This is a genomic window from Pseudidiomarina terrestris, assembly GCF_030466405.1.
In the GTDB taxonomy this organism is placed as follows: domain Bacteria; phylum Pseudomonadota; class Gammaproteobacteria; order Enterobacterales; family Alteromonadaceae; genus Pseudidiomarina; species Pseudidiomarina terrestris.
This window is the reverse complement of sequence record NZ_JAGGJF010000005.1, coordinates 1-115,343: the sequence shown is the minus strand read 5'-3', so window position 1 is coordinate 115,343 and position 115,343 is coordinate 1. Positions and strand designations below refer to the sequence as shown.

Below are 115,343 nucleotides of genomic sequence, written 5' to 3'. Positions count from 1 at the left end.
ACTAAAGCCTCAAGATCAGGCTGTTGCAAACACTCAGCGGGCATTGCTGTCATGATGAGACTCCTTTTGAGTTCGTTGTGCGTAAGGGCCAAATGGTCAAGGTTAGCCGTGTCGCCCATTCGTCGAGGTAGAGCCCGGCGTTCAGTGCCACGAACAAGCGGCTGCTGTGCGCCGACTGAGGCCGATACAGCAACCACAGGTAGACCGCCGTGATACCAAGCAAGACCGTGCAGATCCAGACATCCAGCTGCCACAAATACGGAGCCTGAGCGAATTTTAATTGCTGGCTAAGGGCCCAGGTCGCGATGAGATAAACGCCAAACCACACCACTGCGGCACATAGTGCCCGCAGTAACTCACTGAACCTGAACCGCTCAAACATGGTCGACAACCACAGCCCAAGCGCCAGACTCACCGCTAGCCAGGGCGCAATATAATCAAATTCAAAGGTACTGATGACCAAGCCTGTGACTAAACCCAGCACCGCTAACACACCGCCAATGACTGCAGCAAAAGGCGGCAGGCCAAGTTGCACGAAGCGTTGTCGCTCGCGTTGTTCAACTGCGGAACCTGAGGTCAAAAAGGCATAGGCCTTGTAGCACGAGTGCGCCAGTAAATGCAGTGCCGCCAGGGTGTAGTAACCAAGGCTGATCTCCACCAGCATTAACGCCATTTGCGCTACCGTGGACCAGGCCAGGCGCACTTTCACACTGATGCGGGTCATGGTCACCGTCGCGGCCACCAGCATACTGATGCCCGCAACAATCGCTAACAGCCAGCGGGCTACGGGTGCATCGGTAAGCAACGAGGAAAATTGCAGGAGTAAAAAACCACCGAGATTAATAATGCCAGCATGCAGCAGTGCTGAGACCGCGGTAGGAGCCTCGACCACTTGCAACAACCAGCCGTGCATCGGCAATTGCGCGCACTTTAATAAGGCAACAATGACCAACAGTATCGCTATCCATTGAGTTGCTGGGCTATCCAGCAGCGCCAGAGCGGATAACTCGGAAATGTAGAGCACGTCAAACTGCCACCATAAACCAACTAGGGCTGCCCCCAGAGAGGTTTCAGCCAGGCGGGCAAAAATAAACTTTTTGTGCGCGGCCAGTTGCGCGCGTGGGCGCTCAGGATAAAACACCAGCAAGCGGTGCAAACTCAGACTGACACCGACCCACCCCAACCAGAACAGCAAAAAGTGGTCGCTGACGGCAGTGAACAGGATGGCGATAAGTACCGCCATCAGCCAGCGATGGAACCGGGCCCCTTCATGCTCGTCTCGCATTTGTACGGCAGCAAAGCGCACCACCACAAAACCAATGAAGCTGATCATCGCGGCAAAACCTGCGCTCAGTGGGGTCAATCCAAATCCCCAGCCATACAACGCGGTTGCGCCCCCCATACCTGTTATCAGACTGACACTTAGAAAAGCCAGTGCGAAGACTGCCAAGATGCTTGCGGTAATACGCCAGCGCATAATGCCTCCAACTTCCATATTTTGTTATGGCGGCATTGTGCGCTATTGAAATATATTTATAAAATACATATATTCTATAGTTACGTTCTATTTTAACGAACGATTAATGCAGGGGGCTTGTTGTGTCACGTTTGAATTACCACCACCTTTACTATTTCTGGCGGGTTGCAAAGCATGGCAATCTAACCGCAACCGCACAGCAGCTGGCGATTTCTCAGTCGGCATTATCGGCACAGATCAATCAGCTCGAACATAGCATAGGGCAGCCGCTGTTTACCCGGGAAGGTCGCACTTTGGTGCTCACCGAACTAGGACAAACCGTACTCAATTATGCGGAAGATATTTTTCAGCGTGGCGAGGAGCTGCAACAATTATTGAAACAAGGCACGCTTGCTCTGCCGAGTCTGAAAATCGGGGTGCTATCAAGTATGTCCCGTAATTTTATTGATACCTTCATTCAACCCTTGATGCAGCAGAACGATGTGCACTTTCAACTGATCGCACGGCCGCAACCGGAATTGCAGGAGCTGTTAGCGCAGCATCAGCTGGATATCATTCTGACCAATCATGAGTTACCCAGTAACGATGAAATTGCCTGGCAATCGCAGCTATTGGCCCGCCAGCCGGTCAGCGTGATCGCACCGCAGCCGCTGGCCCACTTACCCACTCAGATCGATGCCAGTTACCGTGAGCAACGTTGGGTGGTGCCCTCCTACGCTTCGCCGTTAAGGGCAACCTTTGAATCCTTCTGTACCCAGCACGAGCTGGCACCCGATATTATCGCCGAGGCCGATGACATGGCCATGCTGCGCCTGCTGGCCCGCGATAGTGGTGCTTTGGCGGTGATGCCAGCCGTGGTGGTGCGCGATGAACTTCTGTCCGGCTTGCTTAGCAAGCGCTTTGAATTACCCAATTCATTTGAAAACTTTTACGCAGTTACCCTGAGCCGCAAATATCAACATCCACTGCTTCCCAGCTTGCTCCAGGCAACACAGCATCTATCCTGAATAGCAGACAGCAACGTTTTTTGGGCAAACAATGTTAGGATAATAACCACTGCCCAGATGGTAGATTCGAACTGCCCGTTTTAGCAAGGAGATGTAATGAAAGCCGAGCAAAGCTACCCGCGTTTAGACCCGCGCCTGACGGCGGCTGTGGAGCCGACCCCGGTGATGAATCCGCAGTGGATCGCCTTTAATGATGAGCTCGCTGAGCAACTGGCTATCCCAGCGGCCCAGCGTGCTAGCGACGATGGCTTACAGATCTTTTCCGGCAACCAGGTGCCCGACTGGGCGCAACCCCACGCCCTCGCCTACGCGGGCCATCAGTTTGCCAACTATGTGCCTCAGTTAGGCGATGGCCGCGCAGTCTTGCTAACTGAAGTCATCGGTAACGATGGACGGCGTTACGATATCCAGCTCAAAGGTTCCGGGCGTACCCCTTATTCACGCGGTGGTGATGGTCGCTCTCCCATCGGACCGGTCCTACGTGAGTATCTTCTTAGTGAAGCCATGCACCGGCTGGGAGTGCCCACCACCCGGGCACTGGCGGCTGTTGCCACGGGTGAGCTGGTACAGCGTGAAGAAGCTCTGCCCGGCGCCATATTGACGCGCGTCGCTGCCAGTCACTTAAGAGTAGGAACGGCACAATACGTGCTGGCGTTTAAAGAACGTGATTTACTGAAGAAGTTCGCCGATTACGTCATCGACCGTCACTACCCCCACTGTGCCAATGCTGAGGATCCCTATTTAGCGTTGCTTGAGGCCGTGATCGATCGCCAGGCGCAACTGATCGCGCAGTGGATGAGTCTGGGCTTTATTCATGGCGTAATGAACACTGACAACATGACCCTCTCAGGGGAAACCATTGATTACGGTCCCTGTGCGTTTATGGAAGCCTACGATCCGGCCACGGTCTTTAGCTTTATCGACCGGCGGGGTCGTTATGCGTATCAGAATCAGCCGGGTATCGGCGTCTGGAATCTCGCCCGCTTTGCCGAAACACTATTGCCGCTTATCAAGGTGGGAGCGGATGATACGGATGATGCTAAGGGTGCTATCAAGCAGGCAACTGCTGCCATAGAGCAGTTTCAGCAGATCTATGAGGGCTATTACTGGCAACGTATGACAGCAAAAATTGGTCTGCCCGGCGCTGACGCTGACGCTAAAGTACTCACTCAGGATTATCTTGAGCTCATGCAACAACAGCAGGTCGACTTTACGCTGGCGTTTCGCTTGCTTGGTGATTCTGACCCCAAACGGCTCGCAGACTTGTTCGAGAACAGCCAGGCCTGGCAAGACTGGCATCAGCGATGGCAGCAGGCCATTATGGCTGAGCATGCTTCAATGAGCAGTGCACAAACTAAACTCAATCGCATAAACCCGGCTTACATTCCTCGTAATCACCTGGTTGAAGCGGCGATTGAGGAAGCGGTACAAGAGGGTTCGCTGGCGTTGTTTAATCAACTGAATGAGGTTTTGCGCACACCTTTTGTCGAACAGGACAATGCCGGAGATTTCTTTCAGCCGGCAACGCCCGAACAAGCGGTCCCACGCACCTTCTGCGGCACCTGATACGCGTTTATCGACATAAAAAACCCCGTACAAGTCCCTCTGTACGGGGCTCCTCTCGGGAGAGATCGAACTTGCTTTTACTTTAAACTAAGAAGCTTCGGTCTTTACCTTGATGTCATTTTTGACATCTTTTACTCCTTCAATACCGCGCGAAATCCGCTCAGCGGTATCGATATCCTCTTCTTGCTTAACAAAACCACTCAACTGCACAATGCCGTTACTGGTTTCCACGTTAACCTCAATAACATTTAACGCGTCACTCGCCAGAATTGTAGATTTAACTTTAGTGGTGAGCGCGGCGTCACTTAGGTAACCTTTGGTCTCTTCCACTGCGGTCTCAGTAGAGCTTGCTGCATTTTCAGCATGTTGCTGCGCATATTCAACAGTGGCTGCAACAGCGGCAGACCCCAGTGTTGCGGTGAATACACCGGCAATTAAACTTGCGATACGTAGGTTTTTCATAAAACACCTCCTGTTAGGTTCATCTTCACTATAGTGAAGCCCTTTTAGCTTTGTCGGTGCTTTACGGATACTTTGCAGTGCTTACAAAACGTAAGGATTCAGCTGCCAGATGCTGTAATTTAAGGCCATCGCGAAGCTTACCCAGGCCAGATAAGGAAGCATCAGAATCGCTGCAGCCTTGTTTAGACGCCAGTAAAGTACGATAGTGGCCAGGATGGCACACCAGAGCAGAATGATTTCTACGAAGCTTACCGCACCCAGGTACCAGGCAAAAAATAACCAGCTCCAGAGCATATTCAGGGCCAGTTGTACCAGATTCACCTGTAATGCGCGCTTAGCCAACCCCGTAAAGCCGTATTCCCGCCAGACCAACCAGGCGGCAATGGCCATCATGGTGTACAGTGCGGTCCATACGGGACCAAATAACCAAGCTGCCGGTGCCCAGTCCGGTAAGGTCAGCTCACGATAGAAAACCGGCGCATTGGCCGAGCCCCAACCGCCGATTGCAGCCACAATAAATGACAATGCCAGCCAGCCAAGTAAACCGCCAATCTGTTTCATTAATGACATAAAACGCCCTCTAGTTTATGACTATTTTTCAACATAGCATTTCTATCTTAGTGAATTTCAGACAGAATACGAATTAACGGACAATTTGGATGGTTTTTTACCCCAATGGCAAAAACTAAACCAACATTTTCATTCTTTGACCTCGGTGGAGCCTTTATTCGCTTCGTGCCGCGCTTACCACGCTTTTTTGTGACGCTGCTCCAGATTGCGCGGGCCAAGAAGCATCAGCGCGGTTCGACTGGCTACTTTCTTCAACGAGCTGCAGCTCGTCATCCCGAGCGAGTGTTCTTAAAGGTCGCTGACCCTGCGTCAGAGATTGCTATTAAAACCTATACCTATTTTGAATTTAATCGCTGGGTGAATCAGCTTGCCCATGCGCTCCATGCCTATGGCATTGAACGTGGCGATTGTGTGGGACTACTATTTCGCAATTCGCCGGAGCAACTCGCCTGGGCTTTTGCCCTCAATAAGTTAGGTGCTGTTGCGGGCATGCTCAATCATAAGCAGCGTGGTGAGCAACTGCTACATAGCATTAACGTCATCCAACCGCGGTTGCTCATCGCCGCTGCTGAATTTGCTCCGCAGCTCGGTGAAATTGAAGTCGAGCTCCCCACCAGCTGTCAGTTAAGCCTAACGCCTGACGCCGACCTAACTGCTACCACAGCACGTTACATTGCCATCAACTCTTTGATCGATCCCAGGCGCGATGAAAACCCTGAACAAACCGCGTCCTTGCCGCTTGGCGATAACTGCTTTTATGTGTTGACCTCAGGCACCGCCGGGCTGCCCAAAGCTGCGGCTATGACCCACTTACGTTGGTACAAAGCAGGCATCGGCTTTGGCAGCATGGCGATGGGACTGAAAACCGATGACACCCTTTACAACAGCTTACCTCTGTATCACAACACGGCGCTCTCCATCGCCTTGAGCTCAGTGATCTTAAACGGTAGCAGCCTGGCACTGTCGGACAGGTTTAGCGCAAGCCAGTTCTGGGGCGAAATCAAACGTTTTAACGCAACCTGTTTTGTATACGTGGGCGAGCTCTGCCGCTACCTATTGCAGCAGCCTGCCCACGCCGAGGATGCCAGTAACCCGGTTCGCGGGGTCATCGGCAACGGCTTACGCGCCGAGCTTTGGGACGAGTTTCAAGAGCGCTTTGCGATTCCGCGCATATGTGAGCTTTACGGGGCCAGCGAAGGCAATGTTGCCTTTGTGAATGCCTTTAATCTAAAACGAACTGTTGGCTTCTCGCCGATGACCTATGCCGTCGTACAATTCGATTTTGAAAATGAAACCCCATTACGGGATGCCAACGGGCGCCTAGGACGCGTAGCAAAAGGTGAAGTGGGCTTGTTGCTTACCGAAGTCTCCGACCGGGCGCCTTTTGATGGCTACACCCATAACGAAGCAGCGAACCGTGCCAAACTTTGTAATGATGTCTTCGCTGCCGGTGACTGCTGGTTCAATACGGGTGACCTGGTGCGCCACCAGGGCTACCGTCATATTGCTTTTGTCGATCGGGTGGGCGATACCTTTCGCTGGAAGTCCGAAAATGTCGCCACCACCGAGGTCGAAGCACAGATCACCACTTTTGCTGATGTCATTGAAGCTGTGGTTTATGGCGTTAAAGTTCCGCACACCGAAGGCCGTGCCGGGATGGTGTCAGTCATTCTCCAGCAAGGCCGCGAGTTTAATCCCAGCGCTTTTTATCAGCACCTGAAGTCGAAACTGCCTGACTACGCTTTGCCAAGGTTTGTGCGTTTGCGCGACAGCCATGACGTCACCACCACCTTTAAGGTGAAGAAGAGTCAGTTAAAAAAAGAAAGCTTTTCGCTCAGCGATATCAGCGATCGCCTGTACGTGCTGGTCGACCCCAACCAGGGCTATCAGCCCCTCGATGAACAAATTTATGGGTTGATTCACTCGGGTAAACTGCGACTCTGACGCTCATCACTGACTCATCTAAGGTCTGTTTAAGTTGTTTTTTACCGAAATCTGACTAGGATAAAAGCTTCTACAATAACAATTACAAAGAGTTCACAGATGACTAACATGACCCAACCCATAGGGGTGAAAGAACGGATCCACATGCTTGATGTGATTCGCGGCTTTGCCCTGCTTGGTATCCTGCTAATGAACATCGAGTTTTTTCAGCGGCCCTTAACCGCCATGATGTTCGGCTTTGATACTAGCCTTACCGGACTCGATCACAGCGTCGGCTGGACGGTTTTCACCTTTGTGCAGGGCAAGTTCTATACGATGTTCTCACTGCTATTCGGCATCGGTTTTGTCATCTTTTACGATCGTGCCAAGCAGAATCATGACCATCCACGCTGGCTGTTTTTCCGCCGTTTGCTGGTGTTAGCGCTATTCGGTCTGGTCCATATGGTCTTTATTTGGGGCGGTGATATTTTGCTGACCTATGCCATTGTTGGACTGCTACTTTTACTCTTTATCAATAGCTCAGCGGGACGGCTCTGGAAATGGGGGCTGGCATTATTTCTGTTGCCCGTGGCCATGTTCTGGCTTGGCGCAGTCAGCATGCACTTCGCTATGCAATCTCCAGAATTTGCTCAGCAAACTCTTGCTGACCAGCAGCAAATGCAGGATACCGCCATGGCACTGATAAGCAATGCTGAACAAGCCTACGCGACCGGCTCCTACAGTGAGGTTCTCGCTGCTCGCCTGGCTGAGGTGAATATGCTCTACGGCGGCGGCGGTGCTATTTTCTTCTTCCCCACCGTGCTAGGGATCTTTCTGATTGGTGCGTCCTTTGCCCGCAGCGGCGTTTTCACTTCGTTCGAGAAACGCCCAACCGCCTACAAAAACCTGCTGCGCTGGGGTCTCATTTTTGGCTTACCGTCTGCGCTTTACGTGGGATTTTACGGCACCGACATTGAAATGATGATGCCGAGTCTGGACTCCGCCCTGGCGTTCACCCTGATGCAGGTCGCAAACTTTGGTTTATGCTTTGCCTATATGGCCATCATCGCGCTGGCATTACGTCAGGCGCAGCGCAACAAGCGTCAGCACTGGTTACAAAACCTTGCTCCGGCGGGACGTATGGCGCTAACCAATTACTTATTCCATTCGCTGTTCTTTACCAGCTTATTCTACGGCTACGCGGTGGGTTTATATGGTGAGTACGGGCGGGCAACGACGACTGCGCTGGCGGTCGTCGTCTGGCTGGCACAAATTCCATTCAGTAAATGGTGGCTAAGTCGCTTTAAATACGGGCCGTGCGAGTGGCTCTGGCGCTGCGCAACTTACGGTAAGTTATTTGCCTTTAAGTAATACCAGCGGCCCTGTTCTTTGACGAAGCTGGAAAGCTCATCGTGAACAGATAGCTCCTGGCCAACCTGAAAGTAGGCGCGGAAGTGGACCAGTCCCTGCGCGCCTTGCTGATCTGAACTGACGATTTGCAGCTGCACCCATTTGGGATTATCGGCAAGATCCAACTGCTCCGGACGCGTATCAGGATGCCAGGTGCTCAGCAGATAATCGCTTAGTCCCAGCGCAAACGCACTGTAACGCGAACGCATTAATTGTTCCGGCGAGGAAGGTAAAGCCGCTTCACCCGCAGCTTGCGGGTGAAAACGGCCACAACATTTACGGTATAACCCGCCACCACATGGGCATTTCTTAGGGGCTTTGCCGAGCATCAGAAACAGTCGCCAGGAACCCGCACCCAACCTTCCATCAGTACCCGCGCACTGCGGCTCATAATGGCTTTAGTAACGGTCCATTCGCCATTCGCCTGCTTGGCTTCAGCGCCAACCTGCAAGGTTCCCGACGGATGTCCGAAACGAATTGAGGTCCGATCGCCACCACCGGCAGCAAGATTCACCAAAGTACCGGGTACCGCAGCCGCAGCAGCAATCGCAACTGCCGCTGTGCCCATCATGGCATGGTGCAGCTTGCCCATGGACATCGCCCGCACCAGCACGTCGATATCCGTGAGGTGGATCTGTTTGCCACTGGAGGCCAGGTAATCCTGGGGCGGCGCAACAAAGGCAATTTTCGGCGTGTGCTGACGGTTACCCGCCTCTGCGACATCGTCAATTAAGCCCATCTTCACTGCACCATGGGCACGCAGGCTTTCGAACATCTGCAAGGCTTGTGGATCTTCATTAATAGCACCTTGCAGTTCGGTACCTGTGTAACCTATCGCTTCGGCATTGACGAAAATCGTCGGGATACCGGCATTGATAAAGGTTGCCTGTAACTCTCCAAGCCCGGGGACTTCGAAGTTATCCACGACATTGCCGGTCGGGAACATGGCGCCGCTACCTTCACCGTCATCCGCGGCTGGGTCCATAAACTCAACCTGCACTTCCGCCGCGGGAAAGGTCACACCATCGAGCTCAAAGTCACCAGTTTCCTGCACTTCGCCATTGCTCATGGGAACCCGCGCAACAATGGTTTTCTCGATATTGGCCTGCCAGATGCGCACCGTGCAGATTCCGTTGTCAGGGATCTGAGAGGCATCCACCAGCCCGTTCGAGATTGCAAACGAGCCCACCGCCGCTGTTAAGTTACCGCAGTTACCGCTCCAATCGATAAACGGCTTATCGATGGCAACCTGCCCGAACAGATAATCCACATCGTGATCAGGTTTGGTACTACGCGACAAGATCACCGTTTTACTAGTGCTGGATGTGGCGCCCCCCATACCATCGGTATGCTTGCCATACGGATCCGGACTGCCAATCACCCGCAGCAACAGACTGTCCCGAGCCTTCCCGGGTTGCCGGGCGGCCTCTGGCAAATCGTCCAGGCGGAAAAATACCCCTTTTGAGGTCCCGCCACGCATATAGGTGGCGGGAATTTTGATTTGCGGAGCAAAAGTCATCGTGTCTGCCATAATTAGCTCGCCTCAGCTTCCAGGAAGTCCTGAGCAAAGCGCTGCAGTACACCACCGGCCGAGTAAATCGATAACTCTTCCGCAGTATCCAGGCGACATTTCACCGGCACTTCCACCGTTTCAGTTGCATTGCGGTGGATGACCAGAGTCATGGTTGCACCCGGCGCGATATCACCTTTGACATCGTAGGTTTCGGTACCGTTCAGCTCCAGCGTGTCACGAGTGGTTCCCGCTTCGAATTCCAGCGGCAACACGCCCATACCGATGAGGTTAGTGCGGTGAATGCGCTCAAAGCCCTCGGCGACGATACATTCGACACCCGCCAGACGTACGCCCTTAGCCGCCCAGTCGCGCGATGAGCCCTGACCGTAGTCAGCACCGGCAACGATAATCAACGGTTGTTTGCGCTCCATATAGGTCTCGATAGCTTCCCACATGCGCAGCACCTTGCCTTCCGGCTCGACCCGCGCCCAGGATCCTTGAATAACCGCACCATTTTCATCACGAACCATCTCATTGAAGAGTTTCGGATTGGCAAAAGTCGCCCGTTGTGCCGTCAGGTGATCGCCACGATGGGTCGCGTAGGAATTAAAGTCTTCTTCCGGTACGCCCATTTTGGTCAGGTATTCACCCGCTGCACTCTCCGCCATGATGGCATTCGATGGCGATAAATGGTCAGTGGTGATGTTATCGCCCAGAATAGCCAGCGGACGCATGCCCTTAAGCTGATTTTCAGAGGCGAAAGAGCCTTCCCAGTAAGGTGGACGGCGGATATAGGTACTCATTTCCCGCCAATCATACAGTGGGTTGGTTTTCTCACCATAATCCACCGACAGGCTGAACATTGGGTCGTAAACCTTGCGGAACTGTTCAGGTTTAACCGCAGTTTTTACGATCGCATCGATCTCTTCATCACTTGGCCAGATGTCTTTCAGAGTAATCGCATTGCCCTGCTCGTCATAACCCAGTGGATCTTTTTCAATATCAAAGCGGATCGTACCGGCGATAGCATAAGCAACAACCAGTGGCGGTGACGCCAGGAAAGCCTGCTTGGCATACGGATGGATGCGCCCGTCAAAATTACGATTCCCGGAAAGTACCGCGGTGGAGTACAAATCACGTTCGATAATTTCTTCCTGGATCTTAGGATCCAAAGCGCCACTCATACCATTACAGGTGGTGCAGGCAAACGCCACCACCCCAAAGCCAAGCTCTTCCAGCTCTGGCAACAACTCAGCTTCTTCCAGGTACATTTTGACCGTTTTGGAACCTGGCGCTAACGAGGACTTCACCCAGGGTTTGCGCGTCAGTCCCAGTTTGTTCGCATTGCGCGCAATCAGCCCCGCAGCAATCATATTGCGTGGGTTACTGGTGTTGGTACAACTGGTAATGGCGGCAATAATACAGGCCCCATCAGGCATCAAGCCTTCTTCGTTTTCGACCTTACCAGAGATGCCACGTTTCGCGAGCTCTGAGGATGGCAACAACGCATGCGGATTCGATGGCCCTGCCAGACTACGTTGCACTTTACTCAAATCAAAGGTCAGTACGCGTTCGTATTCAGCGCTTTTCAGGCTATCCGCCCACAGTCCTGTTTCTTTTGCGAATTGCTCAACCAGCTGCACCTGATCGTCTTCGCGACCAGTAAGCTTCAGGTAATCGATGGTCTGGCCATCAATATAAAACATCGCAGCGGTCGCACCGTATTCAGGCGTCATATTGGAGATGGTCGCGCGATCACCAACCGTCAGTGCATCAGCGCCCTCACCGTAAAACTCCAGATAAGCACCGACGACACGTTCTTTACGCAGGAATTCGGTCAGCGCCAGCACCATATCGGTACTGGTAATGCCCGGCTGCAGTTTGCCGGTCAGCTCAACCCCAACGATATTAGGCAAGCGCATATAGGAAGCACGTCCAAGCATCACACTTTCCGCTTCCAGACCGCCTACACCTACGGAGATAACACCAAGGGCATCAACCATCGGCGTGTGGCTGTCGGTACCCACACAGGTATCAGCAAAAGCAACACCGTCGCGGACCTGCACCACTGGCGACATCTTCTCCAGATTAATCTGGTGCATGATACCGTTACCAGGTGGAATCACATCGACGTTTTTAAACGCCGTTTTGGTCCAGTTAATAAAGTGGAAACGGTCGTCGTTGCGACGGTCTTCGATAACACGATTTTTTTCAAACGCGTCTTTTTCAAAACCAGCATGCTCGACTGCCAATGAATGATCGACAATCAACTGGGTCGGCACCACTGGATTCACTTTGGCCGGATCGCCGCCTTTTGCGGCAATCGCATCCCGCAGACCCGCGAGGTCAACCAAGGCCGTCTGACCGAGGATATCGTGACAAACGACACGCGCTGGGTACCAGGGAAAATCGAGATCGTTCTTGCGGTAAATCAACTGACCCAAAGCGTCGGTCAGTTGCGCCGGCTCACACCGGCGCACTAAATTTTCCGCTAAGATTCGAGAAGTATACGGCAGTTTGTCATAAGCGCCTGGCTCAATGTCCTCGACCGCCTGACGCGTGTCATAGTACATCAGCGAGGTACCCGGCAACTGCTTGCGATACGCTTCGTTAAACATCAATAAACTCCTTCGCTGGCAACGTCTTAGCGCTCATCAAGTGCTGGCACTGGACGCGGCTCAGGGCCGATGTAATCGGCACTTGGACGAATAATACGGTTATTCGCACGCTGCTCTTTCACATGTGCTGTCCAACCTGTGACCCGTGACATGACGAAGATCGGGGTGAATAATTTGGTTGGAATGCCCATGAAGTGATAAGCAGAGGCATGGAAGAAATCCGCATTCGGGAACAATTTCTTCTCGCGCCACATCACTTCTTCACAACGCACGGACACATCGTACAAGCGGGTGTCGCCGTTTTCTTTCGCCAGCTTTTCAGACCAGGCTTTAATAATGTCATTACGCGGGTCGAATTCACGATAAACCGCGTGACCGAAGCCCATAATTTTTTCTTTACGTTCAAGCATGCCCATCAGCGTTTTCTCTGCGTCATCAGCATCTTCCATGTCTTCAATCAGTTCCATGGCCGCTTCGTTCGCACCGCCATGCAATGGACCGCGCAGTGAGCCGATAGCGCCAGTTACGCACGAGAAGATGTCTGACAGCGTTGACGCACAAACACGAGCGGTAAAGGTCGACGCGTTGAATTCATGCTCTGCATAAAGGATCAGTGAGGTATTCATGACATCAGTGTGCAACTGGGATGGCTTCTCACCGTGCAACAGTTCCAGAAAGTGTGCACCAATGGAATCAGCATCAGTTGCTGTCTCAATGCGCTTGTTGTTGTGACTGAAGTGGTACCAGTACAACAGCATGCTCGGGAATGCCGCCAACAGGCGCTCGATCTTATCGTCTGCCTGCTCAAAATCTTCCTCAGGTTCAATGTTACCCAGGAACGAACAGCCCGTACGCATCACATCCATCGGATGAGCATCGGCAGGAATTCGCTCAAGCACATCTTTCAGCGACTGCGGTAAACCGCGAAGTTTTGCCAGACGACCTTTGTACGCCGCCAACGCATCAGCTTTTGGCAATTCGCCATGTGCCAATAAATAGGCAACTTCTTCAAAGCTGACTTTTTCCGCTAATTCTTTAATGTCATAGCCCGCATAGGTCAGGCCTGAACCGCTTTTACCAACGGTACAAAGTTTCGTTTCACCCGCTACTTGTCCGCGCAGACCTGCGCCACTTAATTTCTTGTCTACCATTTTTAGCTCCTTATCGAAATTCAACTACGTTCGCCAACTACGGCGCGTATTATTTCTTAAACAGATCATCGAGCTTTTGCTCGAATGCGTGGTAATTTAAAAAGTCATACAGCTCAGCACGCGTCTGCATGCTATCGACCACAGCCTTTTGATCGCCATTGGTCAGAATACTCTCGTATACATTCAGTGCTGCTTTGTTCATGGCGCGGAACGCGCTTAATGGATACAACACCATTTCGACACCGACATCCGCCAGCTCATCTTTATTAAACAGCGGCGTTGCACCGAATTCAGTAATGTTAGCAAGAACAGGTACATTTAGCGCCTTAGTGAACGCATCGTATTGCTCAAGTGTATGCACCGCTTCTGCAAAAATTGCATCAGCACCGGCATCAACACAGGCTTGCGCCCGTTCAATGGCCGCTTCCAGACCTTCCTGTTGCAGGGCATCCGTGCGCGCCATGATCAAAAACTGATCATCAATCCGCGCATCCACCGCTGCTTTCACACGATCGACCATTTCTGCCTGGGTCACGATTTCCTTGTTAGGACGGTGACCACAACGTTTCTGTGCAACCTGATCTTCAATATGAAAGCCAGCTGCACCAGCACGGGTCATCTCTTTTACGGTCCGGGCGATATTGAATGCGCCACCCCAGCCGGTGTCGGCATCGACCAGTAACGGTAGCTCAGAAGCGCCTGTGATGCGGCGAATATCTTCACACACATCGTTCAATGAGGTCATGCCCAGATCCGGTAATCCAAATGATGCGTTTGCCACACCTGCACCGGAAAGGTACAAGGCTTTGTGGCCCACTTTTTCTGCCATCATCGCGGTGTAGGCATTAATAGTACCGACGATTTGTAATGGGTTTTCATCCTGAATGGCTTGACGCAGTTTTGCGCCTGCACTAACTAAATGAGTCATGTTTACGTCCTTTCTGCTTGCAGTTGTTGTTCGATATTGTGACGAGATGCACTGATATGCCGGCGCATCAATAAGTCAGCAAGTTCACCATCACGATTAGCAATGGCATTGAGAATCGCTTTGTGTTCGTCAAAGGCCCGTGATACACGCGGCCCATTCATCCCCATCTGCACCCGGTACATGCGGACAAGATAATAAAGTTCATCACAAAGCATATTAATTAAATAAGGATTTTTACTGCCGAGGATGACACGGTAATGAAAGTCGAGATCACCAGCTTCCTGATAGTAACTTTCACCTTCGCGCACGCGTTGTGTCGACAGATGTTGATCAAGCAAGGCCGCCAGCTCGGCAATTTCAGCCTGTGGCATTTGCGTCGCGGCCAGGCGACACGCCAGACCTTCCAGTTCTTCGCGGATCTGATACAACGAAATCAAACCTTCTGGCGTTAAGGTCACCACCCGCACGCCGGCATTCGGGGTACGCTCAATCAAGTGGCAGCGCTCCAAACGCGCTAAAGCCTCACGCAAAGGCGCCCGGCTGACGTTAAAGCGGCGGGCAAATTCTGGTTCGCTGATTTTACTACCTGCAGGAATGCTTCCTTCCACGATGGCACGCTGAATTTCAAATAAGACGCGATCAGAGGCGGTAATCGCCTGGCGCATTAGATTTGGATGTTCAGTCACTATGCTCGCCTTGCGCTGGATCGACAGGTGTCGACAGATTTGAAGATTGCTGGCTATTTTACGGATTCTGAAGGGGGTTTTCAATGATCGGTGCCAAAATTGTCGACAAAAAGAAAAGCCCCGTCGAAACGGGGCTCTATATCCAGGGGGAAAACACTGATGTTATTGCATTGATGGCGGCAGAATCACCGCGTCAATGACGTGGATGACGCCGTTAGAGGCCTTGATATCCGCGGCCACTACGTTTGCGCCACCGACTTTTACGCCGTCAGTCGCGTCGATAGCGACTTCTTCACCCTGCACGGTCGCTGTCGACAATTGCTTGCCAGCGATGTCTGAGCTCATCACTTTACTGCCTAACACATGGTAAGTGAGTACAGCCTGCAGCTTCGATTTGTTCTCTGGCATCATCAGACTCGCCAGCACGCCATCAGGTAAAGCCGCAAAAGCTTCATTGGTGGGCGCAAATACTGTGAACGGACCATCACTTTTCAGGGTATCTACCAGGCCAGCTGCCTGCACTGCAGTCACCAGTGTGGAAAATTGATCATCACCGGCAGCGATGTCGACGATATCTTTTTTCTTGCCATGATTATGGGCAACTGCTGTTGTTGATACTGCCGCCACCAGCAAAGCACCCGCTAACCACTTTGTCATTGCCATTACGTTTAACATGATAATCTCCTCGTTGAAGTTTCACGCTTTAGTTTTTTGCTAAAGTCGTGGTGTTGTACGTCAAAGAGGTTAAAAAAAGTTCACTTCCTGTTATCGCTCTGGCAAACCAAGTGATCAATCAACACGATATGCTACTATTATTAGTCAACGAGGTTAAAATTTCCTAGCAAATGCGAGGTGTGTTTATGTTGAAGACATTGTTTAGTTCGTCAATTATGGGGCTTGCTTTCACGTTGGCCAGCGCCCCCGTGCTCGCCCAAAACTGGCAGCTGGATTCAGAAAACTCCAGTCTGCACTTTGTTTCAGTCAAAAATGATCATGTTGCAGAAGTCCATCGGTTTACTGAAATCAATGGTGACCTGACCGACGGTAAGCTGACCATTAATATTCCTGTAAGTAGTCTGGATACCGACATTGCCATTCGCAACGAACGCATGCATAAGCATCTGTTTGACGAGGCTGAGTACCCATTAGTGACTGCGACTGCGCAAATTCCAGATGAGCTTTACGATACCTCCACGACGCTCGGCACCTTACCGGCAGTGGTACCCTTAACTGTATTTATTGCTGGTGAAGCTGTTGATGTTGACGCAGTTGTCCAGGTCAACAAGCTAAGCTCGGATCGGATCGTCGCGACCACGTCGCAACCGGTGCTTATCAGCACCCGTGAGTTCGGTTTGGTCGAGGGCGTTAATCAATTGCGAGAAATTGCTGGCTTAGATCGTATTGACTACGTCGTACCCGTCACCTTCACAGTGCAGTTTGACCTTGTCCCTTACCGCGAGTAAAGCTCAACAGCTCAGCCTGCGCAGCGCCAGTACTGCTGACATCGCAGCACTGGCGGCTCTTGAAGCGGCTTATTATGAGGCCGAGGGGTATCCTGAGGCGCTTTTTTTCCAAGCCTTACATCAGTGGCCACAGCTGCTACAGGTGGCGGTCAGCGAGCAAGAGGTCGTTGGCTACTGTCTGGGTGCCCCGGGCGGTGAACCGCACTCACTGTGGTTAATGTCGCTGCTCGTAAGCGCGAAACAGCGTGGCAAAGGTATTGGAGTAAAGTTGCTCAAACACTGGCTGGCCATTGCGGAGCAGCTGGGTTATCAAACTATCCAGTTAAGCGTCGCGCCAGAGAACCATGCCGCCATTGAGCTCTACCGACAAAACGGTTTCGTCGAACAGGGTCTGCAACAGGATTATTTAGGTGCCGGCCAGCATCGGTTGTTAATGACACGGCAGGCGTTGACCTGCTGCTGACTTTGTCACATAGTAAGCCTGTGTCTAAATAAGTATAACAACAAACATGATCTATCGTCGTAGCCTTGCCCTGTCTCTTGTCAACGTAACGCTTTACGTGACCATCAGCGCGACCTTTCTTTTCGGTCTGCTCGGGCTTGCGGTCAACCTTTATGAGCAGCCAGGAAGCGCGTTCGAGCGCGTTATTTCGACGACATCAGGCGTGGTTGCTATCGCTGTGGCTTTTGCGCTCTTTGGGCTCGCAGCGAAACGGCGGTTGATTCAGATCGTCTTTGCGTCCGTAGTCGTACTCGCAGCCTTGCACAGTCTCATCATCAATCTGTCCATCGCCTCCATTTTTTATCTGGATTTCTTAAAAGCCATCGACGCCTACTTTTATCCTCCCGTTGCGCTGGCTTTTCTGCTGCTTGGCATCACTCTGATGCTCAATCCGAGAGAGAGAATTCAGCGGCGCTGGATGCGCACTTTTGCCAGTTTCCTGGTGGTGCTTGCTGTGACAGCTATGGGTCTGCATTTTGTCGATAACGGCTTTGCCTATCTTGGTCCACACCCACCGGTGACCTCGTTGGCCTCGCTGAGCTTGCTACTGATTGGGGTTTCGCTTTTATTAAGCAGCTCAAGTCGGGTCTTACTGTTTCGTTTAAACAATAACCCGGCTGCCTGGATAACTTTTGCCTTTGTAACCATTATCTGCTGCGTTTGGTTTAGCTTAAGCCTTAATCACATTAAGGAGATTCGCGCCGAGGCCTTTGCCACCATTGAAAAAGTTGCCAAGGTGCGCCAACAAGCCATTCAGGTAAACATTCAAGTCTTAAGTCGCTTACGAGAGCGCTGGCAACACCTGGGGGTCACGCCGACATCGGTTTTTGCTAAGTTTGACGTGGCCACCTATCTCCGCGACATTCCCCATTATTTGGGGATTCATTTGCTGGATAACCGCGGAATCTCAGTTTGGGAGCAACACCGTAGTGGCAACGACGAATACAATGAACACCTGAACCATCCACAAGTGCAGAATTGGCTTGCTTCAGCGCCCGATAGTATCAGCATGCTCGTGCCAAGAGATGAGTTTCGTTTGGGCAAACGGCCACTAGGCCTGATGTTGTTGCCGGTGGGCTATGAAGCCGATCGGGGCTATTACCTGCTCGTAGTATTTGACCTGATGCAGCTGGTGAATCCCGAAACCCGCTTACTGCCGAACTACCTGAAAGTCTATGTTGCGTTAGATGATGACCGGGTCATCAGCTTTTCTGATGCAAAACCGCCGCATCTGAATGAGCTTTCAATTGCCGAAGCACAGCTGCACATTCCTTATGGTGAACCTTTACAGCTTTCGGTCAGTTTGTACTCCTTCGACGAACTCTCCAGCGCATCAAATTTACGCATGCTGGTTGCGACCTTCGGTTTTCTTTTCTGTATTGCCTTTCTGGCCCTGGCGCAGCAAAACAAAATGCTGACCAACCATAGCCGGCGGCTGAACGGTGTAAGAGCGCAATTACAACACCAGCAAAACCAGCTACTGCTTAATGAGCAACAATACAGTTCGTTGTTTTTCTTTCATCCTGACGCAGTCTTTTCTCTCGATCGGGACGGCATGGTGACCAGTGCCAATCAGGCGGTATTGGACATACTCCACACCGATGAAAATCAAGTGCTCAATGCACACTACAGCGCTTTCATATTGCCTGCCGATCGCGCTGATGCAGAGGCCAACTTTCAACGCACTCTGCGAGGTGAAACCTGTCGCTATGACTTGCGTGGGTTCGCCAGCAACGGTGAGGTATTGCATATTCATGTGACCAACCTGCCTATTAAAATTAACGGCGAAATCACCGGCGTGTTTGGTATCGCCAGGGATATTACTGCGCAAAAAGAACAAGACGAGCAACTTCATGTGTTAGAACGCAGTGTGAATGTCAGTACCAATGGTATCGTGATATCTGATGCCACTGACCCCAGCAATCCGGTGATTTACGTGAACGACGCCTTTACCAAAATGACTGGCTACAATACCAACGAAATTGTCGGCTCTTCGTGTGACTTCCTCATTGGCGAAGATACCGACCCCGAAGTCGTCGCAACTGTTCGTAAAGCACTGGTCGAGCGTACCGAATGCAAGGTTCGGGTACTGCATTACCATAAAGATGGCAGCAGTTTCTGGGACGAATTACAACTTGCGCCAGTGGCTGACGCAGCAGGTACCATTACCCATTTCGTCGGTGTTCATCAGGACGTAACCGAACGTGTAAGCGGTGAGCACCAACTGGCATTCCAGGCCGAACATGATGCCTTAACTGAACTGTTAAACCGCTATGCCTTTGAACGCCATCTTAGTGAAATTGTTGAGCAGCAACAGCATGACTTTCAGCGAGGTCCACATTGGGTTGTCTTGTTTATCGATTTGGATGGGTTTAAGCCCATCAATGAAGCTATGGGACTTGCCGCAGGCGATCAGGTACTGAAACAGGTCGCTGACCGCTTAGCGGCCAATTTGACTGAGGTGGCGTTCGCTGCCCGCTTTGGTGGTGATGAATTCGTCATTGCTACCAAAGTAGACGATTTGTCAGCCGCTGATGCTTTAGGACACTATTTACTGGAAGTTATCTCTGAGCCCTACCCTGTTCGACAACAAAAGGTTTATCTGACTGCCAGTATTGGCGTTGCCGTGCATTGCGGTCCATCGCAGCAAGCAGTCGATCTGATTCAGCAGGCGGACACGGCAATGAGCATGGCCAAACGACAAGGCCGCAACCATCTGTCTTTCTATCAGGCCCAGGTTGCGCAGAAGCAAAGGCTCGATGTCAACTTACGCAATCAGTTCCAGCAAGCGATCGATCAGGAACGTCTGGAGCTCTTCTACCAGCCTATCGTCGATTTACAATCCGGCAAGGTCGTTGCAGCAGAAGCACTGATGCGCTGGCAAATTCACGAAGGCGAATTCGTGCCTCCGGCTAAGTTTATACCTATGGCTGAAACCACCGGACAAATTATTCCTGCCAGTCAATGGGGCTTTGCCCGTGCCTGTAAAGATTTGCAAACCATGCTGGCTAAGCAACCTGACTTACAGGTTTGCGTAAATTTATCTGCAGTGCAATTTAGCCGCGCTGACTTTTTTGAGCAAATTATCGCCACCATTAAAGCCCACGACCTGACCAATACTCAAGTTGAACTCGAACTCACCGAGAGTGTGCTGATGGATGACAGTGAGCACGCCATCGCGTTGATAAATCGCTTTCGCCAAGCAGGGCTGTCCATGGCGATTGATGATTTTGGCACGGGCTTCTCCAGTATGAGTTACTTGAAGAAACTGCCCCTCGACAAGCTTAAAATCGACCGCGCCTTCATTCAGGACATCATCAGCAAACCCAGCGATGAAGCAATTGTACGCGGCATCCTGGCGGTTGCCCGCCAACTTAATATTGCAGTGGTTGCAGAGGGCATCGAAACCAAAGAACAGGCCGTTCGCCTGGCGGAAATGGGTTGCAACTATGGGCAAGGCTTTTATTTTGCTAAACCCATGCCGTTAGCTGAGTTTATGGAATTTCTAGCTTAAGTTACTTTAGCTACGTTGCGCAGAAAATTTCATATAGCACAGTTGTTTGCTAGTCTCTAGCGATTCGATTTTTAGTGGTTCATTACATGCAAACGATGCACAGTACGCAAAAATGGCACCTGGTTTTAGCACCGCTCGCCGCGGTGATTCTTTATTTTGTCGTGCAGTCGGAAGCTGGCTTTGCGCATCCCGCAGCCTGGACCCTTGCTGCGACACTCTGGATCGCCTGGTGGTGGATAACTGAAGCGCTGCCGTTGCCAGTGACCTCCTTGTTGCCTTTTGTGCTGCTGCCACTGGGTGCAATTACCCCCCTGAATGAGGTCTCCGGCGCGCTGGGAAACCCCATTATCTGGCTGTTTATGGCGGCATTTATGCTCGCTAAAGCGGTCGAGATGAGCGGTGTGCATCGAAGACTTGGGCTCACACTTGTCCATTACGTCGGCAACGGCCATGGTAAACGCATGATTTTTGCCTTCATGCTCGCCACCGCCTTGCTATCGATGTGGATCTCGAATACCGCTGCCGTACTGGCGTTACTTCCTGTTGCGTTGGCACTCGCTGATGCCTGTGATGATGCGCCGTTTCAACGCGCGTTATTGCTCGGTTTGGCCTATTCTGCATCAGTGGGCGGTATTGCCACTTTAGTCGGCACACCGCCTAACCTGATTTTCGCATCGGTGTATGAGGCCTCTACGGGAGTACCCTTTGCATTCACCGAATGGTTCGCCATCGGTTTGCCACTGGTGATTGTTAGCATCCCGCTGATGGCCTGGTGGCTGGCACGCCATGTCCGTAACGATGTCGAGCTGAACATTCCCCGTCCCGGTCAAATGCAAAGCGCAGAAAAGCGTGTGCTGGTTATTTTCGGTGTGGTCGTGCTCTTGTGGATCACCCGCACCACTCCTTTTGGCGGCTGGACAGCCTGGAGCGGCTTGACCTATCTCGGCGACGCGACTGTAGCTATTGCTGGCGTGATAATGATGTTTTTAGTGCGCGACAAAAAAGGGCAGCCCTTACTTACTTGGTCAGCCGCGGTCAGCATTCCATGGGGAATCTTACTGCTGTTTGCCGGCGGTATCGCGCTGGCGCAAGGGTTTATTAGTAGTGGTTTGAGTGTGCGTATCGGGGAAGCATTGACCGGTCTCGGCGGATTGCCCATCTGGTTACTTATCTTCTGTCTGACCCTGAGCGTCTCCTTTCTTACTGAGGTGACCTCTAACACCGCCACCGCAACTCTGCTCATGCCGATCATGGCTGCGGCCGCTGTTGCCCTGGAGCTGCCACCGGAATTATTAATGATCCCAGCCACCATTGCCTGTAGCACTGCCTTTTGCATGCCGGTGGCGACGCCGCCCAATTCTATTGTGTTTTCATCGGAGCGGCTCACAGTAAAAGCAATGGCACGCGAGGGCTTAGTCCTCAATGTCATGCTGGCAGTCATCACCACCGCAGTGGTGATGGTATTTGTGGCCTAAGCGTCGGTTTTAAAATGCAGGACCTGACGATAGGCCGCAATGTGCATATCGTAACTGGTAGTTTGCTTCAAGTGATCCGATAAAGCTTCTAACGCATCCGGCTCACCATGCACCAGATAGATCTTGGTATCCTTACTCAGCGCTGACTGTGCCAGCCACTGCTCTAGCTCAACATAGTCCGCATGACCGGAAAGCCCGTCGAGCTGACGGATTCTGGCTTTCACTGGAATCCACTGACCGTGGATTTTGATACGTTCTACCCCTTGCGCCATTTTCGCACCACGTGTGCCGCCTGCCTGGTGGCCACTGAACAGCACGGTGCTGCGATGATCACCGAGCCAATGTTTGAAGTGATGTAAAATGCGGCCGCCGGTCGCCATACCACTGCCGGCGATGATAATGTGTGGTGCGCCTTGTGAGGCAATAGCTTTGGACTCATCGACACTGTGGGTGTAGAGGATCGATTGCTCAAGTGCAGCACATTGCCCTGCACTCAGGCGATGATAATCATGGTGTTCAGCATAAATATCAGACACGCTAATCGCCATGGGACTATCCAGAAATATTGGTAAGCGCGGGATGCGCCCCTCTGCCATCAGAGTGACCAACATATGCTGCAGCAATTGTGCCCGCCCCACAGCAAAGCTTGGAATCATCAACACGCCGCCGGCAGCTGCGGTTTCATTCACGATATCTGCGAACTGCTGCCAGGGGTCTGTAGTGCTATGGCGCCGATCGCCATAGGTCGACTCAAGTAGCAGGTAATCTACATCAGGCAATGGTTTAGGCGGACACATGAGGATATCGTCCGGCCTTCCGACATCACCACTGAAGCCGATACGCACGCCTTTGTGCTCAGCGATGACGCTGGCTGCGCCGAGGATATGTCCGACCGGTTGCATGGTAAAGGTGATATCGCCAACGCTGAAGCTTTTCTCAAATTCAATACCGTGCATCAGCCGTAATGCCTGTTCGGCGGTCTCCTCGTCATAAAGCGGCTCCGGCTTTGCGTGGCGGCTGAGACCATGTTTTTGATAAAACTTTGCATCCTCCTCCTGAATGCGGCCACTATCAGGCCAGAGGATCTGGCACAGTCCCACGGTCCCGTAGTGCGCGTAAACCGGCCCGCGAAAACCGTTTTTATAAAGCACGGGAACGAAGCCTGAATGATCCAGATGGGCGTGGGTAAGAACTATGGCATCGACTTCATTGATGCCTAATGGAAGCGGCTGACGGTTGCGCTCCCGCAACCACTTATAGCCTTGGAACAAACCACAATCTACCAGTACCCGGGTACTCTCGGTCTCTAACAGGTATTTTGAACCGGTGACGGTTTCACTGCCGCCCAAAAAGGTTAATCGCATCACGTCCACTCCCGATCTAAGGAAAGCTTTATAGCAGGCGCTCAATCGGCAGACGTTCGAGAATTCGAACCGCCAAGCGGCGCCAGATAGAAGCTCCGGGTTCGGAACTGTAACAGGTCCGTTGTTTCCCCAAACGCTCCACCCAAACCACTTTATTCTTAAACAATTTCAATTGATAGGCATAATGCGGCAAAGTTTCAGTGATAGCATCGTCGATGCGTTCAGCAAGTTCAGTACTGTGCATGACAAATCCCAGCTCAGTATTTATCGCCGCAGAACGGGGATCGAAGTTCAATGAGCCAACAAACACCCGATCCAGATCCACCATCAAGGTTTTCGCATGTAAACTCGAAGCAGAGCTACCAAAACGTTCTTTCCCTTTTAACCGCTGACGACGTTCTTTCCGTTGTTCGCGTCTGGCCAGAGGGGATAACCGTTGCAATTCGAATAACTGAATCCCGTGCTGCAGCAGCTGTCGCCGCCATTTGGCGTAACCGGCGTGTACGATGGCGACGTCGGTGGCCGCCAATGAGTTCGTCAGAATAACAATATCGACACCGCGGTCGGCCATTGCGATGAGCTCGTTAACCCCAGCCTGGGTGGGCACAAAGTAAGGCGAAACCAGGGTCACATGGGACTGGGGGGTGCCTATTGCTTGTTGCAGCTGATGCGCAACCATTTGTTGGGGCTTCGCGCGGCCGAGAGCTTTGGCTGGAGAGTCACTCACAAGTTGCGTTGGCGTCCAGTAAATATCTAATTGCTGGCGCTGCAGTTCCTGCATAAACGGCAGCTCTTCTATGGCTTTCATGAACGCTTGCGCGCGCGGATCCTGCTCGTAACGCTCGGCGATAGCGCGCAGCGCCGACAAATCCCGCGGCTTAGTTAGCGTAAAGAGACGCTCAAGCGGCACGGATGACTCACAATCCCAGTAACGTTGAAAATCATTTTCCACATCGGCAACCACCGGGCCGATGAGCAACGCATCAAGATCCGTAAAGAGCACGTCGCTGGTGGCGCCAAAGTATTCATCACCAATATTACGGCCGCCACTTATTACCACGCGCCCATCCACCACAAAGGACTTATTGTGCATACGCCGGTTAACCCGGCGGAAATCGAAAATATAGTTCAGGAACCGTGGACGCCGTAACTTCAACGGATTAAATAAACGGACTTCTATATTCTGGTGCTGATGCAAACCAATTAAAGTGGCGTCGAGCCCCGCGGTATTGTGATCGTCAAGCAGCAGGCGCACCTTTACCCCGCGCTCGGCCGCTTCATGCAGAGCCTCGAAAAGCAAGGTGCCGGTAATATCCTGACGCCAGATGTAATATTGGATATCCAGGCGGTACTCTGCCTGCCGGGCCAGCAGAACTCGCGCAGCAAAGGCCTCCAGCGAATCCACCAAAGGAATCACGCCACTGTCCCCGTCATGCTCGGCAACAAGTGGATCAATGGCGGTCGCTAATCGTCCTTGTGCTGTTTCCTCTGTCATTTTACTGACAGCTCCTCTGGTTTAAGTGCTCTCATCCGGATTGTTCAGTTCACCATAGTGTTGTTGACGGGCTGCCGCACGACGCTGACGGGCAGTTTCATCGTGGTCCAGGCTCCAACCCTTCAGTTCCCGTTTAACGATCGCAGTGAGGGCATTGATGTGCTCAACAGTCGAGTTAAGCGCTGGAATATAAGCGTAGTGTTCGCCGCCCGCCTCCGCAAAGTACTCGCGATTTTCTTCACCAATTTCTTCGATCGTTTCAAGGCAATCAGCACTAAAGCCAGGACAAAACACCTGCACGTTTTTCACTCCGGCATCAGGAAGCGCCTTAAGCGTTTCATCGGTGTAGGGCTGCAACCACTCCTCACGACCAAAGCGGGACTGGAAAGTAGTCAGGTAGTCGTCTTTTCCTAAGTCTAGCCGCTCTGCAATCAAACGCGATGTTTTGTGGCATTCACAATGATAGGGGTCGCCCTGGGTAAGATACTTTTTCGGCACACCGTGATAAGAGAAAATAAGTTTCTGCGGACGACCATGCTGCTGCCAGAAACTTTCAATTTGCTGGGCACAGGCATCGATATAGCCAGCATCGTCGTGGTAGTGGCTGATAAAACGAAAATCCGGAAGCCAACGTCGCTGCATAAACTCTTGCGCCAAAGCATCAAAGGTTGAGCCAGAGGTCGCGCCAGAATACTGCGGATACAAGGGGAACAACACAAGTTTACGGACGCCCGACTGGAGCATTTCATCAATGACATCGCTCATCGCTGGTGACCCATAACGCATGGCAAAGCGCACCACTACATCATCGCCATACTCCTCCGCCAGCGACTTCTGCAGCTGCTTAGCTTGCTCCTGAGTATGAAAGAGTAACGGTGAACCTTGTTCCGTCCACACCGTTTTATAGGCTGCCGCCGAGCGTTTCGGGCGAATGCGCAAAATGACACCGTTGAGAATCAACCACCAGAGCGCCCGAGGGACCTCTACCACGCGCGGGTCGGCCAGAAATTCTTTCAAATAACGCCGCAGCGATGGTGTATCTGGCGCGTCCGGCGTACCAAGATTGGTGACCAGCACGCCAATGCGGTCTGTTTGTCCGTGCGAAAAATCTGAATATCCGCGATACTTCATGCCTTACCTCTTACTATTAGGTCCATAACTCAATGGTGTCGCGGATCTTATCCGTGGCAATCCATTCATGGAGTTGGTCGGCCATCCATTTCCCCTGTTCCACCGCTTGCTGCCAATATTTGATGCGTTGCTCGGCATCAAGTTTGGCAAAGTCTGTACGGTCAGGAATTTTACCGAATGGTAATGCATCAATGAATTCTTGCGTTGGCGTTAAAAGGATCACATTTGGCCATTGCGCCCCGGTTGTTCGCCGCTTTTTTAAGTTCTTGTCAAACCAGCCTGGAATCACTTCCTGGTGAAAATGCGGATAGAGCACCAATCCCTCGACGCCATCAAAATTCAGATCAAAGTGGTAATCAGTTACCCCACCATCGCGATAAATCCCGGCGGGGGCACCAGGGATATCGCGCACGCCCTCGAGTACCATCGGAATGGAGCCCGTGGCTAACAACGCTGGCTTAAAGTTTGCTTCGGATAAGGTGGCAAAGCGGGTCGGTAAATCGTTCCAGTGTTCAGCAAAAGCGGCCGGAGACGCTGGATGATGAAAAATCACGCGCTCATAAAACTTACCCAGCCATTTGCGCTTGACCGAGTTCGCGGCAGCAGAAGTCAGTAGACCCAGAATCTGGCGTTTGCCTTCGCTCGCCGTCATCCCCCGGCAGCGAGCCACTATCCAGTGGTGGCGAAATTTATCCTGACTGAGGATGTCATGCACAGCATTATCGGGAATATACTCGGCCAGAAGCTTACGTGCTTCATCGGTAATTTCCTGCACATCTGGCTTGGCGCTGTAGGTCTGGGTGCTGTATAAGCGACAAAACAACTCACTGGCGGCAACGGGATCTTTTTGCCCCAGAGCCGCAAAGCGCCACGCGCCTGCCGAAGTTCCCAGCAAATCCAGGTGTTCTTTCCGATCGGCAAAAAACTCGCCGAACAAGTAACGATCAAGCCCTTGCAGCACAAACCATTTGGGGCCGCCGGACGCGCCTACCAGAAGTTGCACTGCATCTTCGCTTAGACCTTGTTCTTTTATCTGCAACCACGCACGTTTGCCGGCACGTAACTGCAACCAGTTGGTTGCCATCGCCCTTTCTCTCCATTGGATTATTATTCTTTACACTTATTACGTTCAGTATACCCAAAAATGCAGCGCCACTACACCCTGACTGTCGCACCTGTTATGGGCTTCTGGTATGCTTGGCAGTACTTCTAATTCAGTACCTTAACGGCGACGGGAAACAGACGTTTATGAAGGTTATTTCTTTTAATATCAATGGCGTTCGTGCACGGCTGCATCAGCTGCAAGCACTTATTGAAAAACACCAGCCTGATGTGATCGGGTTACAGGAAACCAAGGTCCATGATGACCAGTTTCCGTTGGCAGATGTTGAAGCGCTTGGCTACCACGTCATTTATCACGGACAAAAAGGGCATTATGGTGTGGCCCTGTTAAGTAAACAGCCGCTGGAAAATCCACAGTTCGGTTTTCCTACCGATGAAGACGATGCACAACGCCGTATGATTATGGGTGACTTTGTACACACAGACGGTAGCCGCGTGCGGGTTCTTAACGGTTACTTCCCGCAAGGCGAAAGCCGCGATCACCCACTGAAGTTTCCGGCAAAACAAAAGTTTTATGCTGACTTGATGCATTACCTGCACACTGAGTTAGATCCTCAGCAAAAAGTTGTGGTGATGGGAGACGTAAATATTTCCCACCAGGACTGCGATATCGGCATCGGCGCAGACAATGCCAAACGCTGGTTGCGTACCGGCAAGTGCAGCTTCTTACCGGAAGAACGGGAATGGCTGAATACCCTGCTTGATTGGGGGCTGGTCGACACCTACCGACTGCAGCACCCGGAAGTGCAGGATCAGTTTAGCTGGTTTGACTATCGCTCACGGGGCTTCAATGATAATCGCGGCCTGCGCATCGACCTTATCCTTGCCACCGAAGCACTTGCCAGTCAGCTGGTCGATTCAGGTATTGATTATGACCTGCGGGGTATTGAAAAACCTTCTGATCATGCCCCCATCTGGAGTGAATTCAAGCTTTAATGCTGATCCGGCGGTAACTCGTCCAGCGCTTTTCGCAGCAGTCGTGCCAGGTCCATTCGCGTGGGCTTGCTGCGCGGCTGCACCGAGAGTTTTTGCGCCAGTTCCAGATACCAGTGTTTCAGTCTCGGATCGAGTTCACTCAATGCCCGTCGGCCCAACCAGAACCACCCCTGGATTGGCAGTGATAAAAGAAAGAGTGAGCTGACAATGGCCTGCGGTAACAAGGTTTCACCTAACCACTGCCACTGCACCAGAAAGTTAACCACTCCCGCTGCCGGCATCCACTGCGCCGCAAATTTCACCGCGGGGACCACTCGCGTTTCCGTCATGGCAGCAACCACCGCATGGTGCGGCCAGATCGCTGCGTATCTTTGACCCGCCTGCATTACCTGCCAAATCGAGTGGGACATTCAATTTCCTTCATGTTTTACTTGACAGATCAGCTTTCAACCAACCTGGTCAACATTCAACCAAAGCATTAATTCGTTTATTATCAAAGCTTTACTGACTTCACAGCAGCTAACCCACAGAGTTATCCACACAAACTGTGGAGAATCCACAGCGCTTTTGTCACAATGCAGCCATAGCGTTTATCTTCCCTTTTTTGAATAACAGAGAGCACTATGACATTAACCGTTTTTGGTATCCCCAACTGTGACACTGTTCGCAAAGCGCGCCGTTTTCTGGATGAGCACGGTGTTGATTATGACTTCCACGATGTGCGCGAGCAACCATTGCCGCTCGAAACTCTGCAAGAATGGGTCAAACAGCTCGGTCGCGACACCCTGATTAATAAACGCAGCACCAGCTGGCGCGAGCTTTCTGACGAAGAAAAGCAGTTACTTGATGATGTTATTGCAGTGCAGTTATTACAACGCTTCCCGACGTTGATGAAACGCCCTGTGCTGGCTCACCAGCAACGGCTTTTAGTCGGCTTTAAATCAGCCGAATGGCAGCAGGCCCTTGAACTATGACCCGTGATGCTGCTGCTGAGGATATCCTGCAACTGGCAGAACAACTTATTGCCCGACCCTCAGTGACGCCCGTCGATGCTGGGTGTCAGGAGCTGCTCGGAGAACGGCTGCAAAGTGCTGGCTTCGAGCTGGAGTCCATGGTGTTCGCTGATACTACAAATTTATGGGCTCGCCGTGGTAACGAAGGCCCAGTATTTTGTTTTGCCGGTCATACCGATGTTGTCCCTGCTGGAGCCGAGCATGCTTGGCGCTTTCCGCCTTTTACGCCGACCCGGGACAATGGCTTTTTGTTTGGCCGCGGCGCAGCGGACATGAAAGGCAGTCTGGCGGCCATGCTCATTGCCGCGGAACGTTTCATCCGCCGCCACCCTAATCACCGCGGTAGTATTGCGTTTCTTATCACCAGTGATGAAGAAGGTCCGTTTATCAATGGTACGCCAAAAGTTGTCGAGACACTCGAGGCGCGCAACGAGAAAATCACCTGGTGTCTGGTAGGTGAACCTTCCAGCACCACAAGACTCGGCGATGTTGTCAAAAACGGCCGGCGTGGCTCGTTGTCCGCAGAGCTCAGAGTCTTTGGTATTCAGGGGCATGTTGCTTACCCGCACCTGGCGGAAAACCCGGTACATAAGGCAGCGCCTGCGCTGGCCGTGCTGGCGGCTACAGAATGGGACCAGGGCAATGCGTCTTTTCCCCCTACCAGTTTTCAGATTTCCAATGTTCATGCCGGCACCGGCGCAGGCAATGTAATTCCAGGCGAGTTTCATGTCAGTTTCAACTTTCGCTTTAGTACCGAAAGCACTGCCGCACAACTCAAGCAGCGAGTCATCGCAATTCTGGACGCTCATCAGCTTGATTATGCGCTAGACTGGAAGCTGAATGGTGAGCCGTTTCTGACTGCTGAAGGTGAATTAATCAAAGCGACGAGCGCCGCGATTCACAAGGTGACTGGCCATGAAACTCTGTTATCCACTGCAGGCGGCACTTCTGATGGCCGCTTCATTGCTCCCACCGGGGCCCAGGTGGTGGAACTGGGGCCGGTCAATGCCACCATCCATAAAGTGAATGAGTGTGTTGAAATGGAGCACTTGGTGCAGTTGACTGATATTTACGAAGAGATTCTGGAGCAATTGTTATGCTAACGGTCGCTGAGCTTACCGGACAAAGCACCACACATCTGGTCGCCGATAAACTCTGTCGTCCGACTGTGCAGTTACAAGCTCCGGTTTTCGCAGCCTACGCGGCTATGCACAAGGCCGCAGCAGAGGCCGGCCTGGCGCTTGACATCGCTTCGGGCTTTCGTGATTTTCAGCGCCAGCAAGCCATCTGGAACCGCAAATATTATGGTGAGACTCCGCTCTACAATACTGACGGTGCGCAGCTTGATTACCAGAGTCTGAGCCCGGGCGAAATTGTCGACGCTATCATGACCTGGTCAGCATTGCCCGGCGCCAGCCGCCATCACTGGGGAACGGATCTTGATGTCTACGACCCCCGCCCCTTCGCTGCAGGCGAGCGGCAGTTGCAACTTATACCTGAAGAGTATGACGAAGGCGGCCCTTGTCATGAACTTGCACTGTGGTTGCAAGCGCATGCCCACGACTTCGGCTTTTTCTTTCCTTACCGGCGCTATATTGGCGGTGTTGCCGCTGAGCCCTGGCATTTAAGCTACCGCGCCCTGGCCGTGCAAGCTCAGCAGCAGCTCTCGCTCGAGGTGTTAACTGAGGTGTTGAGTAACGCCGATATCGGCGGTAAAGAGTACGTTCTGTCGCGCTTGGCGGAACTCAAAGAGCGCTATATCGACACTATTTGTGATGTTAATGGACAACGGGAGGACAGCGGATGGCTTTTTGGTTAATTCTAGCGCTGGTGTTTGGGGTTGTGATTGGCAACCTGATGCTGCTTAAGCATACCGCAAACATGAAAATGCCGTCGCTCAAGCAACGGCATTCAGAGTCAGATGCGAAGACGAAAGACGAGCAAGACTCCTCCAAACCCTCCGCGAAGGACGATTAAAGCGCAACCCCTAGACGGTTCGCGACTTCTTCGTAGGCTTCGACGACACCACCTAAACCTTGGCGGAAACGATCTTTATCGAGCTTTTTACGGGTTTCTTTATCCCACAACCGGCAGCCGTCAGGACTAAACTCATCACCCAGCACGATACTGCCATCCGCAGCCACGCCAAATTCCAGTTTGAAGTCGACCAGCAGCATACCGGCGTCATCAAACAGCTGCTTCAATACATCGTTCACTTTGAAGGTCAGTGACTTCATTTGCGCCAGTTGCTCAGCAGTCGCCCAACCAAATGCTACGGCGTGCGTTTCGTTGATCATCGGATCGTGCAAAGCATCGTTTTTCAGAAACAGTTCGAAGGTTGCCGGGCTAAGCTCCTGCCCTTCTTCGACGCCCAAGCGGCGCACCAGACTGCCTGCCGCATAATTGCGTACCACGCACTCCACCGGAATCATATCCAGTCGCTTGACCAGGGTTTCCGTATCACTGAGCACTTTATCAATTTGCGTGGCCACGCCGGCAGCCTCTAGCTTGTCCATAATAAAGTTATTAAACTTATTATTGATCATGCCTTTACGATCCAGCTGCTCGACCTTTTCACCATCAAACGCGGACGTGTCGTTACGGAAGTGCAAAATCAAACGCTCCGGATCATCGGTTGTGTAGACCGTTTTAGCCTTGCCACGATAAAGTTCAGTACGTTTTTCCATGAGCAGCAGGTTCTCCAGCTAAATCACAAGTTACAGCGCGCTACGCTGACGAATTTCAGCAGCAACCGGACCGTATAAACGATCGATATCAGCTGCAGTCAAAGGTTGTTCATCACGCAAAATTGTAATGACAGTTTCGTCACCATCACCTTTTACGTTAATCTGATAGTCACCATCAGGCAGGTCCAGCTTGCCCTCATTACGCGAGTTCCAGAAGAACAGGCTCAAGCCTGTGTCGCGTAAGTAATTGGTGTAGTACATGCCTTGCGACTGATCCAGGTCCTCAATTTCAAAGCCAAGGTTTTCAATCACATCAGCCATGAGAGGCCAGGCCGCATCAAAGCCAATATCGATCTTATACGCTGGGTAGCCTTTATCATTAAAGGTTGGCTCGACATTGACCACCGCGGCTTCTTCCGCCGCTTTGAAAATACCCTGCTGGCGTACGGCAATTTCATTAATCATGCTGTTTAGCAGACGGGCTTCCGCGTTGGTATCGGCAACACCTGACGGTAACACGCCCCGACCAGGACCGGATTCGCGTTTGTCGATCATATTCACTTCAAGCGTCACCAGACGGCGGTGATCAGGAACGTCGAGTAAAACTTCGTAACGGCGTTCAATCACAACTTCAAGTTCATCTTCGCCGACTTCCAGACGCTCAGCATCCCAGCCGGTCTTGAGTCGTTGCTCGTCGACTTCTTCTTCAATCGCAATATTTTTCCGCTGCAAGGTATCTTTGACTTCCTGCCAGGTAAAGCTAGGCAAGTCATCCATCCCTTCGAGTTCAGAAAAATCGACGGCGGTAATGCCAACTGCCTGGCTTGGACGACTGCCAGCGGCCGTGGCGCGAACCAAAACCGGAGCAATAATATTAATATTCTTGCCAACGGCGCCATCCACCTCAGTCTCAGGCACATTATAGCGATTGGTCGATTGCGGAACCTGTTTACCTGGCGCTGGCTGGAGCGGCTCAACGAGTTCCTTCTTCGTGTAGTCGAAGCTACCTTCAGCTTGTTCACGAGGGGTAAAACTACAGGCCGCTAATGCCAGTGAGGTGATACTTAAGATTCCAATATGAGAAAATTTCATTCGTGCTCCGCGCTGATTAATCCGGCTTGTTTTAATGTTTGTTCGATATGTTGTTGTTGCGGAAGTTCCGGAGCCGTCATCGGCAACCGGTAATTCGGTTCGAGTTTCCCCATGCAGCTTAACGCCCATTTCACAGGAATAGGGTTTGCCTGGACAAACATCGCCTCATGCACTGCCTGCATCTCAGCATCGATTTGCTGGGCCCGTTCGGCTTGTCCGGTGCAGGCTGCGGTAACCATTTCTTTCATTTGCGCTGGCATCACATTGGCCGTTACGCTAATCACGCCGTTGCCGCCGGCCAATAAAAAATCACAGCTGGTCGGGTCATCGCCGCTTAACAGAATGAAGTTACTGCCACAGAGCCTGCGTAATTCAGCAACCCGGTCGACATCTCCCGTCGCTTCTTTGATGCCAACGATATTCTGAATTTCGGCAAGCTCTGCTACATCTTCAGGAGAGAGATCCGCCCCGGTACGGCCGGGCACGTTATAAAGCAGTTGGGGTAAATCACTGACGCTGCAGCAAGCTCGATAATGCTCCACTAAACCGCGGATAGAGGGTTTATTGTAATAGGGATTAACATTCAGGAAACCTGCCAGTGGCAAGTGTGCCATACGTTCGGTCAGGTAAACAGCTTCTGCGGTAGCATTCGATCCATTGCCAGCAATCACCTGAATACGACCGGCTGCCAGTTCACAGACCGCACTGACCACCAAAATATGCTCGTCGTGGCTCATGGTGGGTGACTCGCCGGTAGTCCCCATAGCAACAATTGCGTCAGTTCCCTGCTCCACATGCCAGTTGACAAGCTCCTCCAGAGCTGTGTAATCCACGTTACCCTGCTCAGTAAAAGGCGTCACCAATGCGACAATGCTACCTGTTAACATTCCAGCTCCTGATCTTTTTTAAGGCGACAATGGTACTTTTGTACGGTTACAAAGACAAGGGGTGCGGCCTTTGCGTTAAGCATTTTGTTTGCTTAAGATAAGCGCCAGCATTCACTATTCTACCTGCAATCGTACGAGGATAATTATGAACATGTTAAAAGTTGGAGATAAAGCACCACAGTTTACCCTACGTGATGCCAATGAACAGCAGGTCGCACTTACGGATTTATTAAAAAAAGGCAAAGTTCTTATCTACTTCTATCCAAAAGCCATGACGCCTGGCTGCACTGTGCAGGCACAACAGTTACGGGATCATCAGCAAGAGCTGGAAAAACATGACGTGGTGACGGTTGGGATTAGTCCCGATGCCCCCAAGCGCCTGGCCAAATTCACCGAACGGGATGAGCTCAACTTTACCCTGTTAAGCGACGAAGACCATGCAGTAGCGGATGCGTTTGGTGTCTGGGGGCCGAAGAAATTTATGGGTCGTGAATATGACGGCATCCACCGTACCAGTTTCTTGATTAATCAGGACGGTACGGTAGCAGAAGTGTTTGATAAGTTTAAAACCAAAGACCACCATCAGGTGGTCCTCGATAAGCTCGCCGAAAGTTAATTCTTACTGAGTGGCGCCGGTGGATCCTCTGCAGCAGGTGAAACCGGCGTAGGCGTCGACAGTGCCGTAATTACCGCCTTCACCAGACTCGCCAGTGGAATTGCAAAGAAGACTCCCCAGAAGCCCCATAACCCACCAAAAATCAGCACCGCAGCAATGATGTATACGGGATTGAGACTCACCGCCTCCGAAAACAGCAGTGGCACTAATAAATTACCATCAAGCGCCTGAATAATCAGATAAGTGATCATGACATAGGCAAACATTGCGCTCCAGCCGAATTGAAACAATCCGACCAACGCCACCGGTAAGGTCACCACTGCGGCACCGATATAGGGGATGAGTACCGAGAAGCCAACAAGGACTGCCAACAGCGCGGCGTAACGTAAATCGAATAAGGCAAAACCGATGTAAGTAATACCGCCTACAATCACGACTTCAATCGCCTTGCCGCGGATGTAATTCATGATCTGCAGATTCATTTCATCACTGACTTGCGAAATGAGGCGCCGGTTTGCTGGTAATGACCGGCTTAAATGCCCCAGTAACTCGCGTTTATCCTTGAGCATAAAAAACACCAGCAGTGGCACCACGATGAGGTAAATCAGCAGTGCCATGATACCAATCAAGCGGCTCAACGACTGACTGATAAGGGTTTCCCCAAAGGCGATGGCGCGCTGGTTAATGGTATCCATCATCTGATGAATATTGGTTTCGCTAATGTAACCGGGAAACAATTCCGGCAGCTGATTCAGTAATTTTCTGACTTCACTGAACATCTCCGGCAATTCGCTCACTAAGGCGACACTCTGCTGCCAGATCACGGGCACTAAAAACAAAATGAGCAGAACGTTTAATGCGATAAACAGGGTGAAGACGATAACCGCTGCCAGGGTATGGCCAAACCCCATATTTTGCAGTCGCTGCACCGGCCAGTCCAGCAGGTACGCAAGTGCGACCGCGACTAAAATCGGCGCCAACAAGTTACCAAAAAATAAAATCAGTAAGAACAGCGCTGCAATAAGCAAAAATAACGTAATTGCATCTGGATCAGAGAACTTGCGTTGGTACCAGGCTTTCAAATAGTCCCACATTGCGCTGAAATCTCCGTAGATTTACTCAAATAAGTTGCTGAACCACATGATAGCTGTGTTCCAACGCTTTATACAATTTAAACTATTCAAAAGCGGGAACCTTTTACCTATAGTAAACTCTATCAAGAAGCCGTAGTTGCTAGGGAAGTTTATGTTGTATTCGTTGTTGTCGCGTTGTGCGGCCTTGACCATCGGTTTGCTGTTTGCGTTGTCAGTGTCAACTGCCGCTGCCCAACAAACCCGTTTACCTGATATCGGTACCGCCGGCGGCGCGGTGATGTCTATCGACCGCGAGCTTGCCATCGGTGATATGTACATGCGGCAGATCCGAGCGTCTGCGCCTGTGGTCGGCGATCCAGTGCTCAATGCCTATCTACACGATGTCGGGACCCGACTGGTCCGCAATACCAGCGATGTCAATTTTCCCTTCAAGTTTTTTTGGGTCAATCAAGATCAGATTAATGCCTTCGCATTCTTTGGCGGTCATATCGGTATGAATACCGGGTTAATTGCGGAAACCCGCAATGAGTCAGAGTTTGCCTCGGTTCTTGCCCATGAAATCGCGCACGTCTCACAACGACACATTGTGCGTAACATGGATGCCATGGAGCGCAGCGGCCCCGCCGCTATTGCCACTATGTTGGGCTCTATCCTGTTAGGCATTGTCAATCCGGAGTTGGGCATGGCTGCAATTTCAGCAAGCATGGCCGGGATGCAACAACGCAGTATTAATTACACCCGATTATTTGAACAAGAGGCTGACCGTATCGGGATTGACATCCTCGCGCAATCAGGCTTCGACCCCATGGGCGCCCCGGATTTTTTCGGTCGCCTCGCAGAAAAATACCGTTATGCGAGTAAGCCGCCAGAAATGCTGCTTACGCACCCGCTGAGCGAGTCAAGGATCGCTGACACCCGTATACGAGCTGAGCGCTTAAAGCAAAACATGGAAGTGCGCCGCAACGAGCTCAGTTACTGGCTGGCAAAATATCGGGTGCTGACGCGGCATATTGGCCGCTACAACGAAACTGCTGCGCGCAACGACATGCAAAGTTCAAACCCAGACATCGCCACCGCCGCGCAATATGGTCTTGCCATCCTGTTGCTTGACTCTGACCAACCGCAAGAGGCCGCTGAGGCACTTGCGCCGCTGCTGGAAAAAGCACCTTATAATACGTTTTATCTGGATGTGCAGACCGACATATTGCTAGCGCAACAACGCTTTGATGAAGCTCTGGCAATGCTGGAACAGGCCTATCAGCGCATGCCTAACGAACGCACCGTCACCATCAACTTTGCCAATGCTGCCATGCAAGCCGGGCAACTGGATCTGGCGATTAAATTGCTCCGTGACTTCCTGATACGGGAGTCCACCAATACCGTTGCCATGTCACTATTGGTCGACGCATACCGGCGCCGCGGTGACACCAGTAATATGCATGAAGCCCGGGCCGAGTTGCTGGCACTGCATGGTCAGTTTGATCAGGCCATTAACAGCCTGCACAATGCCCATGCGCAAAGCTCGACCACCCTGGAGCAGCGCCGCCTTCAAGCGCGCATCGAACAGCTGATGGCAATGCAACGGCAATTGGAAAAGCTGGGCTAACCGTCAGCTTCGTCAGCACCTATGGCCCGTAACAAGCTGGCTTCAGTTTGTTCGCCCAGTAGCGGACCTTTGACCTCACCCTCCGGGGTGATCACATAGGTGGCAGGTAACATGGTCGGTGCCGGAAACGGCAAATTCGCCGGCGGCTCGTTCAGAATTAATGGAAACTCAATTGCATAGTCGTCGCGCAGTTGCGCCAACTGAGCATTATCCAGACCATCAAAACTTACCCCAAAGAGCTTCACTTGCTGACCATAGTCAGCATAAAAAGCATTCAGTTCAGGTAACTCACGCAAACAAGGTGCACACCACTCGGCGAAGTAGTTCACAATCACATAGTCACCCTGTAAATCCTGCCAGCGATGTTGCTGTCCCTGATTAGTATGAAAATCTGGCGCTGGACTACATGCCGCCAAAACCAGCGCCACCAGCGAGATACGAACAACTGACAAAAATCGACAACACATACTGATTCCCTTATGCTATCTCTTAATCGAGTATTTTGAAGGAAGTTAGCATGTCTGAAGTTAGCATTTATCACAACCCTCGTTGTTCTAAAAGCCGTCAAACTCTGGCGTTACTTGAAGATAAAGGCATCAAGCCGCAGGTGATCGAATATTTGAAAGAGCCGCTCACTGCGGAGGATATTCAAGGCCTGTTACGTAAACTGGGATTCGTCTCGGCTCGCGAGCTCATGCGCTCCAAAGAAGAGGCCTACAAAGAGCTAAACCTCAAAGACGAGGAGGATGAAAGCAAACTGATTGAAGCCATGTTAAGCCATCCAAAACTCATCGAACGACCGATTGTAAGCAAAGGTTCGAAAGCACGTTTAGGCCGCCCACCAGAAGCCGTTGAGGAGATCCTTTAAGTGCGCAGCAGCGAACAGCCAACCATCATGATTTTGTACTACAGCCGCAATGGCAACACACAGCAACTCGCTGATGCCATCGCCAATGGCGTGCGCAAAGCCGGCGCTGAGCCCTTGCTGCGCACTATAGCCAGCGATGACGATGCTGCCAGTGCCCGGGATCTGGCGCTTTCCACTGCAGAGCTGCAGGACTGCGACGCTCTGATCATGGGCAGTCCAACACGCTTCGGTCATATGCATAGCGGTTTACAGAAGTTCTGGGAGCAAACCTCACGAGAGTGGCTGCGTGGCGCTTTGGTGGACAAGCCAGCGGCCGTCTTTACCTCGAGTAGTTCGATGCATGGTGGCCAGGAAAGCACTTTGCTTTCAATGCTGGTTCCGCTGCTCCATCACGGGATGATGGTCCTTGGCATTCCCTATACTGAGCCGGGCCTGCAGCAAACCACCTCAGGCGGTACCCCTTATGGAGCCTCTCATGTTGAGCATGCAGCCGGCTCACGCCTTAGTCAGCACGAATTAGCCCTGGCAGAAGAACTTGGCGCCCGGGTCGCCAAAGCCGCTTTTGGTCTGCGCACCAACCAGCACTAGAGGAATTTATGACGAAAGAGATCCGCACCTACCGCTGGCTTGCACTAAGCAGTTACTTTGCCTTGTTTGCTTGTGTTCTGCTGTGGCAGTTTGCCACTGGTTACAGCGAGCAGTCAGTCCTTTTCCGCACCCTGTTCTGGGTCGTGCCGCTACTTTTTCCTATGTACGGAATGGTGAAGGGCAAGCCTTACACTCACGCCTGGGCAAACTTTATTCTGATGTGGTATTTCCTGCACAGCCTGACGATGCTTTATGTCGCACCCGAGCAACGTTTCTGGGCCGGTACCGAACTTATTCTGACAACCCTGGCCTTTGCTGGTTGCACCCTTTATGCCCGTCATCAGGGGCGCGCTCTGGGACTGGGACTAAAAAAGCTAAAAGACGAGAAGACTAAATAGCCAGAACAGCTTTTACGAAAGGGATGGTCAGTTTGCGTTGTGCTGCGATCGATGCATGATCTAAACGTTCAAGGCAATGGATCAGGCTGACCAGATCCCGTCCCAGACGCTGCACCATAAATTGCGCAGCATCATCACGTAACTCAAGTCCCATCGCATGCGCCCTGACCTGCAGCGCTTTAACTTTGTCATCATCGGTCAAACTGTGCAATTGCACCACAACGCCCCAACTTAGCCGCGACTGTACATCGGGATAAGCTGCAGCAAGTTGCGCTGGCGAACTGCAAGCGGTCACCAGCACCCGACTCGGGCGGTGCTGGTCTCTGACGCGATTGAGCAGGGCAAACAGCTCAAAACACCAGTTTTCATCCGCGATAACCGCATCAATATCATCCAGACAAAGCCATGGGTAGACTTCCAACCCACGCAGTACCTGCGCAGCGACAGTGTCGCGCAGCTCGGCCAGCGGCAGGTACATGACTTGCTCCTGAGCGGCGGCGCAGGTTGCATGCAACAGATGGCTTTTACCGACCCCCTGCCGTCCCCAAAGATAAACCAGTGACGCGTCGGAGCTATGCTCGCCGCGGGCCAGCTTAATGGCTTCCTCATTGGGCCCGGCCACCAGCGTGGCAAAGGTTTCATTGGCTGGTAGCTGCACATTTAGTGGTAACTGCTGCAACGTCATTGCTGGTTAATCCACCTGTATTCGGCATTGGTTTGCGTCGCCAGCGGCTGCAATTGCTTACTCAGGTCAATGGCCTGACGAATTCGGGCGGGATCGGTTTGCATGGTTAGCTCAAACCGCGCTGCATGATCGCCGTACCCCAATAGCTGAACATTGATAATAGCTGGCAGACTTTGCAACAGTTGCTCGGCTGCAATCGTTGTCTCCAGATCGGTAAGGTTCTCAATGGTCACCTGCCAGCGATTGATAACGTCTGATTGGCTGCCAATACGATAGCGTTGTGCAAGTTGCTCAGTGACGGCACTGACCACTTCCGCTCCCAGGACACTATGGTCCATTGCGGTCACTTCACCACTCCAGCGCAACTCACCTAACGTCAGGGTCCAGTCCGCCATCCACTTGTCTTCGATACCGGCACTGGGATCGGTTTGGTAGACGCGCGCAATAATTACACCATCAGGGCTATAACGCGTACTGACAAAATCAATGGTATCCATGAATCGGGCCCAGACATCAATGACCGAAACCGTCATGGTATCGTTCAGATCAAGCAACGGCAGTTGCACTGGTAAACCGCGTAAACGCGCTGCTTTTTGCATTTGCTGCACAATAATAGCTTCGCTATCCGATGCCATGACTTTGCGTGAGAGATCCTGATCCTCAACCACCAGCCACATCAGCAAACGCGGCCGGACATTACTCCAAATTCCCGAGCCGGCGTCCTGGATCAGTCGATCCACTTGCGGACGGTCGAATTGTGCCCATAACCACAGCTGTTCATCTTGCTGATAGCCGTACTGCACCAGTAAGTTACGCACATCACGCAGGGCTTGCTGCACCGCGGGATGGTCCATGACTGAGGTGTCTCCGGTTAATTTTAACAAGGTGGCCTGCAGAGCTTCCTGCAATGCAGCAGTGCGCTCACTCGCTGACTGGCTGCTGACCTGGACGCGGTGTTGATAAAGATCGGTGACCTCTACCGCAGCCTGAAGTGGCAGCGAACTTCCCCAAATTACGAACCACACAATGATAATAAGTCGCTGCATAACTGCCTCAATTTCTCATTCTTTGCACATCATAAACAGCCCGGCAGGTCCGGGCAAGTAACAAGCTGTGGATAACCACTTGGCGTTTCAGAAAATAATCATCCGTGCTACACTTTCAGCGGATTTTTAGCCCATTTTACCCCATGCTTGGGATCGCAAGGATTTAGGTCATGCTCAAACAACAGCTACGCGCGATTAGCTCCCTACTCACCAGTATCACGCTCATCGGCATTTGCGTAGGCATGACCAGTACCTTGCTGAGTTTACGCGCAACCATCGAGAATTTCGGCACGCTGACCACCGGTATTGTGATGTCGGCGTACTTTATCGGATTTTTATTCGGCACCACCCGCGCCCCGAAAGATATTCGTCGGGTAGGCTATATTCGCGCCTTTGGCGGTCTGGCCGCGCTCGCTGCGGCATCGATTTTGATTCAGGCCATCTGGATTGACCCCACGGTCTGGTTCATCATGCGCTTCATTACCGGGTTTGCCATCTCAGCAATTTTTGTCATTGTTGAGAGTTGGTTAAATACCATGGCAGACAACAAAAACCGAGGCACTTTACTCTCTGTTTACTTAGTTTTGATATACGGCGGTCTGGTGGCCGGTCAATTGCTGCTTGGGGTAGCCGACCCGGCCGGATTCATGGCCTTTGCTCTGGTGGCGTTGCTCATCAACCTGGCGCTGATTCCAATCCTCATCAGCGTAACCGTTGAGCCCACCACCCATGAACCGAAGAAAGTGCCGATCCGCAGCCTGATTAAACTGGTACCGCTGGGCATCTTTAATGCCTTTATTATGCAGGCCTGCTACTCGATGTTTTACGGTATTGGTCCAATGTACGCCATTTACATCGGCTTGAGCATCACCCAGGTCACGCTCTTTATGGCGTCCTTCATCCTCGGGGGCATGCTCGCTCAGGCGCCTATAGGCTTGTTATCAGATCGATTCGACCGCCGTGTCATCATGGCCGCCTGCGCGGGTCTTGGTGCGGTCATGGCGCTGGTACTCTCGCAACTCGGAGCTTCGCTGGTCTGGTTGATTTATCTCTGTGTGGGCTTGTTTGGTGCTTGTGTACTGCCACTTTACTCACTGGGCATGGCGCATACCAACGACTATCTGGAGAAAGATCAAATGATTGGTGCCACCGGCGCCATCATTAAAGTAGGCGGTATTGGCTCCATCATCGGCGCTCCTGCGGTCGCAGCCTTAATGCAGTTTGGTGCCGTAGATTACTTCTTCCTGCTGATTATGGCGCTCAGCCTGATGGTCTGCTTCTACTCGCTCTACCGCATCACCCGCCGCGCCCGTGCCGAGGATCAGTTGAGCAGCAGTTATGCGATGCTTGGCCCGTCACAAACTTCGGACGAGCTCCTTACCACATTGGTTGACGAGCATGAGTATCAGGCAGAACAATTGGCTGAGGCGGAACAGGAAAGCCAGGATGATGCGGCACAGAAGCCAGGCTCACCTGTTTAGGTGAGCCATTGCTGAACCAGCGTCTGCGCTTCTTCGGCAAGTTGCGTCAGGTGTTCATCACTGACGAAGCTTTCGCAGTAAATCTTATAAATGGGTTCAGTGCCTGAGGGCCGCGCTGCAAACCAGCCATTACTGGTCGTGACTTTTACCCCACCAATTAACGCACTATTACCCGGCGCTTTGGTCATTACCTCGACGACGGCATCGCCTGCCAGCTCATTTAATTTCAGTTTGTAGCCCCGAATACCAGCGAAAGCTGCATTCAATTCAGGCGTCGACGCCACATCCAGACGACGGTAATAACTGGTGCCATGTTCAGCGCAAAGTTGCTGATAGTAATCGCTCAGGTTTACGCCTGTCACAGCGACAATCTCCGCCGCCAAAAGTGCCAGAATAATACCGTCTTTGTCGGTACTCCAGGGGTGTCCCTGGCGATCGACAAAGGTTGCTCCGGCGCTCTCTTCACCGGCAAAGGCGATGGTGCCATCGCGCAAACCAGGGGCAAACCATTTAAAACCGACCGGCATTTCCAGCAACGGACGTTCATGCTGTGCCGCAACCCTATCGATTAAAGCACTGGAGACCAGCGTTTTGCCAAACGCCAGCTGGGGCGACCAGCCACGATGGCGGCACAGGTAGTCAATCGCAATCGCCAGGTAGTGATTAGGATTCAGCAAGCCCTGTTTGGGGCAGACAATGCCGTGCCGGTCGTAGTCAGGATCATTCCCGACAGCGACGGCGTAATTGTCTTTTAATTCCAGTAGCGTCGCCATCGCATAAGGTGAAGAGCAATCCATGCGGATCTTGCCATCCTTATCAAGACTCATAAACCGAAAACTAGGGTCGACCTCGGCGTGATAAACATCTATCTCGAGGTTGTAATGCTCGGCAATCAACTGCCAGTAACTGGCGCCGGCACCGCCCATTGCATCCACCCCGATCCGTAAGTTGGCCTTACGGATGGCCTCAATATCGATCACCTGCTCAAGTTCAGCAATGTACTGGGCACGCCAGTCAACTTGTCGCAACAACTGACTGGCACGGGCCTCAGCATAACTGACCGCATTCACTCCTAACAGATCTGACGACAGTAAGGCGTTGGCATATTTTTCAATAACTTTGGTCGCATCACTGCCTGCCGGGCCACCATGGGGTGGGTTGTATTTAAAACCACCATCGGTGGGTGGATTATGCGAAGGTGTGATCACCACACCGTCAGCCAGGCCTTCACTGCGGTCCTTGTTGTAAGCCAGTATGGCATGACTTATCACAGGCGTTGGTGTGTAACCATCATCGGTTTGAATGTGCACTTCAATGCCATTACCGATAAACACCTCAAGAGCTGTCATATAGGCAGCTTCGGACAGTGCGTGGGTATCGCGCCCCAGCAACAAGGGGCCGGTAATCCCCTGCTCTTCACGATAGGCAACCAGCGCTTGGCTAATGGCCAGGATATGCGCCTCGTTAAACGAATTCTGCAACGAGCAGCCGCGATGACCAGAAGTACCAAACTGGACTTGTTGTGCGCGCTGGCGTGGATCGACCTCATTGACGAAATAGGCACTTACCAGCTGCGCGATATTGGTCAGATCTTCAGGAAGAGCCGGTTGTCCGGCACGTGGATGCAAAGCCATTACAAAAAGTCCCTTATTTTTTCCGCTTGCTTTTGATCATAGCCCAATTCCAGCGCGACCTGATTTAGCATCGATTTTTTACGGGTGGTATTGTTGTTGGTCACCACGTAAAAGTCCGAGTTTGGGATCTGCTTAGGATTGGTACTGGTACCGCTCGCTTCTAACTCAGCGGCGCTGCGTGAGAAGTACTGGCGGTCCCGACCGCTGATTTGCAGTACCTTTGGAAACATTTCCGGGTGGCATTTATGCAACATCCCCAGAATATACAGGAAACGTGCCACCACGCTGCGCTGGCCGGCAAGATCAGCACTGGTCATGGAATCAAAAATGGTGCGTCCATGGGCTTTTTCAGCCACCGGCGGCTCAGCTTCTGCACCGGTTGGCAATGCGCCACTTTGATCCAGGCCCAGTAAGCGGCGTAGGATAGACGAGGCACTTTCACCAATGTGTTGGGTGTGGCTCGCGATATGGCGGTAGATGTCGTCGTCGATTTCAATCCGTTTGGTCATGCGCTGTTCACTTCTTTTTAGGTTTATAGCTCACGTTATGCACGCTATTATACCCAACGGCTCACAGGGGTACAGGAAATCAATATGTCAGATGCACAACAGAACTTGGTAAACTACGAAATCATGGGCAGCAAAGGCCCCACGGTACTGCTTATTCACGGTTTATTCGGTGATCTGGATAATTTAAAACGACTGGGACGCGAGCTTGAGTCGGATTATCGCGTAGTCGCCATGGACTGTCGCAATCATGGTGACTCTTTTCACAGCGAAACCATGACCTACGCGGCAATGGCCGACGATGTCAAACGCCTGGTCGATGAACTCGGCTTGCAAAAAATCAGTCTGGTCGGCCACTCTATGGGCGGCAAACTGGCGATGGAGTTCGCACTGACCTATCCGGACCTGGTGCAAAGTCTGATCGTTGCGGACGTCGCACCGGTAGCCTACGACGCGCGCCATCGGCACATTCTCGACGCCCTTGAAGCCATCGATCTGGAGCAGGTCAGTAACCGTAAAGAGGCAGATGCACAACTTGCTGAACACATTGATGACCGCGGCGTACGACAATTTTTGCTGAAAAACCTTCAGCGCGAAAACGAACAGTATCAGTGGCGACTGAATTTGCCGGTGATTGACCGCTGTTACAGTGAAATTTCTGCCGGTGTGCGCGACGGCGAGTTTGCCGGCCCGGTACTTTTTATCAAGGGCGGGGACTCCAACTACCTCACTGAAGCCCACCGCGATGCTGTCACGGCGCGGTTCAGCGATGTTGATATCAAGATTATTGAAGGCACCGGACATTGGCTGCATGCTGAAAAGCCACGAATTTTTAACCGGCTGGTACGCGCCTTTCTGGAGCAACATTCTCGCACCTAGTGCCCGTGCGTGTTATAATTGCCCCCTAATTTTGGCTGAACTGGTGGTGCTGTTATGTTGTCAGAGCATTATGAAACCATTGAGATTCTTGGCACGAACATTGCCATAGCAATACTCTTTATTCTCATTGGTCTCGCCATACAGGACGTACTGAATAAAAGTAAGGTTCCTAAGTTTGGTCGCTGGTTTGTATGGTTGGTGTTGTTCCTTGGCTGCGCCGGCTTTATCGCTAAAGGTATCATTCAGGTAATTTGGGAAGCTGGAATTTAACCAGCCCTCGGTTCATTTCAATTAAGGTAGTAGTACAACTATGGCTAGTGTTGGAATTTTCTTCGGTAGCGATACAGGTAATACCGAAGCTGTTGCACAAATGATTCAAAAAGATTTGGGTAAAAATCTGATCGATGTCTTTGATATTGCTAAATCAAGCAAGGAAGATATCGCCAGTTACGACTTGCTGTTATTCGGTATTCCGACATGGTATTACGGTGAGGCCCAGTGCGATTGGGATGACTTTTTCCCTGAGCTTGAAGAAATCGACTTCAATAACAAGCTTATCGCTATCTTTGGCTGTGGTGATCAGGAAGACTATGCCGAATACTTTCTTGATGCTATGGGCACTGTGCGTGATATCGTTGAAGCGCGCGGCGGTATTATTATCGGCCATTGGCCTACGGCCGGCTATCAGTTTGAAGCGTCACGGGCGCTGGTCGACGATGAACACTTCATCGGCTTGGGCATTGACGAAGATCGTCAGCCCGAACTAACCAAAGAACGTGTGCAACAGTGGTGTGCACAATTACGCGATGAGATGGCACTCGACCAATTAGCTTAATTGGTCGTTCCCTTTCCCCCCGAATTTTGCCTATAATGGCGGCAAGCACAACAACGAGAAAGTGAATTCTAATGAGCAGCAACGGCGAACAACAACTTAAAAAAGCAGGGCTGAAGGTCACCTCTCCGCGCGTCAAAATCCTTGAGATTTTAAAGAATCCAGACAACCAGCACATCAGTGCAGAAGATGTGTACAAAATCCTGCTGGAGAAAAATGAAGAAATTGGTTTAGCTACCGTCTACCGCGTACTGAACCAGTTCGACGACGCCGGTATCGTGACCCGTCATCATTTTGAAGGTGGCCGCTCAGTATTTGAGCTGAGTGCGAAAGATCACCATGACCATCTTGTTTGCCTGACCTGCGGCCATGTATTTGAGTTTGAAGATGACGTGATTGAAGATCGTCAGCTAAAGGTGGCCAAAGCGAACAACATTACCCTCACCAACCATAGTCTCTACTTATACGGTGAGTGTAAAACTCCGGATAATTGTGAGCATAATATTGCAGACGCTGACTAATCAGCGTCTGTGATAGCGAACTCACCGCGTTCGTAACGCTCAACCAGAGCTAGCGCCTGGCCGCTGTCATCGTCGGCAACCCAGAGTTTAGCAAATCCCGATGCGGCAAGATCGCCCACTGCGCCTTGCAGGTAAAAACCTCCGCTATGGCAGCTGATCCCCTGACTTTCCAGTAATCCTTTCACCAACTCGGCTTCAACGACATTCTCAGCTTGATAGATGCATTGCATCGCAATTCCTCAACGCTTGGCCCAGCGCCTTAACAGGTTGTTGTAGCTTTTACTTAAGCGGTCAAACTGTACCGACTTACCGTGGGTTTGGAATTCATGTTGTAATGCCTGAAAGAGGTCAAAACAAATCTCCCGTTCCTGCACGTCCGGCAACATACTCTCTATCCAACCGACCATAGCATGACGGGTACCTGAAGTAACGGCATTCACCCGATGTAAAAAATGACTTGGGTAAAGTAATAATTCGCCCTCATCAAGCCGCCAGGAGCGCTCGCCTGAGCTATCTTCAATCACCAGTTCGCCGCCCTCATAGTCAGCCAGAGGCGTCAGACCCAGCGTAAAGGAAATGTCGGTGCGAATGGGCCTGGCGCTGTCACCGCTGCGTTTCATCATTAACGCATCGTCCATATGAGTGCCATAACTCTGCCCCGGCTGATAGCGATTAATCATGGTATTGACGAACTCCGCGGGTCGAGCCGCCTGTTGCAATACTTCATGTTTTTGCAGCCGCCCCAAAACAAAGTCAATGAGCGGATGCGGAGCCCGTAACTGTTGATTTTGCTTGACTTCTTTTGCCGCCCAGCCCGCACTCTCGCGACCGTCGGCAAAGGTTTCAGCAGCAAGCTTGTCACGAATAACCGATAAGGTTGCTGTGTCTATTAGGTTTTGAATATGTAAGATCATGATCAGCGCTATTGAGAATGAATCTCATTTGTGGAATTATGGGCAGTATAACGAATCTAGGCCGACCTACGCAATGAAGAAGGTATGAGTATGAACGAAAAGCGCAAAGTCTGGCTTGCTGTTGGAGCCGCCCTGGTGGGCAGCTCCACGTTGCAGGCTGACGAATTAAAAGTTACCGCACATGAGCATCATAGCATGAGCATCATCGCGCCGTTTGAAGGCGGTGGTGAAGGCGAAGGTGAAGGCTCAGGTGCGGTGGATTTACGTATCAACGACAGTGCTTATCTGGCACAACTTGGCTTGATCCGTGGTCATCTGTACGTAGGCAAAAAACTCTATGACCAGGGCCACCTGGCCATGGCAAAAACGCATATGAAGCATCCTGAAGATGAGCTGTATACCGCTCTTGTTCCTGCATTTCAGGCGCGTAATGTGGCCGGTTTCGAAGCTGAACTGACCGCGTTAGCGAATGCCGTTAATGACGAGCAAGGCGATGCCGCTGTCAATAACGCCTACGATGGCCTGGTGGCCGCCATTACCGCAGCTGAACAGATCCCGCAGAAGTCCGTGAAAAGTGTCTTGATGAGTTTAAGTACCATGCTGTTAACCGCCGCTGCAGAGTATGATATCGGCGTCAAACAAGGCACTGTCGTAAACGTACATGAGTTTCAGGATGCCTATGGCTTTACCCAAATGGCCAAGGCACGTATCAACGAGCTTACGGCTACCCAGCGGGCCGGCAATACTGCGGCAATTGAAGAAGTAAACAAGATTTTAGCCAAACTGCCTGAGTTATGGCCAACGATCACGCCTACCGGTGAAGTCGAAGGCGATTCAGGACCTTTGTATGGTGCTGCGGCACGGATTGAACTGGCGACCTTAAATTAATAAGGCCGCCAACCGGCGAGGCTTAGGCCTCGTCGTTCCATGTATCCCGTAAACCAACGGTCTGGTTAAAAACCAGCTGTTTTGCAGAACTGTCCTGATTATCTGCACAGAAGTAACCAATTCGTTCAAACTGGAACGGCTGCTCAGCTTTAGCAGTCGCCATCCCCGGCTCCACATACCCCTGTTTGACCACCAGGCTGTCTGGATTCAAGGTACTGAAGAAATCTTCCTCAGCGGCTGGATTTGGCACCTGGAATAAACGGTCATAGAGACGAAACTCAGCAGGTTTTGCATGCTCTGCCGCCACCCAGTGGATAACGCCTTTCACTTTACGACCATCTGCTGGATCCTTGCCTAAGGTGTCCGGATCGTAGGTGCAGAAGATGGTAGTGATGTTACCGTCTGCATCTTTTTCAACCCGCTCTGCTTTGACAACATAGGCGTTGCGTAAGCGCACTTCTTTATCGAGCACCAGGCGTTTGTATTTTTTGTTCGCAGACTCACGGAAATCTTCACGTTCGATATAAATCTCACGAGCAAAGGGTAATTCACGCGTACCCATGCTGTCATCGTTCGGATGATTCGGTGCCTGGAGTTGTTCTACCTCACCTTCCGGGTAGTTTTCAATCACCAGCCGGACCGGATCAATGACCGCCATCGCCCGCGGTGCGCCATGGTTGAGTTCATCACGGATACAGGCTTCGAGCATGCTCATTTCCACCTGATTATCCATTTTCGTCACGCCAATACGGTGGCAGAACTCGCGCACTGAGCTGGGCGTGTAACCGCGGCGGCGCATACCAGCAATGGTCGGCATACGTGGATCATCCCAACCACTGACTTTACCTTCTTCAACCAGTAAATGCAGTTTGCGTTTGCTCATCACAGTGTACTGAAGATTCAGTCGCGAAAATTCGATCTGCTGAGGGTGGCAGTCAATACTGATATTATCCAGAACCCAGTCGTAAAGACGACGGTTGTCCTGGAATTCAAGGGTGCAAAGTGAGTGGGTAATGCCTTCTAACGCATCTGAAATACAGTGCGTAAAGTCGTACATCGGGTACACACACCACTTATCACCCGTCTGATGATGGTGGGCAAAGCGGACCCGATAAATAACAGGATCCCGCAACACCATAAAGGGTGAGCTCATGTCGATTTTGGCGCGCAGAGCGGCAGTGCCCTCTTCGTATTTACCGGCCGTCATATCTGCGAAATGCTTCAGATTTTCTTCAACTGAGGTATCGCGATAAGGGCTGTTCACGCCAGGCTCTTTCAGGGTACCGCGCATCTCGCGCATCGCTTCCTGAGTGGAGAAATCCACATAAGCCAGGCCTTTTTCAATCAGCTCAACGGCAAAGCCATGTAACTGATCAAAATAATTTGATGAATAACGTGGCTTACCTTCCCAGTCGTAACCTAACCAACGCACATCCTCCTGGATAGAATTTACGAAATCCACTTTCTCTTTAAGCGGATTGGTATCGTCAAAACGTAGGTTACAGGTACCCTGATAGTCTTCGGCAATACCAAAGTTCAAGACGATGGATTTGGCGTGGCCAATGTGCAAAAAGCCATTGGGTTCAGGCGGGAACCGCGTGTGAACCTGGCTGTGCTTACCACTGGCCAGATCTTTATCGATGATCTGACGAATAAAGTTACTACGAGGCGCGTCGGCTGCCATGGAATTTACTTCTCCAAACATCAAAAAATGAGCGCTATGATCGCAGTTTATGATGCAGCTGGCAAGGCTTGCACGCTGCCGCGGCAAAGCATTTAGCGCATCACGTTAAAAAATCGCCAAACTTGCCTGAGTTCACGTTGCGCTTCGGCAAGTTCCAACCAGCGGAACTGGAATTTTCGACCGGCCGGTAACTGCGCCAGAATGCTTCTGGCGGTCCAGCTTAACACTCCGATTTTCGGATAGCCGCCCAAGGTCTGATGATCATTCATCATCACAATCGGCTGCCCGTCAGCGGGCACCTGCACGCTGCCCATAGGCAATGGTTCGGAGATCATACTGGCAGGAACCTGCGGCAACGGTTGTTGCCCTTGCAGGCGCACCCCCATGCGGTCCTGCTTGTTTGTGACCTGATAGGTTTGTCCAACCAGCAACTCCCGGGCCGCAGAGCTAAATTGCTGGATTTGCCCGGCTGGGATCAGGTCAAGCACTGGACGACTGGGAATGGCCGTCACCACAGAGCTGCTGGGCCGTCGGCTTTCCAGCGTTTTCGCAAGCCCCGCCTCAGCCGCCAGCACATCACCTTTTGCCAGCGGCTTGCCCTGCTGCTGTAACCCGCCGAGGCCATCGCGCACTACAGTCGCCACACTCCCCAGCACTGGCTCAGCACGGAAGCCGCCACTTACCGCCAGATAACTGCGCAGACCGGAATCATTGTGACCAACACTCAGTGTATCCCCCGCTTGCGCCTGATACACACGCCAGCTTTTAATGGAATTCCCGTTCAGGCTAAGCGGAAATTCAGCACCCGTGACCACAAACAGTGTCGCATGACGAAATTTCGCTTTGAACTGACCCAGAGTAATTTCGATCTGCGCGGCATTATAAGAGTTACCTAATAAGCGGTTGGCCCACAAAAATGCGCGCTCATCCATGGGTCCTCCCTCAGTGACACCCTGCGCCTGATGGCCAAACCGACCGAAGTCCTGTAGCGTCGCCAATAAACCAGGTTGGGTAATTTCCAGTACCTCAGTCATACTGCTGCTCCGCATCGGCGCATAAACGCTCATAGTCTTGCCGGGTGATAGCCTTAAAGCGGACGGTATCTCCTGCTTGCAGCTCGGGCCAGGCTGCCGCACGGCCTATCAGTTGCCAACCACCTGGTGAGGTACGCGGGTAAATCGCAGTTTGCTGTTCGGCAATAGCCACGCTGCCACGCGGCACCTTCTGTCGGGGAGTCGCATGGCGCGGCAGCCGCAGCCGCTCATCAACATCGCCAAGGTAAGCAAAGCCCGGCGCAAAACCAAGTGTATAGACGTGGTAGGTGGGCGCTGTATGCAAGCGCACAACGTCGTCGACCGAACCCTTCAGATGCTCTGCTACGGTCTCTAAATCAGCAGCAAGCTCAGGGTCGTAGCACACCTCGATAACATGATGCTGAGCATCCAGCTGCGTTGTTTCATCGGTTTTCATGAGCTCGTCAATCACCGGCTTCAACGCCCGCTTGACCTGCGCTTCATTGCACTCCAGCACATCGTAATAGAGCAGCAAACTACGGTAACTTGGCACCACTTCTCTGAGCCAGTCAGGCTGCTGCTGGCGCAAACGCGTGGCAAGTTGATGCACCTTCGCGTTGATCTGTAGATCGATGTGCGGGGCAAACTGAATCATCAGCGCATCCACAGCAGCGGTTTGAAATTGCCAGTTCATCGTCATAGGTTTTCGCGGATAGCTTTTACTGCGGCTAAAGCTTGCGGATTATCGCCGTGTACGCATAGCGTATCCGCCGCTAACCACAGTTCAGTGCCGTCATGAGATTGAATGGATTGGCCGGTGGCAAACGCCAGTGCCTGGCTGACAATCGACTCATGATCAAGCAACACTGCGCCTTCAAAATTACGCGCCCGCAACTCACCGTTAGCCTCATAACGCCGATCAGCGAAGGCTTCAAATAACAGCGGAACTTCGTATTTGGCAGCAATATCTGTTTCCGTCTCACGATGGATTTTCGCCAGCGTCATGAGCGCCAATGGCTCAGCACGTCCGCGATTGAACGCCTGCAGCGTGCACACCACAGCTTCGAATAACTTGCTGTCCACCTGCATGGCATTATAAAGCGCGCCATGAGGTTTCACGTAACTTAGCGGAACCTGCTCCGCACGACAGATAGCGTCGAGTGAGCCCAGCTGATACAACAGCATGGCCTGCAGCTCATCGTCACTGAAACTCATCGCACGACGACCGAAACCATGTCTGTCCGGGTAGCTCGGATGCGCGCCAATCAACACCTGATGTTGCTTCGCCAGCCGCACGGTATTTTGCATAATGGCGTAGTCGCCCGCATGAAAACCACAGGCAATATTGGCCCGATCAATGAAAGGCATTACCGCGGCGTCATCACCCATGCGCCAGACGCCGTAGCCTTCACCTAAATCACAATTGAGATCCATACTCAGGGTTCTTTTTTCTCGTCGCCAGGTTCACTTTGCTTATGCGCAGCAAACCGGGCATAGCTATAAACAAATAAATACAGTCCAAGGCCTACGGCGGTGATCATCAGCGGTGGCAATAGCAGGCCGCCCTGTTGATGGGCTGCATACACAGCAGCAGCACCCGTTAGCCCCAAAGTGATCAGCGAAGCAGCAATAAAAGTAAGAGGTTCGAGCCATTTCTGCAACTGCTGCAGGCCGATCAAGTTAACCAATGCCCCCAGAATCAAGCCCCACGCAAGGGGCACGCCGAGCTTATACCAGCTAAGCTGATAATCAACCACAGCAGCCCAAAGCTGTTCGGCGCTCGCATTATAAAACATCAGACCGACTAAGCCAGCCAATATAATTAACCGTTTGGTGAGCGACATGCCTGCTTCCTAAACTACCAACATCGACAAAATTGCCAGAATTGCAGCAACCACAGGAACCCATAAAATGGGCGATTGATACCAGCGCAGTGGTGGATTGTCCTTGCGTTTTTGTGCCTCAGCTGTGCGTTGCTCCGGCGAAGCTTTCTGCCCCAGCAAAAAGTAGACGCCTAAAACAATCAAAAACAATCCGAACCAGCGCCAGCTAGCAGTATTGCCACCTGCCGGAGCCAGAACTGCAGACAATAAACCAGCGACAATCACCGCCAGCGAACCAATACGTTTAGCGATAGTACTATTCATCTTTTTTTTGTTGTCCTTGTTTTTTGGCAGCATGCCATTTGAAGGTAAAGCCGATCCACCCTGCTACTCCCAATAACGCACCAAGGATGATCGTGACGAGATTCTGTTCCCAGATACCGCTTAAGAACAGCGCGATACCCACCACAACAATAATAATGCCATAAATCATAATGACTCCTTGTTCTTACCTTCACCTTAACTAATCTTAGCTTAATAAGGAAGTCAGCAGATCGTCGCATATCGACCGACTCAACTTCTAATGGCATACTGCAGGAAAGAGCAGCGATGGAGTACTCCCATGACGCGAACAAAAAATGATGCTGAGGCGCAACCGACGCCCTGCGAATCCGAACACTTACGCAATGAAGCAAGTGTTGTCCCGGCTTTACCCCGCCAACTGACACCCAAGATGCGGGTTTTCCGGAGTCTGCCCCAACGCAACTTACGCATGATTGGTCCCTGGTGTTTTGTTGATCACTTTGGTCCCGTACCCGTGGCGGATTATCAGCAGTTTGACGTCGCGCCGCACCCGCACATTGGCTTGCAGACAATCACCTGGTTAATTTCCGGCCAGTTACTGCATCAGGACAGTCTGGGCTATGAGCAACCACTCATTGCCAAAGAGCTCAATCTTATGACCGCAGGGCGCGGCATCTCGCACGCTGAAGTGGCGGCGCCTCATGTCAGCGACCCACTTCATGGCCTGCAACTGTGGGCGGCGTTGCCGGAAAGTAACGAGCAGACCACGCCACGTTTTGACCACTACAAAGAGCTACCACAGTTTGCGATTGGCGATGCGCAGGCGACACTTATAGTGGGTGATTATGAGAATGGCGACCGCCGCTACCACTCCCCCGCACTACAGTTTCATCCGTTACTGGCCCTGCAACTGCAAACGCCGCGCGTTGCTGTTAGCCAGTTGCATCTGGAGAAGCAGTTCGAGTATGGGCTCTATGTGGTGTCGGGGCGTCTGGACTGTTTGGGCAAAACCATTCAATCTCATCAGCTACTCTTTCTTGGCAGCGGTCGCGACCGCCTCACCGTTGAGCTGGCCGCTGATACCTTGCTGCTCGTGCTCGGCGGCGAACCTTTTGCCAATCCAGTACATATCTGGTGGAATTTTGTCAGCAGTCAGCCCGAGCGGATTGAACGCGCACAACAGGAGTGGAATGTCGGCCATGAGCGCTTTGGGCAAGTCGCCAATTATCGTGGCGAGCGCCTGTTGGCACCTGAACTTACCGCAAAAATAAAAGAATAGGACAGCCCATGGGACTCTTACGTAGCCTAAGTGATTTTACCAAGCGACTTGGCCTTTGGTTTCTGGCAGCAGCTATTACGCTGACTGTACTTTTCATCGCGGTACTGATTTACAAGTTATCGGTGTTCGAACCCGAGCCACCCTCGGCGTCAAATTGCCAGCCATTGCAAGTGCAGACCACGACCGATAGCGAGGCACAGCTGTTTCTTTATCAGTGCCAGCGCGGCAATGATCTAGGCTGGGAAGGCTACGAGGTCTGGGTTCACAAGCTGGTCACTGATGAGTGGCAGCGCATCGCCACATCGCCTCTGGCTGCGGGTTGTATCGAGCTGGCCATTGATGAACGGCAACTGACCATCAGACACCGTAATTCGCGCGGGGATTTGAGTATTGCTGCAACGTCCTTTGTTTACGAACGAAGAGGTGGCGGCGCCAACACACTCAGCATTGCCACTGAGCGTGTCGACAAGTGCCTGTTAAGCGATCAGGAAGAGCTACCGGATTAGCCCAGCTTCATGACCATTTTCAGCGGCAGTCGCTTCATTAAAAAGCCAATCACTGCCCATGGCCAGGTCGGTACAAAGGATTGCACCGGCTCTTTCTCGATAGCTTTTACCAACAGCCGGCAGCCGGTGGCGTTGTCGATCATAAACGGCGTGTTCTTAACTTTTTCATTGATCTCAGAGCGAATGTAGCCCGGCAGGATACAGCTGGTTTTAATCGGCGAACGCGACTTAATGAGGTCCGCTCGAATGCCTTCAGTAAGTGCCAGCAGACCGGCTTTGGTCGCCGCATACACAGTCATGGCCCGGGGCATACCGCGTAAGGCACTAATGGAGCTGATGGTGACCAGATGACCACTGTTTTGCTCACGAAAGATCTCCAGCGCGGCTTCGCACTGCGCCAGCGCGGCAACGAAATTGGTTTGTGCTGTCTGCACGTTGGCATAGAAGTAACCGGTGCCTAACGAGGCTCCCTTACCCATACCGGCATTCACAATGACCCGATCGAGCTCCCCGAACTCTGCTTTAAACTCTTTGAAGACCCTAAATACAGCATCATGGTCATTAACATCCAAAGCCTTCACGCTGACTTTACAGGCCGGGTAAGCTTTGGTCAGTTCATCCTGCAGTTGCTCAAGACGTTCTGTGCGGCGGGCGCACAGCGCCAGATTGCGACCCTGCTTGGCAAACTCACGTGCCATTCCCTCACCTAACCCAGAGCTCGCTCCAGTAATTAAAATAGTCTTACGTTCGACGTGACTCATGCTTTCCTCTGTTGTTTGATCAGCCGGCGACAACGCCAGTGAAGGTAGTGCACTAAAAACCAAAAATGTTTAAACGCGGGATTGCGCGTTTGTTTGTGGTGATAACGATAATAAATTTGCTGAGCAATCACGCTTAGGCGGAACAGCCCAAAAACTTCATAGAAGGTGAAATCTGCAACATCCACGTCCATGCGATTACAGTAATACTCGATCACCTCGCGGCGGGTGAGCATACCTTGCAGATGGGTTGGTTGCCGGCGGGTTGAGCGTGCGATCCTGTCATCATCGGCCTGAATCCAATAGGCGAGACTGTTCCCCAGATCCATTAATGGGTTACCCAGGGTCGCCAGCTCCCAGTCCAGCACACCGATAATACGGGTGGGCTCCGAGCTGTCGAGAACCAGATTATCAAAGCGAAAATCATTATGGGTCATGCACAGGCGTTCTTGGGCCGGGCGGTTTTGCTCCAGCCACTGCATAATTTTAGTGCTTTTGGGCACGTTCCAGGTCTTCGCCTGACGGTAGCGCTTATTCCAACCCAAAACCTGGCGCTCCGTATAGCCTTCACCTTTGGCCAGCTCATCAAGACCATGCTCATAGATATCAATACTATGCAGTTCAATCAGCGCATCGAGAGCATTTTTACAGAGTTGTCGGGTCTGGTCTTCACTCAGCTCAAGTTCACGCGGAAGATTCTTGCGTGGGATAATTCCGGCCACGCGCTCCATAAGGTAAAACTCGGCACCAATAATGCTTTCATCATCGGTGAAATGGAGCATTTTCGGAACATAAGGATAGACCGGCTGCAGTGCCTTCTGAATGCGGTATTCGCGCCCCATGTCGTGGGCGGAAGCAGCTTTCGTGCCCGCCGGTGGACGCCTTAAAATCCAGTCGGCGTTGGCGAACTGCAGACGATAGGTCCAGTTCGACGCACCACCGGCAAACTGAGTCACCTTTAAGTCGCCCTCAAGCTGAGGAAATTGCTCGCGCAGGTAGTCCGCCAATTTAGTGACCGGTAATTCCTCGCCCGCTCGTACATCGCCGCCCCGGTCTTCAAACCGCTGGTCTGTCATACTAGCGCTCCCGGTACTTGTTCAGTTCGACTTTGGCGATGGTGGCGCGATGCACAGCATCAGGGCCGTCGGCGATACGCAGCGCCCGCGCGACGGCAAACAGCTGGGTCAGTGGCGTATCGTGGCTCATGCCAGCACCACCGTAGAGTTGAATGGCTTCATCGACGACCTGCTGCAGAACATTGGGCGCAGCAACTTTTATTGCAGAAATCTCCGCAAGCGCCTTCATTGCACCCACCTCATCAATTTTCCAGGCGGCAAAAAAGGTCAGCAGACGCGCCTGATCAATGGCAATGCGCATGTCTGCAACCCGCTCCATATTGCCACCGAGCTGCAACAATGGACGACCAAAGGCAATGCGCTCCTGCCCGCGCAGCATAAACAGCTGTAAGGCTTTTTCAGCTGCACCGAGAGCTCGCATGCAATGGTGAATGCGACCGGGCCCTAAGCGACCCTGAGCAATTTTAAAGCCCTCACCTAAGCCGGCAATTAAATTTTCTTTTGGCACCCGGACGTTATCAAAGCGTACCTCACCATGCCCGTAGGGTGCATCGTACTCACCAAACGCGGGTAACATACGTTCAATGGTCACACCTTCAGTGGTTAACGGCACGATGACCATGGAGTGGCGTTGATGTTTCGCTGCATCTGCATCAGTAAGGCCCATAACAATCGCGAACTGCGCTTCTGGATGACCTAAGCCGGTCGACCACCATTTGCGGCCATTAATCACGACATCGTCACCATCAGCAACAATAGAGGTTTGCATATTGGTTGCATCTGAAGAAGCGACATCAGGTTCGGTCATACAAAACACCGATCGGATTTCACCGGCCAGTAACGGCTGCAGCCATTGCTCTTGCTGTGCCTTACTGCCAAAGTGGTAGAGCACTTCCATGTTACCGGTATCTGGCGCATTGCAGTTAAAAATCTCCGGAGCTAACAGGCTATGTCCCATGACTTCAGCTAAAGGCGCATATTCCAGCGTACTGAGCCCGGCGCCAAGCTCAGGATCCGGCAAAAATAAATTCCATAAGCCCTGCTCGCGCGCTTTTTCTTTGAGATCGGCAACCATAGGTGGCACCTGCCACTCACGCCAGTTGCCATCGGCATTCACACGTCGAATCTCTTTATGATAATCCGCTTCAATCGGTTCGATATGCTCTTTGATAAATTTAATCAGACGCTTGCGATAATCGAGCGTTTTCTCACTAGGGCTAAAATCCATGTTTTTAAGGCCTTTTCAAACAGTCGTTTAAATGATTGTAGAGAGCATTGCTTATCCGATCAATAAGGAACGTTGAGCAAGCACAGGAATATGTGCAACCATGTAATCAATAAACACTCTGACGGCAGGCAGTAACCCGCGCCGATGTGGATAAACCAGATGCATGATTCCCACCGGCAGGTGCCAGTTCGGCAATACGCGTTGTAACTGACCACTGGCCACGGCATCGGCGCACAAGTAATTGGGTAGCGCCACCAGGCCTTCCCCCTGCACCGCCGCTTCCCGCAACACCAGCATATCATCTGTGACCAAGCGAGGGTTGAAGCTCAACGTCAGCTGCTCACCATCTTCGGCGCTGAGCTGATAAGTATAGCGGCCACTGGTGTAGTGCAAAGACAAATGTGGAAAGTGTAATAAGTCCAAAGGGTGCTTCGGCACCCCATGTTCCGCAAGCAATGCCGGCGCGCCGTAGAGCGTACCCGGTGAATCCGCCAAGGGCCGCGCGATAAGACTGGAATCTTCGATACTGGCGCGCACTCGCAAGGCCACATCCACTCCTTCGTCTACCAGATTGATGGGCCGATTGGTCACCGTAAGTTCCACATTAATTTCGGGGTAAGCTTTCATAAAAGGCGGTAATAACTCAGTCAACAGACTTTGGCTCAAGGCATAAGGGGCACTGACATGAACTTTTCCGCGCGGCGCTGCCAGCATGAGCTGGGTGACCTGCTGCGCGGCTTCGGCGGCGCTGACCAGCGTTTCGCAATGAATCAGAAAAGCCTGCCCAATGTCAGTCAGCTTGAGTCCTTTGCGGGTCCGATGCACCAGCCGGATGCCCTGCTCCTCCTCCAGTTCTGTCAGGCGGCGGCTTACGGTAGATTTCGGCATATTCAGTTCGCGGGCACCCGCACTAATACTGCCGGCGGCGACGACTCGGGCAAAGATAAAGTAATTGGTCAGATCCGGTAATGACATGGGTGCCCCTCAAGAGACCAGGTAAGGATAAATAACGTTCCATTATTGGAACGTAAGTTTCCAGTATAGCCGTCTACCACCATTTTTGGAACTTGTTACACTGCCCTCAAGTTATCACATCGCGTACAAATTTGGAGCTAGATATGAATATTTTGCATTTGGATTCGGGTTTATTTCTTGAGCAATCCGTTAGCCGTAAACTAAGCCAGCAGATCGTCTCCCGTATTACCGCTGAGCAGGATCAAGTGGTCTACCGGGATCTGGTCACCGATGCCATTCCGCATCTGGATGCGGAAACCTTATTAGCAGAGCAGCAGCCATTAACGCAAACCCTGCTCGATGAGTTGTTTGCTGCAGATGTCATTGTTATCGGCGCACCCATGTACAATTTTACTATTCCGACTCAGTTAAAAGCCTGGTTGGATCGGGTGCTGAAAGCGGGCGTCACTTTCAATTACACAGAAAAAGGTCCAGTCGGTCTGTTGCAAGGCAAGAAAGTTTACATTGCCTCGGGTCGTGGCGGCATCTATAGCACGGGTGACGCCGCCGCAATGGATCATCAGGAAAGTTATCTGCGCCAGGCGCTAGGCTTTATCGGTATTACCGATGTTCAGGTGATTCGCGCTGAAGGTGTAAATATGGGGGATGAACCCCGCCAGCAAGCATTACAAGCTGCTGACGAGGCCATCGCGGCGCTGGCCTGAGGCTAGCAGCTCCGCGTGTTACTCTACGCGGGTCGTATAATTGGCCGGCACCCAACGGTAACCATTGCCTTCCGCTTTCATACGCCCTATGCCGGGGAACGAAATATGTGCCCCGGCAATCCAGTGACCTTCTTCGGCAACTGTTTTGAAGAGTGCTAAGCGCTGCGCGCGGGCTTGCTCGGGGTTACTGTCATAGGCAATGGTGACTTCGGGATAAGGGAACTGAACCGCGGCAACATGCAGGGTGTCCCCCCAAATCACCATGGTCTCACCGTTACTTTCGACACGATAAACGCTGTGCCCCGGCGTATGCCCGGGAGTTGGATTTACCACAATGCCCTCATGCAGTTGCTGGCCATCGGTGAAGGTCACAAAAGCATCGTCCGCCTGATAGGGCGCAAAACGGCGCATAGCATTTGCAAAGCTGCCCTTGCGGCCCTCCGCTGCTTTGGCCATTTCTTCTTCACTTAACCAGTAATTGGCATCCCGCTCATGCACGTAGACAGTCGCGTTCGGAAAGGCGCGTTGGTCGCCGTCCAGCAGGCCACCAATGTGGTCGCCATGCATATGCGTAATGTAGATCACGTCAATATCACTAGTGCTGTAGCCTGCCGCCTGAAGATGGTCATCCAGCTGCCCGAGACTGTCACGCACGCCATTACCTATGCCGGTATCGACCAGAATTTGCTGGTCGCCCGTATCGATCAAAAAGCCATTTATCGAACCTTCCACCGGCGAGCTTAAATACTCCTTCGCCAGCGCCGCCTGGATCTTATCTTCATCCCAGTGCAGCAAACGGTGCGCCGCCATATCGCTGGTGCCATCATTGAGCGCGGTAACCAAAAACTCACCGACATTCATATGGTAATAACCGGGAGCCTGACTGACGCTATGATCATCTGCTGCGGTAACATTGGCCATGAGCGCACAACTTGCCACAGCAAGCAGCTTAGTGCCTTTATTGATGTATCCCATATCTTTAGTTTCCTTATTGCAAAAACTTGTGAATAGCTCTTTAGCTTCTGTTAGTTATGACAAACGCCGCTAAATAGTTCATTCAGACACTCAATAACCCGCCGGCGACTATGGCGCAGGGACTTGTGCCTGCTGCGGGAGTTGCTCGTAACGAAGTGCTACCCGAGTACGCATCTGTTGCGCAAACGTCTCGCTGGTTAACTGAGCCAGCAGTTCGAAATAGAGCTGCGTTGCGTCCGCGTAAGGATCGTCAGCGAGCGCCTGAACATACATGTACCAGAGGAAAAATAACCCATGAGGGTAAGTTGCCTGGATCTGCGCATCGATATCGGCCGCCCATAACAAACCACAGGCATAATGAACTTCAAAGCTGTCCTGACTGGTATTGCACTTCGCTTGAGCACCCTGCAGACGGTGATTCAGATAACTACTATTGGTACGAATCGAGCGTAGATAACTGAGCGCCATAAACTCCGCAGCACCTTCGTGGATCCAGGCCTGCTCATTACTAAATTGTCCGGCCTGGTAGAGGTGGGCAAACTCGTGCGCAATAAACCAGAGCGTGTCCTCCACAAAATAAGGCGCGGTCACACGCTCCGCCATGCTATGCCCGTACCAGTGCAGCAACATCTGATTCCCGACCACGCCGCCCTGATAGCCAAAACGACCATCGGTCGTTGGACTAAAGGATGCCAGTAACATGGGCCGCTCACTCAAAGGTGGCATGCGCTGGTTAAAGTAAGCCGTAAGCGGTGGCACATCTTGCCTTAGCCGCTGTTGTAAAGACCTGGGTAAGATGGGATCGATAATCGTCTCAAAGCCATCCTGGCGCGAGGTATCTAAAGCCTGTGGCCCGACATAAACGACTTGCCCGTCACTTGCTGACTCACGCCAGTTAAGCTCGCCATGTTCGGACTGCTCAGGCAGCCGAATATGCTCACGCAAAGGGGCTTGCATACTGAAGTTATAGGAAAAGGCCAAGGCGCTGGAACAGCTTTTCGGACAGACTTTAAAGCGCCCGGTAAACCAGGAAACGCCACCATCGCTAAAGGTCGAAAACGGCGCGTAATCCTTGCGCAGAGCAATATAGGTGGGGTCGAGCTGGAAGGCTACACTATTAAAGCCTGCACCATCGGTACGGGCGACATATTCATCGCCAGACTCACTGTCGACTGCCAGATAGTATCCGGACTCAAGGGGATCCCAACGCTGCAACCGCGAGCTGTCCGGATTACGCACAAAGTAGACACGCTCGACAACCTCCTCGAAGTGATAGGCAACGAACCATTCATCCTGCTCAGTTTTACTGACTGCGACGTCAACTACTGCGACTGAATTTGCTTTCATCCACGCCGCAACCAGCCAAATCGCCACGGCGCAGCCCAACAGTATGAGGAGAACAACTTTTTTATGCATAGGTGATAACTCAGCAAAGTGTGCAACTTAATCATAGGTCGAACACAGGGCTCTGCCCAGCATAAAAATGTTAATTCTTAATTGAGACAATTACTGATTCGGAAATTTTTGCTCGCACGGAATACCATTATCATTATCGTCGAGCTGAGTCTCAGGGCAGTTACTTAGAAAAAACAGGGCTTCATCGGCAGAGCGCATCTCACTGCAATACTTCCGGCCGTCACAGCGAAACTGTGGGTCACGTTTAAAGACTGCGCCTTGCACGCCCTGCACGATTTCTTTCACAAAGCCGCGATCTTCGCCGCTTTCAGCCGCCTTTCGGTTGAGATGATAATTCCAGGCCACCAGCGCCAGAATGGCGACCAAAATCAACTTTTTCATGTTTATTTCTCCACCGAACAGCTTGCTGTTGTGGCACCGTTGTCGTTTTATTCAAGTTGATTTCTAGACTAGCTTATTCTAACAAACAGCGAAACTATTTAAAAAGGTAGGTTTTTATGTCTTATTTTTGTTAATCCTGCTACGAGTGACTACAAAAATACTCACTAAGATCACACTACTGGCAATCACAAAACGCTGCTCCAAAGGTTCGCCCACAAAAATGATACCGCCAATGGCAGCGATAATTGGCACACTTAGCTGCCCGACCGCAGCACTCGTTACCTGCAGTTGCGGCAGCACCTTAAACCAAATGGCATAGCCCACCGCAGACGTCAGTGCACCTGACATCAATGCCAGCATTACAGCTTCGTAGGCGGGTTGCACTTGCCAGTTCACCCAGAAAAGTAGTGGCAATGCCAGCATCGACGCGCGGCGAAAATGTATCAGCGTATCCGCCAGCGGCGTACGGGAGCCGCGACCGATGGTACTATAAGCGCCCCACGCGGCACCGGCGAGTAACATCATCATTAAGGCTGTCAGCGATACCGGCTGCGACCATTGCGGCCAGACCAGATAACAAAAACCGATAAGAGCTGTGGCAATGCCAAGAATCTGCAACAGCGAGAAGCGCTCGCCACGGACCGCAGAAATCAACAGCATGCTAAATTGCACAGCACTAAATAAAACCAGTGCACCTATGCCTGTCGCCAGTTCGACGTACGCGTAAGCAAAAGCTGCGGCGTAACAGACCAGCCACAGCGCGCCCCACCATGATACTGGGTGCTGTTGCCCAGCTCTTGTCTGAGCAGGTTGCTGGCGGCGCTGACTTAACCACAGAATAACAGCCAGTGTCAGAGCTCCACTGACCAGGCGCAACAGGGTAAAAGTGGCAGGATCAAGTTGGTATTCAGCTAACGCCCAGCGGCAAAGTACAGAGTTACCAGCAAAAGCAATCAGAGCGAGTACCGTCAACACGAACTTTTCGAAGAGATGCACGGCGTCATTCCAGTCATTAAAAAAGGCATTGCCGAATACGACAATGCCTTTTTAGAGTGCTTAACATGGTGGTGTCGTTACCGACTTACCAACCTGTCTTTTCGCGTAATGCTTTACCGATTTCGGCTAAGCTGCGCACGGTTTTAACACCGGCGGCTTCAAGCGCGGCAAACTTCTCATCAGCAGTACCTTTACCACCAGAGATGATAGCGCCTGCGTGGCCCATACGTTTCCCTGGAGGAGCGGTAACACCAGCGATGTAAGAAACCACCGGCTTGCTGACGTGATCCTTGATGTACTCTGCAGCTTCTTCTTCTGCGGTACCGCCGATTTCGCCGATCATGACAATGGCTTCGGTTTCTGGATCTTTCTCAAACAACTCGAGAATATCGATGAAGTTTGAACCAGGGATTGGGTCGCCGCCGATACCAACACAGCTCGACTGGCCAAAACCTTCGTCAGTGGTTTGCTTCACTGCTTCGTAGGTCAAAGTCCCTGAACGTGACACGATACCCACTTTACCTTTCTTGTGGATATGGCCAGGCATGATACCAATCTTGCACTCATCAGGAGTAATAACACCCGGGCAGTTTGGACCGATCATGCGCACACCTTTGTGCGTCAGGTATTCTTTCACATACAGCATGTCCAGCGTAGGGATGCCTTCGGTGATACAAACGATCAGTTCGATGCCTGCATCAGCTGCTTCGATGATAGAATCTTTACAGAATGGTGCTGGCACGTAGATAACAGATGCTGTCGCACCCGTTGCTTCAACAGCTTCACGAACAGTGTTGAATACCGGTAGACCAAGGTGCGTTTGACCGCCTTTACCTGGAGTCACACCGCCGACCATTTGCGTACCATAATCAATGGCTTGCTCAGAGTGGAAAGTTCCCTGACCACCAGTAAAACCCTGGCAGATAACTTTGGTATTTTTATCGATCAAGATAGACATTATTGACCTCCTGCCGCAGCAACCACTTTATCAGCAGCGTCAGATAAGCTCTCTGCTGCGATAATGTTCAGGCCACTTTCTGCTAATTTCTGACGACCAAGTTCTGCGTTATTACCTTCAAGGCGCACAACAACTGGCACTTTAACGCCAACTTCTTCTACTGCACCCATGATGCCTTCTGCGATCATGTCGCAACGGACGATACCGCCGAAGATGTTCACCAGAACAGCTTTCACGGCACTGTCAGACAGGATGATTTTGAATGCTTCAGTCACACGCTCTTTGGTCGCACCGCCACCAACGTCCAGGAAGTTCGCCGGTTCACCACCAGCAAGCTTGACGATGTCCATGGTACCCATAGCTAAGCCGGCACCGTTAACCATGCAGCCGATGTTGCCATCTAGCGCGACATAGTTCAGTTCCCAGCTAGCAGCTTGAGCTTCACGTTCGTCTTCTTGTGACGGATCGTGCATTTCTTTGATTTTCGGCTGGCGATACATTGCGTTGCTATCAATGTTGATTTTGCCATCTAAGCAATGCAGATTACCTTGCTCAGTGATGACCAACGGGTTGATTTCCAGCAGCGCGAAGTCGTACTGTTCGAACATTTTCGCCAAACCTAAGAAGATTTTGGTGAACTGTTTAACCTGATCCGGATTCAAGCCTAACTTGAAGCCAAGCTCACGGCCTTGGTATGGCTGTGCACCTACGGTTGGGTCGATGATGGCTTTGAGGATTTTTTCAGGGGTTTCTTCAGCGACTTTCTCGATTTCAACGCCGCCTTCAGTTGACGCCATAAACACGATTTTACGTGTTGCACGGTCAACAACTGCGCCCAGGTAAAGTTCAGAAGCGATATCGGTCAGACTTTCAACCAAGATCTTCGATACTGGCTGACCGTTAGCGTCTGTCTGGTAAGTAACTAAGTTTTTACCTAACCAGTTGCTCGCAAACGCGTGCACGTCGTCAAGGCTGGAGACTAGTTTTACACCGCCCGCTTTACCGCGGCCACCGGCGTGTACCTGGGTTTTGACAACCCAACGATCACCGCCAATTTTCTTGGCAGCTTCAACGGCCTCATCCGCAGTGTCAACTGCGTGGCCTTCAGATACTGGCAAACCGAACTCTTTAAAGAGTTGTTTAGCCTGATACTCATGCAAATTCATGATGATCTTCCGATTCGTTTGAACAACAAAAGCAGCGTCATGCTGCTTACCCGAAAATTCGCGCGTATTTTACAGTTTTGCGCGCAAAAAAGACAGCCGCAAGCGTAAATGTAATAAGATTACAACGCTGCGGCCGTACTCAATGTTAAATGTCCAGCAACAGACGCTGCGGATCTTCTAACAATTCTTTAATGGTCACCAGGAAGCCGACGGATTCTTTACCATCAACGATGCGGTGATCGTAGGACAATGCCAGATACATCATCGGCAAAATCTCAACTTTGCCATCCACTGCCATTGGACGGTCCTGGATCTTATGCATACCCAGGATTGCGCTTTGTGGCGGGTTAAGGATTGGCGTCGATAACAGTGAACCAAAGACACCGCCGTTGGTGATGGTAAAGTTGCCACCTTGCATATCGTCCATGGTCAACTTACCGTCACGACCTTTCAACGCCAGGTCACGGATGCCATTTTCAATATCAGCAATGCTCATCTTATCGCTGTCACGCAGAACTGGGGTCACCAAGCCACGCGGTGTTGATACAGCGATGCTGATATCGAAATAGTTATGATAAACGATGTCGTCGCCATCAATGGATGCATTGACTTCAGGGAAACGTTTTAGCGCTTCAGTAACTGCTTTTACGTAGAAGCCCATGAAACCTAACCGGGTATCATGACGCTTCTCGAACTCGTCTTTGTACTTCTTGCGCAAGTCCATAATCGGCTTCATGTTGACTTCATTGAAGGTGGTCAACATTGCCGTCGCGTTCTTCGCTTCCAACAGACGCTTAGCAATAGTTTTACGCAAACGCGTCATTGGCACACGCTTCTGATCACGATCACCGGCTGCTGGCGCACTGCTTTCACTTTTCGCAGCTGCTGGAGCTTCTTTCTTGCCGCCTTCTTTGACGTGTTTCTCAACGTCTTCTTTGGTGACCCGACCGCCTTTACCAGTGCCTTTTACATCACCCGCTTTGAGGTTGTGTTCGGCTAATAAACGACGCACTGCAGGACCGGCAACTTCGCTATCGCTGTCGTCGCTGCTGTCGTCTTTATCTTGGTCGGACGTATCAGCATCGCTCTTCGAAGAGCTCGAGCTTGCTGCGCCTTCACCGCCGGCTTCAACGATGCCAATCACATCGTCGGCACCCACAGTCGCGCCTTCTTCCTGCTTAATTTCGGCCAAAACGCCATCCGCAGGAGCAACGACTTCAAGCACCACTTTGTCAGTTTCGATATCGACCAGATTCTGGTCGCGCGACACTTTATCGCCAGCTTTCACGTGCCATGCCGAAATTGTCGCATCAGCAACAGACTCTGGCAGCTGCGGGACTTTAACTTCGTGCTTTTCGCCCGAACCTGACTTGGAAGATTTCTTCTCAGACTTATCATCGCTTTTCGATGATGATTTTTCGTCTGCTTTCTTATCTTCTTTTTTGTCTTCTTTCTTATCTTTCTTATCTTTTTTGTCGCTCTCATCGTCGCCGTTGTCATCAGATTTATCGTCTGAGGAGTCAGCACCGTCGCCTTTTTCAAGCTTTCCGATAACTTCGTCAGCGCCAACGGTCGCGCCTTCATCGGCAATGATCTCGCCGAGTACGCCATCTTCAGGTGCGACAACTTCAAGCACCACTTTGTCGGTTTCAATATCGACCAGATTTTGATCGCGTGAGACTTTGTCTCCTGGCTTAACGTGCCAAGTAGCGACTGTCGCGTCAGCGACAGATTCAGGTAGTTGTGGAACTTTAATATCAATAGCCATGGTCAATTATCACCTATTTAATGGTTAGCGCGTCATCGACTAATTTCTGTTGTTGTTTGTTGTGCTCAGACAAATACCCAACGGCTGGCGCAGCAGATGCTTCGCGGCCCGCATAGGTTAAATCTGCACCTTTAGGAATTGCCGCGCGGAAGTGATGCTGGCTGCTATACCAAGCGCCCTGGTTCTGCGGCTCTTCCTGACACCAAACAAAATCTTTAACGTGTTTGTATGCTTTCAAAATCTCAGCAACTTCGTCTGCCGGGAACGGGTACAACTGCTCGATACGAATCAGAGCAACGTCTTTAGTTTCACGCTCACGACGCTCTTTAAGGAGGTCGTAGTACACTTTACCGGAGCAGAATACCACGCGTTTTACTTTCTTCGCGTCCAAAGAATCGATTTCAGCAATCGCGTTTTGGAAGACGCCATCGCTCATCTCATCTAGCTCAGATACCGCCAGCGGGTGACGCAGCAGAGATTTCGGCGTCATCACGATAAGAGGCCGGCGTACCGGACGTAGATGTTGCCGACGCAGCATATGAAACACCTGAGCTGGCGTTGTCGGCACGCACACCGACCAGTTGTGATCCGCAGACAGCTGCAGGAAGCGCTCTAAGCGCGCCGAGCTGTGCTCCGGACCCTGACCTTCGTAACCGTGTGGTAACAGCAACGTCAGACCGCATAAGCGACCCCACTTTTGCTCGCCGGAACTCAGGAACTGGTCAATGACCACCTGGGCACCGTTCACGAAGTCACCAAATTGTGCTTCCCACATCACCAACGCGTTCGGTTCGGCCGTCGCATAGCCATATTCAAACGCAACGACACCTGCTTCAGAGAGCACGGAATCATAGAGTTCAATCACCCCCTGACCGTCGCGAATATTATTCAGCGGCATGTAGGTCGATGCGTCATTTTGGTTGTGCAACACCGCATGGCGATGGAAGAAGGTTCCACGGCCACTGTCTTGTCCGGTTAAGCGAATGTGGACGCCCTGATCAACTAAGGAGGCATAGGCCAAAGTTTCGGCAAAGCCCCAATCGGCTTTCTTCTCACCTTTTGCCATTTTCATGCGTTCGTCATAGACTTTTTTGACGCGCGAATGCAACTTATGATCCTCTGGATAAGAACTCATTTTTACGCCAAGTTCTTCCAGCTGGGTTTTGCTGATTTTCGCGTCGTATTCGACGTCCCATTCATTACCGAGATATTCCGACCAGTCACTGGAGTGAGCTTTCATTTCGCGGAATTCATCGACTACGATCTCGCCGTCATCCAGCAAGTCACGATATTTATCGACTAAAGCGTCTTCGGTGTCCTCATCAACCACACCGGCTTCAACTAACTTTTTCGCATAAATGCTGCGTGCCACTGGATGCTTTTTAACTTTTGTATACATCACCGGCTGGGTTGCACTTGGCTCATCGGCTTCATTATGACCGTGACGACGATAGCAGACCAGATCGATCATCACATCACGCTTAAAGGTGTTGCGATAATCGATAGCCAATTGCGTGACAAAAACAACGGCTTCAGGATCATCTGCATTAACGTGGAAGATCGGCGCCTGAACCATCTTTGCAATGTCGGTACAGTACTGTGTCGAACGCGTATCTTCGCGCTTCGAAGTAGTGAAGCCGACCTGGTTGTTAATGACGATACGAATCGACCCGCCTACCTGAAAGGCCCGGGTCTTGGACATATTAAAGGTTTCCTGCACGATCCCTTGCCCGGCAATGGCTGAGTCACCGTGGATAGTGATCGGAAGAACTTTAGCGCCCTCTTTATCACCCAGACGGTCCATACGCGCACGCACAGAACCCATAACAACCGGGTTTACGATTTCAAGATGCGAAGGGTTGAAGGCCAGCGCTAAGTGAACATCACCACCTGGAGTAGCAAAGTCGGAAGAAAAGCCCATGTGGTACTTCACGTCACCGGAGCCTTTATTGGTGCTGTGCTTACCAGCAAACTCGTCAAACAAGTCCTGCGGTTTCTTACCAAGCACGTTCACCAGCACGTTCAAACGGCCACGGTGCGCCATACCAATAACAGCTTCCTTGGTTCCTTGCTCACCCGCACGGCTAAGCAGCGCTTTGAGCATTGGGATCAGGCTGTCGCCGCCTTCCAATGAAAAGCGTTTCGCGCCCGGGAATTTAGAACCGAGGTACTTCTCCAGACCATCGGCAGCGATCATCTCTTTCAGAATTTTCTGCTGATGTTCAGACTTAAACTCTGGCTTACCACGAACCCCTTCCAGGCGTTCCTGAATCCAGCGTTTCTCTTCCGTCGAGACAATATGCATGTACTCAGCACCAATCGAGCCGCAGTAGATTTGCTCCAGCAGCTGATGGATTTCGCCAAGTTTCATGTTTTCCTGACCGACCGCGAGTGAGCCAACATTAAACTCACTATCGTAATCGTCTTTGGAAAGTTCGTGGTGCTCTAAAGAAAGGTCAGGAACTTCTTCCTGCTTCCATAAATCAAGCGGGTCAAGATTAGCGTGCTGATGACCGCGGAAGCGATACGCATTAATCAACTGCAGCACCCGCACCTGTTTTAAATCAGGTGTACCTGATACAACAGTACCCGCTTGTTTAAGCTTATTCTTCGCCAGAGCACGGAATTGCTCGCGAATTTCACTGTGCTTGGTGTCACGGCTGCTGCCTTCACGCGGCAACTGGTCGAAAAACTCACGCCACTCATCACCAACTGCATTAGGGTCGTCGAGGTAAACTTCAAAAAGCTCCTCAACGTAAGCCATGTTACCACCAGCAAGGTGGGAGGATTCTAGCCAGGCTTGCATTACGCCATCTTGCATCGCTGTTCCTTCACACTCGTTTATAAAAAAATAGCCATCCAAGCTGGATGGCTATTTCGATACAGCTCGGCCACTACTATAGCAAAAACAACGCGATTAGACTAAATCGCGCGATTCAATAGCATGGATTTGATGTGTCCAATAGCCTTGGTCGGATTCAGACCTTTCGGGCAGACATTAACGCAATTCATGATTCCGTGGCAACGGAACACGCTGAACGCATCGTCTAACTCGTCGAGGCGCTGCTCCGTGGCAGTGTCACGACTATCGATCAAGAACCGGTAGGCGTGCAACAGACCCGCAGGGCCAACAAACTTATCTGGGTTCCACCAGAATGACGGGCACGAGGTTGAACAGCAAGCACAGAGAATACACTCGTACAGGCCATCCAATTTCGCGCGCTCTTCCGGTGATTGCAGACGCTCACGCGCAGGTGGCGTTTTGTCGTCGTTAATCAGATAAGGTTTGATTTTCTCGTACTGTTTATAGAACTGAGTCATGTCGACAATAAGGTCGCGAATGACCGGTAAACCTGGTAGTGGACGGACCACGATTTTGCTACCTTTTAAGGCAGACAAAGGAGTGATACACGCCAGACCATTCTTACCATTCATGTTCAAACCATCTGAACCGCACACGCCTTCACGGCACGAGCGACGGAATGCTAACGATGGATCCTGCTCTTTCAATTTCAACAGCAGATCCAGCACCATCATGTCCTGCCCCTCTTCGATTTCCAGGGCGTAATCCTTCATGTAGGGTGCGTTATCAACATCCGGGTTGTAACGATAAACTGAAATACTCAACTTCTTCATCGTTGTCACCTAACCTTAGTAAGTCCGCGCTTTTGGCGGGAATGCCTCACGCAGCGTAGGCTGCATATTTACTTCACGTTTCACCATTTCTTCGGCTTCCGGACGGTACACTGAGTGTACTAACCAGTTGTCGTCATCACGGTCCGGAAAGTCTGCACGGCTGTGCGCGCCACGGCTTTCGGTACGGAAGTTTGCTGCCACCGCAGTCGAATACGCAGTTTCCATCAAGTTATCAAGCTCAAGGCACTCGATACGCTGCGTGTTAAATTCTTTACTGGTGTCATCAAGACGCGCGTTTTTCAGGCGCTCGCGGATATCATTCAGTTCCGCCAGACCTTCTTTCATCGCTTCGCCTTCACGGAACACCGAGAAGTTCAGCTGCATGCACTTCTGCAAATCTTTCTTAATTTGCACTGGGTCTTCGCCCTGTTGGGTGTTTTCCCAACGTTGCGTGCGCGCCAAAGCTGCATCAATGTCGTCCTGACTGGCTTCACGTGCTTCAGTGTTCGCAGCCAGAGCTTCACCAAGGTGCAGACCAGTCGCACGGCCGAAGACCACCAAATCAAGCAGTGAGTTACCACCAAGGCGGTTTGCGCCGTGTACAGAGACACAAGCGATTTCGCCACAGGCAAACAGACCTTGAATCGGTGTAGCTTTGCCTTGGCTATCAATCTGCAATGCCTGACCGTTCACATCCGTTGGGATACCGCCCATCATGTAGTGACAAGTTGGGATAACCGGAATCGGTTCTTCTGCCGGATCAACGTGCGCGAAGGTCTTGGCCAGATCACAGACGCCTGGCAGACGGCTTTCCAACACGTCACGACCAAGATGGTCAAGCTTCAATTTCAGGTGTGTACCCAACGGCCCTTCACAACCACGACCTTCACGAATTTCTGTCATCATCGACCGAGCGACAACGTCACGTGAGGCTAAGTCTTTAGCGTTCGGCGCATAGCGCTCCATGAAGCGCTCACCGTCTTTATTCAGGAGGTAACCACCTTCACCACGGCAACCCTCGGTGACCAATGTCCCCGCACCGGCAATACCGGTTGGGTGGAACTGCCACATTTCCATGTCCTGTAAAGGTACGCCGGCACGCAATGCCATACCAACGCCGTCACCGGTGTTGATGTGTGCATTGGTGGTCGAGGCGTAGATGCGCCCTGCACCACCCGTTGCTAATACAACGGCTTTGGCTTTAACGTAAAAGATCTCACCCGTTTCGATGTTCAGTGTGGTTACACCCACCACTGCACCATCCTGGTTTTTGACCAGGTCAAGGGCATACCACTCTGAAAATACAGTGGTTTTGTTTTTGACGTTCTGCTGATACAGCAAGTGCAATAAGGCATGACCGGTACGGTCAGCTGCAGCGGCAGTACGCGCGGCCTGTTCGCCGCCGAATGATTTTGACTGACCACCGAACGGACGCTGATAAACTTTACCGCTTTCAAAACGTGAAAACGGCAAGCCCATGTTTTCCAGTTCCAGAATTGCTTCCGGACCGGTTTTACACATGTACTCGATGGCATCCTGGTCGCCAATATAGTCCGAACCTTTCACGGTATCGAACATGTGCCATTCCCAGTTATCTTCATGGGCGTTACCCAGAGCAACGGTGATACCACCTTGCGCAGAAACCGTATGGGAACGGGTGGGGAAGACTTTTGACATCAGCGCACAGGTCATGCCTGATTCTGAAATCTGTAATGCTGCGCGCATACCTGCGCCGCCAGCACCGATGACTACTGCATCAAATTCTAAAGTTTGTACGCTCACTTACACACCCTCCACAGGCCACACTACGAGTAAACCGGCGAGCCAGTACACGATGAGCGCGACGCTTACTACGAATTGAATGAAAGCTCGTAAGCCAGAGATTTTGACGTAATCAGTCAGTACCTGCCAGATACCGATCCAGCCATGCACTAACACTGAGGTTAATGCCAGCATGGTAAAGATTTTCATGCCAAGGTGACCAAATAAATTGGTCCAGACGGCGTAGTTCAGAGTGTCTGCTGACACTAAGAAGCTGACCATAAAGATGGTATACAACGCCATGATAATTGCTGACGCACGTAGCAGGATAAAGTCATGCGTACCGCTACGGCCAAATGTTGATGCTACTTTTACCATAACCAAACCCCAGCTAAAACAGAGAGTACGACACCCAGTACGAATGAGATCTGAGCTGTGATTCGACCGGACTCGAGCCCTTCGAAATAACCCATATCCATAATCATGTGCCGTATGCCAGCAAGCAGGTGGTAACCAAGTGCAGTAAGAATGCCCCAGGCGATAAACTTAGCAATGAAGCCGGTGAATAATTCATGCACCATTGCAAAGCCTTCGGCTGATTGCAGTGAAGTCGCTAAAGCCCAGACTAACAAACCTACGGAAACCAACATAATAACGCCGGAAATTCGATGTAGGATTGAGCTGATTGCAGCTGCCGGGAAGCTGATAGTTGTAAGTTCTAAATTTACAGGTCTTTGTTTTTTCACGATTGTTGTGCCTTTCAGAAAAGCATTGTTAACATGCTCGGAACTTCAAACATCCTCGTTCCTCCACTTACACCAAATTCAGATAAGCAAGGGAACAGAGAACCCTGTGAGATCGCCGCCAAAGTATATAAGCCATAGCCTTGAATTACAATTCTCTAGCGCCGACTTTCCATGAAAAACGTTAATTTTTTCGGTTTAGATCAACAGACTGTAAACTCGCTCTTGATGCAACACTACCTTAGTCGTATACACAGACCTTACAGAAGGAAGTATAAACCTAATGGTATACGCGATAGACTGTAAAACAGTGTCATCCAATTGCCACATGGATGCGTAATAATGGCAGTTTTACTTGACGGCTCTCAACCTTTGACTGCGAATTAAACAGCTGTTTGAATTGACAGGAGTGGTTAAGATCAAGTAAATTCTATCGCCCTTTTTAGTGATGAAGCAGACTCAAACAAGGAGATTTCCTTATGGCTGATCGTAAAGCCACCCTGCAGATTGACGGCCAATCCATTGAACTACCAGTGTTATCTGGTACAGCCGGCTATGATGTAATTGACGTGCGTACTTTAGGCAAACACGGGTACTTCACGTTTGACCCAGGCTTCCTTGCCACGGGTTCATGCGAATCAAAGATCACCTATATCGATGGTGAGAAAGGCATTCTTCTGCACCGCGGATACCCGATTGATCAGCTCGCGACCCAAGCGGACTATCTCGAAGTATGTTACATGCTGCTCCACGGTGAAGCGCCGAACGCGCAAGAGTACACTAAATTCCAACAGACCATCACCAATCACACCATGGTGCATCAAGGTCTGCATAACTTCTTTAACGGCTTCCGTCGCGATGCGCATCCGATGGCCATGCTTTGTGCCGTCACTGGTGCGTTGTCTTCGTTCTATCACGATGACCTTGATATCCACGACGAGAAGCAGCGCCTGCGTAGCGCATACCGCCTGATCGCGAAGATGCCTACCATCGCAGCCATGGCGTATAAATTCAGCATTGGCCAGCCTTTCGTTTATCCGAAAAATGAGCTGTCCTACTCTGAGAACTTCCTCAACATGATGTTCTCGGTACCAGCTGAAGACTACAAAGTGAACCCGGTGATTGCCAAGGCAATGGACCGTATTTTCACCTTGCATGCTGACCACGAGCAAAACGCGTCCACCTCGACCGTCCGCCTGGCAGGCTCATCAGGTGCGAACCCGTACGCGTGTATCGCAGCCGGTGTCGCATCGCTATGGGGCCCTGCGCACGGTGGCGCTAACGAAGCCTGCTTGCGTATGCTGAAAGAAATCGGCAGCGTCGATAACATTCCGAAGTACATTGACAAAGCAAAAGACAAAGATGACCCGTTCCGCCTGATGGGCTTCGGTCACCGCGTCTATAAGAACTTTGATCCGCGGGCAACCGTGATGCGCGACAGTGCGCACGAAGTACTTAAAGAACTGAATATCAGCGATCCACTACTGGACGTCGCCATGGAGCTTGAGCGTATTGCGCTTGAAGACCCCTACTTTGTTGAGAAGAAATTGTACCCGAACGTTGATTTCTACTCCGGCATCATTTTGAAAGCCATTGGCATTCCGACCAACATGTTTACCGTGATTTTCGCGCTATCGCGCACGGTCGGCTGGATTTCACACTGGCATGAGATGATGGGCGAAGCGAATCAGAAAATCGGTCGCCCTCGTCAGCTTTATACTGGTGAAGCACAACGCGACTTTACGCCTATCAAGCGTTAGTTCGCAGTTTTCGCCATTAATTAGTAAAAAAGCACGCTCCGGCGTGCTTTTTTTATTTCTGGCGTCGGTAAATGTAACCAAGTGTAACCAGAACCACTCTCCGATATACCCTAAGATACTGTTTTTAAATGCATTTGCTTAAATTCCCCGTCAACGCCTTCAATCTTGGCACGCTACCTGCATAAACTTAATCATCATCGTCATCGTCTTAATCTCTAATCCGTCATGACGAGCAATGAATGAGTAAAACAGGGACCAAACAATGAAAACTAAATCTGTACGAATCAACTCAAGTTTTGTCGGCTTGACCGCTTTAATTCTGACTTCAAGTCTGTTGCTAAACGGTTGCGGTCAGGCCGACGCCTCTAATCAAACGGCCACGCAAGAAGAGGAAGTGGTCGTCCGCATTCCAGTGGCGACTCAGGATGTTGCTCGTAGTGCCATTACTTCAAGCTTCAAAACTACAGCAACGCTTGAAGCGCGCGACGAGACCGACGTCATTAGCAAAGCCAATGGCATCGTTGAAGACATTTATGTCGAGGAAGGCCAGCATGTTGAGCAAGGGCAGCTGTTAGCAAAACTGCGCGATGAAGAATATCGCATTCAGTTGGCCCAGGCTCAGGCAGAGCTCAACAGCATCCAGCAGGAATTACGCCGGGTCAAGGATATGGCAGAACGCGACATGATCAGCGCCGACGCGTACGACAAACTGCGTTATCAGGCGGACCTGTTACAGGCACGTTTTGACATGGCCAAATTGAACCTGGCCGAAACTGAGATCCGAGCGCCTATTTCGGGCGTGGTCGCCACTCGTTATGCCAAAACAGGCAATATGATTAGCCAGTATCAGGCACAAAAGCTATTCCACATCATCGCCCTGGATGAGCTGGAAGGGAATCTGTATCTGCCTGAGCGTGAATTGCAGTTCGTCGCTGTCGGCCAAACCGCCCAGCTGCGGCTGAGTGCGCTGCCCAACCAGGTCGTCGATGCCCGGGTAGCGCGTATCAGTCCGATGGTCGATACCCAGAGCGGTACCTTTAAAGTGGTGTTGAGCGTCAGCAACCCAGAGCAGCAGCTTAAAGCCGGCATGTTTGCTCATGTCAGCCTGCATTATGCTACCCACGATGACACTGTTACGGTACCGCGTTATGCCGTGCAGAGTCTTGACGGGCAACACTCTGTCTTCATCGTCGACAGTGACGGTGTCGCACATAAAAAAGATGTGCAACTGGGATTTGAAGATGAAACCCATGTTGAGATTCTCGCCGGCGTTGAGGCAGGTGACCGTCTGGTGGTAAGTGGTCAGGCCAATCTGAAAGATGCCGCTTTAGTTGAGGTCATCAAGAGCGAGCAACAATCATGAGTCTGGCGCGTCTGGCAGTTCGGCGTCCAGTAACGGTCGCCATGTTTACCTTGGCTGTTTTATTGTTTGGGATGGTGTCATTAGGCCGGATTCCGGTCACCCTGTTACCGGATCTTGCCTACCCTACCCTTACCGTCCGGACCGACTATCCTGGCGGCGCCCCGGGCGAAGTTGAACAACTGGTCAGTAAGCCTGTTGAGGAAGCTCTGGGCACCGTCAAAGGTGTACAGCGGATTGAATCCATCTCGCGCGCAGGCCAGAGCGATGTGCTGCTTGAGTTTGCCTGGGGCACCAATATGGACATGGCAAGTCTTGATGTCCGCGAAAAAATGGATCTGGTCAATCTGCCGCTGGATATTGAAAAACCAACCTTGTTACGGTTTAACCCGGCAGAAGAACCGATTTACCGGCTCACCTTAGGGTTTGATGGTACAACTGAACCGAATGTCGCTGAATTGAAACGCTTGCGCACCTTTGCTGAAGAAGAGCTCAAGCGTCATCTGGAGAGCGTGGAAGGCGTTGCCTCAGTGCGTCTTGGCGGCGGCCTGGAAGATGAAATTCAGGTGTTGGTCGATGAGCAACAAGCGACGCAGCTGCAAGTTCCAATGAGCTTAATCATGCAGCGCCTGCGCGAGGAAAATATTAATTTATCCGGCGGCCGCCTTGAGGCGCAACGCGCTGAATACCTGGTACGGACGCTGAACCAGTTTCAGAACCTGGACGACATCCGTTCGATTTACATCGCCACCCGTAATGACCGCCCAATTCTGCTGCGCGATCTTGCCAGCGTTGAAAACAGTTACAAAGAGCGTGATTCCATCAGTCGTATTGGCGGTCGTGAGGCCGTGGAAGTGTCCCTTTATAAAGAAGGTGACGCCAATACCGTACAGGTCTCAAAAGCTATCCAGGCGCATCTGCGACACCTGCAAACTAGCAAACTCATCCCTGACGTTTATCAAGTTGAGCCGATCGCGGATCAGGCTGTCTTTATTGAAGCTGCGATTGCCGAAGTTCGTGACGCAGCCATCATTGGTGGCTTGCTGGCGATGATCATTATCTATCTGTTCCTGCAGCGGCTATGGCCGACGGTGATTATCTCACTGGCAATTCCGGTCTCGATTATCGCCACCTTTAACCTCATGCATGGCTATCAGATCTCGTTAAATATGATGTCCCTTGGGGGGATCGCTCTCGCCGTCGGTATGTTAGTTGATAATGCCATTGTGGTGCTGGAAAATATTGCCCGTCACCGTGAACACAAAGGGGAAGCAGAGGCAGCTGAAACCGGTGCCAGTGAAGTGACAGGTGCAATTATCGCCTCCACCTTAACCACCATGGCGGTGTTCTTTCCGCTGGTGTTTGTCGAGGGCCTGGCAGGACAATTGTTTGCCGATCAAGCGCTGACGGTGACCTTCTCCTTACTTGCGTCATTATTTGTCGCTCTAACACTGATCCCAATGCTCTCTGCCAAGCAACGTAGCGCGGATGCCACCATAACTGACCGCCAGCACTTCCCTGCTGCGGCCAAGCGCAGCGGCTGGCGTTTCTGGTTGATGACACCTTTACTGCTAGTGTTTCGCTGGTTACCGCTGGCCATTGTGGCACTCATTACCTTGCTCTGGCGCAGCCTGGCAAAAGGCTTGGGCTGGCTGGTAACTCCGGTATTAAGAGGCTTTGACTGGGGTTATCAACGTCTGGCAATAACTTATCAACGCGTACTGAGCTTTGCGCTGCAACAAGCAAAACTTACCCTCGGTGCTATCGTGCTGGTTGCAGCAGCCTGCTATGCGCTGGTGCCCTTGCTGCCGGTAAGTTTGTTGCCCAGCATGGCACAAGGCGAATTTTATGTGGAAGTTGAACTGCAGCCCGGAGCAACTATTTATGAAACCGATGCAGTTTTAGCAGGCTTTGCCCGCCACCTGGCCAATCAGCCGGAGCTTGTGAGTCAGGTCGAGCGCTCCTTTAGTATCGCCGGCACAGGCAGCCTGTTAAACGCCGCTCCCGGGCAAAATGGCAATCAGTGGGGTCGCTTCAACGTGGTGATGGCAAGCGACAGTGATACCCTTGCCGAAGAGCGTGTGCAAAACGAGTTACGCCACTACGCACAGCAGTTACCAGGCGTCCAAATTAAGTTTGGCCGGCCGGAGCTTTTTAGTTTCAGTAGTCCCATCGCTATTGAAGTCATTGGCTATGACATCGAACTACTGCAACAGGCGGCGCAAACCTTGGCAAAGAATTTAGAAGAACACCAGCAGTTCACCGATATTCGTACCAATATGAGTGATGGACAGCCCGAAATTGCTATTTATTTTGATCATTCCCGACTCGCTCAATATGGCTTGACCAGTGCTGATGTGTCCGAACTCCTCGCCACCAAAATTGGCGGCCGGGTGGCAACACAGTTTAGCCTGGACGATCGCAAAATTGATATTCTGGTGCGCAGTCAGGCCAGTGATCGGGACTCCTTACGCGACCTGCAACAACTGGTCATCAATCCTGGTGCGGCGCGCGAAATTCCATTGCAGGCCGTGGCCGAGATCGAACAAGTGATGGGCCCCAGTGAAATTACCCGTATTGATCAGCAACGGACCGCCATGGTCCAGGCGAACCTGGCCTTTGGCGACCTCGGCAGCGCCGTCAGTACAGCACAACAAGTGGTCGCTGACACTCAATTACCGCTTACCATTAAAGCCAATGTTGCAGGGCAGAGTGAAGAAATGCAGCGCTCGTTTCAGTCGTTACAATTTGCGCTCGTACTCGCGATATTCCTGGTTTACCTCATCATGGCTTCGCAATTTGAGTCGCTCTTGCATCCATTTTTTATCTTATTCAGTGTGCCGCTGGCAGGCGCAGGGTCCGTACTTGGGCTGTATCTGATGGGCACCGAACTCAGTGTCATCGTTTTCATCGGCTTAATTATGCTGGCCGGGATTGTGGTCAACAATGCCATTGTGCTGGTCGATCGAATTAATCAGCTCCGCAGCGAGGGAGAAACGCGTTATAACGCCGTTTTCCAGGCTGCTCAGCAGCGCTTACGCCCAATTCTTATGACCATGTTTACCACAGTGCTTGGCCTCATGCCCCTGGCCATTGGTCTGGGTGAAGGCGCAGAAATCCGCGCACCTATGGCAATCAGTGTTATCGCGGGACTATTGTTCTCGACTTTATTGACCTTATTCTTCATCCCTTGCCTGTACCTGCTGGTGGATCGCAAGCAGGTGCGCAGTAAGACCTTAACGGAGGGCGCATAATGACTGCAGCAAAGCTAGGTGCAGCCCTGGCGCAGTTCGCACTGCGCCGTCCCGTAACCATTTGCATGATTTTCCTGTCGATGCTGCTGCTGGGAGCGATCAGCTCTCGGTTACTGCCACTGGAGAAATTTCCGGGTATCGAAATTCCCGAAATCATGGTCACAGTGCCCTATCCAAACTCCACCCCGCAAGAGGTCGAGCGACTCATCACCCGGCCGCTGGAGGAAGCCCTTGCCACTCTCAGCAACGTCAAGCGCATGCGTTCGTTCTCCAGCAGCGACAATGCGCAGCTGTCGCTGCAATTTGAGTGGGGCGAGGACGTCAATGCCAAAGGCATTGAAGCGCGGGAGAAAGTGGATGGCATGCTGCATTTACTGCCCGACGATATTGAGCGAGTGCAGGTGTTGCAGTTTAACACTGAAGACATGCCAGTGTTTCAATTGCGGATCTCAAGCCAGCGCGATTTAAGTAATGCCTACGACTTGCTGGATCGCAGTCTGCGCCGACCGATTGCAAGGGTTGATGGCGTTTCCCAGGTGACCTTGTATGGGGTCGAGAAACAGAACATAGTGATTCGTTTGGCACAAGAGAAACTGCTGCAACACAATCTAAGCGCGGCCGACATCACAGCGCGCTTACAACAAGCTAACTTTGCGCTGACCGCAGGCTATATTGAGAATCCCAACGAGCGCATTCTGATCAATCCAAAGGGAGAATTTCAGTCGGAATATGAAATCCGCAACCTGCCGATCACCGCGCGCTTAAAGCTGGGCGATATTGCTACGGTTACTCGCGAGATGCCACGTCGAGTTGACGGTCGTCACCTCGATCAAACCTATGCGATCGGCATGGATATTTTTAAGGAATCAAGTGCCAACCTGGTGGATGTGTCGCAGCGCGTCATGCAAGTTATCAACGACATACGCGACGACCCGCAGTTTAACGGTATCAATCTGTTCGTTATGAATGATACTGCGGACGGGGTGACCACCTCATTGAATGATTTGTTGATGGCGGGTCTGCTGGGTGCGCTGTTGTCCTTTATTGTGCTGTACCTGTTTTTACGCAATATCGTCATCACGCTGGTGGTAGTACTGTCAGTGCCGATTGCCATTTGTATTGCCCTTGGCGGCATGTATTTCCTCGGCTATTCGCTAAACGTACTGTCTTTGATGGGGTTAATGCTGGCCGTGGGAATGTTGGTCGACAATGCCGTCGTCATCACCGAAAGTATTCAGCACGAGCGCGAAGCCGGCTATGACGCCGAAGCTGCCACACTGCGCGGGGTTGGCAACGTCTCTATGGCAGTTATCGCCGGTACGCTGACCACGGCTATCGTATTTTTGCCTAATATTTTTGGTAAAAAAATCGACCTGACCATCTTTCTCGAACACACAGCAGTTGCGATCTGTTTGTCATTGCTGGCATCGTTACTGGTTGCCCAGACCCTGATTCCGCTGCTTGCCAGCAAGCTCAACCGGGCCATGAAGCCGCGTGCAAAACCTGTCAATGCTAAACCCTCTCGCTATCGCCGGCTGCTGGAGTGGAGCTGGCGTCACCCGCGCTGGACCGGGGTGTTCGCAATCGCCATTCTGGCCAGTATCGCTGTGCCCTTTGCCGGGGTAAGCGGTGACCAGGAACCGCAAGGTTTTAATGACCGCCTGTTCCTCAATTACAATTTGCACCAACACTACAGCCTTGCTGAGGTGGAGGATGAAGTTGCCCGTTTCGAGGATTTCCTCTACCAGAATCAGGAAGCGTTTTACATCGATGCGGTGTACAGCTATTACACCCCCAGCTACGCAATCTCAACCTTGCTGCTCAAGCCGGATCGTCCGGTGAAGCTCAGCGTGCTGATGGAACAGATGCGTGAGCAGTTCCCGAAAATGCTGCGCAGTGAACCGCAATTTGGTTTTGGCGGCGGTGGTGAAGGTGTGCGGGTGACGCTGACGGGTCAGTCGACCGATGTACTCGAAGACATAGCACAGCGGTTTGTGCCTGCCATCGCAGACATCGAGGGCTTAAATGACGTGCGCAGCGAGAGCGAAGCGGGTCAATTTGAGTATCTGGTACGCATTGATCGCGAACGTGTCCACCGTCTCGGCCTCAGTAGTGCTGACGTCGCCCGACAAGTAGCAACCGCCCTCCGCGGCCAGCGTTTACGCTCCTTCCGTGGTGACCCCAATGGCGAGATCCCAATGCGCGTTGCCTTTGACAAAGAACTCGAGTATTCCCTCGAAGCTTTGCAAAATTTACCGGTACTGCAGCATGAAGGCCGCGTCATCCCCTTGCATGCCGTTGCCAGCTTCGAAGTGCAGCCGCGCTTAGGCGAAATCCGACGTCTCGACCGCCGCACTTCGCTGGCGATTCAAGCCAACCTGGATGATGAACTGCCACTTAATGAGGCGCGCGACAAGCTCACCGCCGCACTGAGCCAGTTAAGCCTGCCAGATGGCTACAGCTGGAGCCTGGACGGCAGCTTCCAGCGCCAGCAGGAAGCTGAGAATGTCATGCTGGTCAATACGCTGCTCGCTGTGGCACTGATTTACATCGTGATGGCGGCATTATTTGAGTCGGTATTATTGCCAACCGCGGTCATTACCTCGTTGTTATTCTCCATCGTCGGGGTGTTCTGGGCGCTCTTTATCACCGGCCAGTCGATCACCATCATGGCCATGATCGGCATTCTGATTCTAATGGGAATAGTGGTGAACAATGGCATCGTGCTTGTCGATCGTATTAACCAGCTACTGGCCGATGGCTATGAACTTAAAGATGCGATCATCGATGGCAGCGTAAGTCGTTTACGCCCAATCCTGATGACCGTAGCCACCACTGTACTTGGTCTGGTACCGCTGGCCTTTGGCACCACCCAGATTGGCGGTGATGGCCCGCCGTATGCGCCTATGGCTATCTCTATTATTGGCGGACTATTGCTTTCCACGCTGACCAGTCTGTTCCTGGTGCCTTATGTCTACGCGCGGTTACTCTGGTGGCGGGAACGCTGGCACGCCTTGAAACAACGTGCCAGCACTATGGTTAGTCGAGTAATTGCTGGTTAGCTCGTTCTAAGTCGGCTGGCGTATCTATGCCAGCCGGCGGATTAACGATGGCCTCGGCAACATGGATGCGTTCACCGTACCAGAGCACCCGTAGCTGCTCGAGCGACTCAATGGCTTCTAATGGGCTGGGTTCCCACTCAATGTAACGCCACACAAAGCCAGCGCGATAGGCGTAGATACCGATATGACGTTTATAGGCGGCGCGCTCCCCCAGACGATCGTGATTCAGTGCATCGCGCTCATAAGGGATAGGTGCGCGCGAAAAATAAAGCGCATAGCCGTTGGCATCCGTGACCACTTTCACAGCATTTGGATTCAGTACTTCCTCCAGATTATGGATCGGCACCGCCAGTGTGGCCATGTGCGCGGCCCGCTGATTCATTAGATTATCCGCTACCTGACGAATAATTTCCGGGGGAATAAAGGGCTCATCGCCCTGCACATTCACCACCACATGGTCATCGGCAATCGCCAGGTAATCAATGACTTCAGCAATTCGTTCCGTGCCCGACTGATGGTGGTTAGCGGTCAACATCGCCCGCCCACCGAAGTCTTCGACAGCATCAACAATACGCTGATCGTCGGTTGCTACAATCACCTCGGCAGCGCCCGCTGCAGCAGCACGCTCGTACACGCGCTGAATCATCGATTTGCCACCAATCATGGCCAGTGGCTTGCCAGGTAAACGTGTTGACGCATAACGCGCCGGTATAATCACCGTAAAGCTCATTTCGGCATCTGCTCCAAATCCTGTGTGCTCAATGTTCGCGCGGCACTGGTCATAAGTATGGGGATCTCGTCACGTACCGGAAAAGCCATACGATCGCCCCGGCAAACAAGCTCTTTACTCTGCGCTAACCAAACCAACCGCCCTTTGCAAACAGGGCAGACAAGTAAAGCTAAGGTCCGTTCATCAAGCGCCATGTTTAAATCTCTTTAAGGTTGCGTCAAGGTGTCGCCAGAAGGTTTCCGGCAAATCTGCTGTAACCGGTAAATAATAGCAATCCTGATGCGCAATACCACGCCATTTCATCGCGTCTTTTTCGGTCATCAGCAGGACATCATAACTTTTCAGTTGCTCAGCATCATGAGCATCGAAGGACTGATGGTCGGCGTAGCTGCGCGTCGCAAATTCGCGCGACTCGAGCGCACGGACGGTATCAAAAAACCGTTGCGGGTGACCAATCCCGGCCAGTGCCAGGGTGCTCCCCTGCGGCAACGCAGTCACCTCATCATCATCGCTGACCCGGCGCCAGTGTGATGGCTGTAAGCTCATACTGTAACAGTGATTCAGCGCTCGCAACTGATCGGCCAGGCTGGGGGATTCGGCGAGATCACCGTTAATGATCACCGCGTCGACGTCGCCTAAGCGTCGCGTTGGTTCACGCAAGGGTCCGATAGGTAAGCGCCAGCCATTTCCCAGTCCACGCCGACCGTCAATAACAGCAATTTCAAACTGGCGTGGCAAGGCGTAATGTTGCAGCCCATCGTCACTGATAAGCACCGTCGTTCCGGGCGCATCGCGCAACGCCTGCATGGCGGCTGCGCGGCGGTCCGGGGCGACCACCACCGGAACCTTCGCACGCTGAGCGAGCAATAACGGTTCATCGCCACAAGCAGCAGCAGCGCTACTTGCTGACACTGTCAGCGGAAACGGGCCTTTGCCGCCATAGCCACGAGAAATAATAGCGGGCTGCTCGCCACGCGCTTTCAGGTGCTCCACCAGCGCCAGCGTGACGGGAGTTTTACCGGTGCCGCCGACACTGATATTGCCGACCACGATGACCGGCACCGGCAATGCCTTTGCCGGTATCAACCGGTAACGCCAGCGCCGCAAGGTACTGAGCACGACAAACAGCGCATGCAGCGGCAGTAACAGCCAAAGGTAAGGGGCAACTTTAGTGTTGTACCACGCGCGCTCTAACGCCATTAGCCGAGCTCACCACTGAACTGCAGACTGTACAGCTGATAGTAGGCGCCCTCGCGCTCCAGTAATTCCTGATGACTGCCGCGCTCAATCACGGCGCCATCTTCCAGCACCAGGATTTCATCGGCTTTTTCAATGGTCGATAAGCGGTGTGCGATAACAATGGAAGTACGATTCTGCTGCAATGCCTGCAGAGCACTTTGGATATGACGTTCAGATTCTGTATCCAGGGCTGAGGTCGCCTCATCCAGGATCAGGATAGGCGCATCGCGCAGTAGTGCCCTTGCGATAGCAATACGCTGACGCTGACCGCCGGATAACATCACGCCGTTCTCGCCCACGGTAGTATCCAGGCCATTGGGCATATTGTCGGTGAACTCCGTCACGTAAGCTTGTTCGGCAGCACGCCGAACAGCCTCAGGGCTTGGCTTACCTTGTGCACCGTAGGCAATATTGTTGGCAATACTGTCATTAAACAAGGTCACATGCTGTGACACCAGCGCAAACTGGCGGCGTAAAGATTTCAGCCGATAGTCATAAATATCGACATCATCAAGTTTGATAAGACCCTCTTGCGGGGTATAAAACCGTGTCAGCAAATTTGAGATGGTCGATTTGCCGCTGCCCGAGCGTCCCACAAGTGCCAACGTCTTACCTGGCTCGACATGGAAACTTACATCAGCCAGTGCCGGGCTTTCAGTCTCATTATAAGTGAAATTGACGTGCTCAAATTTAATATCACCGCGGGTACGTTCGATATTCCGCTTACCCGTATCTGCTTCGGCATTCTCATCCAGCACACTGAAAATACTTTGTGCCGCGGCGATACCACGCTGAAAGTCACTGTTAACAGTAGTGAGCTGTTTCAACGGACGCAGCAGCATGATCATGGCCGTCAGCAACGTCGTGAAGGCACCCGCGGACAGTTGCGCCAGCATATCCGGAAAGCTAGCCAGCACCAGTACCATCGACAAACTAAAGGATGCAATCAGCTGAATCAGAGAGGTGCTCAGGCTTTGCGCATTAATCAACTTCATGTTCTGGTTGCGGGTGATGTTATTAATGGTTGAGAAGCGCTTTGATTCACGCTTTTGTCCTTCGTACATGACCACGACTTTATGGCCATTAATCATCTGCTCAGCCGTGGTGGTGACATCACCCATCGCGGTCTGAATACGCGTCGATACTTTGCGAAAGCGCTTTGATACGACCGCCACGATCTTGGCAATTAAGGGGCCAACAATCAAAAATACCAGTGACAGCTGCCAGCTATGGTAAAACATCAATGACAACAGACCGATAACAAAGGCACCTTCACGGATCAGGATCAGCACTGCCCTGCTACTTGCTTCTGCAACCTGCTGCGTGGTGTAGGTAATTTTAGAAATTAAATCGCCGGTTGAATGCCGATCGTGAAAGGAAACGGGAAGTTTCATCATGTGATCAAATAACTGCTGTCGCAGTGTCGTCACCACACGAAAACCGACCCAATTCAGGAAGTAGGTCGAAATAAAGTTAAACAGGCCACGCAAGATGAAGATCACAGGAACAAAAATCGCACCGTACAACAGTATCTTTGGATTACTGCTGGTAAGGCCGTCATCAATCAGAGTTTCAATCTGAGAAAAGAAGAAGGTATCAACGGCTGCGTAGCCGAGCATCCCCACTATCGAGAACAAAAAGGCAGCGCGATAGGGTTTGATGTAGCCCATCAGGCGGCGAAATGTCTTTTGTTTTACAGTCTCTGCATTCATGCATCGGTTTCTAATAGCAAATAATGACATCATTCTAACCGTTTTCCCGGCCCACTGGCTAGTTTCTGCGAATTCAGCGCGCTGACGGGTCATGAGGGTCGACATCAAACCAGCTGCCAAAGTGCTGCGCCAGTGGCTGCCAGGCTTGCCAACGCCGGCCATCGGTCCATAAGGTGATTTGCCCACCGCGGGCAGTGTCGAGCATAGTGATGCGGTGTCCGGCATAGCGCGCGACCACCTCCGGATGGGCCTGTCCGTAAGGGTTATTGCGCCCCCGGCTCACTAACGCCAGTGAAGGTTGCACATGACGGATAAAGTAGTCTTCCGAGGAGCTTTTACTGCCATGATGGGGCACCACCAGAATTTCCGCGCTGACCGGTGCCAGCCGCGCCAGCAACTGGCGCTCCGCTGTTTTTTCGATATCGCCGGTGACCAAAATCCGTACATTATCAAACTGCAGTAGCACGACACAGGAGCTGTTATTACTTTGGTTACCAATGCCCGACTCCTGCGTGGGATGCAGCACCTGCCACTGTACCTCACGCCAGCTGCCACTTTGTCCGGCAACGCACGGTGTGGTACTGGCACCACCGAGCCAGCGAACTGCAGGAAAACGCTGCTGCAACGCGGTGTAACCGCCTTGGTGATCACGATCCGTATGGGTAATAAAGGCCAGCTCAGGGCGCAACCGTTTGCTCTCAAGAAACGGCATAATGACCCGTTCCGCCATAGCAACCGAGCCATCCCAGCTGGCGCCGGTATCGATGAGTAACGCCTGCTGCTGCCGTTGCAACACCAAAGCACTGCCCTGGCCGACATCAAGAACATGCAGAAACAACTGACGACGTTCAGGGATGGCTTCGTACACCAACTGGCACATCACCAGCACCGCCACTGCCACGCCCCGTTGCAGCCAGCGTATTGGCAATAGTAGGATCAGGGTGAAACTCAACAACCAGGACCAGGCGGGCAAGTCAGCAGCCGATAACCATTGCCATGGCTGTTCTGCCAGCCAACCGAGCTGCGGCCAGAGTTGCTGTAGCGGCCAGGCCGCCAACACGAACAGCTGTTCCGCAGCTGCCAGCGCTCCGAGACCGGCCGCCATCACCCCGAGCAGGCCAACAGGCAGTACCCAGAAACTGACCAGCGGTACCACCAGGATATTAATCAGCGCAGCGGCGAGTGAAACCCCACCAAACCAAAGCGCCATGAGCGGCCAGAACAAAATTGTTATCAACCACTCAAAGCGCCACCACTCACGAAATCTGCTCCAGCGCCCCTGATACCTTTGCCAGCGCCAGTTCATAAAAACAATCGCAGCGACAGCCATCACCGAAAGCCAAAACCCTGTGGTCAAAGGCGCCAGCGGTTCCACCAGGATCACCACCACTACCGCACGCAATAAAATACGCGGTGCGCTGACACGCCAACCCAGTTGTTTGTGCAGAACCACGACGCCAAGCATCAGTGCAGCGCGCAACGTGGTAATTGCAAAACCAGACAAAGCTGCATAGGCCATTGCCAAGACCAGCGCCAGCCAAGGCGTATACGCCCATAGGTTGAGCTGATCACGCCGACTTCGGCGCCGCACCAGCAGCCCAAAAGCATGCCAGGTAAGTGCCAGAGCAAAACCTGCCACCAGCGACAGATGTAAACCGGAAATGGCAATCAAGTGTGCCAGCCCGGTGCGCTGTACCAGGGTCCAGTCCGCATCAGACATCTGGTAACGTTCTCCCACCAACAACGCCAGCAACGGCCCTTTGAGTTCAACTTTGCCCAGCGCGGCTTCCACCGCGCTGACCAGATTTTGTCGCCAGCTCACCGCACCGGACAAATACTGCCCACTACGGATGGAACCCAAAGCATTAACGCCCTGACCTAGTAAATAACGGTGATAGCGCATCCCGCCTTCGTTACGGGTTCCCTGCGGGTGACGTAGTCGTACGCTGAACTGCCAGGTCTCACCCTGGCGGGGCAGCCGCTGTGGTGCTTGCGCGTGGGCTTGATACCATTGCAGCCGCGCGATGGGCCGGGATAACAGACTTTGTTCGTCAAGTTTGGTAAGAACCCCGGTTATGCGCCATAATCCGGGGTGGTGATGACTCACCGAGGTGACCTGCATAACGGTGGTCATCGTCGTTTGTGTCCATTGGTCACTTATAAGTGTGCGCTGGACGAAATAGGCGTTGCCAGTGCCCCATAGAATACCGCACAATACGCAGCCTATGAGATGGGTCCGAATATGTTGAAAATAGCTCAACAGAAAACAGCATAAAGCTAACCCCGCGCCAGGCAAATAGAGCCAGACATCGGCGCCAGCTGAGAAGAAAAAGCTCAGCGCGTAGCCCAGAAGAAATGCGCACAACCACCGGTCCATGGACGTTGTACCTATAAGCTAGAGTGACGAGTTGGTAAGCATGCCGAGAAAGTTTTTTCAGCGTATCATGCCCGATCATGATGCGATCAGAAACAGTCGCAGTCTTAAAGTGTTTGGTAAATTACTGCACGATGCGAACCTTTGGCACCTGAATCGCCGATCGGCTTCAGGGGCATTCGCTATCGGCTTATTCTGTGCTTTTATTCCGGTGCCGTTTCAGATGGTACTCGCGGCGGCTGCTGCCATTCCATTTCGGGTGAACTTGCCGCTTTCCATCGCTTTAGTCTGGGTTTCCAACCCTATTACTATGCCACCGTTATTCTACTTCTCTTATCTTGTCGGTACCTGGCTGATTGGTGCACCAGCACAGCCCTTTAACTTTGAACTCTCCTGGGAGTGGCTCGGCCATAGCATCACCACGATAGGGCCGGCATTTTTGCTTGGCTGTCTGGTGCTCGGCACTCTGACCAGTATCCTTGGTTATTTCGTGATCCGTCTACTCTGGCGCCAGTCTGTGGTCAGTGCCTGGCGCGCTCGTGCCCACAGGATTAAGCGCTAATCGCTTTGACCACCGAAATACGCGTGGCCTGCCAGGCCGGATAGAGAGTCGCCAACAAACTTAACAGCAGTGCGACTGTGGCCACCCACAAGATGTCCATGGCCTGTAAACGCACCGGAATGCGATCAACGAAATAAACATCGCTTGCCAGCAGCGAGCTGCCCGTAAAGGACTCCAGCAGGGTGAGCAGAGCCGGTAAGTTAAGACTTAACAAACTGCCGGCAACAACACCCACAGCAATTCCCAACATACCGTTTTGCAGGCCCTGTAATACAAAAATCTTCACCAGACCACCGGCGCGCATACCCATGGTGCGCAAGATACCAATGTGCCGCCGTTTTTCCTGAACCGTCATCACCAGCGTCGAGACAATATTAAAACACGCGACCGCCAACACCAGCACCAGCACCAGATACATCACAGTACGCACCATCTGGATGTCACGGTACAAATGCCCCTGCGCTCGCATCCAATGTTCCAGGAAGACATAATCCTGTAACTGGTAACCAATTTCATTGGCCACGCGTTCGGCGGCAAATAACGCACTGAGTTCCAGCTCAACGCCCGTAATCCCCTGCTCCATTCCTACCAACTGCCGCGCGGTTGCAAGGCTCACATAGCCGAGTTGGTGATCCACCTGACCACCGAATCTGAAGGTTCCGGCAAGGGTAAGTGCTTGCCGTTTGGGCGCCTGGAAGCCACGCTCTGAGGCCACAACCAGAGTGAATTTATCGCCCACTGTCAGGTTGAGCTTAGCCGCCAGGTCTGCACCCAGCACCATGGCACCCGGCTCATGCAAAGCTTGCCAGCTGCTTGCGCTCATATACTCACTGATGGCGTGCGGCGCTGACGGATCCAGTCCGGTCACCTGTACCCCAACAAACTCACGACCTTTTTGCACCAATCCCTGGGTACGAATGACCGGGCGCGCGGCAACCACTTCGGGATGCTGCTCAGCTAACTGGAAAATGGTTTCGGGATACTGCAGCGCACCTTCAACTGCAGTGAACTGGATATGTGGCACCAGTTTTAAAAAGCGCTCTTCCAGCACGTCCGCAAAACCATTCATGACACTGAGTCCGGCAATGAAGACGGTGCAACCCAGCGCAATACCAATGGTTGAAGACGCCGAAATAAAAGACAAGAAGCCACTGCGTTCACGGCCACGCCGGAATCGCCGTGCCAATTGCCAGGCGAGTGCCCAGGAACGCATCATTGCGAGGCCTCGCCCAGCGAGGCCACAATTTTACCATGCTGCAGACGCACCTGTGCCGGCAGACTCTGCGCCAGCTTCAGGTCATGAGTAACAATCACAAAGGCTGTTGCTAATTCCTGATTCAGCTCATGCATCAATGCCATCACTTGCTGCGCGGTGTCATCATCAAGATTACCTGTAGGTTCATCGGCGAGTACCAGTGCCGGTTGGTTGGCTAATGCTCTGGCAATAGCGACCCGTTGGCGTTCACCGCCTGAAAGCTCGGCGGGCCGATGTTCACCGCGTTGCGCCAGGCCTACCCGTTGCAACAACTCGGTGGCGCGCAGGCGGGCTTGCTTCGCGCTTTGACCCTGAATCAACAGCGGCATGGCAATATTCTCCAGCGCCGTGAACTCGGGTAACAGATGATGGAACTGATAAATAAAACCCAGCTGTTGATTACGCCATTCAGCCAGTTTGCGTGGCGACCATTTAGCGATGTCGTTGCCACGGAACAAAATTCTGCCGGTGCTTGGGGTGTCCAGCCCCCCCATGCAATGCAATAAAGTACTTTTACCCGAGCCGGAGCTGCCTACGATCGCCAGCAGCTCGCCATCGTTGACGGAAAAATTTACGCCCTGCAGCACATCGAGATCGTGATTACCGTCCCAATAACATTTACCTACCTGTTCACAAGCTAATAACTCTGTTGTCATAGGTCCTTACTCATATCGAAGTGCGTGGGCTGGCAGAACGCGGCTGGCTTGCCACGCCGGGAACAAGGTCGCTAAAAAAGTGAGTGATAATGCCGCGATGACGGTGGCGCTCACTTGCCAGGCGTCAATCACCACCGGCAAACCGGCCGGCCCGGCAAAACTCAGATCGACCCCAAACGCCCGTAAAATCTCATTGACATAGGCGCTGATAAGTAACCCTGATGCCAGTCCCAGTGAGCTGCCGATAACACCTGTAGTTAATCCCTGCATGATGATCATGCGTCGCAGTTTATGTGGTGCTAAGCCCATGGTATTAAGAATTGCGATGTCACTGCGCTTATCCTGCACCACCATCATTAACGACGAAACAATATTAAAAGCTGCCACCGCGATGATGAGCCCTAGCATAAGGTTAATCATGCGTTTTTCCATGCTCACCGCGTCAAACAAATGGCCGTAATTTTCGCGCCAGCTTTTCACCTGCAAGGGTGCTGCAACCTGCCGCTGCAGCTGCTCAGCTGCAGGAAGTGCCTGAAACGGGTCAGCAAAATAATAGCGTACCCCAGTTACCCGATCCTTTGCCATCCGCAATAATCGTGCGAGATCTGCGCCATTCATCACCACCAGGTGCTGATCCGCTTCGGACTGCATGCGTACCACACCTGCCACCGTAACCAGTCGCTGCGCCGGTACTAAGCCGAGGGGCGTATAGATGCCGCCACCGGCAGCGACCAGACGCACCTGCTCACCGGGCCAGACGTTCAACTGTTGTGCCAGACTGTAGCCAAGTATGACATGGTAACTGCCTTCACTAAGGTCGAGCTGCCCGGCACTCAAATGTTCCCGCAAAGGCTGCAGTTGAATCGTGCTGTCTGCATGTTGTGGAAACACACCTTGAACGGACACGGCATGCAGCTGTTGCTTGCCCTGCACTAAACCAGCGGTGGTCACTTCCGGCACCACCGCCCGCTGTCCGGCGAACTCTGGCAGACCTTCAATCAGTTCTTGCCAGTCCGCAAGCGTGTCCTGCTGACTATCCTCGTTAGTGACTTCCAGTTGCGGCACCACACTTAAAATTCGATTTTTTAATTCGGCTTCAAAGCCGTTCATCACCGACCCCACCAGAATCAATGCCGCCACACCTAAAATCAAGCCCACCAGAGAGACTCGCTGAATAAAGCGAGTAAAGCCCTGGCCGTGGCGCGCGCGGGTGTAGCGCAATCCTAAAAAAAGCGATAAGGGTTGAAACATAATAGTGCGATGCGTCTCTGCTGTCAGTCGGCCCTGCCTGAGTGCAGGGTTGCGCTGCAAGCATAATGAAATCTGCGCACTGATCCAAGTGAGAGTTTCAGGTATACTTTCAGCTACTTGAGAAGTTAACGAAGCAGGACCCATGAGCAAGGCATCGATCCTAACCCCACCAAGACCACCTTCGGCGCTTACTGACATCACCTGGCAAGGCTTGGCAGGCAGCAGTATTGCCTACGCTTTGGCGCAATTGATCGACCAGCATGACAAACCGATCCTTATCGTCACACCAGATGCTCCACAGGCCCATCGGCTGGAACATGAAATAAGCTATCTCAGTAAGAAAGGCGATCAGGTACTGGTCTTCCCGGACTGGGAAACCCTGCCCTACGATAGTTTTTCGCCGCATCAGGATATTATTTCCGAACGCTTAAGTGTGTTAGCGAAACTACCTGAAATGCATGACGGGGCTTTAATCGTATCCCTAAACACCCTGTTGCACCGGATTGCTCCAACCGATTATGTCAGTGGCCAAGCGCTACAAGTGGCTAAAGGGCAACAGCTGGATGGGCATCGCTTGCGTCAGCGTCTGGAACGGGCCGGTTACCGGCATGTGAATCAGGTAATGGAACATGGCGAATTTTGTGCTCGCGGCTCGTTACTCGATCTGTTCCCGATGGGCAGCGTTGCTCCTTATCGGATCGATTTTTTTGATGACGAAATTGATTCAATTCGCACCTTCGACCCCGACTCTCAGTTATCCGCTGGCGAGGTTGAAGCCATCGATTTGTTGCCCGCCCATGAGTTTCCGACCACGCCCACAGCGATTGAAGGCTTTCGGGCGCGTTACCGGGAGTTATTCGACGCCTCCAACGAACGCGATTCCATCTACTACCAAGTGTCGCAAAACCAGTTCCCCGGTGGCGTAGAGTATTACCTGCCGCTATTTTTCGATAGCACAGCGACACTCTTTGACTATTTACCTGACGATACGCTGTTGGTCACCTTTGGCGATCTACAAGGAAGCCTTGATCACCTCTGGCACGATATCAATCAGCGCTACGAACAGCGCCGCTACGACCGTCTGCGGCCGTTAATTCCGCCGCAGCAATTGTTCATGCCGGTCGATCAGGTGCATCAACGCTTTAAACAATTGCCGCGGATCCGCGCTTTTGTGCCCGATGATAAACCGCAGCCCGGCCGGCAGGACTTCGCGACCACCACCATCGGTGAAGTGGCGTTAAATCACCAGCTGAAGGATCCGCTGCAGGCGCTACGTAAAAAATTAGCCGAATTGCATCAAGCCGATTTCAAAGTAGTGTTTGTAGCGGAAACCGCAGGACGCCGCGAATCTTTGCGGGAATTACTGGCACCATTGCAGCTTGAATTGAACGAACTTGCGCACTTGTCGGACATCCATGCGCATGATGCCATCACCGCTATTACGGTTGGCCCGTTAGTTCATTCGTTCGTGCTTGACGACGCCAAAGTGGCAGTGATTACCGAAACAGAATTGCTCGGTAATCGTATCGCTCAGCGGCGCCGTCGTGATCAAAAAGCGACAGTGACCAGTGAACAAATGGTGCGCAATCTGGCGGAGCTGCGCGTCGGTCAGCCGCTGGTTCATATCGATCATGGCGTGGGCCGTTATCAGGGGCTGCAGACCATTGAAACCGGTGGCATGACCACCGAATTTGTCACCATCGAATACGCCAGCAACAGTAAACTCTACGTTCCCGTTGCATCTTTGCATGTGCTCTCGCGCTACAGTGGCGGTGAAGAAGCCAGCGCACCGCTGCACAAGCTCGGCAATGACACCTGGGAAAAAGCCAAACGCAAAGCCGCCGAAAAGATCCGCGATGTCGCCGCGGAACTGCTGGATGTTTATGCCCGTCGCGAAGCGAAACCAGGCTATCACTACCGCATGGAGCAAACTGACTACCAGCGTTTCGCGACCAGTTTCCCGTTTGAAGAAACCGACGACCAGCAACAAGCAATCGCGGCGGTGCTCACGGATATGCAGTCTGACCGGGCAATGGATCGGCTGGTCTGTGGCGACGTCGGCTTTGGTAAGACTGAAGTGGCCATGCGGGCGGCTTTTGTCGCCGTTAATGATGGCAAGCAGGTCGCGGTTCTGGTACCGACCACGCTGCTGGCGCAGCAGCACTTTGAGAACTTTAAAGACAGATTTGCGGACTGGCCGGTCAGGATTGAAGTACTGTCGCGTTTTAAAACAGCCAAGCAGACCCAGCAAATCCTTGCCGACACTGAGGCCGGCAAAGTAGATATCGTTATCGGTACCCACAAGCTTCTGCAGGGGAGTATTAAATTCCGCGATCTTGGTTTGCTTATTGTCGACGAAGAGCATCGCTTCGGCGTCCGCCAAAAAGAAGCGATCAAACGCTTACGCGCTGACGTGGATATCCTGACACTGACCGCGACACCAATTCCGCGTACCTTGAATATGGCCATGAACGGCGTCCGTGATCTGTCCATCATCGCCACGCCACCGGCGAAACGCCTCGCGGTGAAAACCTTTGTGCGCGAATACGACGCTCCGACCATTCGTGAGGCGGTATTGCGCGAAATTCTCCGTGGCGGCCAGGTGTACTTTTTGCACAATAATGTCGATACGATAGAGAAGACCGCGCGTGACCTGGTTGAACTGGTTCCCGAAGCGCGGGTGACGATCGCCCATGGGCAAATGCGCGAGCGCGAGCTCGAACGCATCATGTCTGACTTTTACCATCAGCGCTATAACGTGCTGGTCTGCACGACGATCATTGAGACCGGCATCGATGTTCCCACAGCAAATACCATTATCATGGATCGCGCTGATCATCTGGGCCTGGCACAAATGCACCAGTTGCGTGGCCGGGTCGGTCGATCTCACCATCAGGCCTATGCTTATTTGCTGACGCCACATCCGAAGCGCATGACCAAAGACGCCTTAAAGCGTCTCGAAGCCATTTCGCAACTTGAAGATCTGGGCGCCGGCTTCATGCTGGCCACCCATGATCTTGAAATCCGTGGCGCCGGTGAGCTCCTGGGTGATGATCAAAGCGGTCAAATCGAATCCATTGGTTTCACCCTGTACATGGAAATGCTGGAACAAGCGGTTCAAGCACTGCGCGATGGCAAGGAACCCGCTCTGGATACCCTGCTGCAGGCACAAAGCGAAGTCGATTTGCGCGTTCCCGCGTTGCTTCCCGAGCATTATATTGCCGATGTTACGCTGCGTTTGAGTATGTACAAACGCATCGCCAGCGCGGAATCTGCCGACGACTTACGTGCTTTACAGGTGGAGATGATCGACCGCTTCGGGTTGTTGCCTGATGCCGCCAAAAATTTAATCCGCATTACTGAATTGCGTAATTATGCCGGTAAACTTGGCATTCGAAAAATTGATGGCGGACCGCTCGGCATCAGCATCGAATTTGGCGCCGAGACCAAAGTCAGCCCTGACTACCTGATTGAGTTGATCCAGACTGCGCCGCAGGATTACAAGCTCGAAGGGCCTGCACGTTTACGTATTCTTGGTAAAATAGAAGATACTCAAGCGCGGCTTAAACTGGTAGAGTCGCTGTTAACAGATTTTGCAGAACACATGCAGCGGTAAGGATATGGAAATGCCAACAGCAACGCTCCGGCAGCGCCTCATTCGGTTAAGCAAAAGTGTCGTGCTGCTCGCAGCCGTACTCGGCGGACAGACTGCTATTGCGCAGGCTGAGCGGGATACATGGCGCTGGTTTGAGATTGAAGTTCTGGTGTTTAAACACAGCGCCAGTGAAGCCGTCGCAGAGTCTTTTGCCTGGACCGGACCAGCCACTCCCGCAGCAAGTCAGTTTGATCCGCTGCCACGCTATTTCGCGCCCGATATTCGTGCTGCATTAATGGATTTACCGGCCTGTAACCTGCCCACCGTCATTCCCACGCTGTCGCAAGACTCGATCTGGTGCCGCAGACCCTGGGAAGCGAACCCCTGGCTGCCGATGAACTGGCCTGCGCCGCAGCAAGCTCTTGCCCAACTCGCGCAGCTTCCGGCACAAGTGATTGATGGGCCCGGCGGGCCGGTACAACAGGCGACCGGTCCTTATCTTGCACCAGCACAGCAGTTGGAACTCAACGAAATGCGGCAACAAATTATTCGCCGCGGCGTGGGCGAGCCACTCTTACATATGAGCTGGTATCAGCCTGTTTTCAGCCTGCAACAGGACTATCGGGTAAGACTCTTTGGCGGCAAAAACTATGGTGCGACTTTTGCACCAAGTGGTTACCCCTATGCGTCTGAACAAGATGAGTTTACCCAAGCTGAAGCAGCGCAGGAAAGCGCGCAGCAAAGCTTAACAGAACGCTTGCAACAACTGCTGCAACTGCAACAGGAAGGCGGCTTACAGTTCACTGCCCGTGCCACAGATCAGCCGCTTCCAAAGCAACGCGTTGAGCGCCCGGAGCAACCCGAACCCGTGTGGGAGCTCGACGGCACTGTGCATGTTTATCTGGTGGGTAATTACCTGCATATCGACAGCGATCTGGAGCTGCGGGAACCGCACCTGGTCCGCTGGCAACCCGCTGCACTTGATGAGCAGGCTGAACAGATGGTGCAGGATGAAGGCACCAGTCAGTTTTTGCGTAGCTTTAAGCTGGACCAGTTACGCCGGGTCATTAGCCACGAAACGCACTATTTTGACCATCCTAAACTCGGACTTGTGGTGCAAATTCGGCGCACCGACCTCTCCGCACGTCGCTATTGAGTTGCTGACAGGTCAGGGTTAAAAGCAGGGAAAAGATTAAGGCTAGAAGGAACGCTAACATGGAAAAATATGACGAGTTGCTGCTTGCCTTGCGTAAGGTGATTCGCGCGACCGATCTTTATTCCAAACAACTCCATAAACTTACTGGCTTGACCGCTCCGCAGTTACTGATCTTACGTGAGGTTGCTGCTGCTCCGGCAGGCATTACCGCCAGTGCGGTGGCGCAAAATATAACCCTCAGCCCCGCTACCGTCAGTAACGTTATCGACCGTCTTGAGCACCGTGAATTGATTCACCGTGAGCGCAGTACTCAGGATCGACGCCGCGTGGTGTTATCACTGACCAGGCAAGGGGCCGAGCGTCTTAAAGCCGCACCGCGCCCGCTACAAGAAGACTTTATCAATAAATTTCAGGGCCTCGCGGATTGGGAACAATCCCAGCTGCTCGCCGCCATGCAGCGCATTGCTGCCATGATGGATGCCGAACGCCTTGATGCTGCCGACGTTTTAGAAGTAGGAACCTATGCAAAACACCACTTTAGCCAAAATGACTAACCGACTCTGGCCCTTGGCCGTATTTTTTGCACTAGGTTTAACCGCCTGTTCTGCACCACCACCGGACAGTCCCACTGGCACCGCCAACGCACCGCAGTGCGAGGCCAGCACCAGTCTGGCCACGGTGCAAGGCTCTGGCCCTGTTTCTCCTCTGGCCGATCAGCAGGTGGTCGTCACCGGTACCGTCACCGCGAGCTGGCAACAGTCCGGACAGCTGGGTGGCTTCTTTATCGAGCAGCACGCTGACGGACAAGCCGCAGCGCTGTTCGTGCAAACTGAGACGCCGCGGGTGGAAATCGGCGACCGCGTCGCAGTAACAGGAATCGTGCGGGAACATCAACAACTAACGCAGCTGGATGAGGTCAGTCAGCTGCAGCTCTGTGGCAAGGCTGAGTTACCGCAACCTTATGCGTTACGTCTGCCAGTGACGACCAAAGCTGAACTGGAACAACTCGAAGGCCGTTTCGTCAGTCTGCCACAGGCACTGGTGGTCAATGGCACCTATTTGTTAGGTCGCCACGGCAGTTTTGATGTGGCCTCTGAGCGGCTCTACACACCGACACAAAGGGTCGAGCCGGGTCCGGCCGCGCGGGCATACGCTCAGGCAAATGAATTAAAGCGCTTAGTGATTGACGATAATCAGGCGCCAGCTGCCACCGAGATTCCTTACCCAAGCCCGCAACTTAACGCCAGCAACACCTTGCGCAGCGGCGATACGGTCAGCAGTGTCACCGGCATTCTCAGTGAGTTTAATGGTAGCTACCGAATTCAGCCCACGACGGAGCTTAACTTCGTGGCCAGCAATCCCCGTCCTGCGGCGCCGCCACGTAATGACGACCGCAGTGTGTTGCGTATCGCAACCTTTAACGTTTTAAATTACTTCAACGGTGACGGCGCCACACACGAGTTCCCCACCGAGCGCGGGGCCCCCACCGCCGCAGACTTTGCGCGACAGGAAGCCAAAATCATTGCCGCGCTGGCTGCGCTTGATGCCGATGTGGTGGGATTAATGGAAATTGAAAATGATGGTTATGCGTCACACAGCGCCATCGTCAGACTTACCCGGCAGCTTGCCGCTGCCACCGGCGCGCCCTGGCAGTTCGTTCACGCGGCAGATGGTCAGTTTGGTGGCGCTTCCATTACCAACGGGCTGATCTACAGAACTGACCGTGTCGATCTGCTGGGCGAGACCATGACGATTACCGAGGGCCCGTTCAGTAACCGCAGTCGTTACCCGCTGATCCAGCGCATGCAGCCCAAAGGTACTGAGGAAGCTTTCGTGGTTGCCGTCAATCACTTCAAATCGAAAGGTTCCTGCCCGCGCGATGAAACTGATCCCAATGCCAATCAACACGATGGGCAGGCCTGCTGGAATGCAGCCCGGGTGCAGTCCGCCGAGTTATTGGTCGAGTTCATGCAAAGCCAACCGATCTTGGCCAGTACCCCGGCGCAGATTTTACTCGGCGATTTTAATGCCTATGCAAAAGAAGATCCGATGACCCTGATGAGTCAGGCCGGTTTTCATAACCGCGCCGAACACTTCGAACCATTGGGTTATTCTTATGTTTACGATGCCCAGGCCGGTAGCCTCGACCATTTGTTAGTTTCAGCCGCGCTGCATGGTCGTGTCTTGCAGCAACACCATTGGCTGATTAATGCCGATGAGCCGCCCGCGCTTAGTTACCAAGGCTATTCCCAAAATCCTGACTGGTATGCACCAACGCCTTACCGCTCATCGGATCACGACCCCATTGTTGCCGATATTCAATTTTAATCAGCGGACTTGTCACATCCATGGTACCTGTTGCATCTTATAAGGCAGATAAGTTGCAACAGGACGCACATGGCTAATACAGGTTTCGCTCAAGCAATCCCAACAGGCACGCTCAAAGGCGCGCAACGCGGCCGGCGTGATTGTCAGCGGGTGATCTTTGAAACCTATCAAAGTGCTGTGCAGCGCTTACTGACCGGCATGTGCCGGGATTCAGAGCTAGCCCGTGATCTCACTCAGGATGTATTCATCCAAACCTTCGCTAAACTGTCGCAACTGCGCGATACCAGTGCTCTGGGAGGCTGGCTGAAGCAATTAACAGTGAACACAGCACTGTCACATTTTCGCAAGCCACAACATCTGTCCGTTGCAGAACATGACCAAGACAGCCTTGATGCTCAGGACTGGCACAGTCAAAGTGACTGGCTACAACAACTCGACAGCATTGAGCATCTGCTTGCGGCTCTTGATGAACATGAGCACCAGCTGGTCTGGTTGTATTTAGTTGAAGGCTATAGCCATGATGAGTTGGCTGAATTGTTCGCGGTAAACGCTGCCACTATTCGTCAACGTTATCATCGCGCTTTAAAGAAATTACGTGAGAGGAGTCAACAATGAAAGCTGACAAGCAAGCGCCCGAACTGACCGCTGCTGAACGAGCCCTGCAACAACGCCTTGAGCATTACGCAGAACCCGCTCGTCCCGTCACCTGGCAAGAGCTTAGTGCCCGCCAGACGGCTCGGTCCGGCACGACTCCCCGCCCACGTCGCTGGCCGCTTTGGCTGACGCCTCTGGCTGCTGCAGCTGCAGTTGCCTGGTTCTGGGTGGTACAGCCCCAGCAACTGTTGCCAGTGCCAGTGTCCGATACACCGATGTTACTTGCCAGTAACTACAGTCTGGACGCCATCGATCGGCAGTTGCAGCAGGCCTACATTCAGGGCGCAGATGAAGCAAAAATTAACGCCTTATGGCAACGGCGTGAGCAGCTCACGACGCAGGAGATTTAATAATGATGAATCGGCAGTTTTTTAAATTAAGTGCAGTTTCCCTGCTCGCATTGGTCAGTATCGCAACCAGCTCAGCGCAAGAGCAAGATGCCCGCGAACATGCCCGCGCAGCGGCGGTTGCTGCGGCAAAAGCAGATGGTAAAGCAACGTCAGTGACGCTGGAGGAACCTACCCGCAGTTACTTCGATTGGGGCGCAGTACTCAACCCGTCAGGTCGGGTAATGTCCGTACGCGATGACTCGGTCGCTCAGGAGATGGGTATTGAGGTTGGCGATCGTATTCTGAGTGTCGACGGTCAGCAACTTGCAGAACAGTCGTTACAGGACATTGTGAGCTACCTGGAAACCTTAGACCATGGCAATTCATTTGCAGTCACTGTGCAACGTCAGGGTCAGACCGAAACGTTGTCGGGACGAGTGAAAGCCACCGTCATTCCTGGCTGGCGATTAGAGGTTGATGTTGAGCAAACGGTCGTGGATAAAGCCAATGAGGCCAACTGCGGTCGGGTCAGTGTATTTGTCACTCCACCTGAAGCCCGCGATTTATACCCGGCCTACTTTGTCAGTATCGATGGTGACAATGTGCTGACCCGCAAGCCTATCTTTAAATTATCACCGGGCAAGCACAGCATTGAAGTGCATGAGTTAATTAGTGACCCCTGGGTGCGCCGCTCGCGCAGTATCAATCAGCCCAAGCAGCTGGAGCTTAATGTCGAACCGGATACCACCTACTACATCGCGGCGCGTTTCATTCGCGAAAAACGCCTGAGTAGCGTTCGTGAAGAATATTGGGAGCCTGTGGTATGGCGCGAAGTCAAGCAGCAATGCGACAGCGATTAATCTCCCCCACATCGCATTAACGCACAAAAAAGGGCAGTCCTCGGGCTGCCCTTTTGCTCATCTGTACTGGCTTACTTTGCTGAGTCTTCTAATAAGTTCAGCGACGTGCCGATTTCAATTTTCCTCGGCTTCATGGCCTCTGGAATAATCTTCTCCAGGCCAATGGTCAGCAAACCATTTTCCATTTTGGCGCCTTTCACTTCAACGTGGTCCGCCAGGTTGAATTTGCGCTCAAAGCTGCGGAAGCCAATTCCTTTATGCAGGTACTGAGGTTCTTCAGCTTGCTCTTCTTTGCGGCCCTGGATCTTGAGGATGCCATTTTCGACCTCAATACTAAGCTCATTATCGCTGAACCCTGCTACCGCCACGGTAATGGCGTAACGGTTTTCACCGATTACTTCAATATTGTATGGAGGATAGCCGCCGGCGCCGTTGCCTTCCGCGCGCATTGCGGAATCTAATAAACGCGCCATACGATCAAAACCAATACTACTACGGTAAAGTGGTGACAAATCAATTGTTGCCATAATCATTCTCCTTTGGAAGCAATGTTTAGTGTTATCGGGACTCTCTCTGAGACATCTCCGATATCTCTTAAATAGGGGCAGCCCTTAACTTTTCAAGAGCTCACCGCAAAACAATTTGCATCTGCCTTTTGTCATGCCGCTGTCACTTGCTCTGTGATAATATTCACGCTTGGTATCGCAATTGCTAATTTAAGTAGGAGAGTTCATACCGTGTTTCGCAAAACCGTTTTGATGGCCAGCATAGGCATGTTATTGAGCGCTTGCACGCAAGGCGCCCCGGAAACCACAACCACAAGCGCGGCACAAGCTGAGAGCTCGCCACCTAATATTATCTTTCTTATCGGCGATGGGATGGGCTTTGAATATATTTCTGCCTACCGCTATGCCATGAGCGAGCGCGGTCAACCCCTGGCAAGCACGCCGTTCGATGAGATGCTCATCGGTGCTGCAACCACCTATCCGGATGACAGCACCTGGGTCACGGATTCGGCAGCGAGCGCTACGGCACTATCGACCGGGGTAAAAAGCTATAATGGCGCTATCGGTGTCGATGCCGATAAGCACCCGCAACAAACGGTCATGGAGAAGGCACGGGAACTTGGCTGGCATACCGGTGCGGTGTCAACCTCACAGGTAACGCATGCCACGCCAGCATCATTTTTTACTCACCACCCTTCCCGCAAAATGTACAACGCCATTGCTGATTCACTGGCCAGTACCAAATACGGCGATCAATGGAGTTTTGATGTGTTGCTTGGCGGTGGCATGAGTTACTTTAACCGCGACGACAAAAACTGGTTACCTGAACTCAGAGAGCAGGGCTTAACCGTCGTCGAGGATTACCAACAGCTCGAAGCTACCGAGCAACTGCCGGTGCTTGGCTTATTTGCGCCCATCGCACTGCCCTATGCGCTGGACGATCAGCCACGTCTGGCACAACTGACTCGCAATGCGTTACGGTTACTTGGTGACGCTCAGGAGCAAAGCGGCAAGCCTTTCTCACTCATGATCGAAGGCAGTAAAATCGATTGGTGCGGACATGCCAATGACATCGCTTGTGTCATCGGCGAAATGGGTGATTTTGCGCAAGCGCTGGAGGTAGTCAAAGAATTTCAGCAGGCCCACCCAAATACCTTAATCGTAGTTACGGCTGACCACTCGACCGGCGGCCTTACCTTAGGACAAGGCGGCGAGTACGAATGGTATTCAGAGCGGGTGATGGCCATCCGCGCGACTCTGGAGGTTATGGTCCCCGAACTTCTCGACCGTCCGCAAAGTGAATGGCGTGAGTATTTAACCCCGCGCCTTAACCTACCGTTAAGCGAAGCTCACTGGCAGCAATTAACTGCACTTGAACTGGAAACAGGAACATCAGGCGAGCAGGCTAAACTTGTAGGTAAAACGCTGACAGCTATCATTGGTGAAGTCACCCGCACCGGTTGGACAACGAGTGGTCACACCGCCGTCGATGTACCGATTATGGCAATGGGACCGCACGCGGAAAAACTTCGCGGTTACCGGGATAACACTGAGATTGGCAAGTTATTGCTGCAAATCGTGCGCTAACACGATTTGCAGTGTCTTCGATCGGGAGGTCAGTAAATCAGGCCTGCCAACCCAGTTCCTGAGCACGTTGAGCGGCGAGCATTGGTACGTCGCTCTTAACAAAATGATGATGCAGAATTTGTACACCCAGCATGTGGTTAATGACCGCATCAAGCTGCACTTTTTCATCAATACTCACTTCGTCCGACTCATGTTTCTCGAAGGTGCGCTGCACCTCTTCAAAATCAAGCAGACCGGCTTCTTCAACCGCATCCTGGGTTAAAAACTGCTCCGCCAGTTTCTCCACCGCTCGCCATTTTTTGGGGTCGGTATGCGCTGGTGGTGCCATAAACGCAAACTTTTCACGCTTATACAGTGTTTCTGGCAGCAGCCCTTTCATCGCCTCACGTAAAACATACTTCTCTTTATTGCCTTTGATGCGCAGGTGCGGTGGCACGGTAAACGCATACTCGGCAAGATGATGATCAAGAAACGCTGGCCGCGCTTCCATTGAGTTGGCCATATCCACCCGATCACCACCCCAGGTCAGGATCTGCCCTTCCAGCATGGTTTTTATCCATACATACTGGGCACGATCCAACGGATGACGCCCTTTCAACATCTCTTCATCAAGAGTATCGGCAATGGCCTTACCAGGATCATATTCTTCCACTTCTGCGCGACGATGCTTGGCTATCAGGGGTAACGCTACACTTGAAACCGACAACCAGGGCTGCACGCAGCTTGGGGTAAAGCCCATCTTGGTATTAAAGGCCGGACTAACATATTCCTCCCGGGCCAGCATCGCACCTTTAAACAGCTTGTTGTTCTTCTCCAGCAACTCCTGCCAGGCTTTACGCTCACTATCGGGCAGGTGATCCAGACCATGTAAGAACATGTCCTTACGAAACGCTGGATAACCGGCAAAGAGTTCGTCAGAGCCTTCGCCCGTCAACACCACTTTATAATTGACCTGATTGACTTGCTGGCTCATCAGGTATTTGGCAACACCCAGCGTGTTGTAGATGGTACGCTCGGTATGCCAGATGGTTTTCACAAAGTGATCGTACAAATCATCGGCATTGAGCCGCATAATATGGTGATCGGCGCCCGTTGCCTCGGCCATCTCCTGAGCAATCGGGGTTTCATCATATTCACTTGAATCGAACCCGATGGTAAAGGCCTTCACCGAAGTTTGTGTTGATGCCGCAGAGAGACCAAGAATGGCACAGGAGTCGATCCCGCCAGACAAATAACAGCCTACTGGTACATCGGCAGTTAAACGATGCTGCACGGCTTCCAGAAGATGTTTACGCACACCATCGATGTAAGGTTGCTCATCAACATCGCCACCCGGATACTCACTTTCCTGTGGAAAGTTAACATCCCAATATTTATGCTCAGATAGCTTCAGCTTGCCATCCTTACGCTGTACTTTTACCACGTGACCAGGCGGCACCTGATAGATCCCCTCAAACGCGGTAGACCCTGGCACCATCACCTGAATCAGCTGATGATAAAGACCCTCGGTAGAGAATTCCCGTTTTACTGACGGATGGGCAAACAGCACCTTTAACTCAGAACCAAAGACCACGCCATCATCCGTATGGGTGTAATACAGTGGTTTAATGCCAAAACGGTCCCGCACCAGGTACATACAATCTTGTTCCTGATCGTACATGCTGAACGCGAACTCTCCGCGTAAATGCGTCAGTGTTTCCTCAAGACCTTCACGCTGGTAAAGGTGCATGACGATTTCCGAGTCACTTTTAGTGCGAAACCGCGCACCCTGCGCCGTCAAATCGCCGCGGATCCTTTTAAAATCGTAGAACTCACCGTTATGGGCGAGCATCAGATTGCCATCGGCAGAAATAAATGGCTGACGCGCGCGCTCTTCGTTTAAATCAATAATAGACAGCCGGGCATGGCTAAAACCTACGCCCGTCTCATCCAGAATCTGATAACCAAAACCATCAGGACCGCGATGGTGCATAATGGCGGCCATGTTAACGAGTGTCTGGGCGTCGGGTTTATGCCCGGTGCTCTGATTGAAAATTCCTGCAATACCACACATTTTGCTTAATCCTCGTAAGTGTTACACCACATCCATCACGCGTTCCGCGCGTTCGACCATACAGGTGAGTAAAGCCATGCGCAGAAATACCGCGCCTCGGGCCTGGCTGAAATACCAATTGTGCGAGGTGTGATCGAGAGCCGTCGACAACTCTTCTCCGCGCGCCAAAGGATGTAAAATAATTGCGTCTTCTTTAAGTGGTGACTTTTCAGTTAAGTGGAAGGCATCACCATAAGTGCTGAAGGTATCGCCTTCCCATGAAATTGCGTTGATATAGACAATATCCAGTTCCGGAAGCACGTCATCAAGTTCGGTGGCCGTGCGGATACGAATGCCCCGCTCCTCAAGCTCTTCCCGTTGGCCCTCGCCAAAGAGATCACCGGAACTGGCTTCGTCATGAATGATGACCAGTTCATCTACCGCCGCAGGGAACACCGAAAGACATTTCAAAAAGCTGCGTACGGTGCGCATTTTATTGGGTACGCCGATGACACCGATTTTAATTTTATCATTGGCTTCCGGGTCGATGAGCGTTGGCCGCCATTTGAAAATCGCATACATATCGGCCAATGCCTGAGTCGGATGTTCATCGACTCCGTTCCCCGCATTAATGATCGGAATGCGTAGCGCATCCATCATTTCAAATAGCGAGCTTTCGTTGTTGTCGCGCAACACCACACAATCGCCATAGTTGTTAAACATTTCGGCCACATCAGCAAGGCATTCGCCTTTAGCAATTCCGGTCGTGGAACGATCGGTGATGGACATAATGTCGCCTCCGAGGCGGTGCCAGGCACTCTCAAAAGAGAGTCGGGTGCGCGTACTCGGCTCGTAAAAAGCACTGATCAGAATTTTATTCTGCAAGGGCGAACTGAACCGCTTCGGGTTACTCTCAATTTTCGCCGCTAACCGGAACAACTGTTTCATTGTGTCCTGATCAAACTGGTCGCCTGAAACAATATGCTGTTTGGCAAGCTTAACTAAAAAATCACCATCTTCCTGAATCGTCCTCAGTAATGCTTTTGGATGCGCATCCCCATAGACATCAGGACGTTCTCGCTCAAACGAAACGTCATTTACGTTCATAATGAATTACCATATTTGTTTAGAAATGAAATCTTTTAGCCAAAGCCCAATTAAAATCACAGGGGCGCACGCGGTCAGCACTAAGCAGACCAATACCAGGGTACTGAATGCGGTTAATCCCATGGTCATGCCGAGTGCTCCTCTTGCTCATTAAGCTGCTGCCAGTCGAATTTATGTTTACTTAATAATAGTCCTAAACCACAAATTAAGGCAGAAACACTACAGGACACTAACGCAGCGACGTAGAAACCGACAACAAAATAACCTGCCAACCCTGACAGCGTACCTAATGTCATCGCCAATGCCGCGTATCGGCCACTTAACCGGCGGTTGTAGAGGCCCAGCACAATTGGGAATATAGTGCTGGCGACAAAAGCACCCGCGAAGTTTAAAAGCGCTCCCAGAGTGGCAATTTTTGGTAAGCAAAACAGCCAGGTCAGTATGCCCAGGCCAAGAATGCTGTAGCGGTTGAACCGCAACAGATGCTTATCGCCGGCATCGGGCTTTAATTTTTTATGGTAGATATCGCGGGTGACCAGATCAGAGGTCGCAGCCAACAGTGAATCCAGACTCGAAGCCAATGCTGAAAACACGACGATGAACACCACCACAGCGCCAATTTTGCCAAGCACTTCTGCCGCAACCATAGGTCCTACCATGTCGGCGCTCGGCGGGAATATACCCAGCTGTGGCGCGGCCAGGGCGATAAAGCCAGTTACAATAGGGATCGGTAACCACAAAACCCCGCCAAGTAAATAAGCTTTAAAGGCCACCGAGCCTTTAAAGGCTAAGGCGCGTGACCACCAGACATTGGAGTGGAAAATTTCACCCAGACCGAAAAATATATTATTGAATAAAAACATGATTGCCGCAGGAAACAATAAATCCAGTAACTGCGGGTGGTTGTCCTGCACTTCACTATGGATGGTTTCCAGACTCACGGTATCAATCAGGAACCAGGCGATAAGTACCACACCGAGAATAATAATTAAGGCCTGAATAAAATCCGTGGCGATGACGGCGCGCAGCCCGCCAAACAGAGTGTAACCGACGCAAATGATTAAAATCGCAGTCATGCCGATGTGATAATCAAGGCCGCTTAATGCCTCCAGCAAAATACCACCGGCCATGCCCAGACTGATAAGCCAGCCAAAGGCATACACCACAGATATCAGAATAAAGGCCCACCAGGCACTCTGCCCGTATCGCAGCCGCACAAAGTCACCAGAGGTGTAACCGTTAGGCATTAAGCGCTTGATGCGGGCGGCCAGCGGGGCAAATAGAATAAGTCCCAGGGCGGCAAAGGAATAGCCGACCATGCCCCAGACACCAAACTGATAGGTCAGTTGCGGTGCAACTAACGTCGTATTGCTGGTGACCCAGGTCGCCATGGCGGTCGCTGATGCCAGCGCAAAGCCAACGTTACGCCCTGCCAGCGCAAAGTCTTCATGAGTCTTGTTGGCCCGCCCGAGGTACCAGCCGAACAGTACCCACGCCAAGCCGAATAGCACCACCAGGGTTAACCCTAGCGTGCTCGAAAGGGCGAAACCACTTGCTTCAGTCATCCTGTACCTCCGCTACTTTAGTGTCGCGACTGCGAAGGTGGAGCGTGATGATAGTGATGACCAACAGAATGAACAATCCCAGCCCGGTAAAGAACAGGGTGTAGGCCTGCCAGCTGGGATAATGGGTCACTGTCACACCGACCACGTTGCTTTGTACGTTTTCAGCCGGTTTTAGCCGGAAGTAAAAGTTGCCGTCACTGAAGCCGGTCAGAGTCATTTTCTCGAAGTCCCCAAACCAAACGAACTCCGCGTCAATTTTAATGAAGTCCGCCTGCGAGCTTTGCTGCACCACCATGCCCCGTAGCGGCGCCTGATCGAGCGCCAGCACAAAATAGCCTTCACGGCTTTGTTCGGGGGCAGATAAGGTAAACTGAGTCATTGTGTCTTGCGCAGCAACGGGCCGCGCCAACAGCGTGAAGAGTAAAAACAGAGCGATGTAACTGATAAACCCGTAACGGTTCGGCACGATTCCTTCCTGTAGCTCTTTGTTTCTAGGCTAGCAAGCTAACAAAATCATTGCAACTTGAGGGATCTGTCTTTCGGGTGCCTGCGTATCAGGGTATGCTTAATCTAATTCGAGAAAGGTGAGAAGTCATGGTTCACGTTTACTTATGCAGTATGGGGGCGAATATCGCGCCTGAAGAAAATTTTTCCACCGCCCAGTCAATGATTCGTTGCTTAGGTCGTACCATTTTCTCAGACGCTGACTACACCCGTCCTGTTGATATCAACACTCAGCATGACTTCCTCAATGCTCTTTTTATTATTGAAACGGACTTTACCGCTGAGCAACTGAAAGAGCAGTTTAATGCAATTGAAGAGCGCTTAGGACGTGATCGTTCTGACCCGCGCTCCAGTGAGAAGGACCGCCCGATGGACATTGATATTCTGGGACAGCTTCGTCACCAGGAGGCGGATACCGCCTGGGAAAACGTGCCGGAGTACCTGCAAGGCATGTGCGCCAGCCTCAAACCCGCTGCTGCACAGTTGGAGCATACCGCATGACCACGACCTCAAAGCAAAAACCTGTTGCCCTGATCACTGGCGCTGGCCGCCGCTTTGGCTTTGAACTCGCCAAAGCGCTGCTCGCGGAAAACTATCTGGTGCTGGCCCATTACAACTCTTCAAGGGATGGGGTTGCGGAGCTCGAGCAACTCGGCGCAATCGGCTTGCAGGCCGATTTAACTCAGCAGAACGCCGTTGAGCTGCTGATCGAAAATGTGAAAACACACACAGACCGTCTGGACCTGTTGGTCAACAATGCCTCCTGCTTTTTCAATAATGAAAAGGTGAACCAGGATCCCAGCGCCCTGGCGGCAGTTTTCCAGGTCCATGTACAGGCGCCCTACTTGCTTATTCACGCACTTAGTGACTTGCTGGCCAGCACTGGTAATGGCGTGGTGATCAATATCACCGACATCTATACCGATAGTCCCTCCACTGATTATATCGCCTACTGTGCTGCCAAAGCTGGTCTCGCCAACCTGACCCAGAGTTTTGCTAAACAGCTCGCACCTGAAGTTCGTGTCAATGGCATTCAGCCGGGACCGATTCTGTTTCTGCCCGAACACGATAGCGAACATCGTGACAAAGTCCTTGCCGAGACACCATTAAAGATTGAAGGTGGCCTCGATCCGATGATCCAGGCGGTGCGTTTCCTGCGCGATAATCAGTTCGTAACGGGTGAATTCATCAAAGTCGATGGCGGCCGTGCATTGCTCATTTAATCGGTTCATCATTAACACCCAGACATAAAAAAGCCAGGCGCAATGCCTGGCTTTTTTGTCTGCGGACAATGATATTAGTCCAGCATCTGACGTAACACGTAATGCAAAATACCACCGTTTCTGTAGTACTGCAGTTCGTTGTTAGTGTCGATACGACATTTCACTTCAAACGTGACCTCAGAGCCATCCTCTTTCTTGGCTGTAACTTTGAGCATCTGGCCCGGTTTCAGGCTGCTGTCGATTCCCTCAATTGAGAGTTGCTCAGTACCGTCTAAACCATGCGCCTGCACACTTTCGTTTTCGTCGAACTGCAGCGGCAGTACGCCCATGCCGACCAGATTGGAGCGATGGATACGCTCAAAACTTTCGGCCAACACGGCTTTCACGCCAAGCAGGGTGGTACCTTTAGCCGCCCAGTCTCGGCTGGAGCCTGTACCGTATTCTTTACCGGCAAGCACCACCAGCGGCGTATCGTCTTGCTGATACTTCATAGCAGCGTCATAGATAGACATCTGTTCACCAGAAGGCACATGAACGGTGTAACCACCTTCGACATCATCGAGCATCTGGTTTTTGATCCGAATGTTCGCGAAGGTACCGCGCATCATCACTTCATGGTTACCACGGCGAGAGCCATACGAGTTAAAATCTTTGGGTTCGACGCCATTCTCCTGCAAGTATTTTCCAGCCGGAGAATCAGGCTTAATTGAGCCCGCTGGTGAAATATGGTCCGTGGTAATGGAGTCAGCAAAGACCGCAAGTACCCGCGCATCCTTGATGTTACTCATTTCATGCAACGGCTTATCAATTTCGGTGAAATACGGCGGATTCTTCACATAGGTTGAATCGTCACTCCAATTGTAGGTTTTACCTTCACCGATTGGAATGTCGCGCCATTCTTCATCACCCTTAAAGACTTCGCCATATTCACGACGGAACATTTCACCATCGACAAAGCTGACCGCTTCCGCGATCTCTTTGCTGCTTGGCCAAATATCCTTCAGGTAAACCGGGTTACCGTCCTGGTCTTCGCCCAGCGGATCTTTACTTAAATCGATACGCGTCGTACCTGCCAGCGCATAGGCGACCACTAAAGGTGGTGACGCCAGCCAGTTGGCCTGCACTTCAGAGTGCACCCGACCTTCAAAGTTACGGTTACCGGAAAGTACTGAGGAAACCGTCAAGTTACCTTCTTTTATGGCTTCACTAATTTCTTCTGGCAGAGGACCTGAGTTACCGATACAAGTGGTGCAACCGTAACCTACCAGGTGAAACCCTAATTCGTTCAGGGCCGGGGTAAAGCCAGCTTTGTCGAGGTAATCGGTGACCACTTTTGAACCGGGTGCCAGCGACGACTTCACCCATGGTTTACGCATCATGCCTTTCTCAACGGCTTTCTTCGCAACCAGTCCCGCAGCCATTAACACACTCGGGTTCGAGGTGTTGGTACAGGATGTGATCGCAGCAATAACAACATCACCGTGAGACAAGGTGTAATCCTTACCCGGTACCTGTACTTTCTTGTCTTTTTCGTTCGTCTGTCCTGATTGCTCGAGTATTAAATCAAAGTTCGCACCCAGTTCCGGCATAGCAACCAGATCCTGAGGACGTTTAGGTCCTGCTAATGCAGCACTTACGGTACCTAAATCAAGGTCGAGTGAGTCGGTGAACATTGGCTCTTTGCCAGTTTCACGCCACATACCTTGTGCTTTGCTGTAGGCTTCAACCAAATCGATGGTTTCTTGTTCGCGACCAGAGAGTTCAAGGTAACGCAGCGTTTCCTGATCCACCGGGAAGAAACCACAGGTCGCGCCGTACTCGGGCGCCATATTCGCAATAGTTGCACGATCCGCTAATGGCAGATTATCCAGACCCGGACCGTAAAATTCGACAAATTTACCTACCACGCCATGTTTACGCAGCATTTGCGTTACTGTCAGTACTAAATCCGTGGCGGTCACACCCTCTGGTAATTTACCAGTCATGCGGAAACCGATAACTTCCGGGATCAGCATCGAAATTGGCTGACCAAGCATGGCCGCCTCAGCTTCGATACCACCTACGCCCCAGCCTAATACGCCCAGACCGTTGATCATGGTGGTATGGGAATCTGTACCTACCAGCGTATCGGGCATGACATAGGTTTTGTCGTCTTGCTCTTTGGTCCAGGCAACTTTTGCCAGGTACTCTAAGTTGACCTGATGGCAAATACCGGTGCCTGGCGGAACCACACGGAAATTATCAAACGCGCTCTGGCCCCAGCGTAAGAACTGATAGCGCTCAAAGTTACGCTCCATTTCAATGCGGACGTTTTCTTTAAAGGCTTCTGGGGTTGCGAATTTATCCACCATCACCGAGTGGTCAATGACCAAATCGACGGCAGATAAAGGATTAATCTGTTCCGGGTCCTCACCCGCTTTAGCGACTGCATCACGCATTGCCGCTAAATCGACAATCGCTGGTACACCGGTAAAGTCCTGCATCAACACGCGCGCCGGACGGTACTGGATCTCACGGTCGGATTTGCGTTCTTTCAACCAATGCGCGACGGCTTCAATATCGTCCGGAACGACGGTGTCGCCATCTTCGTTACGTAGCAGGTTTTCTAATAACACTTTCATGGACGTTGGTAATTTATCCACATCACCAATCCCCGAGAGCTTCTCAGCAGCCTTAGGCAGGCTGTGGTAGTGATAGGTTTTACCATTGACTTCTAATGTGCTTAACGTCTTCAAGCTGTCGTTGCTCGACATAGCTTACTCCTTCTTAAAACGATACATCCTCTAAGCTTAGCCGCAAAATTGCGGTTCAGCCATAGCACTTATTTATATTCACTATGGGACGTATAATCACAAAGATCAACTCAGTAACGCGCTGATACAACAATAGTTTGGCTTCTTTTAGCTATTTGCTTCGATAATGGTATACGCTTAGCCAGGACCCTAAATTAAGAACCGCCCGGTATGTCACACCACAAGATCGAAATATTCGAAACCTTAGGCCAGTATATGGACTTGCTGATGGACGCTATCTGCGTGGTTGATCCTCACGGACACTTCGTTTATATCAGTGCAGGCGGCGAACGGGTGTTTGGCTACCCGCCTCAGGAAATGATGGGCCGTTCCATGTATGATTTCATCCATCCAGACGACCATGCCAAGACCCGCGCAACAGCAGCTGAAATTATGGCGGGTAATGGCAAAGTTGATTTTGAAAATCGCTACATTCGCAAAAACGGTGACTGTGCCTCTATTCTCTGGTCAGCACGCTACTCAAAAGGCGATAACATCCGCATTGCTGTGGCCCGGGATGTCACGGCGCAGCGCAAGATCGAAGCGGAGCGCGAAGCTCTGCTAACTCAATTACAGCAACTTGCCCTTTATGATGGGTTGACCGGGTTGCCCAACCGTAGCTTATTTTACACCCGCGCCAAACAAGCTCTGGCGGAATCTAAGAATGTTGCAGTTGCCTACATTGACCTGGATAAGTTCAAGGAGGTCAACGATGAGTTTGGTCATGCCATCGGCGACCGCGTAATTCGCGCTGCTGCAAAGCGCCTGCAGCAAAAAGTACGTAGCGGCGATACCCTAGCACGAATTGGCGGTGATGAATTTGTGGTGCTGTTTGAGCGCGTGCAAAACCCTAACGATGCGCTGGCCATTGCAACGAAATTATTCGATGCGTTCGAGGCTCCTATTCACCTGCCTGAAGGCAACTTTAATATCGATGCCAGTATAGGTATCGCACTGGCAGAGCGGCATGGCGACCAGCTGGAAGAACTCCTTTTGCACGCAGATGATGCCATGTACCGGGCCAAACGCTTAGCTGTTCGGCAGGTCGTTATGGCTTCAGTTGAAGAGCAATAACATAAATTGGCCTGTTACATGTTGTCGTCCGCTGCCGCAGCCTTATAATAGCCGCAGTAGCTAACCGAAAAGGAATAACGATGAGCCAGGTATTGCAGGATTTGCTTGATTTACTCCGCTTAGAAACGATTGACCAGGGAATTTATCGGGGTCAGAGTCAGGATCTAGGCTTTGGCGCAGTATTTGGCGGTCAGGTGATCGGACAGGCGCTCTCTGCAGCTAAGGAGTCCTTGCCTGAAGATCGCAAGGTACACTCGCTCCATTCGTATTTTTTACGCCCCGGCGACGCACAAAAACCTATCATTTACGATGTCGAAAATGTTCGTGATGGCAAAAGTTTCTCGACCCGTCGGGTAAAAGCCGTACAAAATGGTAAGCCTATTTTTTACATGACGGCATCGTTTCAGATCGATGAGCCTGGCTTTGAACACCAGGACACTATGCCTGAAGTTCCCGGGCCTGAAGGTTTAGTCTCGGATATTGACATCTACCGTGAACACGCAGAGCTGATCCCAGAAAAGATCCGCAATAAATTTATTTCGGAAAAGCCCATAGAGATGCGTTTTGTTACGGCGAACAATCCGTTCAAACCAAAAATTGATAAGCCTAAACGCTATGTCTGGATCCGTGCCAACGGCGAGATGCCAAATGACTCACGGGTACACAAATACCTGCTTGCTTATGCTTCTGATTTCAACTTTTTGCCAACGGCCCTGCAGCCCCATGGAGTGAGCTTCGCGCAACCCGACATGCAAATGGCCACCATCGACCATTCCATGTGGTTCCACAAAGATTTTCGTCTGGATGACTGGATTTTATACGCGATTGACAGTCCGGTGGCCTGCGGTGCCCGAGGCTTGGTGCGCGGTCAGTTCTTTACCCGTGACGGCGTGCTCGTTGCCTCGACCGCACAAGAAGGCGTGATGCGTAAACACGAAAAATAATCGTTCGTGTGACGTGTGAAGAGAAACAAAAAAAGCCCCATAGCTTATCTGAAGTGACCCCCAATAGTTGGACATTCCTACTACTGGGGGTCTTTTTATGTCTAAACATCACAGAGCATTCAAGCTTGAATTAGCGAAGCGTGCTCAACATGAAAGTTCACGGGAGCTTGGACGC

The 115,343-nt window shown here is 52.0% G+C and carries 108 protein-coding genes (1 of these 108 running past the window's edge); 44 read left to right on the top strand and 64 right to left on the bottom strand.

The features are described from left to right. Both J6J34_RS10255 and J6J34_RS10250 read right to left on the bottom strand, forming a co-directional pair. Positions 1-53: the start of a putative inorganic carbon transporter subunit DabA gene (locus tag J6J34_RS10255; RefSeq protein ID WP_301898980.1), read on the bottom strand. 2,293 nt of this gene lie to the left of the window's left edge; only the first 53 of its 2,346 coding nucleotides appear in the window; it begins with the start codon at positions 51-53; its stop codon lies beyond the left edge, outside the window. After that, positions 50-1,477, bottom strand: coding sequence for an NADH-quinone oxidoreductase subunit L (locus tag J6J34_RS10250; RefSeq protein WP_301898979.1), 1,428 nt, complete (start codon positions 1,475-1,477; stop codon positions 50-52). The genes J6J34_RS10255 and J6J34_RS10250 overlap by 4 nt, the downstream gene beginning before the upstream one ends. Positions 1,478-1,599: 122 nt before the next feature. Between J6J34_RS10250 and J6J34_RS10245 the strand changes: the two genes are divergently transcribed. Next, positions 1,600-2,484 (top strand): LysR family transcriptional regulator, encoded by an 885-nt coding sequence (locus tag J6J34_RS10245; protein WP_301720543.1) that lies wholly within the window; start codon positions 1,600-1,602, stop codon positions 2,482-2,484. Between the two features lie 96 nt (positions 2,485-2,580). Next, the gene (locus tag J6J34_RS10240) at positions 2,581-4,050 is read left to right on the top strand and encodes a protein adenylyltransferase SelO (RefSeq protein ID WP_301898978.1); all 1,470 of its coding nucleotides are present in this window, start codon (positions 2,581-2,583) and stop codon (positions 4,048-4,050) included. Positions 4,051-4,137: 87 nt separating this feature from the next. Here the strand turns inward: J6J34_RS10240 and J6J34_RS10235 are convergent, their stop codons facing one another. Together J6J34_RS10235 and J6J34_RS10230 are read right to left on the bottom strand one after the other, a co-directional pair. Continuing rightward, positions 4,138-4,512, bottom strand: a complete 375-nt coding sequence (locus tag J6J34_RS10235; RefSeq protein ID WP_301898977.1) for a BON domain-containing protein — start codon at positions 4,510-4,512, stop codon at positions 4,138-4,140. Between the two features lie 81 nt (positions 4,513-4,593). Next, positions 4,594-5,082, bottom strand: a complete 489-nt coding sequence (locus J6J34_RS10230) for a TspO/MBR family protein (protein WP_301720547.1) — start codon at positions 5,080-5,082, stop codon at positions 4,594-4,596. A 105-nt stretch (positions 5,083-5,187) separates the two neighbouring features. Between J6J34_RS10230 and J6J34_RS10225 the strand changes: the two genes are divergently transcribed. Both J6J34_RS10225 and J6J34_RS10220 read left to right on the top strand, forming a co-directional pair. Continuing rightward, positions 5,188-7,026, top strand: a complete 1,839-nt coding sequence (locus tag J6J34_RS10225; protein ID WP_301898976.1) for a long-chain-acyl-CoA synthetase — start codon at positions 5,188-5,190, stop codon at positions 7,024-7,026. A 99-nt stretch (positions 7,027-7,125) separates the two neighbouring features. Beyond that, entirely contained in the window at positions 7,126-8,376 is a 1,251-nt protein-coding gene (locus J6J34_RS10220) for a DUF418 domain-containing protein (RefSeq protein WP_301898975.1), read from the top strand. Here J6J34_RS10220 and J6J34_RS10215 read toward each other — a convergent pair. The 7 genes from J6J34_RS10215 to J6J34_RS10185 all read right to left on the bottom strand — a co-directional run bounded on the left by J6J34_RS10215 (position 8,349) and on the right by J6J34_RS10185 (position 15,986). After that, on the bottom strand, positions 8,349-8,744 hold the full coding sequence (locus J6J34_RS10215) for a YchJ family protein (RefSeq protein ID WP_301720550.1): 396 nt from the start codon (positions 8,742-8,744) through the stop codon (positions 8,349-8,351). The genes J6J34_RS10220 and J6J34_RS10215 overlap by 28 nt on opposite strands. After that, positions 8,744-9,946 carry a 2-methylaconitate cis-trans isomerase PrpF gene (gene prpF, locus J6J34_RS10210; protein WP_301774235.1) on the bottom strand — a complete coding sequence of 401 codons (1,203 nt, stop codon included), beginning with the start codon at positions 9,944-9,946 and terminating at the stop codon, positions 8,744-8,746. The genes J6J34_RS10215 and prpF overlap by 1 nt, the downstream gene beginning before the upstream one ends. Before the next feature lie 2 nt (positions 9,947-9,948). Beyond that, positions 9,949-12,546, bottom strand: coding sequence for a Fe/S-dependent 2-methylisocitrate dehydratase AcnD (gene acnD / locus J6J34_RS10205; RefSeq protein WP_301720552.1), 2,598 nt, complete (start codon positions 12,544-12,546; stop codon positions 9,949-9,951). Positions 12,547-12,572: 26 nt separating this feature from the next. Beyond that, the gene (prpC, locus tag J6J34_RS10200; RefSeq protein WP_301720553.1) at positions 12,573-13,697 is read right to left on the bottom strand and encodes a bifunctional 2-methylcitrate synthase/citrate synthase; all 1,125 of its coding nucleotides are present in this window, start codon (positions 13,695-13,697) and stop codon (positions 12,573-12,575) included. 49 nt (positions 13,698-13,746) lie between these two features. Then, positions 13,747-14,625 (bottom strand): methylisocitrate lyase, encoded by an 879-nt coding sequence (gene prpB, locus J6J34_RS10195; protein WP_301720554.1) that lies wholly within the window; start codon positions 14,623-14,625, stop codon positions 13,747-13,749. A 2-nt stretch (positions 14,626-14,627) separates the two neighbouring features. After that, positions 14,628-15,290 (bottom strand): GntR family transcriptional regulator, encoded by a 663-nt coding sequence (locus J6J34_RS10190; protein ID WP_301720815.1) that lies wholly within the window; start codon positions 15,288-15,290, stop codon positions 14,628-14,630. 183 nt (positions 15,291-15,473) lie between these two features. Then, a complete protein-coding gene (locus J6J34_RS10185; protein WP_301774234.1) occupies positions 15,474-15,986 on the bottom strand; it encodes a fasciclin domain-containing protein in 513 nt (170 codons plus the stop codon). A gap of 185 nt (positions 15,987-16,171) precedes the next feature. Between J6J34_RS10185 and J6J34_RS10180 the strand changes: the two genes are divergently transcribed. The 4 genes from J6J34_RS10180 to J6J34_RS10165 all read left to right on the top strand — a co-directional run bounded on the left by J6J34_RS10180 (position 16,172) and on the right by J6J34_RS10165 (position 22,265). Continuing rightward, the gene (locus J6J34_RS10180) at positions 16,172-16,774 is read left to right on the top strand and encodes a YceI family protein (RefSeq protein WP_301898974.1); all 603 of its coding nucleotides are present in this window, start codon (positions 16,172-16,174) and stop codon (positions 16,772-16,774) included. Further along, positions 16,755-17,237 (top strand): GNAT family N-acetyltransferase, encoded by a 483-nt coding sequence (locus J6J34_RS10175; RefSeq protein WP_301898973.1) that lies wholly within the window; start codon positions 16,755-16,757, stop codon positions 17,235-17,237. Before J6J34_RS10180 ends, J6J34_RS10175 begins: the two co-directional genes overlap by 20 nt. 46 nt (positions 17,238-17,283) lie before the next feature. Continuing rightward, on the top strand, positions 17,284-20,790 hold the full coding sequence (locus J6J34_RS10170; protein ID WP_301898972.1) for a putative bifunctional diguanylate cyclase/phosphodiesterase: 3,507 nt from the start codon (positions 17,284-17,286) through the stop codon (positions 20,788-20,790). A gap of 86 nt (positions 20,791-20,876) precedes the next feature. Next, on the top strand, positions 20,877-22,265 hold the full coding sequence (locus J6J34_RS10165; RefSeq protein ID WP_301898971.1) for an SLC13 family permease: 1,389 nt from the start codon (positions 20,877-20,879) through the stop codon (positions 22,263-22,265). On the opposite strand, the gene J6J34_RS10160 is transcribed toward J6J34_RS10165, so the two are convergent. The 4 genes from J6J34_RS10160 to J6J34_RS10145 are packed head-to-tail and all read right to left on the bottom strand — an operon-like array spanning position 22,262 to position 27,339. Beyond that, positions 22,262-23,629: an MBL fold metallo-hydrolase RNA specificity domain-containing protein gene (locus J6J34_RS10160; RefSeq protein WP_301898970.1), complete on the bottom strand. Its 1,368-nt coding sequence runs from the start codon at positions 23,627-23,629 to the stop codon at positions 22,262-22,264. The genes J6J34_RS10165 and J6J34_RS10160 overlap by 4 nt on opposite strands. A 28-nt stretch (positions 23,630-23,657) precedes the next feature. Beyond that, positions 23,658-25,124, bottom strand: a complete 1,467-nt coding sequence (locus J6J34_RS10155) for a phospholipase D family protein (RefSeq protein WP_301720564.1) — start codon at positions 25,122-25,124, stop codon at positions 23,658-23,660. A gap of 21 nt (positions 25,125-25,145) precedes the next feature. Continuing rightward, positions 25,146-26,255, bottom strand: a complete 1,110-nt coding sequence (hemH, locus tag J6J34_RS10150) for a ferrochelatase (protein WP_301720566.1) — start codon at positions 26,253-26,255, stop codon at positions 25,146-25,148. 16 nt (positions 26,256-26,271) lie between these two features. Continuing rightward, complete coding sequence (locus J6J34_RS10145; protein WP_301720567.1) at positions 26,272-27,339, bottom strand: alpha/beta hydrolase; 1,068 nt, start codon at positions 27,337-27,339, stop codon at positions 26,272-26,274. 164 nt (positions 27,340-27,503) lie between these two features. Here J6J34_RS10145 and xthA point away from each other — a divergent pair, with 164 nt between their 5' ends. Further along, positions 27,504-28,313 (top strand): exodeoxyribonuclease III, encoded by an 810-nt coding sequence (gene xthA, locus J6J34_RS10140; protein ID WP_301720569.1) that lies wholly within the window; start codon positions 27,504-27,506, stop codon positions 28,311-28,313. On the opposite strand, the gene yfbV is transcribed toward xthA, so the two are convergent. Next, a complete protein-coding gene (gene yfbV, locus J6J34_RS10135; protein ID WP_301720570.1) occupies positions 28,310-28,723 on the bottom strand; it encodes a terminus macrodomain insulation protein YfbV in 414 nt (137 codons plus the stop codon). The two genes, xthA and yfbV, sit on opposite strands and share 4 nt — an antisense overlap. Positions 28,724-28,936: 213 nt before the next feature. Between yfbV and J6J34_RS10130 the strand changes: the two genes are divergently transcribed. From J6J34_RS10130 to J6J34_RS10115, 4 genes are read left to right on the top strand one after another with little or no spacing between them, the layout of a single operon-like run. Then, positions 28,937-29,287, top strand: coding sequence for an arsenate reductase (locus J6J34_RS10130; RefSeq protein WP_301720572.1), 351 nt, complete (start codon positions 28,937-28,939; stop codon positions 29,285-29,287). Further along, on the top strand, positions 29,284-30,429 hold the full coding sequence (gene dapE, locus J6J34_RS10125; protein WP_301898969.1) for a succinyl-diaminopimelate desuccinylase: 1,146 nt from the start codon (positions 29,284-29,286) through the stop codon (positions 30,427-30,429). Before J6J34_RS10130 ends, dapE begins: the two co-directional genes overlap by 4 nt. After that, the gene (locus J6J34_RS10120) at positions 30,423-31,145 is read left to right on the top strand and encodes a M15 family metallopeptidase (protein ID WP_301898968.1); all 723 of its coding nucleotides are present in this window, start codon (positions 30,423-30,425) and stop codon (positions 31,143-31,145) included. Before dapE ends, J6J34_RS10120 begins: the two co-directional genes overlap by 7 nt. Beyond that, a complete protein-coding gene (locus tag J6J34_RS10115; RefSeq protein WP_301836135.1) occupies positions 31,130-31,303 on the top strand; it encodes a DUF2897 family protein in 174 nt (57 codons plus the stop codon). The genes J6J34_RS10120 and J6J34_RS10115 overlap by 16 nt, the downstream gene beginning before the upstream one ends. Here J6J34_RS10115 and purC read toward each other — a convergent pair. Genes purC through dapA form a run of 3 tightly spaced genes read right to left on the bottom strand, consistent with a single transcriptional unit; the run spans position 31,300 to position 33,992 of the window. Beyond that, positions 31,300-32,013, bottom strand: a complete 714-nt coding sequence (gene purC, locus J6J34_RS10110; RefSeq protein WP_301720576.1) for a phosphoribosylaminoimidazolesuccinocarboxamide synthase — start codon at positions 32,011-32,013, stop codon at positions 31,300-31,302. The two genes, J6J34_RS10115 and purC, sit on opposite strands and share 4 nt — an antisense overlap. A 30-nt stretch (positions 32,014-32,043) precedes the next feature. Further along, on the bottom strand, positions 32,044-33,105 hold the full coding sequence (bamC, locus tag J6J34_RS10105) for an outer membrane protein assembly factor BamC (protein WP_301720577.1): 1,062 nt from the start codon (positions 33,103-33,105) through the stop codon (positions 32,044-32,046). After that, a complete protein-coding gene (dapA, locus tag J6J34_RS10100; RefSeq protein WP_301898967.1) occupies positions 33,102-33,992 on the bottom strand; it encodes a 4-hydroxy-tetrahydrodipicolinate synthase in 891 nt (296 codons plus the stop codon). The genes bamC and dapA overlap by 4 nt, the downstream gene beginning before the upstream one ends. Positions 33,993-34,137: 145 nt before the next feature. Between dapA and bcp the strand changes: the two genes are divergently transcribed. Beyond that, the gene (gene bcp / locus J6J34_RS10095) at positions 34,138-34,608 is read left to right on the top strand and encodes a thioredoxin-dependent thiol peroxidase (protein ID WP_301774217.1); all 471 of its coding nucleotides are present in this window, start codon (positions 34,138-34,140) and stop codon (positions 34,606-34,608) included. On the opposite strand, the gene J6J34_RS10090 is transcribed toward bcp, so the two are convergent. Continuing rightward, positions 34,605-35,702: an AI-2E family transporter gene (locus J6J34_RS10090; RefSeq protein ID WP_301720581.1), complete on the bottom strand. Its 1,098-nt coding sequence runs from the start codon at positions 35,700-35,702 to the stop codon at positions 34,605-34,607. The two genes, bcp and J6J34_RS10090, sit on opposite strands and share 4 nt — an antisense overlap. 151 nt (positions 35,703-35,853) lie before the next feature. Between J6J34_RS10090 and bepA the strand changes: the two genes are divergently transcribed. Beyond that, positions 35,854-37,308: a beta-barrel assembly-enhancing protease gene (gene bepA / locus J6J34_RS10085; protein ID WP_301898966.1), complete on the top strand. Its 1,455-nt coding sequence runs from the start codon at positions 35,854-35,856 to the stop codon at positions 37,306-37,308. Here the strand turns inward: bepA and J6J34_RS10080 are convergent. After that, entirely contained in the window at positions 37,305-37,775 is a 471-nt protein-coding gene (locus J6J34_RS10080) for a TlpA family protein disulfide reductase (protein ID WP_301720584.1), read from the bottom strand. The two genes, bepA and J6J34_RS10080, sit on opposite strands and share 4 nt — an antisense overlap. Before the next feature lie 50 nt (positions 37,776-37,825). Here J6J34_RS10080 and arsC point away from each other — a divergent pair, with 50 nt between their 5' ends. Genes arsC through J6J34_RS10065 form a run of 3 tightly spaced genes read left to right on the top strand, consistent with a single transcriptional unit; the run spans position 37,826 to position 39,162 of the window. Continuing rightward, a complete protein-coding gene (gene arsC / locus J6J34_RS10075) occupies positions 37,826-38,176 on the top strand; it encodes an arsenate reductase (glutaredoxin) (protein ID WP_301898965.1) in 351 nt (116 codons plus the stop codon). 27 nt (positions 38,177-38,203) lie between these two features. After that, positions 38,204-38,764: an NAD(P)H:quinone oxidoreductase gene (gene wrbA, locus J6J34_RS10070; protein WP_301899022.1), complete on the top strand. Its 561-nt coding sequence runs from the start codon at positions 38,204-38,206 to the stop codon at positions 38,762-38,764. Between the two features lie 8 nt (positions 38,765-38,772). Continuing rightward, positions 38,773-39,162 (top strand): DUF2069 domain-containing protein, encoded by a 390-nt coding sequence (locus J6J34_RS10065; protein ID WP_301720586.1) that lies wholly within the window; start codon positions 38,773-38,775, stop codon positions 39,160-39,162. Here the strand turns inward: J6J34_RS10065 and hda are convergent. Continuing rightward, entirely contained in the window at positions 39,155-39,847 is a 693-nt protein-coding gene (gene hda, locus J6J34_RS10060) for a DnaA regulatory inactivator Hda (RefSeq protein WP_301720587.1), read from the bottom strand. The two genes, J6J34_RS10065 and hda, sit on opposite strands and share 8 nt — an antisense overlap. Next, entirely contained in the window at positions 39,844-40,893 is a 1,050-nt protein-coding gene (locus J6J34_RS10055) for a DUF2066 domain-containing protein (RefSeq protein WP_301898964.1), read from the bottom strand. Before J6J34_RS10055 ends, hda begins: the two co-directional genes overlap by 4 nt. A 170-nt stretch (positions 40,894-41,063) precedes the next feature. Between J6J34_RS10055 and J6J34_RS10050 the strand changes: the two genes are divergently transcribed. After that, the gene (locus J6J34_RS10050; RefSeq protein ID WP_301774212.1) at positions 41,064-42,374 is read left to right on the top strand and encodes an MFS transporter; all 1,311 of its coding nucleotides are present in this window, start codon (positions 41,064-41,066) and stop codon (positions 42,372-42,374) included. Here J6J34_RS10050 and pgm read toward each other — a convergent pair. Together pgm and J6J34_RS10040 are read right to left on the bottom strand one after the other, a co-directional pair. Further along, positions 42,371-44,008, bottom strand: a complete 1,638-nt coding sequence (pgm, locus tag J6J34_RS10045) for a phosphoglucomutase (alpha-D-glucose-1,6-bisphosphate-dependent) (protein WP_301898963.1) — start codon at positions 44,006-44,008, stop codon at positions 42,371-42,373. The genes J6J34_RS10050 and pgm overlap by 4 nt on opposite strands. Then, positions 44,008-44,517 carry a replication initiation regulator SeqA gene (locus J6J34_RS10040; protein WP_301720591.1) on the bottom strand — a complete coding sequence of 170 codons (510 nt, stop codon included), beginning with the start codon at positions 44,515-44,517 and terminating at the stop codon, positions 44,008-44,010. The genes pgm and J6J34_RS10040 overlap by 1 nt, the downstream gene beginning before the upstream one ends. Before the next feature lie 84 nt (positions 44,518-44,601). Between J6J34_RS10040 and J6J34_RS10035 the strand changes: the two genes are divergently transcribed. The 4 genes from J6J34_RS10035 (at position 44,602) to fur (ending at position 46,746) form a co-directional block, all read left to right on the top strand. Next, complete coding sequence (locus tag J6J34_RS10035; RefSeq protein WP_301774208.1) at positions 44,602-45,393, top strand: alpha/beta fold hydrolase; 792 nt, start codon at positions 44,602-44,604, stop codon at positions 45,391-45,393. Between the two features lie 54 nt (positions 45,394-45,447). After that, positions 45,448-45,663 (top strand): DUF2788 domain-containing protein, encoded by a 216-nt coding sequence (locus tag J6J34_RS10030; protein WP_301720593.1) that lies wholly within the window; start codon positions 45,448-45,450, stop codon positions 45,661-45,663. 40 nt (positions 45,664-45,703) lie between these two features. After that, positions 45,704-46,228: a flavodoxin FldA gene (gene fldA, locus J6J34_RS10025; RefSeq protein WP_301720594.1), complete on the top strand. Its 525-nt coding sequence runs from the start codon at positions 45,704-45,706 to the stop codon at positions 46,226-46,228. A gap of 71 nt (positions 46,229-46,299) precedes the next feature. Further along, entirely contained in the window at positions 46,300-46,746 is a 447-nt protein-coding gene (gene fur / locus J6J34_RS10020) for a ferric iron uptake transcriptional regulator (RefSeq protein ID WP_301720595.1), read from the top strand. On the opposite strand, the gene J6J34_RS10015 is transcribed toward fur, so the two are convergent. Further along, a complete protein-coding gene (locus J6J34_RS10015; RefSeq protein WP_301720596.1) occupies positions 46,743-46,976 on the bottom strand; it encodes a putative signal transducing protein in 234 nt (77 codons plus the stop codon). The genes fur and J6J34_RS10015 overlap by 4 nt on opposite strands. A 9-nt stretch (positions 46,977-46,985) precedes the next feature. Then, on the bottom strand, positions 46,986-47,660 hold the full coding sequence (locus tag J6J34_RS10010; RefSeq protein WP_301720598.1) for a Fe2+-dependent dioxygenase: 675 nt from the start codon (positions 47,658-47,660) through the stop codon (positions 46,986-46,988). Positions 47,661-47,744: 84 nt separating this feature from the next. Here J6J34_RS10010 and J6J34_RS10005 point away from each other — a divergent pair, with 84 nt between their 5' ends. Further along, a complete protein-coding gene (locus J6J34_RS10005; RefSeq protein WP_301720599.1) occupies positions 47,745-48,548 on the top strand; it encodes a hypothetical protein in 804 nt (267 codons plus the stop codon). Positions 48,549-48,570: 22 nt separating this feature from the next. Here the strand turns inward: J6J34_RS10005 and glnS are convergent, their stop codons facing one another. The 7 genes from glnS to J6J34_RS09970 form a co-directional block, all read right to left on the bottom strand. Then, positions 48,571-50,232 (bottom strand): glutamine--tRNA ligase, encoded by a 1,662-nt coding sequence (gene glnS / locus J6J34_RS10000; protein WP_301720600.1) that lies wholly within the window; start codon positions 50,230-50,232, stop codon positions 48,571-48,573. 92 nt (positions 50,233-50,324) lie between these two features. Continuing rightward, the gene (locus J6J34_RS09995; protein ID WP_301720601.1) at positions 50,325-51,266 is read right to left on the bottom strand and encodes a 5-oxoprolinase subunit C family protein; all 942 of its coding nucleotides are present in this window, start codon (positions 51,264-51,266) and stop codon (positions 50,325-50,327) included. After that, positions 51,259-51,945 carry a 5-oxoprolinase subunit PxpB gene (pxpB, locus tag J6J34_RS09990; RefSeq protein WP_301720602.1) on the bottom strand — a complete coding sequence of 229 codons (687 nt, stop codon included), beginning with the start codon at positions 51,943-51,945 and terminating at the stop codon, positions 51,259-51,261. The genes J6J34_RS09995 and pxpB overlap by 8 nt, the downstream gene beginning before the upstream one ends. Further along, complete coding sequence (locus tag J6J34_RS09985; RefSeq protein ID WP_301720603.1) at positions 51,942-52,679, bottom strand: 5-oxoprolinase subunit PxpA; 738 nt, start codon at positions 52,677-52,679, stop codon at positions 51,942-51,944. The genes pxpB and J6J34_RS09985 overlap by 4 nt, the downstream gene beginning before the upstream one ends. Before the next feature lie 2 nt (positions 52,680-52,681). Next, positions 52,682-53,089 (bottom strand): hypothetical protein, encoded by a 408-nt coding sequence (locus tag J6J34_RS09980; RefSeq protein WP_301720604.1) that lies wholly within the window; start codon positions 53,087-53,089, stop codon positions 52,682-52,684. A gap of 9 nt (positions 53,090-53,098) precedes the next feature. Continuing rightward, positions 53,099-53,392: an Asp23/Gls24 family envelope stress response protein gene (locus tag J6J34_RS09975; protein ID WP_301720605.1), complete on the bottom strand. Its 294-nt coding sequence runs from the start codon at positions 53,390-53,392 to the stop codon at positions 53,099-53,101. Beyond that, positions 53,385-53,561 (bottom strand): hypothetical protein, encoded by a 177-nt coding sequence (locus J6J34_RS09970; protein WP_301720606.1) that lies wholly within the window; start codon positions 53,559-53,561, stop codon positions 53,385-53,387. The genes J6J34_RS09975 and J6J34_RS09970 overlap by 8 nt, the downstream gene beginning before the upstream one ends. A 129-nt stretch (positions 53,562-53,690) precedes the next feature. Here J6J34_RS09970 and J6J34_RS09965 point away from each other — a divergent pair, with 129 nt between their 5' ends. Further along, complete coding sequence (locus tag J6J34_RS09965; protein WP_301898962.1) at positions 53,691-54,650, top strand: pirin family protein; 960 nt, start codon at positions 53,691-53,693, stop codon at positions 54,648-54,650. Between the two features lie 8 nt (positions 54,651-54,658). Beyond that, the gene (locus J6J34_RS09960) at positions 54,659-55,156 is read left to right on the top strand and encodes a hypothetical protein (RefSeq protein ID WP_301720608.1); all 498 of its coding nucleotides are present in this window, start codon (positions 54,659-54,661) and stop codon (positions 55,154-55,156) included. Here J6J34_RS09960 and J6J34_RS09955 read toward each other — a convergent pair. From J6J34_RS09955 to J6J34_RS09940, 4 genes are read right to left on the bottom strand one after another with little or no spacing between them, the layout of a single operon-like run. After that, positions 55,153-55,917 (bottom strand): SDR family oxidoreductase, encoded by a 765-nt coding sequence (locus J6J34_RS09955; RefSeq protein WP_301720610.1) that lies wholly within the window; start codon positions 55,915-55,917, stop codon positions 55,153-55,155. The genes J6J34_RS09960 and J6J34_RS09955 overlap by 4 nt on opposite strands. After that, positions 55,914-56,990, bottom strand: a complete 1,077-nt coding sequence (locus J6J34_RS09950) for a phosphotransferase family protein (protein WP_301898961.1) — start codon at positions 56,988-56,990, stop codon at positions 55,914-55,916. Before J6J34_RS09950 ends, J6J34_RS09955 begins: the two co-directional genes overlap by 4 nt. 1 nt (position 56,991) lies before the next feature. Next, positions 56,992-58,218 carry an acyl-CoA dehydrogenase family protein gene (locus J6J34_RS09945; RefSeq protein WP_301898960.1) on the bottom strand — a complete coding sequence of 409 codons (1,227 nt, stop codon included), beginning with the start codon at positions 58,216-58,218 and terminating at the stop codon, positions 56,992-56,994. A gap of 51 nt (positions 58,219-58,269) precedes the next feature. Then, positions 58,270-59,193, bottom strand: coding sequence for a LysR family transcriptional regulator (locus tag J6J34_RS09940; RefSeq protein WP_301898958.1), 924 nt, complete (start codon positions 59,191-59,193; stop codon positions 58,270-58,272). 143 nt (positions 59,194-59,336) lie between these two features. On the opposite strand from J6J34_RS09940, the gene J6J34_RS09935 reads away from it, so the two are divergent. Next, positions 59,337-59,897: an FMN-dependent NADH-azoreductase gene (locus J6J34_RS09935; RefSeq protein ID WP_301720614.1), complete on the top strand. Its 561-nt coding sequence runs from the start codon at positions 59,337-59,339 to the stop codon at positions 59,895-59,897. An 18-nt stretch (positions 59,898-59,915) separates the two neighbouring features. On the opposite strand, the gene J6J34_RS09930 is transcribed toward J6J34_RS09935, so the two are convergent. The 12 genes from J6J34_RS09930 to sdhC all read right to left on the bottom strand — a co-directional run bounded on the left by J6J34_RS09930 (position 59,916) and on the right by sdhC (position 73,700). Continuing rightward, the gene (locus J6J34_RS09930; protein WP_301720615.1) at positions 59,916-60,872 is read right to left on the bottom strand and encodes an MBL fold metallo-hydrolase; all 957 of its coding nucleotides are present in this window, start codon (positions 60,870-60,872) and stop codon (positions 59,916-59,918) included. Positions 60,873-60,980: 108 nt separating this feature from the next. After that, positions 60,981-62,219: a hypothetical protein gene (locus tag J6J34_RS09925; protein WP_301898956.1), complete on the bottom strand. Its 1,239-nt coding sequence runs from the start codon at positions 62,217-62,219 to the stop codon at positions 60,981-60,983. Positions 62,220-62,378: 159 nt separating this feature from the next. Next, on the bottom strand, positions 62,379-62,669 hold the full coding sequence (locus J6J34_RS09920; protein WP_301898954.1) for an excalibur calcium-binding domain-containing protein: 291 nt from the start codon (positions 62,667-62,669) through the stop codon (positions 62,379-62,381). A gap of 114 nt (positions 62,670-62,783) precedes the next feature. Beyond that, complete coding sequence (locus J6J34_RS09915) at positions 62,784-63,665, bottom strand: DMT family transporter (RefSeq protein ID WP_301898952.1); 882 nt, start codon at positions 63,663-63,665, stop codon at positions 62,784-62,786. An 85-nt stretch (positions 63,666-63,750) separates the two neighbouring features. Further along, positions 63,751-64,623, bottom strand: coding sequence for a succinate--CoA ligase subunit alpha (sucD, locus tag J6J34_RS09910; RefSeq protein ID WP_301720619.1), 873 nt, complete (start codon positions 64,621-64,623; stop codon positions 63,751-63,753). Beyond that, positions 64,623-65,789 (bottom strand): ADP-forming succinate--CoA ligase subunit beta, encoded by a 1,167-nt coding sequence (gene sucC / locus J6J34_RS09905; protein WP_301720620.1) that lies wholly within the window; start codon positions 65,787-65,789, stop codon positions 64,623-64,625. The genes sucD and sucC overlap by 1 nt, the downstream gene beginning before the upstream one ends. A gap of 145 nt (positions 65,790-65,934) precedes the next feature. Then, on the bottom strand, positions 65,935-67,557 hold the full coding sequence (odhB, locus tag J6J34_RS09900; RefSeq protein ID WP_301898950.1) for a 2-oxoglutarate dehydrogenase complex dihydrolipoyllysine-residue succinyltransferase: 1,623 nt from the start codon (positions 67,555-67,557) through the stop codon (positions 65,935-65,937). 13 nt (positions 67,558-67,570) lie between these two features. After that, positions 67,571-70,378, bottom strand: a complete 2,808-nt coding sequence (locus J6J34_RS09895) for a 2-oxoglutarate dehydrogenase E1 component (RefSeq protein ID WP_301836111.1) — start codon at positions 70,376-70,378, stop codon at positions 67,571-67,573. Between the two features lie 101 nt (positions 70,379-70,479). Then, positions 70,480-71,193: a succinate dehydrogenase iron-sulfur subunit gene (locus J6J34_RS09890; RefSeq protein ID WP_301720624.1), complete on the bottom strand. Its 714-nt coding sequence runs from the start codon at positions 71,191-71,193 to the stop codon at positions 70,480-70,482. A 15-nt stretch (positions 71,194-71,208) separates the two neighbouring features. Then, entirely contained in the window at positions 71,209-72,975 is a 1,767-nt protein-coding gene (sdhA, locus tag J6J34_RS09885) for a succinate dehydrogenase flavoprotein subunit (RefSeq protein ID WP_301774182.1), read from the bottom strand. After that, on the bottom strand, positions 72,976-73,332 hold the full coding sequence (sdhD, locus tag J6J34_RS09880) for a succinate dehydrogenase, hydrophobic membrane anchor protein (protein ID WP_301720626.1): 357 nt from the start codon (positions 73,330-73,332) through the stop codon (positions 72,976-72,978). Continuing rightward, a complete protein-coding gene (gene sdhC, locus J6J34_RS09875) occupies positions 73,326-73,700 on the bottom strand; it encodes a succinate dehydrogenase, cytochrome b556 subunit (protein WP_301720627.1) in 375 nt (124 codons plus the stop codon). Before sdhC ends, sdhD begins: the two co-directional genes overlap by 7 nt. A 476-nt stretch (positions 73,701-74,176) precedes the next feature. On the opposite strand from sdhC, the gene J6J34_RS09870 reads away from it, so the two are divergent. The 4 genes from J6J34_RS09870 (at position 74,177) to J6J34_RS09855 (ending at position 83,133) form a co-directional block, all read left to right on the top strand. After that, complete coding sequence (locus J6J34_RS09870) at positions 74,177-75,457, top strand: citrate synthase (RefSeq protein ID WP_301720629.1); 1,281 nt, start codon at positions 74,177-74,179, stop codon at positions 75,455-75,457. 262 nt (positions 75,458-75,719) lie between these two features. Further along, entirely contained in the window at positions 75,720-76,820 is a 1,101-nt protein-coding gene (locus J6J34_RS09865) for an efflux RND transporter periplasmic adaptor subunit (RefSeq protein ID WP_301774180.1), read from the top strand. Continuing rightward, positions 76,817-80,071: an efflux RND transporter permease subunit gene (locus J6J34_RS09860; protein WP_301898947.1), complete on the top strand. Its 3,255-nt coding sequence runs from the start codon at positions 76,817-76,819 to the stop codon at positions 80,069-80,071. Before J6J34_RS09865 ends, J6J34_RS09860 begins: the two co-directional genes overlap by 4 nt. Continuing rightward, on the top strand, positions 80,071-83,133 hold the full coding sequence (locus J6J34_RS09855; RefSeq protein WP_301898946.1) for an efflux RND transporter permease subunit: 3,063 nt from the start codon (positions 80,071-80,073) through the stop codon (positions 83,131-83,133). Before J6J34_RS09860 ends, J6J34_RS09855 begins: the two co-directional genes overlap by 1 nt. On the opposite strand, the gene kdsB is transcribed toward J6J34_RS09855, so the two are convergent. From kdsB to J6J34_RS09830, 5 genes are all read right to left on the bottom strand, one after another. Further along, on the bottom strand, positions 83,111-83,863 hold the full coding sequence (gene kdsB, locus J6J34_RS09850; protein ID WP_301720634.1) for a 3-deoxy-manno-octulosonate cytidylyltransferase: 753 nt from the start codon (positions 83,861-83,863) through the stop codon (positions 83,111-83,113). The genes J6J34_RS09855 and kdsB overlap by 23 nt on opposite strands. After that, positions 83,860-84,057 carry a Trm112 family protein gene (locus J6J34_RS09845; protein WP_301720635.1) on the bottom strand — a complete coding sequence of 66 codons (198 nt, stop codon included), beginning with the start codon at positions 84,055-84,057 and terminating at the stop codon, positions 83,860-83,862. Before J6J34_RS09845 ends, kdsB begins: the two co-directional genes overlap by 4 nt. Next, entirely contained in the window at positions 84,047-85,063 is a 1,017-nt protein-coding gene (lpxK, locus tag J6J34_RS09840; RefSeq protein WP_301898944.1) for a tetraacyldisaccharide 4'-kinase, read from the bottom strand. Before lpxK ends, J6J34_RS09845 begins: the two co-directional genes overlap by 11 nt. Next, positions 85,063-86,814, bottom strand: a complete 1,752-nt coding sequence (gene msbA / locus J6J34_RS09835; protein WP_301720640.1) for a lipid A export permease/ATP-binding protein MsbA — start codon at positions 86,812-86,814, stop codon at positions 85,063-85,065. Before msbA ends, lpxK begins: the two co-directional genes overlap by 1 nt. Before the next feature lie 73 nt (positions 86,815-86,887). Continuing rightward, entirely contained in the window at positions 86,888-89,191 is a 2,304-nt protein-coding gene (locus tag J6J34_RS09830) for a DNA internalization-related competence protein ComEC/Rec2 (RefSeq protein WP_301898942.1), read from the bottom strand. 40 nt (positions 89,192-89,231) lie between these two features. Between J6J34_RS09830 and J6J34_RS09825 the strand changes: the two genes are divergently transcribed. Then, complete coding sequence (locus tag J6J34_RS09825; RefSeq protein ID WP_301720642.1) at positions 89,232-89,750, top strand: DUF2062 domain-containing protein; 519 nt, start codon at positions 89,232-89,234, stop codon at positions 89,748-89,750. On the opposite strand, the gene J6J34_RS09820 is transcribed toward J6J34_RS09825, so the two are convergent. Genes J6J34_RS09820 through J6J34_RS09810 form a run of 3 tightly spaced genes read right to left on the bottom strand, consistent with a single transcriptional unit; the run spans position 89,740 to position 92,912 of the window. After that, entirely contained in the window at positions 89,740-90,966 is a 1,227-nt protein-coding gene (locus J6J34_RS09820; RefSeq protein WP_301720643.1) for a lipoprotein-releasing ABC transporter permease subunit, read from the bottom strand. The two genes, J6J34_RS09825 and J6J34_RS09820, sit on opposite strands and share 11 nt — an antisense overlap. After that, on the bottom strand, positions 90,963-91,661 hold the full coding sequence (lolD, locus tag J6J34_RS09815; RefSeq protein WP_301720644.1) for a lipoprotein-releasing ABC transporter ATP-binding protein LolD: 699 nt from the start codon (positions 91,659-91,661) through the stop codon (positions 90,963-90,965). The genes J6J34_RS09820 and lolD overlap by 4 nt, the downstream gene beginning before the upstream one ends. A 6-nt stretch (positions 91,662-91,667) precedes the next feature. After that, on the bottom strand, positions 91,668-92,912 hold the full coding sequence (locus tag J6J34_RS09810) for a lipoprotein-releasing ABC transporter permease subunit (protein ID WP_301898941.1): 1,245 nt from the start codon (positions 92,910-92,912) through the stop codon (positions 91,668-91,670). A 142-nt stretch (positions 92,913-93,054) separates the two neighbouring features. Between J6J34_RS09810 and mfd the strand changes: the two genes are divergently transcribed. From mfd to J6J34_RS09775, 7 genes are all read left to right on the top strand, one after another. Then, a complete protein-coding gene (gene mfd / locus J6J34_RS09805) occupies positions 93,055-96,528 on the top strand; it encodes a transcription-repair coupling factor (RefSeq protein ID WP_301720646.1) in 3,474 nt (1,157 codons plus the stop codon). A gap of 10 nt (positions 96,529-96,538) precedes the next feature. After that, on the top strand, positions 96,539-97,663 hold the full coding sequence (locus J6J34_RS09800) for a CsiV family protein (RefSeq protein ID WP_301898940.1): 1,125 nt from the start codon (positions 96,539-96,541) through the stop codon (positions 97,661-97,663). A 59-nt stretch (positions 97,664-97,722) separates the two neighbouring features. Then, a complete protein-coding gene (locus J6J34_RS09795) occupies positions 97,723-98,217 on the top strand; it encodes a MarR family winged helix-turn-helix transcriptional regulator (RefSeq protein WP_301720649.1) in 495 nt (164 codons plus the stop codon). After that, on the top strand, positions 98,186-99,991 hold the full coding sequence (locus tag J6J34_RS09790; protein ID WP_301898939.1) for an ExeM/NucH family extracellular endonuclease: 1,806 nt from the start codon (positions 98,186-98,188) through the stop codon (positions 99,989-99,991). Before J6J34_RS09795 ends, J6J34_RS09790 begins: the two co-directional genes overlap by 32 nt. A gap of 69 nt (positions 99,992-100,060) precedes the next feature. Continuing rightward, positions 100,061-100,606, top strand: coding sequence for an RNA polymerase sigma factor (locus tag J6J34_RS09785; RefSeq protein WP_301898937.1), 546 nt, complete (start codon positions 100,061-100,063; stop codon positions 100,604-100,606). Then, positions 100,603-100,995, top strand: coding sequence for a hypothetical protein (locus tag J6J34_RS09780; RefSeq protein WP_301720652.1), 393 nt, complete (start codon positions 100,603-100,605; stop codon positions 100,993-100,995). Before J6J34_RS09785 ends, J6J34_RS09780 begins: the two co-directional genes overlap by 4 nt. A gap of 2 nt (positions 100,996-100,997) precedes the next feature. Continuing rightward, positions 100,998-101,834: a PDZ domain-containing protein gene (locus J6J34_RS09775; protein WP_301898935.1), complete on the top strand. Its 837-nt coding sequence runs from the start codon at positions 100,998-101,000 to the stop codon at positions 101,832-101,834. Between the two features lie 71 nt (positions 101,835-101,905). Here the strand turns inward: J6J34_RS09775 and J6J34_RS09770 are convergent, their stop codons facing one another. Next, positions 101,906-102,361, bottom strand: coding sequence for an Hsp20 family protein (locus tag J6J34_RS09770; protein WP_301898933.1), 456 nt, complete (start codon positions 102,359-102,361; stop codon positions 101,906-101,908). Positions 102,362-102,571: 210 nt separating this feature from the next. Here J6J34_RS09770 and J6J34_RS09765 point away from each other — a divergent pair, with 210 nt between their 5' ends. Beyond that, positions 102,572-103,927, top strand: coding sequence for an alkaline phosphatase (locus J6J34_RS09765; RefSeq protein ID WP_301898932.1), 1,356 nt, complete (start codon positions 102,572-102,574; stop codon positions 103,925-103,927). Positions 103,928-103,964: 37 nt separating this feature from the next. Here J6J34_RS09765 and asnB read toward each other — a convergent pair whose 3' ends face one another. From asnB to J6J34_RS09745, 4 genes are all read right to left on the bottom strand, one after another. Beyond that, on the bottom strand, positions 103,965-105,980 hold the full coding sequence (asnB, locus tag J6J34_RS09760; RefSeq protein ID WP_301898931.1) for an asparagine synthase (glutamine-hydrolyzing): 2,016 nt from the start codon (positions 105,978-105,980) through the stop codon (positions 103,965-103,967). Positions 105,981-106,001: 21 nt separating this feature from the next. Next, the gene (locus tag J6J34_RS09755; RefSeq protein ID WP_301898929.1) at positions 106,002-107,066 is read right to left on the bottom strand and encodes an aspartate/ornithine carbamoyltransferase family protein; all 1,065 of its coding nucleotides are present in this window, start codon (positions 107,064-107,066) and stop codon (positions 106,002-106,004) included. Positions 107,067-107,191: 125 nt separating this feature from the next. Then, the gene (locus J6J34_RS09750; RefSeq protein ID WP_301898928.1) at positions 107,192-108,631 is read right to left on the bottom strand and encodes a sodium:solute symporter family protein; all 1,440 of its coding nucleotides are present in this window, start codon (positions 108,629-108,631) and stop codon (positions 107,192-107,194) included. Continuing rightward, entirely contained in the window at positions 108,624-109,097 is a 474-nt protein-coding gene (locus J6J34_RS09745; RefSeq protein ID WP_301898927.1) for a hypothetical protein, read from the bottom strand. The genes J6J34_RS09750 and J6J34_RS09745 overlap by 8 nt, the downstream gene beginning before the upstream one ends. A gap of 128 nt (positions 109,098-109,225) precedes the next feature. Between J6J34_RS09745 and J6J34_RS09740 the strand changes: the two genes are divergently transcribed. Together J6J34_RS09740 and J6J34_RS09735 are read left to right on the top strand one after the other, a co-directional pair. Continuing rightward, a complete protein-coding gene (locus tag J6J34_RS09740) occupies positions 109,226-109,636 on the top strand; it encodes a 2-amino-4-hydroxy-6-hydroxymethyldihydropteridine diphosphokinase (RefSeq protein WP_301774153.1) in 411 nt (136 codons plus the stop codon). Beyond that, a complete protein-coding gene (locus tag J6J34_RS09735; RefSeq protein ID WP_301898926.1) occupies positions 109,633-110,358 on the top strand; it encodes an SDR family NAD(P)-dependent oxidoreductase in 726 nt (241 codons plus the stop codon). Before J6J34_RS09740 ends, J6J34_RS09735 begins: the two co-directional genes overlap by 4 nt. A gap of 74 nt (positions 110,359-110,432) precedes the next feature. Here the strand turns inward: J6J34_RS09735 and acnA are convergent, their stop codons facing one another. Then, the gene (gene acnA, locus J6J34_RS09730; protein WP_301898925.1) at positions 110,433-113,111 is read right to left on the bottom strand and encodes an aconitate hydratase AcnA; all 2,679 of its coding nucleotides are present in this window, start codon (positions 113,109-113,111) and stop codon (positions 110,433-110,435) included. A 210-nt stretch (positions 113,112-113,321) separates the two neighbouring features. Between acnA and J6J34_RS09725 the strand changes: the two genes are divergently transcribed. Beyond that, positions 113,322-114,224 carry a sensor domain-containing protein gene (locus J6J34_RS09725; RefSeq protein WP_301898924.1) on the top strand — a complete coding sequence of 301 codons (903 nt, stop codon included), beginning with the start codon at positions 113,322-113,324 and terminating at the stop codon, positions 114,222-114,224. Positions 114,225-114,304: 80 nt separating this feature from the next. Beyond that, positions 114,305-115,168, top strand: coding sequence for an acyl-CoA thioesterase II (gene tesB, locus J6J34_RS09720; RefSeq protein ID WP_301774145.1), 864 nt, complete (start codon positions 114,305-114,307; stop codon positions 115,166-115,168). The last annotated feature ends 175 nt before the right edge of the window (positions 115,169-115,343 follow it).

Bases quoted from the DNA above. Each gene is read 5' to 3' on its own strand.
- J6J34_RS10250 (WP_301898979.1), bottom strand. From the start codon at position 1,477: ATGCGCTGGCGTATTACCGCAAGCATCTTGGCAGTCTTCGCACTGGCT.
- J6J34_RS10240 (WP_301898978.1), top strand. From the start codon at position 2,581: ATGAAAGCCGAGCAAAGCTACCCGCGTTTAGACCCGCGCCTGACGGCG.
- J6J34_RS10235 (WP_301898977.1), bottom strand. From the start codon at position 4,512: ATGAAAAACCTACGTATCGCAAGTTTAATTGCCGGTGTATTCACCGCA.
- J6J34_RS10230 (WP_301720547.1), bottom strand. From the start codon at position 5,082: ATGTCATTAATGAAACAGATTGGCGGTTTACTTGGCTGGCTGGCATTG.
- J6J34_RS10225 (WP_301898976.1), top strand. From the start codon at position 5,188: ATGGCAAAAACTAAACCAACATTTTCATTCTTTGACCTCGGTGGAGCC.
- J6J34_RS10220 (WP_301898975.1), top strand. From the start codon at position 7,126: ATGACTAACATGACCCAACCCATAGGGGTGAAAGAACGGATCCACATG.
- J6J34_RS10215 (WP_301720550.1), bottom strand. From the start codon at position 8,744: ATGCTCGGCAAAGCCCCTAAGAAATGCCCATGTGGTGGCGGGTTATAC.
- prpF (WP_301774235.1), bottom strand. From the start codon at position 9,946: ATGGCAGACACGATGACTTTTGCTCCGCAAATCAAAATTCCCGCCACC.
- acnD (WP_301720552.1), bottom strand. From the start codon at position 12,546: ATGTTTAACGAAGCGTATCGCAAGCAGTTGCCGGGTACCTCGCTGATG.
- prpC (WP_301720553.1), bottom strand. From the start codon at position 13,697: ATGGTAGACAAGAAATTAAGTGGCGCAGGTCTGCGCGGACAAGTAGCG.
- prpB (WP_301720554.1), bottom strand. From the start codon at position 14,625: ATGACTCATTTAGTTAGTGCAGGCGCAAAACTGCGTCAAGCCATTCAG.
- J6J34_RS10190 (WP_301720815.1), bottom strand. From the start codon at position 15,290: ATGCGCCAGGCGATTACCGCCTCTGATCGCGTCTTATTTGAAATTCAG.
- J6J34_RS10185 (WP_301774234.1), bottom strand. From the start codon at position 15,986: ATGTTAAACGTAATGGCAATGACAAAGTGGTTAGCGGGTGCTTTGCTG.
- J6J34_RS10180 (WP_301898974.1), top strand. From the start codon at position 16,172: ATGTTGAAGACATTGTTTAGTTCGTCAATTATGGGGCTTGCTTTCACG.
- J6J34_RS10170 (WP_301898972.1), top strand. From the start codon at position 17,284: ATGATCTATCGTCGTAGCCTTGCCCTGTCTCTTGTCAACGTAACGCTT.
- J6J34_RS10165 (WP_301898971.1), top strand. From the start codon at position 20,877: ATGCAAACGATGCACAGTACGCAAAAATGGCACCTGGTTTTAGCACCG.
- J6J34_RS10160 (WP_301898970.1), bottom strand. From the start codon at position 23,629: ATGCGATTAACCTTTTTGGGCGGCAGTGAAACCGTCACCGGTTCAAAA.
- J6J34_RS10155 (WP_301720564.1), bottom strand. From the start codon at position 25,124: ATGACAGAGGAAACAGCACAAGGACGATTAGCGACCGCCATTGATCCA.
- hemH (WP_301720566.1), bottom strand. From the start codon at position 26,255: ATGAAGTATCGCGGATATTCAGATTTTTCGCACGGACAAACAGACCGC.
- J6J34_RS10145 (WP_301720567.1), bottom strand. From the start codon at position 27,339: ATGGCAACCAACTGGTTGCAGTTACGTGCCGGCAAACGTGCGTGGTTG.
- xthA (WP_301720569.1), top strand. From the start codon at position 27,504: ATGAAGGTTATTTCTTTTAATATCAATGGCGTTCGTGCACGGCTGCAT.
- yfbV (WP_301720570.1), bottom strand. From the start codon at position 28,723: ATGTCCCACTCGATTTGGCAGGTAATGCAGGCGGGTCAAAGATACGCA.
- J6J34_RS10130 (WP_301720572.1), top strand. From the start codon at position 28,937: ATGACATTAACCGTTTTTGGTATCCCCAACTGTGACACTGTTCGCAAA.
- dapE (WP_301898969.1), top strand. From the start codon at position 29,284: ATGACCCGTGATGCTGCTGCTGAGGATATCCTGCAACTGGCAGAACAA.
- J6J34_RS10120 (WP_301898968.1), top strand. From the start codon at position 30,423: ATGCTAACGGTCGCTGAGCTTACCGGACAAAGCACCACACATCTGGTC.
- J6J34_RS10115 (WP_301836135.1), top strand. From the start codon at position 31,130: ATGGCTTTTTGGTTAATTCTAGCGCTGGTGTTTGGGGTTGTGATTGGC.
- purC (WP_301720576.1), bottom strand. From the start codon at position 32,013: ATGGAAAAACGTACTGAACTTTATCGTGGCAAGGCTAAAACGGTCTAC.
- bamC (WP_301720577.1), bottom strand. From the start codon at position 33,105: ATGAAATTTTCTCATATTGGAATCTTAAGTATCACCTCACTGGCATTA.
- dapA (WP_301898967.1), bottom strand. From the start codon at position 33,992: ATGTTAACAGGTAGCATTGTCGCATTGGTGACGCCTTTTACTGAGCAG.
- bcp (WP_301774217.1), top strand. From the start codon at position 34,138: ATGAACATGTTAAAAGTTGGAGATAAAGCACCACAGTTTACCCTACGT.
- J6J34_RS10090 (WP_301720581.1), bottom strand. From the start codon at position 35,702: ATGTGGGACTATTTGAAAGCCTGGTACCAACGCAAGTTCTCTGATCCA.
- bepA (WP_301898966.1), top strand. From the start codon at position 35,854: ATGTTGTATTCGTTGTTGTCGCGTTGTGCGGCCTTGACCATCGGTTTG.
- J6J34_RS10080 (WP_301720584.1), bottom strand. From the start codon at position 37,775: ATGTGTTGTCGATTTTTGTCAGTTGTTCGTATCTCGCTGGTGGCGCTG.
- arsC (WP_301898965.1), top strand. From the start codon at position 37,826: ATGTCTGAAGTTAGCATTTATCACAACCCTCGTTGTTCTAAAAGCCGT.
- wrbA (WP_301899022.1), top strand. From the start codon at position 38,204: ATGATTTTGTACTACAGCCGCAATGGCAACACACAGCAACTCGCTGAT.
- J6J34_RS10065 (WP_301720586.1), top strand. From the start codon at position 38,773: ATGACGAAAGAGATCCGCACCTACCGCTGGCTTGCACTAAGCAGTTAC.
- hda (WP_301720587.1), bottom strand. From the start codon at position 39,847: ATGACGTTGCAGCAGTTACCACTAAATGTGCAGCTACCAGCCAATGAA.
- J6J34_RS10055 (WP_301898964.1), bottom strand. From the start codon at position 40,893: ATGCAGCGACTTATTATCATTGTGTGGTTCGTAATTTGGGGAAGTTCG.
- J6J34_RS10050 (WP_301774212.1), top strand. From the start codon at position 41,064: ATGCTCAAACAACAGCTACGCGCGATTAGCTCCCTACTCACCAGTATC.
- pgm (WP_301898963.1), bottom strand. From the start codon at position 44,008: ATGGCTTTGCATCCACGTGCCGGACAACCGGCTCTTCCTGAAGATCTG.
- J6J34_RS10040 (WP_301720591.1), bottom strand. From the start codon at position 44,517: ATGACCAAACGGATTGAAATCGACGACGACATCTACCGCCATATCGCG.
- J6J34_RS10035 (WP_301774208.1), top strand. From the start codon at position 44,602: ATGTCAGATGCACAACAGAACTTGGTAAACTACGAAATCATGGGCAGC.
- J6J34_RS10030 (WP_301720593.1), top strand. From the start codon at position 45,448: ATGTTGTCAGAGCATTATGAAACCATTGAGATTCTTGGCACGAACATT.
- fldA (WP_301720594.1), top strand. From the start codon at position 45,704: ATGGCTAGTGTTGGAATTTTCTTCGGTAGCGATACAGGTAATACCGAA.
- fur (WP_301720595.1), top strand. From the start codon at position 46,300: ATGAGCAGCAACGGCGAACAACAACTTAAAAAAGCAGGGCTGAAGGTC.
- J6J34_RS10015 (WP_301720596.1), bottom strand. From the start codon at position 46,976: ATGCAATGCATCTATCAAGCTGAGAATGTCGTTGAAGCCGAGTTGGTG.
- J6J34_RS10010 (WP_301720598.1), bottom strand. From the start codon at position 47,660: ATGATCTTACATATTCAAAACCTAATAGACACAGCAACCTTATCGGTT.
- J6J34_RS10005 (WP_301720599.1), top strand. From the start codon at position 47,745: ATGAGTATGAACGAAAAGCGCAAAGTCTGGCTTGCTGTTGGAGCCGCC.
- glnS (WP_301720600.1), bottom strand. From the start codon at position 50,232: ATGGCAGCCGACGCGCCTCGTAGTAACTTTATTCGTCAGATCATCGAT.
- J6J34_RS09995 (WP_301720601.1), bottom strand. From the start codon at position 51,266: ATGACTGAGGTACTGGAAATTACCCAACCTGGTTTATTGGCGACGCTA.
- pxpB (WP_301720602.1), bottom strand. From the start codon at position 51,945: ATGACGATGAACTGGCAATTTCAAACCGCTGCTGTGGATGCGCTGATG.
- J6J34_RS09985 (WP_301720603.1), bottom strand. From the start codon at position 52,679: ATGGATCTCAATTGTGATTTAGGTGAAGGCTACGGCGTCTGGCGCATG.
- J6J34_RS09980 (WP_301720604.1), bottom strand. From the start codon at position 53,089: ATGTCGCTCACCAAACGGTTAATTATATTGGCTGGCTTAGTCGGTCTG.
- J6J34_RS09975 (WP_301720605.1), bottom strand. From the start codon at position 53,392: ATGAATAGTACTATCGCTAAACGTATTGGTTCGCTGGCGGTGATTGTC.
- J6J34_RS09970 (WP_301720606.1), bottom strand. From the start codon at position 53,561: ATGATTTATGGCATTATTATTGTTGTGGTGGGTATCGCGCTGTTCTTA.
- J6J34_RS09965 (WP_301898962.1), top strand. From the start codon at position 53,691: ATGACGCGAACAAAAAATGATGCTGAGGCGCAACCGACGCCCTGCGAA.
- J6J34_RS09960 (WP_301720608.1), top strand. From the start codon at position 54,659: ATGGGACTCTTACGTAGCCTAAGTGATTTTACCAAGCGACTTGGCCTT.
- J6J34_RS09955 (WP_301720610.1), bottom strand. From the start codon at position 55,917: ATGAGTCACGTCGAACGTAAGACTATTTTAATTACTGGAGCGAGCTCT.
- J6J34_RS09950 (WP_301898961.1), bottom strand. From the start codon at position 56,990: ATGACAGACCAGCGGTTTGAAGACCGGGGCGGCGATGTACGAGCGGGC.
- J6J34_RS09945 (WP_301898960.1), bottom strand. From the start codon at position 58,218: ATGGATTTTAGCCCTAGTGAGAAAACGCTCGATTATCGCAAGCGTCTG.
- J6J34_RS09940 (WP_301898958.1), bottom strand. From the start codon at position 59,193: ATGTCATTACCGGATCTGACCAATTACTTTATCTTTGCCCGAGTCGTC.
- J6J34_RS09935 (WP_301720614.1), top strand. From the start codon at position 59,337: ATGAATATTTTGCATTTGGATTCGGGTTTATTTCTTGAGCAATCCGTT.
- J6J34_RS09930 (WP_301720615.1), bottom strand. From the start codon at position 60,872: ATGGGATACATCAATAAAGGCACTAAGCTGCTTGCTGTGGCAAGTTGT.
- J6J34_RS09925 (WP_301898956.1), bottom strand. From the start codon at position 62,219: ATGAAAGCAAATTCAGTCGCAGTAGTTGACGTCGCAGTCAGTAAAACT.
- J6J34_RS09920 (WP_301898954.1), bottom strand. From the start codon at position 62,669: ATGAAAAAGTTGATTTTGGTCGCCATTCTGGCGCTGGTGGCCTGGAAT.
- sucD (WP_301720619.1), bottom strand. From the start codon at position 64,623: ATGTCTATCTTGATCGATAAAAATACCAAAGTTATCTGCCAGGGTTTT.
- sucC (WP_301720620.1), bottom strand. From the start codon at position 65,789: ATGAATTTGCATGAGTATCAGGCTAAACAACTCTTTAAAGAGTTCGGT.
- odhB (WP_301898950.1), bottom strand. From the start codon at position 67,557: ATGGCTATTGATATTAAAGTTCCACAACTACCTGAATCTGTCGCTGAC.
- J6J34_RS09895 (WP_301836111.1), bottom strand. From the start codon at position 70,378: ATGCAAGATGGCGTAATGCAAGCCTGGCTAGAATCCTCCCACCTTGCT.
- J6J34_RS09890 (WP_301720624.1), bottom strand. From the start codon at position 71,193: ATGAAGAAGTTGAGTATTTCAGTTTATCGTTACAACCCGGATGTTGAT.
- sdhD (WP_301720626.1), bottom strand. From the start codon at position 73,332: ATGGTAAAAGTAGCATCAACATTTGGCCGTAGCGGTACGCATGACTTT.
- J6J34_RS09870 (WP_301720629.1), top strand. From the start codon at position 74,177: ATGGCTGATCGTAAAGCCACCCTGCAGATTGACGGCCAATCCATTGAA.
- J6J34_RS09865 (WP_301774180.1), top strand. From the start codon at position 75,720: ATGAAAACTAAATCTGTACGAATCAACTCAAGTTTTGTCGGCTTGACC.
- J6J34_RS09860 (WP_301898947.1), top strand. From the start codon at position 76,817: ATGAGTCTGGCGCGTCTGGCAGTTCGGCGTCCAGTAACGGTCGCCATG.
- J6J34_RS09855 (WP_301898946.1), top strand. From the start codon at position 80,071: ATGACTGCAGCAAAGCTAGGTGCAGCCCTGGCGCAGTTCGCACTGCGC.
- kdsB (WP_301720634.1), bottom strand. From the start codon at position 83,863: ATGAGCTTTACGGTGATTATACCGGCGCGTTATGCGTCAACACGTTTA.
- J6J34_RS09845 (WP_301720635.1), bottom strand. From the start codon at position 84,057: ATGGCGCTTGATGAACGGACCTTAGCTTTACTTGTCTGCCCTGTTTGC.
- lpxK (WP_301898944.1), bottom strand. From the start codon at position 85,063: ATGGCGTTAGAGCGCGCGTGGTACAACACTAAAGTTGCCCCTTACCTT.
- msbA (WP_301720640.1), bottom strand. From the start codon at position 86,814: ATGAATGCAGAGACTGTAAAACAAAAGACATTTCGCCGCCTGATGGGC.
- J6J34_RS09830 (WP_301898942.1), bottom strand. From the start codon at position 89,191: ATGGACCGGTGGTTGTGCGCATTTCTTCTGGGCTACGCGCTGAGCTTT.
- J6J34_RS09825 (WP_301720642.1), top strand. From the start codon at position 89,232: ATGCCGAGAAAGTTTTTTCAGCGTATCATGCCCGATCATGATGCGATC.
- J6J34_RS09820 (WP_301720643.1), bottom strand. From the start codon at position 90,966: ATGATGCGTTCCTGGGCACTCGCCTGGCAATTGGCACGGCGATTCCGG.
- lolD (WP_301720644.1), bottom strand. From the start codon at position 91,661: ATGACAACAGAGTTATTAGCTTGTGAACAGGTAGGTAAATGTTATTGG.
- J6J34_RS09810 (WP_301898941.1), bottom strand. From the start codon at position 92,912: ATGTTTCAACCCTTATCGCTTTTTTTAGGATTGCGCTACACCCGCGCG.
- mfd (WP_301720646.1), top strand. From the start codon at position 93,055: ATGAGCAAGGCATCGATCCTAACCCCACCAAGACCACCTTCGGCGCTT.
- J6J34_RS09800 (WP_301898940.1), top strand. From the start codon at position 96,539: ATGCCAACAGCAACGCTCCGGCAGCGCCTCATTCGGTTAAGCAAAAGT.
- J6J34_RS09795 (WP_301720649.1), top strand. From the start codon at position 97,723: ATGGAAAAATATGACGAGTTGCTGCTTGCCTTGCGTAAGGTGATTCGC.
- J6J34_RS09790 (WP_301898939.1), top strand. From the start codon at position 98,186: ATGCAAAACACCACTTTAGCCAAAATGACTAACCGACTCTGGCCCTTG.
- J6J34_RS09785 (WP_301898937.1), top strand. From the start codon at position 100,061: ATGGCTAATACAGGTTTCGCTCAAGCAATCCCAACAGGCACGCTCAAA.
- J6J34_RS09780 (WP_301720652.1), top strand. From the start codon at position 100,603: ATGAAAGCTGACAAGCAAGCGCCCGAACTGACCGCTGCTGAACGAGCC.
- J6J34_RS09775 (WP_301898935.1), top strand. From the start codon at position 100,998: ATGATGAATCGGCAGTTTTTTAAATTAAGTGCAGTTTCCCTGCTCGCA.
- J6J34_RS09770 (WP_301898933.1), bottom strand. From the start codon at position 102,361: ATGGCAACAATTGATTTGTCACCACTTTACCGTAGTAGTATTGGTTTT.
- asnB (WP_301898931.1), bottom strand. From the start codon at position 105,980: ATGTGTGGTATTGCAGGAATTTTCAATCAGAGCACCGGGCATAAACCC.
- J6J34_RS09755 (WP_301898929.1), bottom strand. From the start codon at position 107,066: ATGAACGTAAATGACGTTTCGTTTGAGCGAGAACGTCCTGATGTCTAT.
- J6J34_RS09750 (WP_301898928.1), bottom strand. From the start codon at position 108,631: ATGACTGAAGCAAGTGGTTTCGCCCTTTCGAGCACGCTAGGGTTAACC.
- J6J34_RS09740 (WP_301774153.1), top strand. From the start codon at position 109,226: ATGGTTCACGTTTACTTATGCAGTATGGGGGCGAATATCGCGCCTGAA.
- J6J34_RS09735 (WP_301898926.1), top strand. From the start codon at position 109,633: ATGACCACGACCTCAAAGCAAAAACCTGTTGCCCTGATCACTGGCGCT.
- acnA (WP_301898925.1), bottom strand. From the start codon at position 113,111: ATGTCGAGCAACGACAGCTTGAAGACGTTAAGCACATTAGAAGTCAAT.
- J6J34_RS09725 (WP_301898924.1), top strand. From the start codon at position 113,322: ATGTCACACCACAAGATCGAAATATTCGAAACCTTAGGCCAGTATATG.
- tesB (WP_301774145.1), top strand. From the start codon at position 114,305: ATGAGCCAGGTATTGCAGGATTTGCTTGATTTACTCCGCTTAGAAACG.